The 115,343-nt window shown below is 36.2% G+C and carries 122 protein-coding genes and 1 tRNA gene (1 of these 123 running past the window's edge); 61 read left to right on the top strand and 62 right to left on the bottom strand.

The window, feature by feature from the left end; genetic code table 11:
• Both Q0505_RS19855 and gdhA read right to left on the bottom strand, forming a co-directional pair.
• Positions 1 to 1,778, bottom strand: partial view of a two-component regulator propeller domain-containing protein gene (locus tag Q0505_RS19855; RefSeq protein ID WP_299216899.1) — the 5' portion only. 502 nt of this gene lie to the left of the window's left edge; 1,778 of the gene's 2,280 nt are visible here — the first part of the coding sequence; it begins with the start codon at positions 1,776 to 1,778; the stop codon falls past the left edge of the window.
• 158 nt (positions 1,779 to 1,936) lie between these two features.
• Positions 1,937 to 3,280 carry an NADP-specific glutamate dehydrogenase gene (gene gdhA, locus Q0505_RS19850; protein WP_299216896.1) on the bottom strand — a complete coding sequence of 448 codons (1,344 nt, stop codon included), beginning with the start codon at positions 3,278 to 3,280 and terminating at the stop codon, positions 1,937 to 1,939.
• A 217-nt stretch (positions 3,281 to 3,497) separates the two neighbouring features.
• Between gdhA and Q0505_RS19845 the strand changes: the two genes are divergently transcribed.
• Positions 3,498 to 4,322, top strand: a complete 825-nt coding sequence (locus tag Q0505_RS19845) for a glutamate dehydrogenase (RefSeq protein ID WP_299216893.1) — start codon at positions 3,498 to 3,500, stop codon at positions 4,320 to 4,322.
• Between the two features lie 123 nt (positions 4,323 to 4,445).
• Here Q0505_RS19845 and Q0505_RS19840 read toward each other — a convergent pair whose 3' ends face one another.
• Entirely contained in the window at positions 4,446 to 5,588 is a 1,143-nt protein-coding gene (locus Q0505_RS19840) for a cystathionine gamma-synthase (protein ID WP_299216890.1), read from the bottom strand.
• Positions 5,589 to 6,132: 544 nt separating this feature from the next.
• On the opposite strand from Q0505_RS19840, the gene Q0505_RS19835 reads away from it, so the two are divergent.
• On the top strand, positions 6,133 to 9,837 hold the full coding sequence (locus tag Q0505_RS19835; protein WP_299216887.1) for a T9SS type A sorting domain-containing protein: 3,705 nt from the start codon (positions 6,133 to 6,135) through the stop codon (positions 9,835 to 9,837).
• Positions 9,838 to 9,956: 119 nt separating this feature from the next.
• Here the strand turns inward: Q0505_RS19835 and Q0505_RS19830 are convergent, their stop codons facing one another.
• Positions 9,957 to 10,415: a DinB family protein gene (locus tag Q0505_RS19830; protein ID WP_299216884.1), complete on the bottom strand. Its 459-nt coding sequence runs from the start codon at positions 10,413 to 10,415 to the stop codon at positions 9,957 to 9,959.
• A gap of 85 nt (positions 10,416 to 10,500) precedes the next feature.
• Here Q0505_RS19830 and Q0505_RS19825 point away from each other — a divergent pair, with 85 nt between their 5' ends.
• From Q0505_RS19825 to Q0505_RS19815, 3 genes are read left to right on the top strand one after another with little or no spacing between them, the layout of a single operon-like run.
• A complete protein-coding gene (locus Q0505_RS19825; protein ID WP_299216881.1) occupies positions 10,501 to 10,851 on the top strand; it encodes an ArsC/Spx/MgsR family protein in 351 nt (116 codons plus the stop codon).
• Between the two features lies 1 nt (position 10,852).
• On the top strand, positions 10,853 to 11,749 hold the full coding sequence (locus Q0505_RS19820) for a DMT family transporter (RefSeq protein WP_299216878.1): 897 nt from the start codon (positions 10,853 to 10,855) through the stop codon (positions 11,747 to 11,749).
• The gene (locus Q0505_RS19815) at positions 11,742 to 12,878 is read left to right on the top strand and encodes a hypothetical protein (RefSeq protein WP_299216876.1); all 1,137 of its coding nucleotides are present in this window, start codon (positions 11,742 to 11,744) and stop codon (positions 12,876 to 12,878) included. The genes Q0505_RS19820 and Q0505_RS19815 overlap by 8 nt, the downstream gene beginning before the upstream one ends.
• Positions 12,879 to 13,065: 187 nt before the next feature.
• On the opposite strand, the gene Q0505_RS19810 is transcribed toward Q0505_RS19815, so the two are convergent.
• Positions 13,066 to 13,503, bottom strand: a complete 438-nt coding sequence (locus tag Q0505_RS19810; RefSeq protein WP_299216873.1) for a DUF1761 domain-containing protein — start codon at positions 13,501 to 13,503, stop codon at positions 13,066 to 13,068.
• 145 nt (positions 13,504 to 13,648) lie between these two features.
• Here Q0505_RS19810 and Q0505_RS19805 point away from each other — a divergent pair, with 145 nt between their 5' ends.
• Complete coding sequence (locus Q0505_RS19805) at positions 13,649 to 14,017, top strand: nuclear transport factor 2 family protein (protein WP_299216870.1); 369 nt, start codon at positions 13,649 to 13,651, stop codon at positions 14,015 to 14,017.
• Positions 14,018 to 14,088: 71 nt separating this feature from the next.
• Here the strand turns inward: Q0505_RS19805 and Q0505_RS19800 are convergent, their stop codons facing one another.
• The 5 genes from Q0505_RS19800 to Q0505_RS19780 all read right to left on the bottom strand — a co-directional run bounded on the left by Q0505_RS19800 (position 14,089) and on the right by Q0505_RS19780 (position 18,294).
• Positions 14,089 to 14,568 (bottom strand): acyl-CoA thioesterase, encoded by a 480-nt coding sequence (locus Q0505_RS19800; protein ID WP_299216867.1) that lies wholly within the window; start codon positions 14,566 to 14,568, stop codon positions 14,089 to 14,091.
• Positions 14,569 to 14,733: 165 nt separating this feature from the next.
• The gene (locus Q0505_RS19795; protein ID WP_299216864.1) at positions 14,734 to 15,486 is read right to left on the bottom strand and encodes an SDR family oxidoreductase; all 753 of its coding nucleotides are present in this window, start codon (positions 15,484 to 15,486) and stop codon (positions 14,734 to 14,736) included.
• 64 nt (positions 15,487 to 15,550) lie between these two features.
• Positions 15,551 to 16,132: a TetR/AcrR family transcriptional regulator gene (locus Q0505_RS19790; RefSeq protein WP_299216861.1), complete on the bottom strand. Its 582-nt coding sequence runs from the start codon at positions 16,130 to 16,132 to the stop codon at positions 15,551 to 15,553.
• Between the two features lie 228 nt (positions 16,133 to 16,360).
• Positions 16,361 to 18,019, bottom strand: a complete 1,659-nt coding sequence (locus Q0505_RS19785) for an FAD-dependent oxidoreductase (protein ID WP_299216858.1) — start codon at positions 18,017 to 18,019, stop codon at positions 16,361 to 16,363.
• Entirely contained in the window at positions 18,016 to 18,294 is a 279-nt protein-coding gene (locus Q0505_RS19780; protein WP_299216855.1) for a UBP-type zinc finger domain-containing protein, read from the bottom strand. Before Q0505_RS19780 ends, Q0505_RS19785 begins: the two co-directional genes overlap by 4 nt.
• Positions 18,295 to 18,620: 326 nt before the next feature.
• On the opposite strand from Q0505_RS19780, the gene Q0505_RS19775 reads away from it, so the two are divergent.
• From Q0505_RS19775 to Q0505_RS19760, 4 genes are read left to right on the top strand one after another with little or no spacing between them, the layout of a single operon-like run.
• Positions 18,621 to 19,637, top strand: coding sequence for a bestrophin family ion channel (locus Q0505_RS19775; RefSeq protein WP_299216853.1), 1,017 nt, complete (start codon positions 18,621 to 18,623; stop codon positions 19,635 to 19,637).
• Positions 19,638 to 20,630, top strand: a complete 993-nt coding sequence (locus tag Q0505_RS19770) for an alpha/beta fold hydrolase (protein ID WP_299216851.1) — start codon at positions 19,638 to 19,640, stop codon at positions 20,628 to 20,630.
• Positions 20,631 to 20,685: 55 nt separating this feature from the next.
• Positions 20,686 to 21,189: an azurin gene (azu, locus tag Q0505_RS19765; RefSeq protein ID WP_366519454.1), complete on the top strand. Its 504-nt coding sequence runs from the start codon at positions 20,686 to 20,688 to the stop codon at positions 21,187 to 21,189.
• Positions 21,186 to 21,686 carry a hypothetical protein gene (locus tag Q0505_RS19760; protein WP_299216847.1) on the top strand — a complete coding sequence of 167 codons (501 nt, stop codon included), beginning with the start codon at positions 21,186 to 21,188 and terminating at the stop codon, positions 21,684 to 21,686. Before azu ends, Q0505_RS19760 begins: the two co-directional genes overlap by 4 nt.
• 486 nt (positions 21,687 to 22,172) lie before the next feature.
• Here the strand turns inward: Q0505_RS19760 and Q0505_RS19755 are convergent, their stop codons facing one another.
• The 4 genes from Q0505_RS19755 to Q0505_RS19740 form a co-directional block, all read right to left on the bottom strand.
• Complete coding sequence (locus tag Q0505_RS19755) at positions 22,173 to 23,402, bottom strand: S8 family peptidase (protein ID WP_299216845.1); 1,230 nt, start codon at positions 23,400 to 23,402, stop codon at positions 22,173 to 22,175.
• A gap of 275 nt (positions 23,403 to 23,677) precedes the next feature.
• Positions 23,678 to 24,622 carry a TIM barrel protein gene (locus Q0505_RS19750; RefSeq protein WP_299216843.1) on the bottom strand — a complete coding sequence of 315 codons (945 nt, stop codon included), beginning with the start codon at positions 24,620 to 24,622 and terminating at the stop codon, positions 23,678 to 23,680.
• Between the two features lie 114 nt (positions 24,623 to 24,736).
• Positions 24,737 to 25,378: a gluconate 2-dehydrogenase subunit 3 family protein gene (locus tag Q0505_RS19745; RefSeq protein WP_299216842.1), complete on the bottom strand. Its 642-nt coding sequence runs from the start codon at positions 25,376 to 25,378 to the stop codon at positions 24,737 to 24,739.
• A 1-nt stretch (position 25,379) separates the two neighbouring features.
• Positions 25,380 to 27,083, bottom strand: coding sequence for a GMC family oxidoreductase (locus Q0505_RS19740; protein WP_299216840.1), 1,704 nt, complete (start codon positions 27,081 to 27,083; stop codon positions 25,380 to 25,382).
• A 166-nt stretch (positions 27,084 to 27,249) separates the two neighbouring features.
• Here Q0505_RS19740 and Q0505_RS19735 point away from each other — a divergent pair, with 166 nt between their 5' ends.
• The 8 genes from Q0505_RS19735 (at position 27,250) to Q0505_RS19700 (ending at position 34,203) form a co-directional block, all read left to right on the top strand.
• Positions 27,250 to 28,236, top strand: coding sequence for a sugar phosphate isomerase/epimerase family protein (locus Q0505_RS19735; protein ID WP_299216838.1), 987 nt, complete (start codon positions 27,250 to 27,252; stop codon positions 28,234 to 28,236).
• A gap of 6 nt (positions 28,237 to 28,242) precedes the next feature.
• Positions 28,243 to 29,454, top strand: a complete 1,212-nt coding sequence (locus Q0505_RS19730; protein ID WP_299216836.1) for a nucleoside permease — start codon at positions 28,243 to 28,245, stop codon at positions 29,452 to 29,454.
• A 45-nt stretch (positions 29,455 to 29,499) separates the two neighbouring features.
• Positions 29,500 to 30,633: a Gfo/Idh/MocA family oxidoreductase gene (locus tag Q0505_RS19725; protein WP_299216834.1), complete on the top strand. Its 1,134-nt coding sequence runs from the start codon at positions 29,500 to 29,502 to the stop codon at positions 30,631 to 30,633.
• Positions 30,634 to 30,641: 8 nt separating this feature from the next.
• Positions 30,642 to 31,172, top strand: a complete 531-nt coding sequence (locus tag Q0505_RS19720; RefSeq protein ID WP_299216832.1) for a hypothetical protein — start codon at positions 30,642 to 30,644, stop codon at positions 31,170 to 31,172.
• A gap of 83 nt (positions 31,173 to 31,255) precedes the next feature.
• Positions 31,256 to 32,308 carry a sugar phosphate isomerase/epimerase gene (locus tag Q0505_RS19715; RefSeq protein WP_299216830.1) on the top strand — a complete coding sequence of 351 codons (1,053 nt, stop codon included), beginning with the start codon at positions 31,256 to 31,258 and terminating at the stop codon, positions 32,306 to 32,308.
• A gap of 10 nt (positions 32,309 to 32,318) precedes the next feature.
• On the top strand, positions 32,319 to 33,065 hold the full coding sequence (locus Q0505_RS19710; RefSeq protein WP_299216828.1) for a DUF1080 domain-containing protein: 747 nt from the start codon (positions 32,319 to 32,321) through the stop codon (positions 33,063 to 33,065).
• The gene (locus Q0505_RS19705) at positions 33,065 to 33,826 is read left to right on the top strand and encodes a DUF1080 domain-containing protein (protein WP_366519453.1); all 762 of its coding nucleotides are present in this window, start codon (positions 33,065 to 33,067) and stop codon (positions 33,824 to 33,826) included. Before Q0505_RS19710 ends, Q0505_RS19705 begins: the two co-directional genes overlap by 1 nt.
• Positions 33,827 to 33,834: 8 nt before the next feature.
• The gene (locus Q0505_RS19700; protein WP_299216827.1) at positions 33,835 to 34,203 is read left to right on the top strand and encodes an SdpI family protein; all 369 of its coding nucleotides are present in this window, start codon (positions 33,835 to 33,837) and stop codon (positions 34,201 to 34,203) included.
• Positions 34,204 to 34,320: 117 nt separating this feature from the next.
• On the opposite strand, the gene Q0505_RS19695 is transcribed toward Q0505_RS19700, so the two are convergent.
• Genes Q0505_RS19695 through Q0505_RS19650 form a run of 10 tightly spaced genes read right to left on the bottom strand, consistent with a single transcriptional unit; the run spans position 34,321 to position 43,289 of the window.
• Positions 34,321 to 34,926 carry a PASTA domain-containing protein gene (locus Q0505_RS19695; RefSeq protein WP_299216825.1) on the bottom strand — a complete coding sequence of 202 codons (606 nt, stop codon included), beginning with the start codon at positions 34,924 to 34,926 and terminating at the stop codon, positions 34,321 to 34,323.
• A 6-nt stretch (positions 34,927 to 34,932) separates the two neighbouring features.
• Complete coding sequence (locus tag Q0505_RS19690) at positions 34,933 to 36,243, bottom strand: PASTA domain-containing protein (protein WP_299216823.1); 1,311 nt, start codon at positions 36,241 to 36,243, stop codon at positions 34,933 to 34,935.
• An 8-nt stretch (positions 36,244 to 36,251) separates the two neighbouring features.
• Positions 36,252 to 36,956: a hypothetical protein gene (locus Q0505_RS19685; RefSeq protein ID WP_299216821.1), complete on the bottom strand. Its 705-nt coding sequence runs from the start codon at positions 36,954 to 36,956 to the stop codon at positions 36,252 to 36,254.
• An 11-nt stretch (positions 36,957 to 36,967) separates the two neighbouring features.
• Positions 36,968 to 38,077, bottom strand: a complete 1,110-nt coding sequence (locus Q0505_RS19680) for a hypothetical protein (protein WP_299216819.1) — start codon at positions 38,075 to 38,077, stop codon at positions 36,968 to 36,970.
• 4 nt (positions 38,078 to 38,081) lie between these two features.
• A complete protein-coding gene (locus Q0505_RS19675; protein ID WP_299216817.1) occupies positions 38,082 to 38,582 on the bottom strand; it encodes a hypothetical protein in 501 nt (166 codons plus the stop codon).
• Between the two features lie 5 nt (positions 38,583 to 38,587).
• Positions 38,588 to 39,373, bottom strand: a complete 786-nt coding sequence (locus Q0505_RS19670; RefSeq protein WP_299216815.1) for a hypothetical protein — start codon at positions 39,371 to 39,373, stop codon at positions 38,588 to 38,590.
• A gap of 35 nt (positions 39,374 to 39,408) precedes the next feature.
• On the bottom strand, positions 39,409 to 39,885 hold the full coding sequence (locus Q0505_RS19665; RefSeq protein WP_299216813.1) for a hypothetical protein: 477 nt from the start codon (positions 39,883 to 39,885) through the stop codon (positions 39,409 to 39,411).
• Positions 39,885 to 41,687: an OmpA family protein gene (locus Q0505_RS19660; RefSeq protein WP_299216811.1), complete on the bottom strand. Its 1,803-nt coding sequence runs from the start codon at positions 41,685 to 41,687 to the stop codon at positions 39,885 to 39,887. Before Q0505_RS19660 ends, Q0505_RS19665 begins: the two co-directional genes overlap by 1 nt.
• A gap of 19 nt (positions 41,688 to 41,706) precedes the next feature.
• Complete coding sequence (locus Q0505_RS19655) at positions 41,707 to 42,258, bottom strand: hypothetical protein (RefSeq protein WP_299216809.1); 552 nt, start codon at positions 42,256 to 42,258, stop codon at positions 41,707 to 41,709.
• Positions 42,258 to 43,289, bottom strand: a complete 1,032-nt coding sequence (locus Q0505_RS19650) for a hypothetical protein (protein ID WP_299216807.1) — start codon at positions 43,287 to 43,289, stop codon at positions 42,258 to 42,260. The genes Q0505_RS19655 and Q0505_RS19650 overlap by 1 nt, the downstream gene beginning before the upstream one ends.
• Positions 43,290 to 43,541: 252 nt before the next feature.
• On the opposite strand from Q0505_RS19650, the gene Q0505_RS19645 reads away from it, so the two are divergent.
• From Q0505_RS19645 to nadD, 3 genes are read left to right on the top strand one after another with little or no spacing between them, the layout of a single operon-like run.
• On the top strand, positions 43,542 to 44,399 hold the full coding sequence (locus Q0505_RS19645) for a YicC/YloC family endoribonuclease (RefSeq protein WP_299216804.1): 858 nt from the start codon (positions 43,542 to 43,544) through the stop codon (positions 44,397 to 44,399).
• Between the two features lie 15 nt (positions 44,400 to 44,414).
• A complete protein-coding gene (gmk, locus tag Q0505_RS19640; RefSeq protein WP_299216801.1) occupies positions 44,415 to 45,032 on the top strand; it encodes a guanylate kinase in 618 nt (205 codons plus the stop codon).
• A gap of 46 nt (positions 45,033 to 45,078) precedes the next feature.
• Positions 45,079 to 45,660, top strand: a complete 582-nt coding sequence (gene nadD, locus Q0505_RS19635; protein ID WP_299216798.1) for a nicotinate (nicotinamide) nucleotide adenylyltransferase — start codon at positions 45,079 to 45,081, stop codon at positions 45,658 to 45,660.
• A gap of 54 nt (positions 45,661 to 45,714) precedes the next feature.
• On the opposite strand, the gene Q0505_RS19630 is transcribed toward nadD, so the two are convergent.
• Complete coding sequence (locus Q0505_RS19630; RefSeq protein ID WP_299216795.1) at positions 45,715 to 45,945, bottom strand: hypothetical protein; 231 nt, start codon at positions 45,943 to 45,945, stop codon at positions 45,715 to 45,717.
• A 188-nt stretch (positions 45,946 to 46,133) separates the two neighbouring features.
• Here Q0505_RS19630 and Q0505_RS19625 point away from each other — a divergent pair, with 188 nt between their 5' ends.
• Complete coding sequence (locus Q0505_RS19625) at positions 46,134 to 46,886, top strand: DUF2971 domain-containing protein (RefSeq protein ID WP_299216792.1); 753 nt, start codon at positions 46,134 to 46,136, stop codon at positions 46,884 to 46,886.
• Positions 46,887 to 47,147: 261 nt separating this feature from the next.
• Here Q0505_RS19625 and Q0505_RS19620 read toward each other — a convergent pair whose 3' ends face one another.
• On the bottom strand, positions 47,148 to 48,107 hold the full coding sequence (locus tag Q0505_RS19620) for a nicotinic acid mononucleotide adenyltransferase (protein ID WP_299216789.1): 960 nt from the start codon (positions 48,105 to 48,107) through the stop codon (positions 47,148 to 47,150).
• Positions 48,108 to 48,288: 181 nt separating this feature from the next.
• Between Q0505_RS19620 and Q0505_RS19615 the strand changes: the two genes are divergently transcribed.
• Positions 48,289 to 49,290 carry an NAD(P)H-dependent glycerol-3-phosphate dehydrogenase gene (locus tag Q0505_RS19615; RefSeq protein WP_299216787.1) on the top strand — a complete coding sequence of 334 codons (1,002 nt, stop codon included), beginning with the start codon at positions 48,289 to 48,291 and terminating at the stop codon, positions 49,288 to 49,290.
• A 17-nt stretch (positions 49,291 to 49,307) separates the two neighbouring features.
• Here Q0505_RS19615 and Q0505_RS19610 read toward each other — a convergent pair whose 3' ends face one another.
• From Q0505_RS19610 to Q0505_RS19585, 6 genes are all read right to left on the bottom strand, one after another.
• The gene (locus Q0505_RS19610; RefSeq protein ID WP_299216784.1) at positions 49,308 to 50,519 is read right to left on the bottom strand and encodes a hypothetical protein; all 1,212 of its coding nucleotides are present in this window, start codon (positions 50,517 to 50,519) and stop codon (positions 49,308 to 49,310) included.
• A 33-nt stretch (positions 50,520 to 50,552) separates the two neighbouring features.
• Complete coding sequence (locus Q0505_RS19605) at positions 50,553 to 50,948, bottom strand: hypothetical protein (RefSeq protein WP_299216781.1); 396 nt, start codon at positions 50,946 to 50,948, stop codon at positions 50,553 to 50,555.
• Positions 50,941 to 51,465 (bottom strand): GNAT family N-acetyltransferase, encoded by a 525-nt coding sequence (locus Q0505_RS19600; RefSeq protein WP_299216778.1) that lies wholly within the window; start codon positions 51,463 to 51,465, stop codon positions 50,941 to 50,943. The genes Q0505_RS19605 and Q0505_RS19600 overlap by 8 nt, the downstream gene beginning before the upstream one ends.
• A 98-nt stretch (positions 51,466 to 51,563) precedes the next feature.
• Positions 51,564 to 52,583 carry a phenylalanine--tRNA ligase subunit alpha gene (gene pheS / locus Q0505_RS19595; protein WP_299216775.1) on the bottom strand — a complete coding sequence of 340 codons (1,020 nt, stop codon included), beginning with the start codon at positions 52,581 to 52,583 and terminating at the stop codon, positions 51,564 to 51,566.
• A 622-nt stretch (positions 52,584 to 53,205) separates the two neighbouring features.
• Positions 53,206 to 53,760, bottom strand: coding sequence for a tyrosine-protein phosphatase (locus tag Q0505_RS19590; protein WP_299216772.1), 555 nt, complete (start codon positions 53,758 to 53,760; stop codon positions 53,206 to 53,208).
• A gap of 7 nt (positions 53,761 to 53,767) precedes the next feature.
• Positions 53,768 to 54,124 carry a hypothetical protein gene (locus Q0505_RS19585; RefSeq protein ID WP_299216769.1) on the bottom strand — a complete coding sequence of 119 codons (357 nt, stop codon included), beginning with the start codon at positions 54,122 to 54,124 and terminating at the stop codon, positions 53,768 to 53,770.
• A gap of 50 nt (positions 54,125 to 54,174) precedes the next feature.
• Here Q0505_RS19585 and Q0505_RS19580 point away from each other — a divergent pair, with 50 nt between their 5' ends.
• The gene (locus Q0505_RS19580) at positions 54,175 to 54,708 is read left to right on the top strand and encodes a CvpA family protein (RefSeq protein ID WP_299216766.1); all 534 of its coding nucleotides are present in this window, start codon (positions 54,175 to 54,177) and stop codon (positions 54,706 to 54,708) included.
• 146 nt (positions 54,709 to 54,854) lie between these two features.
• On the opposite strand, the gene Q0505_RS19575 is transcribed toward Q0505_RS19580, so the two are convergent.
• The 11 genes from Q0505_RS19575 to Q0505_RS19525 form a co-directional block, all read right to left on the bottom strand.
• Positions 54,855 to 55,484 carry a carbonic anhydrase family protein gene (locus tag Q0505_RS19575; RefSeq protein ID WP_299216764.1) on the bottom strand — a complete coding sequence of 210 codons (630 nt, stop codon included), beginning with the start codon at positions 55,482 to 55,484 and terminating at the stop codon, positions 54,855 to 54,857.
• An 11-nt stretch (positions 55,485 to 55,495) separates the two neighbouring features.
• The gene (locus Q0505_RS19570) at positions 55,496 to 57,076 is read right to left on the bottom strand and encodes a SulP family inorganic anion transporter (protein ID WP_299216761.1); all 1,581 of its coding nucleotides are present in this window, start codon (positions 57,074 to 57,076) and stop codon (positions 55,496 to 55,498) included.
• Positions 57,077 to 57,199: 123 nt separating this feature from the next.
• Entirely contained in the window at positions 57,200 to 57,499 is a 300-nt protein-coding gene (locus Q0505_RS19565) for a hypothetical protein (protein ID WP_299216758.1), read from the bottom strand.
• A 45-nt stretch (positions 57,500 to 57,544) separates the two neighbouring features.
• Entirely contained in the window at positions 57,545 to 58,318 is a 774-nt protein-coding gene (locus Q0505_RS19560; protein ID WP_299216755.1) for a tetratricopeptide repeat protein, read from the bottom strand.
• A 1-nt stretch (position 58,319) separates the two neighbouring features.
• On the bottom strand, positions 58,320 to 60,092 hold the full coding sequence (locus tag Q0505_RS19555) for a BatD family protein (protein WP_299216752.1): 1,773 nt from the start codon (positions 60,090 to 60,092) through the stop codon (positions 58,320 to 58,322).
• Positions 60,093 to 60,107: 15 nt separating this feature from the next.
• Positions 60,108 to 60,977 carry a tetratricopeptide repeat protein gene (locus Q0505_RS19550; protein WP_299216749.1) on the bottom strand — a complete coding sequence of 290 codons (870 nt, stop codon included), beginning with the start codon at positions 60,975 to 60,977 and terminating at the stop codon, positions 60,108 to 60,110.
• Between the two features lie 9 nt (positions 60,978 to 60,986).
• A complete protein-coding gene (locus Q0505_RS19545) occupies positions 60,987 to 62,021 on the bottom strand; it encodes a VWA domain-containing protein (protein ID WP_299216746.1) in 1,035 nt (344 codons plus the stop codon).
• A gap of 73 nt (positions 62,022 to 62,094) precedes the next feature.
• The gene (locus tag Q0505_RS19540; RefSeq protein ID WP_299216743.1) at positions 62,095 to 63,099 is read right to left on the bottom strand and encodes a VWA domain-containing protein; all 1,005 of its coding nucleotides are present in this window, start codon (positions 63,097 to 63,099) and stop codon (positions 62,095 to 62,097) included.
• Positions 63,099 to 64,757 (bottom strand): hypothetical protein, encoded by a 1,659-nt coding sequence (locus Q0505_RS19535; protein ID WP_299216740.1) that lies wholly within the window; start codon positions 64,755 to 64,757, stop codon positions 63,099 to 63,101. Before Q0505_RS19535 ends, Q0505_RS19540 begins: the two co-directional genes overlap by 1 nt.
• Before the next feature lie 9 nt (positions 64,758 to 64,766).
• The gene (locus tag Q0505_RS19530; RefSeq protein ID WP_299216737.1) at positions 64,767 to 65,633 is read right to left on the bottom strand and encodes a DUF58 domain-containing protein; all 867 of its coding nucleotides are present in this window, start codon (positions 65,631 to 65,633) and stop codon (positions 64,767 to 64,769) included.
• A gap of 142 nt (positions 65,634 to 65,775) precedes the next feature.
• Positions 65,776 to 66,780, bottom strand: coding sequence for a MoxR family ATPase (locus Q0505_RS19525; protein ID WP_299216734.1), 1,005 nt, complete (start codon positions 66,778 to 66,780; stop codon positions 65,776 to 65,778).
• Positions 66,781 to 66,941: 161 nt separating this feature from the next.
• On the opposite strand from Q0505_RS19525, the gene Q0505_RS19520 reads away from it, so the two are divergent.
• The 6 genes from Q0505_RS19520 to Q0505_RS19495 all read left to right on the top strand — a co-directional run bounded on the left by Q0505_RS19520 (position 66,942) and on the right by Q0505_RS19495 (position 73,470).
• Positions 66,942 to 67,814, top strand: a complete 873-nt coding sequence (locus Q0505_RS19520) for an aldo/keto reductase (RefSeq protein WP_299216731.1) — start codon at positions 66,942 to 66,944, stop codon at positions 67,812 to 67,814.
• Between the two features lie 73 nt (positions 67,815 to 67,887).
• The gene (locus Q0505_RS19515) at positions 67,888 to 68,712 is read left to right on the top strand and encodes an SDR family NAD(P)-dependent oxidoreductase (protein ID WP_299216728.1); all 825 of its coding nucleotides are present in this window, start codon (positions 67,888 to 67,890) and stop codon (positions 68,710 to 68,712) included.
• A 179-nt stretch (positions 68,713 to 68,891) separates the two neighbouring features.
• A complete protein-coding gene (locus Q0505_RS19510; protein ID WP_299216725.1) occupies positions 68,892 to 70,028 on the top strand; it encodes an ATP-binding protein in 1,137 nt (378 codons plus the stop codon).
• A 1-nt stretch (position 70,029) separates the two neighbouring features.
• Positions 70,030 to 70,791, top strand: a complete 762-nt coding sequence (locus tag Q0505_RS19505) for a metallophosphoesterase family protein (protein ID WP_299216722.1) — start codon at positions 70,030 to 70,032, stop codon at positions 70,789 to 70,791.
• 360 nt (positions 70,792 to 71,151) lie between these two features.
• The gene (locus tag Q0505_RS19500; protein ID WP_299216719.1) at positions 71,152 to 72,285 is read left to right on the top strand and encodes an SPFH domain-containing protein; all 1,134 of its coding nucleotides are present in this window, start codon (positions 71,152 to 71,154) and stop codon (positions 72,283 to 72,285) included.
• Positions 72,286 to 72,357: 72 nt separating this feature from the next.
• Positions 72,358 to 73,470, top strand: coding sequence for a DNA helicase PriA (locus Q0505_RS19495; RefSeq protein WP_299216716.1), 1,113 nt, complete (start codon positions 72,358 to 72,360; stop codon positions 73,468 to 73,470).
• A 9-nt stretch (positions 73,471 to 73,479) separates the two neighbouring features.
• Here Q0505_RS19495 and Q0505_RS19490 read toward each other — a convergent pair whose 3' ends face one another.
• The 7 genes from Q0505_RS19490 to Q0505_RS19460 all read right to left on the bottom strand — a co-directional run bounded on the left by Q0505_RS19490 (position 73,480) and on the right by Q0505_RS19460 (position 80,606).
• A complete protein-coding gene (locus Q0505_RS19490) occupies positions 73,480 to 74,223 on the bottom strand; it encodes a glycerophosphodiester phosphodiesterase family protein (RefSeq protein ID WP_299216713.1) in 744 nt (247 codons plus the stop codon).
• Between the two features lie 174 nt (positions 74,224 to 74,397).
• Positions 74,398 to 74,985, bottom strand: a complete 588-nt coding sequence (locus Q0505_RS19485; RefSeq protein ID WP_299216710.1) for a hypothetical protein — start codon at positions 74,983 to 74,985, stop codon at positions 74,398 to 74,400.
• A 23-nt stretch (positions 74,986 to 75,008) separates the two neighbouring features.
• A complete protein-coding gene (locus Q0505_RS19480) occupies positions 75,009 to 75,929 on the bottom strand; it encodes an OmpA family protein (RefSeq protein WP_299216707.1) in 921 nt (306 codons plus the stop codon).
• A gap of 124 nt (positions 75,930 to 76,053) precedes the next feature.
• Positions 76,054 to 77,235, bottom strand: coding sequence for an MFS transporter (locus tag Q0505_RS19475; RefSeq protein ID WP_299216704.1), 1,182 nt, complete (start codon positions 77,233 to 77,235; stop codon positions 76,054 to 76,056).
• A 343-nt stretch (positions 77,236 to 77,578) separates the two neighbouring features.
• The gene (locus Q0505_RS19470) at positions 77,579 to 79,132 is read right to left on the bottom strand and encodes an aldehyde dehydrogenase family protein (RefSeq protein ID WP_299216701.1); all 1,554 of its coding nucleotides are present in this window, start codon (positions 79,130 to 79,132) and stop codon (positions 77,579 to 77,581) included.
• A gap of 306 nt (positions 79,133 to 79,438) precedes the next feature.
• Positions 79,439 to 79,978, bottom strand: a complete 540-nt coding sequence (locus tag Q0505_RS19465; RefSeq protein ID WP_299216696.1) for a 3-hydroxyanthranilate 3,4-dioxygenase — start codon at positions 79,976 to 79,978, stop codon at positions 79,439 to 79,441.
• Positions 79,979 to 80,111: 133 nt separating this feature from the next.
• Complete coding sequence (locus Q0505_RS19460; protein WP_299216693.1) at positions 80,112 to 80,606, bottom strand: CAP domain-containing protein; 495 nt, start codon at positions 80,604 to 80,606, stop codon at positions 80,112 to 80,114.
• 272 nt (positions 80,607 to 80,878) lie between these two features.
• On the opposite strand from Q0505_RS19460, the gene Q0505_RS19455 reads away from it, so the two are divergent.
• Both Q0505_RS19455 and Q0505_RS19450 read left to right on the top strand, forming a co-directional pair.
• Positions 80,879 to 81,235: a hypothetical protein gene (locus tag Q0505_RS19455; RefSeq protein ID WP_299216690.1), complete on the top strand. Its 357-nt coding sequence runs from the start codon at positions 80,879 to 80,881 to the stop codon at positions 81,233 to 81,235.
• 676 nt (positions 81,236 to 81,911) lie between these two features.
• Positions 81,912 to 82,949, top strand: coding sequence for a hypothetical protein (locus Q0505_RS19450; RefSeq protein ID WP_299216688.1), 1,038 nt, complete (start codon positions 81,912 to 81,914; stop codon positions 82,947 to 82,949).
• 140 nt (positions 82,950 to 83,089) lie between these two features.
• Here Q0505_RS19450 and Q0505_RS19445 read toward each other — a convergent pair whose 3' ends face one another.
• The 5 genes from Q0505_RS19445 to Q0505_RS19425 form a co-directional block, all read right to left on the bottom strand.
• Complete coding sequence (locus tag Q0505_RS19445) at positions 83,090 to 83,290, bottom strand: class I lanthipeptide (RefSeq protein WP_299216685.1); 201 nt, start codon at positions 83,288 to 83,290, stop codon at positions 83,090 to 83,092.
• A 243-nt stretch (positions 83,291 to 83,533) separates the two neighbouring features.
• Complete coding sequence (locus tag Q0505_RS19440) at positions 83,534 to 83,749, bottom strand: hypothetical protein (RefSeq protein WP_299216682.1); 216 nt, start codon at positions 83,747 to 83,749, stop codon at positions 83,534 to 83,536.
• 108 nt (positions 83,750 to 83,857) lie between these two features.
• Complete coding sequence (locus Q0505_RS19435) at positions 83,858 to 84,052, bottom strand: hypothetical protein (protein WP_299216679.1); 195 nt, start codon at positions 84,050 to 84,052, stop codon at positions 83,858 to 83,860.
• Between the two features lie 197 nt (positions 84,053 to 84,249).
• On the bottom strand, positions 84,250 to 85,281 hold the full coding sequence (locus Q0505_RS19430; RefSeq protein WP_299216676.1) for a hypothetical protein: 1,032 nt from the start codon (positions 85,279 to 85,281) through the stop codon (positions 84,250 to 84,252).
• Positions 85,282 to 85,531: 250 nt separating this feature from the next.
• Entirely contained in the window at positions 85,532 to 85,708 is a 177-nt protein-coding gene (locus tag Q0505_RS19425; protein ID WP_299216673.1) for a hypothetical protein, read from the bottom strand.
• 433 nt (positions 85,709 to 86,141) lie between these two features.
• On the opposite strand from Q0505_RS19425, the gene Q0505_RS19420 reads away from it, so the two are divergent.
• The 3 genes from Q0505_RS19420 (at position 86,142) to Q0505_RS19410 (ending at position 88,186) form a co-directional block, all read left to right on the top strand.
• The gene (locus tag Q0505_RS19420; RefSeq protein WP_299216670.1) at positions 86,142 to 86,792 is read left to right on the top strand and encodes a hypothetical protein; all 651 of its coding nucleotides are present in this window, start codon (positions 86,142 to 86,144) and stop codon (positions 86,790 to 86,792) included.
• A 2-nt stretch (positions 86,793 to 86,794) separates the two neighbouring features.
• Positions 86,795 to 87,271, top strand: a complete 477-nt coding sequence (locus tag Q0505_RS19415; RefSeq protein ID WP_299216669.1) for a hypothetical protein — start codon at positions 86,795 to 86,797, stop codon at positions 87,269 to 87,271.
• Between the two features lie 246 nt (positions 87,272 to 87,517).
• Complete coding sequence (locus Q0505_RS19410; RefSeq protein ID WP_299216667.1) at positions 87,518 to 88,186, top strand: hypothetical protein; 669 nt, start codon at positions 87,518 to 87,520, stop codon at positions 88,184 to 88,186.
• A gap of 82 nt (positions 88,187 to 88,268) precedes the next feature.
• On the opposite strand, the gene Q0505_RS19405 is transcribed toward Q0505_RS19410, so the two are convergent.
• The gene (locus Q0505_RS19405; protein WP_299216665.1) at positions 88,269 to 88,484 is read right to left on the bottom strand and encodes a helix-turn-helix transcriptional regulator; all 216 of its coding nucleotides are present in this window, start codon (positions 88,482 to 88,484) and stop codon (positions 88,269 to 88,271) included.
• A gap of 95 nt (positions 88,485 to 88,579) precedes the next feature.
• Between Q0505_RS19405 and Q0505_RS19400 the strand changes: the two genes are divergently transcribed.
• Positions 88,580 to 88,771, top strand: coding sequence for a SymE family type I addiction module toxin (locus tag Q0505_RS19400; RefSeq protein ID WP_299216662.1), 192 nt, complete (start codon positions 88,580 to 88,582; stop codon positions 88,769 to 88,771).
• A 410-nt stretch (positions 88,772 to 89,181) separates the two neighbouring features.
• Here Q0505_RS19400 and Q0505_RS19395 read toward each other — a convergent pair whose 3' ends face one another.
• The 5 genes from Q0505_RS19395 to Q0505_RS19375 form a co-directional block, all read right to left on the bottom strand.
• Positions 89,182 to 89,352, bottom strand: a complete 171-nt coding sequence (locus Q0505_RS19395; protein WP_299216659.1) for a class I lanthipeptide — start codon at positions 89,350 to 89,352, stop codon at positions 89,182 to 89,184.
• 397 nt (positions 89,353 to 89,749) lie between these two features.
• Positions 89,750 to 89,914, bottom strand: a complete 165-nt coding sequence (locus tag Q0505_RS19390) for a class I lanthipeptide (RefSeq protein ID WP_299216657.1) — start codon at positions 89,912 to 89,914, stop codon at positions 89,750 to 89,752.
• Between the two features lie 173 nt (positions 89,915 to 90,087).
• Positions 90,088 to 90,234, bottom strand: coding sequence for a hypothetical protein (locus Q0505_RS19385; protein WP_299216654.1), 147 nt, complete (start codon positions 90,232 to 90,234; stop codon positions 90,088 to 90,090).
• Between the two features lie 428 nt (positions 90,235 to 90,662).
• Positions 90,663 to 90,743: transfer RNA gene (locus tag Q0505_RS19380), tRNA-Leu, on the bottom strand.
• Positions 90,744 to 91,154: a GIY-YIG nuclease family protein gene (locus Q0505_RS19375; protein ID WP_299216651.1), complete on the bottom strand. Its 411-nt coding sequence runs from the start codon at positions 91,152 to 91,154 to the stop codon at positions 90,744 to 90,746.
• A 70-nt stretch (positions 91,155 to 91,224) separates the two neighbouring features.
• Between Q0505_RS19375 and Q0505_RS19370 the strand changes: the two genes are divergently transcribed.
• From Q0505_RS19370 to Q0505_RS19255, 24 genes are all read left to right on the top strand, one after another.
• Positions 91,225 to 92,166, top strand: coding sequence for a ribose-phosphate pyrophosphokinase (locus tag Q0505_RS19370; protein ID WP_299216648.1), 942 nt, complete (start codon positions 91,225 to 91,227; stop codon positions 92,164 to 92,166).
• Between the two features lie 26 nt (positions 92,167 to 92,192).
• Entirely contained in the window at positions 92,193 to 92,825 is a 633-nt protein-coding gene (locus Q0505_RS19365; RefSeq protein ID WP_299216645.1) for a 50S ribosomal protein L25/general stress protein Ctc, read from the top strand.
• 153 nt (positions 92,826 to 92,978) lie between these two features.
• A complete protein-coding gene (pth, locus tag Q0505_RS19360) occupies positions 92,979 to 93,608 on the top strand; it encodes an aminoacyl-tRNA hydrolase (protein ID WP_299216643.1) in 630 nt (209 codons plus the stop codon).
• 2 nt (positions 93,609 to 93,610) lie between these two features.
• Positions 93,611 to 94,546 carry a bifunctional riboflavin kinase/FAD synthetase gene (locus tag Q0505_RS19355; RefSeq protein ID WP_299216640.1) on the top strand — a complete coding sequence of 312 codons (936 nt, stop codon included), beginning with the start codon at positions 93,611 to 93,613 and terminating at the stop codon, positions 94,544 to 94,546.
• Positions 94,547 to 94,551: 5 nt separating this feature from the next.
• Positions 94,552 to 95,895 (top strand): HTTM domain-containing protein, encoded by a 1,344-nt coding sequence (locus Q0505_RS19350; RefSeq protein WP_299216637.1) that lies wholly within the window; start codon positions 94,552 to 94,554, stop codon positions 95,893 to 95,895.
• A gap of 55 nt (positions 95,896 to 95,950) precedes the next feature.
• Positions 95,951 to 97,225 (top strand): serine--tRNA ligase, encoded by a 1,275-nt coding sequence (gene serS / locus Q0505_RS19345; RefSeq protein ID WP_299216634.1) that lies wholly within the window; start codon positions 95,951 to 95,953, stop codon positions 97,223 to 97,225.
• A gap of 85 nt (positions 97,226 to 97,310) precedes the next feature.
• Positions 97,311 to 99,104, top strand: a complete 1,794-nt coding sequence (locus Q0505_RS19340) for a tetratricopeptide repeat protein (protein WP_299216632.1) — start codon at positions 97,311 to 97,313, stop codon at positions 99,102 to 99,104.
• Between the two features lie 50 nt (positions 99,105 to 99,154).
• Positions 99,155 to 99,463, top strand: a complete 309-nt coding sequence (locus tag Q0505_RS19335; protein ID WP_299216629.1) for a DUF4286 family protein — start codon at positions 99,155 to 99,157, stop codon at positions 99,461 to 99,463.
• Positions 99,463 to 99,912 (top strand): hypothetical protein, encoded by a 450-nt coding sequence (locus Q0505_RS19330; protein WP_299216627.1) that lies wholly within the window; start codon positions 99,463 to 99,465, stop codon positions 99,910 to 99,912. Before Q0505_RS19335 ends, Q0505_RS19330 begins: the two co-directional genes overlap by 1 nt.
• A 97-nt stretch (positions 99,913 to 100,009) precedes the next feature.
• Positions 100,010 to 100,891 (top strand): 16S rRNA (adenine(1518)-N(6)/adenine(1519)-N(6))-dimethyltransferase RsmA, encoded by an 882-nt coding sequence (rsmA, locus tag Q0505_RS19325; RefSeq protein ID WP_299216622.1) that lies wholly within the window; start codon positions 100,010 to 100,012, stop codon positions 100,889 to 100,891.
• A gap of 38 nt (positions 100,892 to 100,929) precedes the next feature.
• Positions 100,930 to 102,276 (top strand): magnesium transporter, encoded by a 1,347-nt coding sequence (gene mgtE / locus Q0505_RS19320; protein WP_299216620.1) that lies wholly within the window; start codon positions 100,930 to 100,932, stop codon positions 102,274 to 102,276.
• Positions 102,273 to 102,698 carry an acyl-CoA thioesterase gene (locus Q0505_RS19315; RefSeq protein ID WP_299216617.1) on the top strand — a complete coding sequence of 142 codons (426 nt, stop codon included), beginning with the start codon at positions 102,273 to 102,275 and terminating at the stop codon, positions 102,696 to 102,698. The genes mgtE and Q0505_RS19315 overlap by 4 nt, the downstream gene beginning before the upstream one ends.
• Positions 102,699 to 102,737: 39 nt before the next feature.
• On the top strand, positions 102,738 to 103,145 hold the full coding sequence (locus tag Q0505_RS19310; RefSeq protein ID WP_299216614.1) for a cupin domain-containing protein: 408 nt from the start codon (positions 102,738 to 102,740) through the stop codon (positions 103,143 to 103,145).
• Positions 103,146 to 103,198: 53 nt separating this feature from the next.
• On the top strand, positions 103,199 to 104,137 hold the full coding sequence (locus Q0505_RS19305; protein WP_299216611.1) for a 2-hydroxyacid dehydrogenase: 939 nt from the start codon (positions 103,199 to 103,201) through the stop codon (positions 104,135 to 104,137).
• Positions 104,138 to 104,312: 175 nt separating this feature from the next.
• Entirely contained in the window at positions 104,313 to 104,726 is a 414-nt protein-coding gene (locus Q0505_RS19300; protein ID WP_299216608.1) for a response regulator transcription factor, read from the top strand.
• A gap of 99 nt (positions 104,727 to 104,825) precedes the next feature.
• Positions 104,826 to 105,338 (top strand): DUF4199 domain-containing protein, encoded by a 513-nt coding sequence (locus tag Q0505_RS19295; protein ID WP_299216605.1) that lies wholly within the window; start codon positions 104,826 to 104,828, stop codon positions 105,336 to 105,338.
• 39 nt (positions 105,339 to 105,377) lie between these two features.
• Complete coding sequence (locus Q0505_RS19290) at positions 105,378 to 105,761, top strand: VOC family protein (RefSeq protein WP_299216601.1); 384 nt, start codon at positions 105,378 to 105,380, stop codon at positions 105,759 to 105,761.
• Positions 105,762 to 105,870: 109 nt separating this feature from the next.
• Positions 105,871 to 106,305, top strand: a complete 435-nt coding sequence (locus Q0505_RS19285) for an NINE protein (RefSeq protein ID WP_299216598.1) — start codon at positions 105,871 to 105,873, stop codon at positions 106,303 to 106,305.
• Between the two features lie 124 nt (positions 106,306 to 106,429).
• The gene (locus Q0505_RS19280) at positions 106,430 to 106,753 is read left to right on the top strand and encodes a metalloregulator ArsR/SmtB family transcription factor (protein WP_299216595.1); all 324 of its coding nucleotides are present in this window, start codon (positions 106,430 to 106,432) and stop codon (positions 106,751 to 106,753) included.
• 3 nt (positions 106,754 to 106,756) lie between these two features.
• Positions 106,757 to 108,184, top strand: coding sequence for an aminotransferase class I/II-fold pyridoxal phosphate-dependent enzyme (locus tag Q0505_RS19275; RefSeq protein WP_299216592.1), 1,428 nt, complete (start codon positions 106,757 to 106,759; stop codon positions 108,182 to 108,184).
• Positions 108,181 to 108,672, top strand: coding sequence for a DUF6428 family protein (locus tag Q0505_RS19270; protein ID WP_299216589.1), 492 nt, complete (start codon positions 108,181 to 108,183; stop codon positions 108,670 to 108,672). Before Q0505_RS19275 ends, Q0505_RS19270 begins: the two co-directional genes overlap by 4 nt.
• A 57-nt stretch (positions 108,673 to 108,729) precedes the next feature.
• Positions 108,730 to 109,224 carry a GNAT family N-acetyltransferase gene (locus Q0505_RS19265; RefSeq protein WP_299217013.1) on the top strand — a complete coding sequence of 165 codons (495 nt, stop codon included), beginning with the start codon at positions 108,730 to 108,732 and terminating at the stop codon, positions 109,222 to 109,224.
• A 116-nt stretch (positions 109,225 to 109,340) separates the two neighbouring features.
• Positions 109,341 to 109,760: an arsenate reductase ArsC gene (locus tag Q0505_RS19260; protein ID WP_299216586.1), complete on the top strand. Its 420-nt coding sequence runs from the start codon at positions 109,341 to 109,343 to the stop codon at positions 109,758 to 109,760.
• Between the two features lie 156 nt (positions 109,761 to 109,916).
• Entirely contained in the window at positions 109,917 to 112,367 is a 2,451-nt protein-coding gene (locus tag Q0505_RS19255) for a prolyl oligopeptidase family serine peptidase (RefSeq protein WP_299216583.1), read from the top strand.
• A gap of 422 nt (positions 112,368 to 112,789) precedes the next feature.
• Here the strand turns inward: Q0505_RS19255 and Q0505_RS19250 are convergent, their stop codons facing one another.
• Positions 112,790 to 113,542 (bottom strand): DUF5995 family protein, encoded by a 753-nt coding sequence (locus Q0505_RS19250; RefSeq protein ID WP_299216580.1) that lies wholly within the window; start codon positions 113,540 to 113,542, stop codon positions 112,790 to 112,792.
• Between the two features lie 122 nt (positions 113,543 to 113,664).
• On the opposite strand from Q0505_RS19250, the gene Q0505_RS19245 reads away from it, so the two are divergent.
• Positions 113,665 to 115,134: a M28 family peptidase gene (locus Q0505_RS19245; RefSeq protein ID WP_299216577.1), complete on the top strand. Its 1,470-nt coding sequence runs from the start codon at positions 113,665 to 113,667 to the stop codon at positions 115,132 to 115,134.
• Positions 115,135 to 115,343 lie beyond the last annotated feature (209 nt).

Genomic DNA, 115,343 nt, shown 5'->3' with positions numbered 1-115,343 from the left:
GTTACAAATTGGTCATTAAGTAGCTCTTGCGCGAGACCATCTTGGAGTATAATAATGGCATTTGTACTGACACTAGGATTGGTAAACATAGAAGAAGGGGAAAACAAAACGCGAAGCCCTCTTCGTGTGCCTATCCATAAAGATCCGTTACGATCTAAAGCAAGTGCTCTTACATCATCATTAGGAAGGTTTGCCCCTTCTTCTTCTCCAAAAATGCGAGCAAAGTCCCCAGTATTTGGATCGTAACCTGCAACTCCCTGATTACTAGTTCCGATATAAATTCTTCCGTCTCCAGCAATAACAACATCGTCTATACCATTTGCTTCCTCTACTAAAGTCGGAAGATCGTTTTCAAAGGAGACCGTATTAAATTGTCCTCCAGGAGAAAGTCTATTAAGAATGTTAGGAACTCGGGCATTTGCTATCCATAGATTTCCTTCCCTATCAAAAGCGGTTCCGTTTATTCTTACGTCGTCTGTTGTTGTTGGTACAGGTCTTAACGAACTATTATTTTCATCAAAAAGGGTAGTTGGTATTCCGTCATTTACTTCTAGAAGTCCTGAGTTAAAAGAGCTTATATAAATTTGAGATGTGTTTTGAGGGTTAATAGAAATAAAAGAAAGCTCTGTGGCTCCAAGTACATCCTCAAAAGGGATATTATCCCATACACTATCTGTCGTTAGATGGCTAATCCCTTCTCTTGTAAGTGGGAAAGGATTATATGTCAAAGAGTATTCTCCATATACCACCCATAATTCATTGGCAATGGCATTGATGTTAAAAGGATCATTGCGTAAAGGACCATTAGGTAATATTTGAGAAACTTCATTTCCATTAAGAGGTACTCTAACAACCCCAGAACCTAAGGTCGAGATAAACAGAGAGCCATTTAAAATAACAGAGGCACTATAATCTGAATCAAAATCAGGAATATTTGAAAACGAATTTATAAGAGTTCCTCCTGTATTGTATATGTTTACGGTGTTGCTGGTAACCACACTTAATTCTACACCATTAGCTTCAAGATCTTCAATAACTTCTGGAAGTTGCTGGAAAAGCGTAAAATTTATTCCTGTAGTAGATTGCAGTAATTGTGTTCCATTAGCCAGGTACACCGTATTATCAAGAGCAGTAATTGCTTGATAAGAACCTGAAACAACTGTTGTCCAATTATTAAAATCTATAATATTTGAATTATTTACAATAGCTCTTCTCACGCCTCCATCGGTGCTAGAAGCATAAATATAGTCATCTAAGATGGTAGTTTGCGTAATATTTAATTGAGAGCCATTGTCTCCAATAAAATAAGAATCGTCAAACTCTAGTTGCCCTAAGTCGTATAGGGAGATGCCAAATCCTGAAGAGATATATACAAACCCGTTAAACTCTGTAAAGTGATTAATTTGTTTATTATCTGGAGGAATAGAAACTCTATTAAATATATCTACGACAGTAATTACATTTTCGCTATTTCCTACAATGATATCAATAATCCCATTTTCATATCCAATAAGGAGCGTATCAAATGCCTCACTATAATAAATAGAAGAAATACTATTTCCAGAAAGTCCATTTATAGTTGATCTGGTGATGGTGCTTCCGTTAATGGTAGAAAATATAAATACAGCGTTTTCTGAAGCTGCATAGATACGTCCATTTCCTTTATCAATATCTCCTACCGTAGCAAAAGAAAAATAGCCTGTCCACTCATCAGAAAAATCTTGCGCATAGAGCGGTAGGGAAAACAGTACTATTAAAAATAGATAGAGTTGTCTCACGTGTTTTTAGTTCTTCTTTTTAAACCGTTCAAAAATACAATTATTGCCTTAGTGTTTAAATAAGATAGTGAGGTATTCTGTTTTTTCGCTTAAAGCGAAATTAGATTAAAAAAAATAGGCGACAAATGCCGCCTATTTTCAACGATATATTTTATAGGTTAGATAACACCTTGTGCCATCATTGCATCTGCTACTTTTACAAATCCAGCAACGTTTGCACCTTTTACATAATCTACATATCCATCTTCTCCTGTACCATATTTCACACAAGCTTCGTGAATATCTAACATAATCTCTTTAAGTTTTTTATCTACTTCTTCTGCAGACCAGCTATAACGCAAACTATTTTGAGACATTTCAAGTCCAGATGTAGAAACACCTCCAGCATTAGATGCTTTTCCAGGAGAGAAAAGAATTTTTGCTTTATGGAAAACTTCTATAGCCTCTGGAGTACAAGGCATGTTTGCTCCTTCTGCTACACAGATACACCCATTATCAACCAATGTTTTTGCAGCTTCTTTTTCTAACTCATTTTGAGTAGCACAAGGAAGTGCAACATCACACGTAATACCCCAAGGTTTTTGATCTTCGTGATACTCGGCAGATGGGTATTTATCTAAATACTCTTTAATTCTTCCGCGACGCACATTTTTGATTTCCATCACGTGTGCAAGCTTTTCAGCATCAATACCGTCTTTGTCGTGTATGAAACCACTAGAATCAGAAAGGGTTACTACTTTTCCTCCTAGTTGTGTTGCTTTTTCTGCAGCATACTGAGCCACATTTCCAGATCCAGAAATAACGACTGTTTTTCCTTCAAAAGATTCGTCTCTTGTTTTAAGCATGCTTTCGGCAAAGTATACATCTCCATATCCTGTAGCTTCAGGACGCATTAACGATCCTCCGTAAGAAAGACCTTTTCCAGTAAGAACACCTGTAAACTCGTTACGAATACGCTTATACTGTCCAAAAAGATATCCTATCTCACGGCCTCCTACACCAATATCTCCCGCAGGAACATCGGTATTAGGTCCTATATGACGGGATAACTCTGTCATAAAGCTTTGGCAAAAGCGCATCACTTCGGCATCAGACTTTCCTTTTGGATCAAAATCTGAACCTCCTTTTCCGCCACCCATAGGTAACGTAGTAAGACTGTTTTTAAACACTTGTTCAAAACCTAAAAACTTAAGAATACTCAAGTTTACTGAAGGATGAAAACGTAAACCTCCCTTGTAAGGTCCTATGGCGCTATTAAATTCTATTCTATAACCGCGGTTTACTTGAATCTCTCCACTATCATCGGTCCAAGCAACTCTAAATAAAATAGTGCGCTCTGGCTCTACCATACGCTCTAAAAGTTTTTGACCTTGATATTTTGGGTTTTTTTCTATAAAAGGAATTACCGTTTCTGCAACTTCTTGAACCGCTTGCATGAATTCGGTTTCATTTGGATTGCTTTTGGCAACGTAATCGACAAATTTTTTAATGCTGTCTGACATATCTTTTTAGTATTAGATAATTTATATATTAAAAATACGTTTTTAATAGGGTGCAAATATACTATATCCTGAAAATTGAGTCGTTTTTTTTTTGAAATTCGTAAGAATAATGGTCTTTTTAAAAGATTTCTAATGTTTTTTGAAAGCCTATGCCTTTAAAATTTCGCTGTTAACCTAGTTTTTATATATTTGTTAAAGTCTCAAATTACCTATTTTCATGAAAGCCAGATACCTACTCATGGCAATTATTTCATTTTGCTTTGCTCAACAGGAGCTAAAAGCGCAACTTGGCTTTTCCCATGAAGTCGGCGTTATCACTGGCCCTGTAGCATTTCAATCTGATTTTGGATTGCGAAATAACGTTGATACCAACCGAGGAAATATCGGTTTTGGTATTGGAATTGTACATTATTTAAACTTTGCTTATCGAGCAGATTGTAACTGCTATTCTAGAGATACGTACTTTAATGATCACTTTAAAGTAAGAAACGAAATAGATTATCACGTCACAAATCTTGATCACTTTGGAGAAGAATCTGAAGATAACGATTTAGGAGGATTACAACTTAGAGGTCATAAAGGAAAAGCTCAGGTCTTTGAAATAGGATCGCAGCTAGAATACTTTCCGATGAGTATCAGAGATTTTTCGGCGGGTGCTTACAGAGTAGCGCCCTATGTAAGCCTTGGAGTTCACTTTGTGTCTTATGATCCCGTGGCTACTTCAGAATTAGGGGATATCCAAGGACAATTTATAAATCCTTTTAGTGGTGAACTTGCCCCTACACTTTTTCCTGGATTTGCGCAGGGAGAAGGACAAAATAATAGTGGTATCGATGACAGACCAGGCTCTACTTGGGCAATTACATGGAGTGCAGGGATTAGATATAAATTAGCTCCGCTTAGTGATTTGGTATTGGATGCAAGATGGCATTATTATACATCCAACTGGGTAGATGGATTGAATCCTGACCCTAGACCCGTAAATCGTGCCAATGACTGGATATTTTGGTTAAATTTTGGGTATATCTACTATATAGAATAAGATGATGAAGTATGCTTCTGCCTATCCGGCAGGCAAGTTCGCGAAAGCGTACCCACAAACATAAAAAATGGCTTCCAAGTTTGATTTTGGAAGCCATTTTCTTTTGTGATCAATGATAGTAGCTTATTCATTTAATGCTTGTTTTAGATCTGCAATAAGATCCTCTATATCTTCTATACCGACGCTTAAACGAACTAAAGAGTCCTTCACACCTGTTTTCTCCCGCTCCTCTTTTGGAATGGATGCATGTGTCATAGAGGCAGGATGACCCGCAAGAGACTCAACACCACCCAGACTTTCGGCTAGCGTAAATACCTTTAATTTTTCTACAACTTTTACGGCACCTTCATAAGAATCTTCTTTTGTGGTAAATGAAATCATCCCTCCAAAATCACTCATTTGTTCTTTAGCAATATGGTGATTTGGATGATCTTCAAAGCCAGGCCAATATACCTTATCTATTTTAGGGTGTGTTTTTAAGAAATGTGCAATTGCTTTTCCGTTTTCACAGTGACGTTGCATACGCACATGGAGTGTTTTTATACCTCTCAAAGCAAGAAAACTATCTTGAGGACCACATATAGCACCACTTGCATTTTGAATAAAATAAAGCCTTTCAGAGAGTTCTTGGTCTTTAACAACAAGTGCTCCCATCACAAGATCGCTGTGTCCTCCTATATACTTTGTGGCGCTGTGCATGACAATATCTGCTCCCAAATCTAATGGTTGTTGTAAATAGGGTGTTGCAAACGTATTATCTACCGCAAGAAGAAGCTCATGTTTTTTAGCTACCGCCGCTACCGCTTTAATATCTATGATGTTCATCATGGGGTTGGTAGGAGTTTCTACCCAAATAAGCTTTGTTTTTTTGGTAATATACGCTTCGATATTATTTGCGTTTTCCATACCAATAAAGTGAAATGTAATTCCAAATCCTTCAAATATCTTTGTAAATAAGCGATAGGTACCCCCATAAAGATCGTTTGTTGAGATCACTTCATCCCCAACTTGTAAGAGTTTTATGACAGCGTCAATTGCGGCAAGACCAGACCCAAACGCAAGTCCATAATTTCCATTTTCTATACTTGCAAAAGCTTTTTCTAGGGCATGTCTAGTGGGGTTGTGTGATCTACTATACTCATATCCCTTATGACCTCCTGGAGTAGACTGTGCATACGTAGATGTCTGATATATGGGAGGCATCACAGCGCCATACGCTTTGTCAGGTTTCTGACCTCCGTGTATTGTTTTGGTGTTAAATTTCATAGACGATTTATAACGTATTAAGAAATCAAAGTTGATGTAAAGTCACAACTTTTTCTCCTTAAAAGTACAACTAAACTCGCCTCAAAGCAAAGCAATTGCTAGAAGTCATTTATGTGAAATTAAAATTTTTGTTATGAGGGGTCTGTCATAATTACGCTTTCGCGAAAGCGTATAAAACAAATAACGATATTATAGTAAAAATGGAGAAAAAGCGTGTATCTACGATAAATTCTAAAGTAAGGATAAAATATGTTATCTCTAAAGTGTAACTATCAAAAGAATACAGGATGAAATGATTTTATTTCTAAATAATAGTTCAAACAGCGTCGCAAAAAGGTTTTATTACAATCAAAAAACAGGGAATAATTGAAGCAACGCTTTCTTTTGTGTTAATATTGCTACATTTTTACAAAATATTATGTTATATAGCGACTAATAAGTGTCGCTCATCGAAAATACGTTGCATTTTTCTTAAAAAAGGTTCAAAGTATTTATCTTTTGAGTCCGTATTTTAATACGTGTTCACTTTAAAAATAAACCAAACATGAAAAAAATTACATTATTACTATGTCTTTTTGCTGTCGCGGCATTTGGGCAAAATCCTCCTACGATTACAGAGTATGTAGACGCTGGTTTGCGTGTTGAGGTAATTACTGAAAAACCCGAAGGCTATGTTGCCTCTATTAATGCTAGAGGTGCAAATGTCACTGTATTTGATGATAGAGTAGACTATCTAGCAAACTGTTCAGATGGTGCTATGTTAACACTAGAAGATTTTGCAGGAGGTCCTGGAGCTCTTATAGGATGTGGAGAAATTTTAAGTTCTGCTGGAGATACCTGTTATCCTCCTGGCGAATTACAAGAAGGGTTTGAGATTAGTGCAAACACTCCTGGAAACGTAACTGTTTATTTAGATCCTAGTGATGGTTTTGGCACAGTTGATCCAGCAGTTGGTTCTAATACCTTTGCTGATTTTACAATTGTTACCTTCACTGGTGTTGATCCTGTAACAAGTACAGGTTTTGACTTATATTCTCTTGTTGGAGGATCCAGTGTAGATATTAGAGTGATAGGCGCAGGAGGTTTAATAGACACAGTAACTGCCGATGTGACTAGCACAGGGCCAGTATTTGTTGGAATTTTAGCTGCAGAACCTATTGTAAGCTTAGAAATAGAAGATCTTACGGGAGCAAACGTAGAACTTATTGCTCAATTTTTATACGGTAGCTGTGCACCACCACCACTTAATGATGATCCTGACACTGCAGCAAGTTTAACTGTAGGAGAAGTATTTGGAGATTTCCCAGTGATTGCAGACAATACAGAGGCAACAGCAACTGTTATTGATGATCCTTCTTGTGGAAACTTTACTGAAGCAGATTTATGGTATAGCTTTGTAGTTCCAGATAGTGGTTCTGTTTCTGTAGAATCTCAAGAAGATGATGGCTCTATTACAGATACTGCTATTAGTGTTTATGAAGGGACTCCTGGGGCACTTGTTGAAGTAGCATGTAATGATGACGGTGGTGTAGGCTTATTCTCTCTTGTAGATTTAGATGGCAGAACACCTGGAGAAGTATTATATGCTAGAGTATGGGAATGGAATGGAGGTTCTCTTGGAACTTTCCAAATGTCTGCATACTATACACCTCCACCTGCAAATGACGATCCAGAAGGAGCATTACCATTAACAGTAGGATCTGTATTTACAGATTTTCCTTTAACAGCTTCTAACGTAAGTGCTACTGATACAGCAATAGATGACCCTTCTTGTGGGAACTATGGTGGAGCCGATGTTTGGTTTACGGTAGCTGTTCCTAGTACAGGGCAAGTATCAATTGAAGTTGATACCGCTGGCGGAATCACTGATACAGGAATGTCTATATATAGTGGAGAAATAGGAGCTTTAGTTGAAGTTGAATGTGACGACGACGACGGAAATGGCTTATTTTCTCTAGTTGATTTAGTTGGTCAAGAAGGGGGAGCAACACTTTACATTCGCGTTTGGGAATGGGGAGGCGGAGGCTTTGGACCTTTCCAAATTGCAGCTTACAGTGATTGTGCTGTAGATGCCGCAGCCATAGAAATTACAGGTTCTGGTAATACAGAAGCTAATATTTGTGTTGGAGATATGATGCCAGACCCTATAGATGTTACTATTGTAGGTAATCAAACAGGAACCAATAGTGGATGGGTAATTACAGACAATGCCACTGGAGAAATCTTAGGATTGCCTATGGCACCTCCGTTTGATTTAGATGATGCTGGAGTTGGTGTATGTGCTATCTGGAGTATCCGTTATGAAGATGGAATTACGGGACTTGAAGTAGGGCAAAACGTAGCTGACCTAGATGGATGTTATGATTTTTCTAACCCAATTCTTGTAGATAGAGTGGATGAAGGTGGTGCTTGCTTAATGTGTGAGTATACACTTGAAATGAATGATTCTTTCGGAGACGGATGGAATGGAGCGATTATGGATGTTCTTGTGGATGGTATCGTTGTTTTAGATGATGTTTCTTTAGATGATGATCCAGACAATAATGGAGCACAAGGATTCCTTACGTTCCCAGTAAACTCTACAGCAGATGTAACTACAGTATTTGTAGACGGTGGAGGATTCCCTGGAGAAGTTTCTTATAGAATACTAGACGCAGAAGGAAATGTAGTTGGAGCAGGAAATGTAGATATGAACATTGAGCCAAATACGCTTACCGCAGATTGTCCCTCATGTTTCGCGCCATCTGATTTAATGGTAGATAACGTAACTGATATGTCAGCTGATTTAAGCTGGACGGATAATAATGATCCTGCTGCACCAGAATTTACGGTAGAGTGGGGACCATTAGGATTTGATTTAGGAACAGGTACTATGGAGACTGGAATTACAACAAATTCATTCATGCTTACTGCACTAGATCCAGGAACAGAATATGAATATTATGTAACGGCAAATTGTGCTGCAGATGATGTAAGTAATACTGCTGGACCTTTAGCATTTACAACAATGGCACCTCCAGGAGATTGTTCTTACACACTAGAAATGAATGATTCATTCGGTGATGGTTGGAATGGTGCTATTATGGATGTCTTTAGAAATGGGGTTCTTGCCTTAAATGATGTTTCTTTAGATGATGCTCCTGATAGTGATGGATCTCAAGGAAATTTACAATTTGAAATACTTCCAGGAGATGATATTACGACTGTATTTGTAGACGGTGGAGGATTCCCTGGGGAAGTTTCTTATAGAATATTAGATGCAAACTTTGCTGAAGTTGCTACTGGAGATGTAGCTAACAACGTTGAGACAGGAACTGTAACAGGAGATTGTCCTACATGTTTTGCACCATTTGATCTTGTAGCTAACAACTTCTTACCAGGATCTGTAGATCTATCTTGGTCTATGCCTATGGCTGCATTTGGTTATAACTGGGAGATTCAAGATGTAGGAGTACCTCAAGGTGATGCTGGAGCTATTGCTACAGGAAACACACTTGTAGATACATTTGATACAGCAACAGGACCATTTGTAGACGGTAACTTCTATACATTCTATATCCAAGCTGGATGTACAGCAGATGATTTTAGTGTATATGTATCTATAGATTTCTTATACTTCTTACCACCAGCAAATGATGATTGTGAAAACGCAATTGAAGTTATCTGTGGTGATACAGTAACAGGAGCAACAACAAATGCTAACGATTCAGGATCTAATCCATCAGGAGATGTATTCTATACATATATAACTCCAGAAACAGCACAGAATGTAACATTATCATTATGTAGTGGTACGGATTATGATTCATTATTAAGAGTATTTGATGATGAGTGTAATCTTATAAATGAAATCGCAACTGATGATGATGGTTGTGGAACATTACAATCATTACTCACGTTTACAGCAACTGTAGGAAATTCTTATACGATTATGGTAGAAGGATTTGGAGGAAATAACGGTAACTTCACAATGGCAGTTACATGTGAAGAAGCGTTATCTACTGATGATAATACATTAGAAGGATTTAGCTTCTATCCTAATCCAGCACAAGATGTAATTACTTTAGATGCAAGAACTGCTATCGAAGACATTACTATCTTTAACTTATTAGGTCAGAAAGTTCTTCAACAAAAAGTAGATGGATTATCTAACTACCAATTAAATGTAAGTACTATGGCAAAAGGAGCATACCTAATGCAAGTAACTACAAACGGAAAAGTAGGAGTTTACAGAGTACTTAAGATGTAATTCATTATATATCTTAATACAATAAGAGAAAAACCCATCACTGGAAATAGTGATGGGTTTTTTAATACATTAAAAAGAATATATGTTTTAGTATATATAGCGTTTTTAGGCTATGTATTTTAAATAGCTCTGATTAATGCCATCGAATATCCAAGATGTAACCCTTCGTGAAAATTATTAAAGGCAATCGCGTCTTCTACCTTACGGAGTGTACCCCCACTTGTACTTAACGTATATGTTTTAAATGATGTAAAAAGACCATTACTGTAATCTTTCTCTAATTGTGTTATTGTTGAAAATAGTAAAGATTTTATCTCATCTATTTCTTCTATAGTTGCAGGCTTCTCAGGTTTGGTTCCTTTTTTATAAAGATCAATAATGTGTTTTGGAACCCGAATGTCTTCTCCAGACAGCCCATATACTAGCAATTGTTGTGTAGCTATGGTGTGTCCAATATTCCACAGGATATTATTATTATACCCTTTAGGAATTACAGTAAGTTGTTCAGTAGAGAGTCTCTCCATAAGGTTATGAAGCAATTTTCGATTTTTTTGGCAAATATCAAAGTCGTAAAGCATGGCGTGATTTTTTTATTAAAAGTAGTTTATTTCATAATAAATGACCGAATTTTGCTATGTAAACACTCATAACACCTATTCTATTTTGAAAAAAATATACCATCTCTCTACGTGTAATACCTGTCAACGTATTATACAAGAAATTAACCCAGATAGTAATGTGCAATTGCAGGATATAAAAACCGAAGCCATTACAGAAGATCAATTAGATGCGATGTATGCCCTCACAGGAAGCTATGAAGCACTTTTTAGTAAAAGAGCACAACTATATCGTCAGCGTAATTTGAACCAACAGACGCTCTCTGAAAAGGATTATAAAAATCTTATTTTAGAACACTATACATTTTTAAAACGACCAGTAATGCTTGTGGATAACCAAATATTTGTCGGAAATAGTAAAAAAGTAGTAGCACAGGCCGTAGCTGCTTTTAAATAATATGAGTAAGCGTCACCTAGCCTTTTTAGCCGCTTTCGCCGCTAGTTTTATTTACGGGGTGAATCATACGCTTGCAAAAGATATAATGCCTACCTATATCAAACCCTTTGGGTTTATTATGGTGCGTGTTTTAGGAGCTGCTATCCTGTTCTGGATTACAAGCTTCTTTTTTCCTAAAGAAAAGGTAGATCGTAAAGATTGGATGCGCTTTGTTCTTTGTGCATTTTTTGGGATGACCGTTAATATGCTCATGTTTTTTAAAGGACTACAGCTATCTACACCTATAAATAGTAGTGTGGTTATTACATTATCTCCTGTGATCCTACTCGTTTTGTCTGCTATTTTTTTAAAAGAAAAAATTACCTGGCTCAAAGGCTCTGGAATTGGTATTGGGCTAGTAGGTGCCTTAGTATTAATTCTTTTTGGTGCAAAAACTCAAGAAAATGCTCCTAATATCCTGTTGGGAAATTTATTGTTTATTGTAAATGCTACCGCCTACTCAGTGTATTTAATCATAGTAAAACCGCTTACATCCAAGTACTCTTCAGTGACACTGATGAAATGGTTTTTCTTGATAGCTATTTTTACCAATCTTCCCGTAGCCTTGCCTGAATTTCTTGAAGTTGAATGGACAACCCTCCCATTATCAGTAATTGGAGTCATGATTTTTGTGGTAGTAGGCACGACCTATCTTACATATTTGTTTAATATTTTTGCCTTGCGTAGCCTTAGACCCTCTACCATAGGCGCCTTTATTTATCTACAACCCCTCATAGCAACATCGGTAGCCATCCTATTGGGAGCAGACACACTTACAGGCATACGTATTTTTGCCGCAGCATTGATTTTCTTAGGAGTGTATTTAACCACAAAACGTAAAGCATCTGCTATTGAGTAATATAGAAGTAACATATTATTCTTCTGTGAAAGAAGTGTCAGAAGATGTATTTTCAGATGTATCTTGTGAAAATACCTTTTATTTCACTAGAGATTTTCTGTATGCTTTTGAACTTGCAAACCCTAAGATAGAATACCACTATTTAGTACTATCTCAAAATAACACAACGATTAGCCTAGCTATTTTACAGGGGATGAGCGTCGCTATAGATAATGCACAGGAGCACCTTCCATTTTCAGAACGTATAGCACGTTCTTTACAGTGTTATATCAGTGCTCGTAACGTACATACCATCGTATGTGGAAATGTGTTCCTAAGCGGAAATTATGGTGTGATCATAAAAGAAGGAATCGCTCAAGAACCTATTTACAGTACCATAGCACAAATGATACAAACGGTTCAGACAAAAAAGAAAGCATCTGTCTTCTTTTTTAAAGACTTTGTAGATCAAGATCTTTCTGTAGTCTCTGAAGTAGAAAAGCACCAATTTCAATCACTTGTTGTTGAGCCTAATATGCGTCTTAAAATACGTACAACATGGATAGATTTTGACCAATATAAAGCTACATTAAAATCAAAGTATCGTGTTAAGGTCAATAAAGCAGATAAAAAAAGTAGTGCATTAACCGTAAAATCTTTTGAGGCAGAAGACATCGATACATATCGCAATCAATTGCAACAACTGTATAGCAATATCACAGACCGAGCGTTATTTAAGACCATAGATCTGGAAATAGAAACCTATAGATTATTGAAAATACGCTTTCGCGAAAGCGTACTTATAAACACTTACTGGTATGAAAATCGTATGGTAGGTTTTGCAACAGCTTTTAAGGTAAATAATCGATTGGACGCCCACTTTATCGGAATAGACTATATGTGTAATAAAGAGCTCTCTATTTATCCTAGAATTTTGAATGACTATGTCCGTTTGGGCATTGAGATGAAGGTAGAAGAGATTAATTTTGGAAGAACCTCTTCAGAGATTAAAAGCACATTAGGAGCAATTCCAGAAAATCTAACCTGTTATGTACGGCATCGGAGGACGGTCGCTAATCTTTTTTTTAAACCCCTGGTAAGACAAATTAAAATGAAACCATATAAACAGCACACGCCTTTTAAAAAATAGAAATTCATTTAAAGATTTCTCTTAGTTTTCTATCGAGTATTGATCAAACTCATCAATTTATATGGGTCAGAAAAAGAGCTATAATGATGAGTCAAAAGAAAATTCTTAGTTCGTGATTCTTATAGCGAAGTGATCCTGATTCTGTAACTAAGAATCCTATCATCAATTTTTTTATTGTTTTTATGCTTTATGTCCAAGCATTAATAATACCTCCCATGATGGCGAGTGTAACGGTCCAGTATCCTACAGCAATCAGCACATATTTAATTGATTTGCGCTCATACAAAGCAATAGTTCCTAAAACGGGTAGTATCACAAATAGCCCCATAATCATCCCATGAAAAGCTCCGTGCTTAAATGTAAGATAAGGCGCTTGACCGTGAATTTCGCCACCGCCACCGCCTACCATTACTTGAGCCCACATAGAGAATGCAAGAAAGCATCCAAAAATAAAACTCAACCCAAAAATAAGTGCCATATTTCCACCTTTAATTTTTTCTTCGGTCATTCCAGATTCCTTCATCCAAGCTTTACCAAATAAAGGGCCATACCATAAAAATCCTACAACCAAAGAGGAGGCAGCTGCGGCAAGCAATACCAGCCAATTAATATCAAAATCTTCCATGTGTACTATTGTTTTTTGATTAGTTATCTAATTAAAGGTATTAAAAAAAATAAACTTTGTTTAACATAAGAGCTTTGCATCGCTTGTTTATATGTAGTATTTTTAAACAGAACAACTATAATTTATATGTAAAAAGAGTTTTATTATGGAAACTAAAGAAATCGCAGAAAAGCTAGTTAATTGGTGTAATAAAGGAGATTATACTAGTTGTTATCAAAATTTGTATAGTCCAGATATTGTAAGTATCGAACCAAAAGGAGCACAAATGGAAGAAGTAAAAGGGATGGAAGCTGTCGCTCAAAAAGGAGCTTGGTGGGAAGAAACCTTTGAAGTACATAGTAGTGCTGTAGGTAAACCTATCGTAGCTGATAATTGGTTTTCTGTACGTTTTGATATGGATACGACACATCGCCCAAGTGGACAACGATCACAAACTTCAGAAATCGCAGTGTATGAAGTAAAAGATGGAAAAATTGTAAAGGAACAATTCTTTTACAACATACCTACAGAATAAAATGTGCAGTATTAAATAACTCTCAAAATGGAGAAAATATACTAATTTCTCCATTTTGAGAGTTTACAAATTTATATTTCTAGATGCACAGGAACTTGTCCATGAGCTCTCATATCTTCTTTGGTTAATAGCGTATAGTCAGGTGTTTTTGGCGCGTTTTCAAACATAGGCAAAAGGGATTCAGGAAGACCAGATAATTTACGAGTAGTTAAATCCATCCAACCTCCTTGCATCGTTCCTCTTGCGATATTACGTCCTTTATGATCGTAAAAATTATGTACAAACTTAAAAAACATTCCATCCAGACTATTGCCGCCCAATTCAAAACTCACACGAATAGGTTTCCCTTGAAAAGCTTCTTTAAAAAAGAATAACTGCTCGTGAAAGACAACAGGACCTATATTATGAATGACCATTTCTTTCTGACTTAGGCCATTTTCTATAAGAAACCCCATACGGGTATGACTCATAAAATTCACATAAGCACTATTAGCTAAATGCCTGTTTGCATCTATATCACTCCATCGGATATCAAATTCTTTAAAGTACATGTATTATTATTTTTTACGCTTTCGCGAAAGCGTATAATTACTCAGTAAAAATACATAGAAACGTATATACTACATATTGAAAATGCTATATAAATTCAGAAGCGGACACTTCAAAAATCTATATAGCATTTATAAAAAACCTTTATATAAAAGGGATATAGGAATTTATATCTGACTCATTCCTCCATCAACTTCGATTTCGATACCATTTATATAATTAGCATCATCACTAGCGAGAAAAGCAGCAACACCCGAAATCTCATTAGCTTCTCCAAAACGTTTTAAAGGTACACTTTGTGCAAAACTAGCGCCCATTTCTCCAACTTGCTCTTCTGTCATACCATCCATTTTACTATATATAGGGGTTCCTATAGGACCTGGGGCAATACTATTTACGCGTATGCCTCTAGGAGCGAGTTCGGTTGTTAAAACACGAGCATAAGCGCGTAAGGCTCCTTTTGTTGCGCTATAAACACCAGCACCTTCAAATCCTTTTTGATGCACAATAGACGTATTAAAAATAATACTCGCTCCATCGTTAAGATTAGGAATCGCTTCTTTTACCAAAAACGCAGGACCTTTGATGTTTATATTAAACTGATTGTCAAAAAAGTCTTCTGTGATCTGATCAGATGGAGCAAACTGAGCAATCCCTGCATTTGCAAAAAGGATATCTATTTTTCCATACGTTTTTACCGCTTCTTCTATAAGATGTTTGTTATCTGCAGGATTTGCCTGATCTGCAAGTACCGCTTTAAAATCTCCATCTAGTTGTGCAGAAGCCTCATCTAATGCCTCTTGTCTTCTTCCAGAAAATACCACTTTGGCACCTTCAAGTAAAAAGCGTTGTACGGTTGCAAATCCTATTCCTGAATTACCTCCCGTAATGACAGCAACTTTGTTTTCTAGTTTTTTCATGATTTTTGTATTAAGTGTTTGTTGTTTATTCTGGAACAATCGTTCCAGAATTGATTAAAAAAATTTATTCTACTATTTTTAAGATATTCTGTACTATTTTTTTCAGTTTTTGTTGGTCTCTTGTGAGCATCCCTGTCATTCGCAATCCTTGAAAGGCACTAAACAAATAATATCCGTAATTTTCTGAAGTATCCTCCTTATTAATTACCCCTTGTTGTTGCCCTTTTTCTACTAGAGTTTTAAAAACCGAAATGGTATGTTCTTGCCTCGACGTCAGAAATGCTCTTATCCCTATATCAGCACGAGATAATTCTGTAGTACAATTCATATTAAAGCATCCTTTTCCTTCTACATCCTTCATAATAGCTGTTGTTAACGTAGTAAAAATGCGAGAAATAGCCTTAAAAGCATTTTCTTCTTGAGATAATGCTTCTTCAAAAAACAGATTGCCTTCTTCTTGATATTGAGCTAGGACAAGTTCGTAAAGTGCTTTTTTATTCCCAAAAGAATTATAAAGACTACTCCTGTTAAGCCCTGTAATATCTACGAGATCCTGCATAGAAGTACCATTGAAACCTTTGTCCCAAAATAAATGCTTCACTTTTTCAAGCACTTGCTTTCTATCAAAAACTTCAGTTCTAGGCATATTTATTTGAAATGATCGGTACAAATATAATTGAAACGATGATTTCAAAAAAATGTTTTAAGTAAAATTTAAGTTTATTAGTGAAACACTGTTTTGTAAAGTCTGAAAGACGCATACAAAATAGTTAGCTGAATTAATCTCCGCTGAAAAGTGGGATCTATGGTTTAACACTTTGACCCTTGAGTTGATTTTTAGTGTCCAGAGCTTGCTTTGGGATTTAATACCTTCTTATTGCGCTTTCGCGAAAGCTAACCTATCAAGATCACCTAAGTATTGATGCACTTGACTTATCACGACACTGCCTTCTCCTACAGCACCCGCAACTCTTTTTACAGACCCTTTACGTACATCTCCTACTGCAAAAAATCCAGGAATATTAGTTTCTAAAGATTGCGGCTCTCGTGTATCAAAAATAGCACATCTTTGTAATGCTTCTTTAGAAATGCCTTCGCCCGTACAAATAAAACCACGATGATCCATAGCAACCAAATCCTCTAACCATTCTGTGCAAGGCTTTGCGCCTATAAACGTAAAAAGGTTGGAAATAGGCAATACCTCTGTTGTATTTTCTTTATTATTGGTGAGAGTAATTTCTTCCAAATGTGTATTGCCTCCTAATGCGGTTACTTCTTTGTGAAAATGTACGGTAATGGTAGGCGAAGCTAAAATACGTTGTACCAAATAATCACTCATCTTTGATCCCAAATCCCCTCCTCGTAAAATGATATGCACTTTTTTTGCATGACTCGCCAAAAATAAAGCAGCCTGTCCCGCAGAATTACCACCGCCTACAACACCTACTTCTTCTCCAGTACAACTAGAAATATTCATTCCCGTAGCAGAATAAAACACACCGCTTCCTTCAAAATCTTCAATATTATCTATAGGCAAATTCCGATAGTTTGCACCTGTTGCTACCACAATAGATTTTGTTTCAATTGTTTTTCCGTGAGTAGCCTCCACCTTAAAATGATTCCCAGTTCGGGAAATACGCTTTGCCTCATGAGGAATAGAGATCGTACATCCAAATTTTTGTGCTTGTACATAAGCTCTATTGGCAAGGTCATTTCCAGAAATTCCCGTAGGAAAGCCTAAATAATTTTCAATTTTTGAACTTTTTCCTGCTTGTCCACCGGGTGCACTCCCGTCAATAGTTACCACATTCAACCCTTCTGATGCTGCATATACACTTGCCGCCAGCCCAGCAGGTCCAGCCCCTACAACCAATACGTCAAAAATGGTGTCGTCAAAATCTGTGAGTACTCCTGTATTACGAGCAACTTCTTCTATAGTGGGATTTTTACATACTTTATCATCAGCGATAAGGACGGGAAGATCTTCTTTAGAGACATCAAAATGAGCTAATAACTCAATAGCATCTTCGTTTTTGTTTACATCTATAAAATGAAACCAGATATGATTTTTTTCCATAAAGTCGCGTATGGCATACGTCTCTTTAGAGTCTTCGGTTCCTACGAGTTTGATCCCTCCTATAATGTCTCCCAAAACGGTCTCTTGACGAAGTAAAAAGGCGTTTAATAGCACATCGCTTATATCACTGTGTTTTGAAATAGCTTCCTTGAGTTTATCAGGTTTTATACGCAAGATTTTAGTTCCTTCTTGAGCATATCCATTTAAAACAGCAGCTCTTGATGAAAGCATACTGTTGTCTCCTGAAAATTCATTTTTTTTATGAGTGACAATAATTGCATGATCATTTGATGGATCTTCTACAGAAATTTCTCCTTTAAGTACGACGCAAAAGTCATAATTAGTTTGACCAGATTTAAAAATCAGCGTGCGTTCTGATAGGGTTTCTACAGTGCCATACGTATGTAATTTCTTTATCTGTCGAGCGGTAAGCTCTGGAAATCTAGGATCAATCATGAATATTCTTTTATCGTTTTATGTATATAACACCACAGCCATTTTTCCTGAGGTTCGGCAGAGCTTACAACAACATGGTTTTGCTCTTTTGCATGTTTGCTTGCATGTTTATTAGGAGAACTATCACAACACAGTGTCACTCCGCAATCCTGACACGTACGTAAATGTACCCAAGGATCTCCTGTTTTCAGACATTCAGAACACGCATAAGCATTTGCTTTTTTTATATTTTTTACTGAATCCAGATATGCACAACTCTTTTGTCTGAATCCCATATTATTTTTTATACAAGTTCTTAATTAAGTTTTAAGAAAGCAAGAAATTAAAAAAGGTTTATTTGAAATTAATACCATAAAAAAGATTCTACAGGCATTCTGTTGATTACTGAATTTCTAATTCCTATTTTTAACCTGAATTATGTATTAGAACTTTGTGATGAGGCTTAAACAAGAAATAAAATATGATGTTTTTTGAGTTTCAGCATAGCATCGCTATGGTTAAACTCAAAAACGTAGCGTAGCGATATATTTTGCAGCAGCTTCAAGATGGAATAGATTTTCTAATGCATAATGCGGGTTTAATGTTCTAAATTATCAGAAATATGTATATCAAACGAAATATCGGTTGGGGATTAATCCTTAAGTATGCTTGGAAAAATTTGATTTTTTTTACTTTATACGCAGGGTGTATTTTCTTTGTCTATTATTTTTTAGACCTGCGTTTTATAAATATCCCTTTTCAACCTTTAAGTGTTATTGGAATTGCGGTCGCTTTTTACATAGGGTTTAAAAATAGCCAAAGTTACGACCGGTTTTGGGAAGGGCGTAAAATTTGGGGAGGTATTGTAAATTATAGTCGTACGTGGACGTTACAAATTCTCAGTTTTGTACATGTAGAAGATCCTAAAGAAGCAGCATCACTTAGAAAGGAGTTGGTGTATAGACACATTGCATGGCTTAATGCGTTACGAATACAATTACGCCAACCTAAATCATGGGCGATTAAAGAGAATCACATGGTGGAGAAGTTGTTTGACCGTCATGGGGAGCGTAATGTCTCGTGCCAACAAGCCTTAGGGTTGGTCAGTGATCAAGAGTTTAAAGATCTAGAAAAACGTGTAAATCCAGCAACACATCTTATCAAAAATCAGGGATTAAAAGTTTCTGAATTGAGAAGAGCCCAAATCATTGATGGGTTTCAGGAAGATCAACTACAATCTACATTGGAAGAGTTTTATAACCTTCAAGGGAAATGTGAACGTATTAAAAACACACCTTTTCCAAGACAATATGGATATTTTGCAAAAGTGTTCACTTGGATTTTTGTCCTTTTATTACCTTTTGGAATGTTAGATGTTTTTGAAGATGGAATGACCAATATGCCAAAGAAAATACAGGAGATATATATCTTTTTAATGATTCCATTTTCGGTATTAATCTCGTGGATTTTTGTGACGATGGATAGTATAGGGGATAACAGTGAAGACCCCTTTGAAGGGAGGCTTAACGATGTGCCTATGACCGCATTATGCAAAACCATTGAGATTGACTTGCGAGATATGTTGGATGAAGACAACTTACCAGAGCCAGAGCAACCTAAAGATAATATTTTGTACTAGATGCCATTAATAACGTCTGAGTTTCGTGCAAACGGCCTCTTTAAAAACACACATTTCTCTACGATTTATTCTGCAAAAATTAGGCAGGTAAAAGGGGTACATCAAGATCGAGAACGCATTGAATTACCAGATGGAGATTTTCTGGATATAGATTGGTCGTATCCGATTTCGCGAACCCGCCTCGCCGGCAGGCAGGAGCGTACAAAAAACGTAGCTTTACTTTTTCATGGGCTAGAAGGAAATGCGCAACGTACCTATATGCTCGCGATGGCAAAATTACTTACACAAAAGGGATACGACGTAGCTTCTGTGAATTTTAGAGGGTGTAGCGGTAGTGATAATCGGTTATATCGTTCATATCACAGTGGTGAGACAGACGATATACGTTTTGTGATTCAACGTATTACAGAGCGAGATATCTATACCAATATCTTCTTATATGGGGTTAGTTTAGGAGGAAATGCATTGCTCAAATATGCTGGAGAAAAAAAAGACATTCCTTCTCAAGTAAAAGCCATGGCTACCGTGGGTGTTCCCGTAGATTTAAAAGCATCTCTTGAGCAGTTAAATCACAAAGAAAATTGGGTATATCGCACCTCCTTTCTTGTGGATTTAAGAAGTAAGTATCGTAAGAAGATGGTAAAATTTCCAGAAGAAATGACTCTAGAAATTTATCGTACGATAAAGACATTAAAAGATTTTGATGATGTCTACACAGCGCCTGCGCATGGGTTTAAAAATGCGTTAGACTATTATGAAAAAGCAAGTAGTTTTGAATTTCTTCCTGAAATTAGAATTCCTACATTCATTTTAAATGCAAAAAACGATTCTTTTTTACACGGACATTGTTACCCGCATGACTATGCCACTTCTTCGAAGTCTCTTTTTTTAGAAATACCTGAGCATGGAGGACACGTTGGGTTTTATAAATCAGGTGATTTTTATTACAGCGAGTTACGTGCATTCGACTTTTTTACAGAAACAGTCGAGTAAAATAAGGAAGTTTGTTATCTTCGATATTCTATATTTAAATGACTTAAAAATGAAAATGACACGAATTTTAATGGCGTTTGCTCTTATTAGCTTATTAGTAAGTTGCGGGGGTGATACAAAAGAAGAAAAAAAGGAAGGCGTAAAAATAGGAGGTGCTAAAACTGAGAAAAAGGAAGATAACTCTAAAGTAAATTTGGCACTTTCAGGCAATGACCTTATGCAATTTGATAAGAAAGAGTTTAGGGTAAAGGCAGGTCAGGAAGTGACACTTACGTTACTTCATACAGGAAAGATAGACATTAAGGTGATGGGACATAATTTTGTGTTACTAAAACCTGGGATTGCTATTCCTGCTTTTTCTGCCAAAGCAGCTGCTGCTGGAGAAAAATCAGATTGGATTCCTGAAGGAGGTAAAAATGTGATCGCACATACCAAAATGATAGGAGGCGGACAATCAACCAGCGTTACGTTTACAGCTCCAGCTCCAGGAACCTATGATTTTATCTGTAGTTTTCCAGGGCATTCAGGTTTGATGAGAGGGAAATTTATTGTGGAATGATTATTTGTCCTGCTTGTAACAAAGAACATATCAAGAGTCTAGATACTTGTAATATATGTGCTTTCCCTTTTAATGGTACTGAAAAAGAAAGAGCAATTCATATAGGAAAATTCATAAGTACGAAAGGAGTTTTAATAGACTCAGATACTACTATAAAAAAAATCCAACAGCTTTTTTATTTTATTGGGGGATTTAATCTCATGCTCTTGGTAATGCATTCACTCATAGGGATTGTTTATATAGTAAATTCAATTTTAGACTTTATTTTTTTTGTAATATTTATAACATGTGGAATTTTCATCCGTAAAAATCCATTAGTGTTTACAATTATTCCACTCGTTTTTATGATAGGAATCAACGCTCTTTACTATATTATTGATCCAGAATTAGTTTTAAAAGGAATTATATATAAAATAATTATAGTAGGTTGTTTACTGTATAGTATTTATATAGTACTGAAGGCTCAAGACTTTAAAAGAAAATACAATGTTGAATAAGATGGATTTAAATGATTTTTACAAGAATCCATCACTTCTTATATAGGTATTAATAACGCTATTTACCAACGTTATCTTTCATAGATTTTTGTCCTTTATGACTAATAAGTCATTAAATTTTCAGATTTGTCTTTATCTAAAATCACGTTAGTTCGAAATAAGTTTTCTTCTTTTTCTCTAGTATAAAAAGGTGTTTGTGTTAAAAATTTTTAAAGCCTTGGAAAAAATACCTAAGAAATCGAAGATTCATAAGTTCCTATAACTGAAATAGAAATCACACGCATAAAAAGCGTCTTTTATTTTGATTCTGTTTTCTTTAGATAAGCAAAGAAAGTGAACAAATATTTGATTTTGAGTTAACTGCGCAAATTTTTAGCATAATCATCTTGAAAAATTAACCAATTATTTATGTCGAATTCACGTTAACATCAAAAAGAGGTTGCCTTTTTAGACAACCTCTTTTTTTTATTATATGAATTTAAAACCTTATAAATGGATGATAGGATCTGGAGAACCATCAGGGTCATTATTTACAAATCCACTTGTAGAAGCATTCCCTAATAAAAGAACACCCGCAGCGTGTGGCGCTGCCATAGATGTACCATTTATGGTGTTATATCCTCCACCTTTCCAAGTAGAAAATACAGCAACACCTGGAGCACAATAATCTACTGGAGATCCATAATTTGAGAAGTATGCAAAGTTATCATTGATATCCATGGCAGAGATCGTATATACATTATTCCCATTTGCTCTTGCTGGAGAAGAATTGTTAGCATCTTGAGACTCATTTCCAGCAGCAAGTACAAACTTAACTCCTGTAGAAGCCGCAGAAATCACAGCATTATCAAGAGCAGTAGAAATACCTCCACCTAAACTCATGTTAGCAACATCACCATTAGATCCATTTGCAGCTACGTAATCTACACCTGCAATAACTCCAGAGTTAGAACCGCTTCCTCTTCTGTCTAAAACTCTTACAGCTGCCACAGTACTTCCTGGTGCAACCCCAACAGAACCTATATTATTATCTATTGCAGCAATCGTTCCTGCTACATGTGTTCCGTGACCGTTTTGATCATTTGGAGATTGATTAGATGGAGAACCTGTAAGAAATGAAATACTACGAGCAATATCAACATTTAAATCAGGATGTGTTAAGTCAATACCACTATCAATAACCCAAGCTGTGTTAGATGAAGTCGTTGTACCGCCACCTACTCTTGTTGTTCCATAAGGAGTTACTTGAGCAGGAGATCCACCGCCTCCATTTCCACCACCTGGCTTTGCCTTGATAGTAAAATCTTGTTCGATGCTATGTACACGTGGATCTTTTCTTAAATCATTAAGTTGTGCGTCAGATAACTCTGCAGCAAATCCATTAAAAGTATACCCGTAGGTAGCTTTGATGTTTTCTTCTTTAAGCCCAATGTTAGAAAATTCACTAATGAACATATTCTTTCTATTGGTAATCTGTGTTTTATATTCTTGTATAGAACTCGTTTTAGATAAAACTGGCATTCTATTATTGATGTCTTTATATACAATGACATAACTGCCTTCTATAGGTGTAATGTTGTCTCCAGATACCGTTTCAACCTGCAACTCAAAAGCTGCGTTTTCTATAGTTCCCTCATCGACACTGTCTGGCTGACAGCCAATTACTACAACACCTAATGCAGTAAGCATTGTGTATTTAAAAAAATTAATCTTCATAATAAATAGTTTGTTTTGTTATTAATAGTGCAACAATGTATGAGAATACTTGTTTAAAAATATTAACATTTGTAGTCTTTTTCGATGAAATACACAATTTTTAACACTTACATATACTTTTAATCATGAGATATATAAAGGACTTATTTTTTTGTTTAATGTCCATGAATAATGCTTCGTCATTATTACTTAATTATAGCAGACAAATAGAACCCATAAAAAAAGCAACTTTCTTAAAAAAGCTGCTTTTTTTTTACAAAGTTTAAAAATATGCACTACAAAAACTGATCACTCTCTATATACGCATCAATCACACGTTGTTCTCCCACTTTACCATCTATAGAGTTTCCGTGTTCCATGCCTAGAACCCCTTTAAATCCTTTGCTGTGAATGTATTTAAATACGTTTTTATAGTTAATTTCTCCAGAGGTAGGCTCATTACGTCCCGGGTTGTCACCTATTTGAAAATAGGCAATCTCATCCCAACATTGTTCAATATTAGGAAGTAGATTTCCTTCCTGAATTTGCTGATGGTAGATATCAAATAAAATTTTACAAGACGGACTATTTACCGCTTTACATATTTGATACGCTTGTGGCGATTCTGATAAGAAAAGCCCAGGATGGTTTCTGAAATTTAAAGGTTCAAGAACCATGGTAATTCCGTGCGGTTCTAGGATGCTAGAGGCTTGTTTAAGCGCCTCTATGACATTTGCTGTTTGATACGCCACATTTTGCCGTAAATCTACATGACCAGGCACTACGGTCATCCATTTGGCGTTTACACGTTTTGCAACTGCAACAGAACTTTTGATATCTGCCAAAAACTCATCACGCCATGCTTTTTTCCCGCTGGCAAGGTTGGGTTCTGTCCAATAGATTTTATGAGCGACAAAAACGCCCATCGTCATTCCGTGGGTTGCCATGGTTTTTGCCATCGCTTCTTGCTGCTCCACAGGACGATTACGCATCTCATTGTCTTCAAAAGCAATAAATCCTTGAGAAGCCATAAAATCAAGTTGTGCAATAGGGTCGTCGCCGGCATGTGCTTTAAACATCCCGATATGAGGAGCATACTTTAGATTAAATGAGTGTTTATCTGAGTGCGCTTTCGCGAAAGCGTAATCAGCCACATCTCCCATCGCGTATACACCTAATCCTCCTAAAGACAAAAAGGAACCCGTAAGAGCTCCTTTTTGTATAAATTTTCTTCTGTCCATACTATGTTTTCATATCCGCGAAGGCGGATATCTCGTCCAAACCATCACAAAAGTTAATTATATATGTAATTCTTGCCTTCACTTTATAAGAAGATTCCCGCCTGCGCGGGAATTTTATAAAGAATATGCTTTTCCTCCAGTAGCTTCACTCACAGGAAGACATCCTATTTGTTGTGCTGGGATAGGCTCATAAGCGAGTACATTTTCTCCAATTTCTTCAGAGGTTTTCCAACCCCAAATAGTCATACCACGTATATTCTGTACAAGAGAGTATGAACCAGCATCTGGATCAGGTACCGTAGATTTGTTATTTTGATAAGCTTGATAAAACGCTCCTAGCTTTTTTTCGTATGCTTGTTCTTGTTCTATGGTAGATTTCAAATATTTTGTCAATAGTTGATCAAAATCTTCATCTTTTCCTTCACCTAATGGCTTATTAAACGTCGTTTGAAACTGACTTGCTAATGCGCTAAAACCTAATTTGATTTGTGACTGATTTTCAAGCGTAGCCACCTGATCCCAGTAACTATCTATAAACTGATGCACGCCTACATCTACAGCTCCAGGAATAGCCTCATCAGAAGGGATGATTAAATCAACCATACGACGTAGGGCATGTCCCTCTTCTTTAGTTAAGAAGGAAGGGATAAACTCTGGCTCGTTAGTACAACTTTGTAATAAGCTTAATATGGTAGGCGTAGCAACCAATGCTGTCGCTCCTAATCCTAAATTTTTGAGTACTTGTCTTCTGTTCATCTTATGCTTCTTTTTTAAGTTGGGCAGCAGCGTGATTTGCAGCACGTGCAGTAAATGCCATATACGTAAGTGAAGGGTTTACACAACTTGCTGAGGTCATAAAGGCACCATCTGTTACATAAACATTAGGAACTGCGTGTAACTGGTTATTCCCATTACAAACAGATGTTTTAGGGTCACGACCCATACGAGCCGTTCCCATTTCATGAATACCATTTCCTGGAGCACTTGGATCATCCATTGGCTGTATGTCTGTGAATCCAGCTTTTTCAAGCATATCCTTTGCACTTGCAATCATATCTTTACGCATTTCCCATTCATTTTCTTTCCACTCTGCATCAAAGTTGACTTTGGGTAATCCCCATTTGTCAAGGTCATTGTAGTCTAGTGTCATTTTATTCTCATGGTATGGAAGACATTCTCCAAAGCCCATAAGTCCGATGGTCCATCCACCTGGCTCTTGAATTGCTTTTTTAAGTCCTGCGCCATAACCTGCTTCTGCAATTTGAGGTTGATAGTCTCCACGACCAGCACCTCCTTGATATCCGTACCCTCTCTTGAAAGTAGCTTGATCTGTCTCGCCTCCTATATTTCTAAAACGAGGAATATAGATACCATTAGGACGACGTCCTTTATAATACTTGTCTTTGTCACCATCCCATTTTGCAGTTGCTCCTGCCTTAAAGTGATGATCCATTAAATTATGTCCGAGTTCTCCAGAATCATTACCCATTCCATTAGGGAAACGCTCACTTTTAGACTGCATTAAGATACTTGCACTTGCAATAGCCGATGCGCAGAGAAAAATTACTTTCGCTTTATACTCTAGCTTTTCCATCGTCTCTTGGTCTGTCACTCTTACGCCTGTTGCTTTTCCAGTCTTTTCATCGTACATCACTTCGGTGACGATAGAGAATGGACGAAGTGTCATATTTCCTGTACGTTCAGCAGCAGGAAGCGTAGAAGAGTTACTCGAGAAATAGCCTCCAAACGGACACCCTCTCATACATCTATTTCTAAATTGACAAGCAGAACGACCGTCATACGTTTTGGCTCCTGTAATATGAGCAACGCGCCCTATAGTAAGCAGACGTCCATCTTTATAATTTTGTGCCATGTTCTTTTTGAGAACTTCTTCTACACAATTCAATTCCATAGGTGGAGAGAATTTGCCGTCTGGTAAAACTTCCAGACCTAAATTTTCTCCAGAAACAGAGATGTATTCTTCTACTTTATCATACCAAGGTGAAATATCTTTATAGCGGATAGGCCAGTCTACAGCGATACCCTCTTTTTTATTAGCTTCAAAATCGATATCAGACAAGCGATAACTCTGTCTTCCCCACATAAGAGAACGCCCTCCTACGTGATATCCACGTATCCAGTCAAAACGTTTCGTTTCATTATAAGGATGATCTATATCATCTACAAAAAAGTGTCTGCGTTCTGCTTTGTGAACATATCCTGTGCGTGATTGTTTCTCATAACGAGCATTTATCTCACGAGGGTTTTCTCCTTTAAATTTAGAATCCCAAGGGTCATTGTACATGGTTGGATAATCTTCTATGTGTTTTACCATGCGACCTCTTTCAAGGACAAGGGTTTTCAAACCGTTTTCGCATAGCTCTTTAGCAGCCCACCCACCACTGATTCCTGAACCTACAACAATCGCATCGTAGGTTTCGTTTTCTGTAACTATATTCACTATAATATGTGTTTATGAAAAAAAATTGTGATCTATTTTACCAAATATATAAATTTTAAGTTGTTTTTTGTCAATTTTAAAAAAAGACTAACTTAGTCAAACCGTAGATTTAACAGTTATTTACGAGCGAAAACGTTATAGTACGGACTTAATTAATCAGAACTCCATGAAAAATTATTTTACGATTGCATTAGTATGTGTTTCTACTCTTATTTCTTGTAAAAATGAAGTAAAAATAGAAGATGAAAACACTCAAAAAGAAGTAGCAAAAACAGACCTTATGACTGCAAACAATGACTTTAAGTATTCGTTAGCGCAATGGTCGTTACATAAGCCATTTTTAGATGGATCTATGGATCCTATGGATTTTGCCGTGATCGCAAAAGACTTAGGATACACAGGGCTTGAATATGTGACCCAATTATATCCTCAGGTACAAGATAAAGCTAACTACAGAGAAACAGTAATGGCACTTGCTGCAGAACTTAAGAAGCGTAGTGACGCAGCTGGAATGCAAAATGTATTATTGATGGTAGATAATGATGGAGAACTCGCAGATCCAGATCCTACAAAACGTGCAGAAGCCATCAAAACACATAAAATATGGATGGATGCCGCTGCATTAATGGGAGCTCATTCCATCAGAGCGAATCTATTTGGAGAATTAGATCCAGAAAAATGGCATACCATATCTGTAGCCTCTCTTAAAGAGCTTGCCGAATATGGAAAAACCAAAGGCGTTAGTATCCTCATAGAAAACCATGGTGGATGGTCTAGTGATGCTGCAAAACTAGCCGCAGTAATGAAGGAAGTAGATATGGAATATGTAGGAACGCTTCCTGACTTTGGGAATTTCTGTGTAAAAAGAGAAGGCGGAGAACGATGGGGAGCTCCGTGTGTAGAAGAATATGATACGTATAAAGGAATGGAAGAATTGATGCCGTATGCAAAAGGAGTTTCTGCAAAATCATATAATTTTGACGAGAATGGAAATGAAACAAAATTAGATTATCCTCGCATTATGCAAATTGTGAAAGACTCAGGTTTTAAAGGATATGTAGGTGTAGAGTATGAAGGTCCTTTGGAAGACCCTAAAGAAGGGATTAACCTAACCAAAGCATTGGTTGAAAAATCAATAAAAAATCTTAAATAAAATCGCATGAAATCAACGACTAGAATACAATTATCGATTATGATGTTCCTAGAGTTTTTTATCTGGGGAGCTTGGTTTGTAACGATGGGAACTTTTTTAGCTAAAACATTTAGTGCAACAGGAGGACAAATGGCAATGGCGTATGAAACACAATCTATAGGTGCTATTGTAGCCCCATTTATTATCGGACTGATTGCAGATCGTTATTTTTCTGCACAAAAAATATTAGGCGTTTTACATTTATTAGGAGCAGGATTATTATATATGGCAGGAACATCAGATAATTTTGATGCATTCTATCCATATATCTTAATTTATATGATTTTATATATGCCTACACTAGCATTAGTAAACTCGGTAGCTTTTAGACAAATGAAAGATCCTGCAAAAGACTTTGCTCTTATTCGTGTATTAGGAACGATAGGATGGATTGCTGCTGGTCTTATGATAGGCTTTCTTGCTTGGGAGTCTGATAATGTGCTTCAAAATACATTTATAATGGCAGCAGTGGCAGCAGCTATATTGGGAGTGTTTAGTTTTACACTTCCAAACACACCGCCAGTAGTGGATAAATCTGAAAAGGTAACTGTACGCGATATTTTAGGATTGGATGCTTTAGGGATGTTAAAAGATAAAAAGTACTTAATCTTTTTTATTGCATCTATTTTAATTTGTATCCCATTAGCATTTTATTATCAGCATGCAAATCAATACTTAAATGAATTAGGAATGGAAGGTGCCGCAGGAAAAATGACCTTTGGGCAAATGTCTGAAATTGCATTCATGCTTTTACTACCTATTTTCTTAAAAAAGTATGGTATTAAAACGACCCTGCTTGTAGGAATGCTTGCTTGGGTAGTACGTTATTTATTGTTTGCCTATGGAGATGCCGGTGAAAATACGTGGATGCTTATTTTCGGAATTATTCTACACGGAATTTGTTATGACTTTTTCTTTGTATCTGGACAAATATATACAGACTATAAAGCTGGAGAAAAATTTAAAAGCTCTGCGCAAGGATTGATCACACTAGCCACGTATGGTTTAGGAATGCTTGTAGGATTCCGTCTTGCAGGATATATTACAGACCTTAATGCTATTACCGATGGTAGTCACAATTGGTTTGATATATGGGTGCTTCCTGCTGGAATTGCAGGAGCTGTCTTTTTGTTTTTCCTAATAGCCTTCAAAAACGAAAAAATCGAAGTAAAAGAATAAATTAATTAGCTTGGGCTTCGACAAGCTCAGCCTGACAATAGTACTATGAGTAACAAAATAAAATGGGGCGTCCTTGGGGGCGGTGGCGATAGTTTAATAGGGGTGTTGCACAGAGTAGCCGCAAGTATGTTTGATGCGTATCAACTTACGGGAGCTGTTTTTAATCCTGATGTGAATGTGAGTCTCGCTTTCGCGAAAGAAATCGGTATCTCAACAGATCGTATTCATGCCAATCTAGATGAGATGATCTCATCAGAACTAGCACGTCCAGAAACAGAACGAATTCAAGTATTTTCAATATTAACGCCTAACTTTTTGCACTTCCCAATGGCAAAGCAGTTATTGGAAGCAGGGTTTCATGTGATTTGTGAAAAGCCGATGACCATGACATACTCCGAAGCGTTGGAGTTACAAGCCATCCAGCAAAAAAATGGAAATATCTTTGGGTTGACACATACCTATACGGGATATCCTATGGTACGTCAGATGAAAGCCATGATTGCCAATGGTGAGATAGGAGCCATCCAAAAGGTAGACGCCCAGTATTATCAAGGATGGATCAACTCATTGATACATGACAAAGAGCAACGTACCACGACTTGGCGATTGAATCCTGAGAAGTCAGGGATTAGCTGTTGTCTGGGGGATATTGGAGTCCATGCGTATCAAATGTTAGAATTTGTCACCGGACAAAAAATACAATCCGTTCTAGCAGACTTAAACCATTTGTATGCAGATAATCAGATGGATATTGATGGAACCGTATTACTTCGTTTAGGCGAATACACTAAAGGCGTACTTCGATCTAGTCAGATAGCAACTGGAGAAGAAAATAACTTTACTGTAGCTATCTATGGTAAAAAAGCAGCCCTTAAGTGGGAACAAGAAAATCCAAATTATTTGTATCTATTAGAACAAGGGCAGCCTTTACGTGTACTAAAACCTGGGCATTCCTACAATAGTGAGTTCTCATTGGACGGCACAAAATTACCTCCTGGACATCCAGAAGGTATCTTTGATGCGATGGGCAATATCTATAAAGGCGTTGCAAAAGCCATACGAGGCGAGAAATTTCATAAAGGAGAATTTCCAGGCATGACCGACGGAGTACGTGGAATGAACTTTATAGAAAAAGCTGTACAGTCACATCGTGATGGGAACGTGTGGGTGGAGTTATAATGTAATTTATGATTAACTTTAGAATTGGAGATTTTAGTGTTTTGCCATTTGATAAGTTAGTAATAGAATCTGACCTGAATATTGCAGAAGCAAGTGCAACTTTATACAGTAAAGTAGATTTTAGACCAAGTTTAGAACTAATTTTTAAAAAAAAAGTAAACGGTAAAGAATTTCAAGGGAACGTAAATAATTATAGATTCAATATTAAACGTATTATAAGTTACAGAAATTCTTTTTTACCAATTATTTCTGGTAAAATAGAAAAAAGGGCATACCCTATTAAGGGCTCCCAGATATCTGTAACAATGCGTATGAATTGTTTTGTTATGATATTTAGTATGTTTTGGATTGGTGCCTTAACGATATTTGTTTGTAATCAGATAGTAAATTTGTTTTATGGAGAAGACATTAATAAAACCTCACTAATTCCATTATTTACGCTTATCCTAGGGTTTTTATTGATTACTGGCGGATTTAGTCACGAAGCATCAAAGGCGAGAAAATTACTAATACATATTTTTGAAGGAAAAGAATTGTAAATACGCTTTCGCGAAAGCGTATAAAAGAAAATAAACATTGCGTAAGGCTGGATGAAATTTCCGCCTACGCGGAAATGACAAGTATGAAAACAATAAAAGGACCAGCGGTATTTCTAGCGCAGTTTATGGATGATAAAAAACCATTTAATTCGTTAGACGGACTCTGTAAATGGGCGGCAGATTTAGGATATAAAGGCATTCAGATTCCTACGTGGGAAAGTCGGTTGATAGATTTGACAAAAGCAGGAGAAAGCAAAGCTTATTGTGACGAACTCAAAGGAAAAATCAATGACTATGGTCTTGAGATTACAGAACTGTCTACCCACTTACAAGGACAGTTAGTGGCTGTACATCCTGCGTATGACTTAATGTTTGATAATTTTGCACCAGATGATTGTAAAAACAATCCGAAGAAACGTACCGAATGGGCACGTCAGCAAATGATGAGCGCAGCGAGAGCAAGTAAACATTTGGGATTGAATGTCAGTGCTACCTTTAGTGGTTCGTTGCTTTGGCATACCATGCACCCTTGGCCACAACGCCCTGCGGGATTAGTAGAAATGGGCTTTGAAGAACTGGCTAAACGCTGGTTACCATTATTAAATGAGTATGATGCAAATGGAGTAGATGTGGCGTATGAAATCCATCCTGGCGAAGATTTACACGACGGGGTAACGTTTGAACGTTTCTTGGAAGCGACGGGTAATCACAAGCGATGTAACATCTTATACGACCCAAGTCATTTTGTATTGCAACAGCTAGATTATATAGCTTATATAGATCATTATCATTCGTTTATAAAAGCATTTCATGTCAAAGATTCTGAGTTTAAACCTGATGGAAAACGAGGCACTTTTGGAGGCTATAGCGATTGGCAAGACAGAGCAGGACGTTACCGCTCTCCAGGTGACGGACAGATAGATTTTAAAACGATCTTTACAAAACTGACTGAATACGGCTGTGATGTATGGGCGGTGATGGAGTGGGAATGCTGTGTAAAAAGCCCAGAACAGGGGGCAAGAGAAGGCGCACCGTTTATTGCAAGTCATATTATAGAAGCCACACAAAAACGATTTGATGATTTTGCTGGCGAAGCTATTGACAAAGAAAACTTGAAGAAAATATTGGGATTATAAACCAACAATTATGAAAAGAACAATCTACGTAGTAGCCGTGGCGATTTTCGCTTTAAGCTGTAAAGAAAAAGAAGTAAGTCAATCTGCTACTCCTACTCAAAAAGAGATAGGAACACCTACCCAAGAAACCACACAAACGACAACAGTACTTTTTGACGGATCAAATTTTGATGCTTGGAAAGGCTATGGTATCAATGAGATGCATGAGGAATGGACCATAGATGGCGATGCCATGATGTTTACTCCAAGTGACGAAGGAGGAAAGAACATTATTACAAAAGACGCGTACAAAAATTTTATTCTTGAGCTCGAATGGAAAATTTCTGAAGGGGGAAATAGCGGTATTTTTTGGGGTGTACACGAGTCTCCAGAATTTAAAGAAGCATACGAAACAGGACCAGAAATTCAAGTGCTGGATGACGCTCGTCATCCAGATGCCAAAGTAGCCAATGGCACTCATAAAGCAGGCTCACTATACGATATGATTAAACCTGAGGATGGAATGATTCATCCAGCAGGTGAATGGAACCGTGTAAAACTAATGATCAATCATGATACAAATATTGGTAAATTATACCTGAATGGAAAGGATGCATTTACATTCCCCGTTCATGGAGAAGCATGGGATGCGATGGTAGCAGGATCAAAATTTGCAGACTGGAAAGGTTTTGGAAAATATCCAGAAGGTCATATTGGATTGCAAGATCACGGAGATAAGGTATGGTACCGTAATATCAAAATTAAAGAAATTAACTAATGATAAAATTACAACACATAGGAATCATCGCAATTGCTCTTTCTATTACTTCTTGTGGTTCTGGAAATATGGGTACAGAACCCACAAAACCAGAGCAAACTGAAGTTTGGGAACCCAAACCTCCAAAAGTAGCCATCAACGGTCAGTCGGGAGTCCCTAGTGACGCGGTGGTTTTATTTGATGGTTCTAATCTTAACGCTTGGGAAAGTAGAAATGGTGGCGGAGCACCTCAATGGACGATCAATCCTGACGGCAGTATGACGGTAAAAGATAGAACGGGTGACATCATGACCAAAGAAAACTTTGGAAGTGTCCAACTGCATCTAGAATGGCGAAGTGATCCAAACAATACGCAAACAAATCAAAACCGTAGTAATAGCGGTGTCTTTTTTCAAGGATTGTATGAAGTACAAATTCTTAATAACAATGATAATGATACTTATGTAAACGGAATGGTAGGTTCGATTTACAAGCAAAAAGCACCTGATGTGATGGCAGCAAAACCTACAGGAGAGTGGAATAGTTATGACATTGTCTTTCATGCCCCGATGTTTAATGAGGCGGGAGAAAGAATAAAAGCAGGAACACTTACCGTATTTTTAAATGGCGTTTTGATACAAGATCATTTTGAATTGGAAGGGAGTACAGAATATATAGGCTACCCGAAAAATAATCCGCATGGAGATGGCCCTATTGTTTTGCAAGATCACGGAGACAAAAGTGGCGTAGGTTTTAGGAATATTTGGTTACGTAGACTGTAAATGAATCAATGAATCTGGAAGTATTTTTTACGGAAGAGAATAGTGCCCTCCTTTTACTTGGGCTTCTTTTCTTAGGTTTAGCTTATTATTACCGTAAAAATCCACCCAAAAAAATCAATCATTTATATGGCTACCGCACGCGTCGCTCTATGGCGAATCAAGAGATTTGGGATTTTGCTAATACACAAAATGCGAAAGACTTTTGGCGTGTTGCCATAGCCACGATGATTACTGGGGTCGTCTTACTTCCTCTTCATAGTTCTCTAAAAGTCTTTATACAATTAGTAGTACTTCTTTTAGGACTTGGAATTGCTATTTGGCACACAGAAAAGCAAATAGATAGATTTTTTGACAAAAACGGGAATAAAAAGCCTTAAACTCAAATAAGATGACGTTGATTACAGACCTTCGCTCTTCAATATGCTCAGTATAAACTTCGGTCTCGACGAAAGCGTATTGAACCATCTTCTATTGTTTTATGAGCTTATGTGTTTTTAAGCATCTTCAAATGTTAATGAAATAACATCTAAAGCTCTTACCGTTGTTTTTGCTTCAGGAGTTTGGAAGGTTATTTTTTTAGTGTCGTCTCCTGCCAGAATCTCGTAGTTTAAGCTAAATTCAGTTAAAATTTCTTGTGCTTCAGCAAGTGTTTTTCCTACCAGATTGGGTGTTGCTCTAAGTTCTGCTCCTTCTGGTGCAGGAATAGGTTTTATCATAAACTCTAACTCTACACTTGAATTTACATTGATATTATATTTATTAGAATTACTTGCATTAATAGGAGTTGCATACATTTTTACTCTTGACAGTCTATTGGAAGGCGTTGAGGTACTACTGCCAGATTGTGACATAGACAAGGATATTTTTGCTTTTACCTTTGTCTCAGGAATGGTATAAAATGTAGGTTGATATCCGATTTCTCGCAATCGTTTATTCATAAGATCCCCATCTTCTTCATCATATAATGCGAGTGTCTGAGCTAATGATCCTGCGTCTAACGCGGCTTGCGCATCGGCAACTCCTTCTCCTATGGAAGCAATAAGATTCCCTAATGGTGCAGCCATGGTGTCATTCATAAATTCTTTGGGATTACTTGACATAGTGTTTTAATTTAAGTATTGGTTATTTTTTGCAAAAATGACAGTGATGGTCGTATCTGGTGTCGTAACGGTTCCTGGCTCTGGCAACTGTTTAAAGGCTTGTCCTTCTATGATGGGACTATTGGTTGTGTTCATAAGCTGATATACAGGATCTAATCGCAAGTTGAATTTTTCTAAGTATGTACGAGCTGCGGTTTCTGTGAGGCCGATCAGTTTTGGCACAATAAGTTCACTCACTTTAGCAGTTTCATTTTCTGTAATATCAATTTTTATATCGCTGATGGCCGCACCATTAATAGTTGAAGCATTATTAATATCAATCACCTGAAAACGTAAACCTTGTGCATCTTTTTCGGCAACGGTTTTTAGGTTAAGAGAAATATTAGAAAGTTTAAACCCAGAAGACGCTGTGTTTTCTTTAGCGATTTGAATTTCATCAATGATATCTGTATACAGTTTATTGGCAGAAACAGATTTGGGAACATACACATCTTCTGAAGCCTCTTGTGATAATTGGTCTATTAGATTTTGCAACGCTTGTTTTTCAGACTCTAACGTTTCGATGGAATTTTGTTGCTGACTTTCTGTATTTTGATAATTGTTGATCTCAGAAATTTGATTATTTATGGTTTGCGCTTGTTGGGCTATAGTGGTTTCTAGTATTGTTTTTTCTGAGATATTCGTCTCCACTTGTTCCTCTAATGTTTGTATTTCATTATTGAGATTTTCAATATCATTTTCTAGTGAATTTACTCTAGCATTAAGAGATTCAATCTCTGCGGCTTGATCTCCCGACGTGTCTTGCGCTTCATTTGAGTTTTCTGCTTGCTGTCTTAGGGTTTCTATCTCTTTTTTGAGTTCTTCAATTTCAGGATTTATATCCTGTGGAGCTGTGTCAGTTGCTACGCGTACAGAAGGGAATTTAGGATTATCTAGTCCGTCTATTTTATCCCTTTCTAGAAGATATAAGGTGCCAAAATCATAACCAATATCGTCATTTTCCTGAGACATGGTATACGTTCCTTGTTCTGCAAGAATATGTATTTGTTCTTTAGCATTGGCATCTATGAGTCTAAACATAGGCATTCCTCCTGTTTGAAGCACTTCACGTATTTTACGTAAAGTAAGCTCATCACCATAGATACGAGAGGGTATATAATACTCAAAGCTATAAGTACCCTCTATATAGCCAGTGTTTTCTGTAGCAATAGTTTCCCAAGCTTTGGTATCTGTATTATAAAATTGAATGACAAGTGCCATTTTAGTAGGTATTTCACCTAAAGAATCTCTTACGGTTGTTTTAAAAAATAGTTTCATACCTAAAATTATATTTTGCTAATAGAAATTTTCTTTAAAATAGTCCCAGCATTTATATCAAAAAATAATGTTTTACCACTATTGTAATCTACAGCATCTAGATACACGGTGTTTTGAGCAATACCATTTCCATCTGTAAGCATTTCTTGCGTATCAAATGTAGGTGGTGTTGTTACTGCTAGACCGTTTATTAATGTCGTCTTATCTTCATTAAAGTTATATTCTACACGCATTCCAGACATTTTTTCTCCAGCCGCATTCTCTATAGCTACTTCAAGAGCGACTTCATACACTGTCCCGCTAGAAGCGAGTGTTGGTGTTTGATAATTACACCTTAAAATAATTTGAGGAACTCCTTCATTAGGTATTGTCGCAATAAAACGACCACTTATGGTACTGACCACCTCGGTAGATGTATTATTAGACTGACTTTTAGGCTTTGCGGGTCTAAATAGCATCGCAGCTTGTTTATACGGAACTGCACTGTGGTTTACTGATTCTGTTAATGGGGTATTTGCTTGCGGTGTGCTTTCAAATTCAGAAGTCACTTGTAAGTTAAAATCTAAATACGGAATTTGGTACATGGTATTTGGTCTGCCGTACTCATCATAAGGAGCCATGTTACGCAGTTTATGTTGTGCTTGATTAAGACTATCTGTAATTCCTAAAAGGATTTCTTTGAGTGTTAATGCGCTAGATGCTTGATTATCCATGGTTATTTATATTAAAAAAAACGATCGTCTTTTTTCTTTTGTTTGCGTTCTTGGGCTTTTGCTTGCTTTTTTGCTTCTTCTCGCATAAGCTCTTTTTTTTGAGCTAATGCTTCTTGAAGGCGTTCTTTTTTGAGAAGATCTCGTTTTTCCCAAATGTCTTTTGCTACCGTCGTAACAATTTTCATCTTTTCATCTACCTCTTTTTTACTCTTTTTGCTTTGCGAGACAGCCTCTCGTCTCTTGTCAAGTAGTTCTTCCCAGCTTTTTTCTAGATGAGGTTTTTTTAAAACCTCTTGTTTTTTCTTATATACTTTTTGAAAGTCAACACTCAATTTTTTTAGTGTTGGTTTTTTTTTCTTTTTTTGGTCTAAATAGCTGTAAACAGTATCTACCGGTTTTTTAAGCCTTTCAGGAATACTGTTCTCTAATTGTTTGTTTTTTAGACTTTCGAGTGCTTTTTCTTTTATTTTTTCTTGTTTTTCTGCCCAGGTTTGAACCTCTTTCTTTTTTTGTAGCAATTGCTTTTTTGAGGAGTCAATTACTTTTTGCTGTTTTTGTAGCCATGCTTCGGCTTCTTTCTTTTTGGTAGATTCTTCTAGTCCTTTTTTGAGGCGTTGTGCAAGCCAATTTTCAATTTCTTTTTGATTTGTTTTTTTAGGAACACGTTTTTTGGGTTCTATAGAAGTTTCTTTCTTCTTTTTTAAAGGTGTCTCTTTTTTTTGCCTCTTAGCTTGAACCTTTAGCGATTTCTTCTGTATGGGTTCTTCAGAACGTTTTGCCTTTTTTAAGTTTCGTTTTTTCTCCCAAAGATCTTGTTGTTTCTCTTCTTCTTTTTTCTTTTTGAGAAGCTCTTCTCGATTTTGAGTCCATTTTTTTTCTAACTTTTTTTTAGTGGCAATGGGAATTATTTCGCTTTCGCGAAAGCGTGCATCACTGTCACCCTCTTTTTTTGTGCCAGGCGTATTTTTAAGTGCTTTTTCTAAGGCTTCCTTTTCTTGAAGAAGCTGTTGGATATCTTCATTGTCTTCAAGAATTGATGAAAGATCTAAATCTTGAGACACGTTCTTTTTTTCAGTAGGAGGCGTATCTGGTTTTAAAAATGAAGTCCACTTTTTAGCCATGCGATTAAGGGGTTTGCGGTTCGTTACGTAAAAGTTCTTTAAGTCGTTCTTCAAAAATAGCAGGAGAAGGAACTGTCACTAATTTTGTACGAATAAGAGAACTACCTTCTGCTGAGTACTGATATTTTTGAGAATAACTTGCATTCACAGAAGCAGTCACCATAAACGCTCTTACTTTTACTTCAGCGCCTACTTTAAACTCTCTAGATTGTGACATAGAGAAAGAGGTTTTGATCTCCATGAGGGTATCTACATATTGATAAAAAGTAGGTGTAAACCCCAAAGCGAGTAAGCTATAGCCAGGCTCTCCTTCTTTAAGCCTCACAAGCGTATTAGGATCTTGAACCAATTTTCCATCTTCATCTTCTGTAAAACCCGACATCATTTGGGCAATTCTAATAGAAACTTTGTCTAACGCATATTGTGCTTCTGCAATACCTGTCCCGAGATTTTTGACCATCTCGGGAAGGGGTGCATTCATTAATTCTTTAGTGATATTAGCCATTATCTCTAGTTATTGTTGGCTTGTTCTCTTGCGATTTCCATTTGTTGCTGGATACGCTCTTCTAGAATTGCTGGTGGTGGGATAGGCACAAGCTTGGTGCGTAACAAACTAGAACCCTCTGCCGAGTAGCTATATTTCTGAGAATAGTTTGCGTTTACTTGAGTGGTTGTTACGTTACGTCTAGCTCGTACACGACCTCTACTAAACCCGATAGAGGCACTTCTTGTCTTGCTATTACTTTGCACATCTACACTCGAAGAGCCTTCTCTAGTAAACTTGATAGATATTTTTACTTCAATGATGTTATCTACAAATTGGTAGAAGGTAGGTGTAAAACCTAATTCTAACATAGAGAGACGTTGTGGAACAAATATTTCTGCAACTGTATTTGCTGGAAGTCCGCTTTTAAGGACTATTTTTTTATCAATGTCTTCTGTAGGAATAGGAGTTACATACTCATATAAATCATCATTGATAGCAGGACTTGAGTCAGGATTAAAAATTTGACTTCTTAACGCCAAATCTTTGGATGTGTTAAATAGGATAACGGCATCAGAAATAGAAACTCTCTCTTTTCCAAAGAAAACACGGCTGTCTTCAAAAGTTACTTTTTCTTCTCCATTAATATCTGCAGTGATGGTTTTTAAACCTCCCATCATCTCTGCGACTTCAATAGAGTTTTCATCAAGAGCCATTTGTCCTTCTGCAATTGCAAAAGCGATTTGGCGTATCATATCGCCCATTGGGACATAAAGAAGTTCTTGACCTATACGTGGATTGTTATTAAACATGATTTTTGTTTTTAAATATTAATGTATATAAATAGTTATGTATTTGCTGCGAGTTCTTTTAACAACTCGTGATATGTATCTGGTGCAGGTATGGCAACAATACGAGCTGCAATAGAAGAAGCTCCTTCGGCACTCATTTCAAACTTTCTGGCGTAGCTGGCGGTAAGACTTGCACTAAACATGGTTTGCTTTTTTTCTCCATCCTTAGGGGAAGTACTACCCCCTATACTCCCGCCAATACTAAAAGACTCCGATTCTGATAGTGAGAATTCTAGTTTCACTTCTACTGTCGCTTCTGTAAATTGATAAAAGGTAGGCGCAAAGCCTAAGGCGATCAAGCTATATTCCTGATCGCCTACAGCTACTTTATTTGCACTCATAGCATTGGCAAGGCGTATAGAATTGGTATCTAATGCTGCTTGTGCATTTGCTATAGAAACCCCTAATTGCTCAATGAGTTGTGGCAATGGCGCATTAACAAGCGTTCTAGAAATCTCGGCTCCTACAGACATTATGAGGTGCTATTAGAACTTGTTAATACCTGAGTGATATAGTCTAGAAACTCTTGTGGCGCAGGCACAGATTTCATACGTGCTGCCAGCGATGCATTTCCTTCTACAGACATATCAAATTGTCTTGAGGTTCTAAAATCAATACTACCACTTACGGCAAATGTTCTGTTACCATCTACGTCTTTTGATGACGTATTCAAACGTGTTTTAGAAGTCTCTGTTTCACTTACAAATACTTTGGTGGTGCTTTTGTCTAGATCGGCAGAAGCTACACCATCTACAGTCACATCGAGTTCTTCAGACTCACTATTAAATACAGAATAGGTAACTACAGATTCTTCGTGTAATAAGTAGCTTAATTCTCCTACTTTCTCATGATGAAATCCTTGTATTAAACTTTTACTGCTAAGTTTTGAAGTCTCGTCTACAGCAGACTCTTTAATAATCACTTCTTCACCTCCATAGGTAAACTTGATAATTGTAGGTGGTGTAGGTGGCGTTGTGTTTTCTAAAACAATAAACTTATTGTCGTCTGTAGAACTAGGTTTTGGTCCTGCTGGAGTTTTTGTAATCTCTCCTCCTTTAAAGAATATATAATCGTTATCTGAAATAATTTCTATCGAGACAAATCGTAATGTCTCGTCTTTACTTTCATCAGTTGCTAGAGATTCTCCTTTGTAGAGTGCTGTTTTAATTCTGGCTTCAGAAACAGTATCACTTACTTTTCCGAAAATGTGTTCTTTTATGGCATCTACTCTTCTCTTACTCAAGTCAACATTATATTTAGAACTACCACTTCCGTCTGTGTATCCCTCGATATTGATTTTTGAATCAGGATCTTCTTTTAAGATGTACTTTATAGTTTCTAGATATAGCGCTAACGCTGGAGTTGCATTAGTGACGCTTCCTTCATTATAATTAGGATCAAAAATATCTAGATCCCATCCAAAATAAATTTTAGGTTTAGAGAAGGTCGTTCCGTCTGTAGTAAATCCAGATGATGTAATTCCTAGGGTAGTTCCTGCTGTTGTATTTGCTGTTTCAGCCGCATCAAAAGTTGTATCAAAATCTGTTATTTTATCAAAAGTAACACCAGTCTTTAAGGTGATGGTCGTTCCTGCAACTGTAGGATACGTACTGTTGAGCTTAAGTAAGCCAATAGTCTCACTTGGCGCTTCTGGAATATAAATAGTTACATAAGGTCCTGATTTACGTATAATCACTCCAGAAGAAGATTGGTTTTGAACCTCTTTTGCTTCTTCTATTTCTTTGACGACACGATACTCTTCATTATTGGTACGTACATTTTCTCCAAAATGTTCTACCTTAGAAATAGCACCATCTTCTTGATGCATATTATAAGAATTAGAATTAAGAGTAAGATTGCTAGTTACTTTCGCTTTAAGCGAAATATCTTTTACAGACTTAAATTCTTTTCTAGTTTCTTTTTTCTTATTGTTCTCTAACTTGTTAAAGAAGTTTTTGTCAAAGTTGGCGTTACTTTTATAATCGGCACTTAGTTTTGCTCCAAATTCATCCGCTTTTTTTAATGCCATTCGTAAACTGATAGAGGCACTTACATCTGCATAATCAAAAGAGTAAAAGGCAGGAGTAAATCCAAGTTCTAATAAGGATTTATCACCGACTTCGGTTTCAGAAAGCTTGGTCAGTTGTTTAATAGAATTATCATCCAACTTTTCTTGTGCTGCTGCAATTCCCAGAGCAAGTGAGGTAATAATGTCAGTAACATCTACCTGTTGTAAGATGCTTGCTCCGTTAGTAATATCTTCTGTGTAACTCATGTGTTTTATTTTTTAATAATTATGAAATAACTGCTGGGAGTTCAAAGGCAATTTTCGGATTGACTACACCTTCTCTTACAATAAAGTATTGGTGTTTTTTCTGTAGTGCCGAGAGTTGCTTCTTTGTCACTAAAAAGCCTCTTTGCAACCAGTTTAATAACTGATCTGTAATAGGCTGTTTTCCTTTGCCTACGTGTTCTTGTGCTTCTTTAAGTAATTCAAGCGAAATATCCTTTTCTTCTTTATATAGATATTGAATCGCCTGTTTTTCAAGAATCGTGGCATAGTGCTTTTTTATAAGGATACTATCACCATCTTTTTCATCCAGAAAATCGATATATCTTTCACAAAAACTAATGACTTCATCATAGGCTTCTGAGAGTTCAAGGGCTTCCATCACACACTGACTATAATGTTGAAAAAAGATCTCACTATCTTTTGTTTGTTGCATCATTTTGATGGCTTCTTTATAGTGGCGCAGCGCTTCTTTGTAATTTCCTTCTAGGGCATATACTTTCCCTTTTTCTGCGATACGTATGTGCAACGTTTCTTTTGTGTTTGTTGTGTTCATTAGGCTACTATTTCTGATGTTGTTTCTATGTTATTTAATTTTTCTTCCACATAGCGTACTATCAATCTTTTTAGTGGAGGTGAAGTCCATTTTTGTCCTTCTACAACAGGAAGTTGATCTTTTGATACAAATTGACTTAATAAACTTTGCGTGCTTTCTAGATCTGTAATTTCGATTTCAATACTGCAATCTGCGGTAGGTAATGGTTTTATAGAACAAGCAAGTCCATTTTCCTTGTAATCTTCTATTACTTGGATAGCCTCTTGAATAGGAAGTCCTTCTTCTAATTGTACAGGTAAATTTTGAAGAACAGTATCTATGATGGCTTCCGGCATCCCTACTTTTTCTAATAATGTTTTTCTATACTCAGGATGTGTTGCTACTACATTTTCGAGAACAATTTCAAATCGCTGATGACTCTCATTAAGAATACTCAAATGGCTATTTGATCCATATTTACGCCATAAGTTTTGACTGGTCTTGTAAGGAATATTTATAAAAGGTGGCATTGTTTTAAGCTCACTACAAAGTTGTTTTAACAACGATTTGTCTGTAGTATCAACGCTAATGGTGTAGGTGTCTTTACTCGCTTGTGAGGCCACTACTTTTGCATCTATTCTTTTAGAAAATGCATCGACTGTTGCTTTTGAAACACCCCCAATGACAATACCTGATTCTTGCGTGAGCAAATGGAAAGCTTCTTTAAGACCACATCCTAAAAATTCACTTACTTGCTTTGTAATTAAAGGGAGCAACGCAATATCTTCTATATAAATGCTAATGTCGTAAGTTGTGGTATCTGTAGGCACGGGAATAGAAGCATCTTGAACACGTACCTCTAGGCCTAACTGAGAGAGTGTTTTGGTTGCTTTATTGGCTATTTTTTCATCTACTTTATGCAATAAAACAGAAGGTGCGCCATAAATAAGTTTGGTGATAAGTTCCTGAGGAATTTCAAAGGCATCTGATAAGATTTTGGAAGCGATAGGTTTTGCAGTGCCTATTGAATCTATAATAACAGAACTGGTCATAAGTATTTTGTTTTTGAATCTGAAAGTCAAAATTGATATAATCTTGACGGATTCTTGAGGGGTAATTAGAGTTTTTAATGGGGGCAAATGCCCTTTTTTTAAGTAGGTAAATTACTTGTACATTTTAATTTTTTTTACATTATAGGGTTTATACGGGGATACGCTTTCGCGAAAGCGTACTCAGAAAAACAACATGATTGTTCTTATTTTGATTAGGTATCCGATCATTTCAAAACTCGTATATTTGTTAATATGATAAAATCAATGACTGGTTTTGGGAAGAGTGTGATACAGCTTCCCGGAAAGAAGATTACCATTGAGATCAAGTCTCTTAACAGTAAGAGCCTTGATCTAAATGCACGTATCCCATCTACCTATAGGGAGAAAGAATTGGCTATGCGTAACCGTGTTGCAAAGTCATTAGAACGTGGAAAAGTGGACTTTGCTTTGTATGTAGAAAGCACGGGTGAAAACACAAATACTAAAGTGAATGAAGGGGTTGTAAAAGAGTATATGCGACAGTTAGGAAATGTAGCAGAGAGTAATTCTACAGAACTTCTTAAAATGGCAGTACGTCTTCCAGATGCGTTAAAAGTAGAGCGCGAAGAAATGGATGAAAATGAATATAAAAATATCCTAACGACTTTAGATATAGCGCTAGAAGAGATTAATACCTATAGATCTGACGAGGGCGCTTCTTTAAAAGGAGAATTTGAGTTGCGGATCAAGAATTTACAAGACTTACTGGAAAAAGTAGTCGTGATTGATGTAGATCGTCTGGATAGTGTAAAAGTACGATTAGAAAAAGCAGTAGCAGATCTTAAAGTAGAACTAGATGAAAACCGTTTTGAACAAGAACTTATCTATTATCTAGAGAAATATGATATCACTGAAGAAAAGGTACGTCTTAAAAATCATTTAGATTACTTTACAGATGCATTAGATTCTGATGATTCTAATGGTAAAAAATTAGGTTTTATAAGTCAAGAAATAGGTCGAGAGATCAACACTATTGGTTCAAAATCTAATCACGCCCAAATGCAACAATTGGTTGTGCAAATGAAAGACGAATTAGAAAAAGTAAAAGAACAAATGCTTAATGTACTTTAAATCTGATAGTAAAGCGTGACAAAAGTAAAACAACACTCAGGGAAACTTATTGTTTTTTCGGCTCCTTCAGGAAGTGGTAAAACAACCATTGTACGGCATCTCCTAGCGCAAGAAGCATTGAATCTAGAGTTTAGCATATCAGCAACAAATAGAGAGCCCAGAGGAGAGGAGAAGCACGGGAAAGACTATTATTTTATGTCTTTTGAAGAGTTTAAGCAGCATATCAAAGATGAAGATTTTATAGAGTGGGAAGAGGTCTATCGAGATAGTTTTTACGGAACGCTTAAGGAAGAGGTACATCGTATTTGGGCTCTAGGAAAGCATGTTATTTTTGATATTGATGTATCTGGAGGGTTACGTATTAAAAGAAAATTTCCAGAAAGAACACTCGCTATTTTTGTAAAACCCCCCAGTGTTGATGAATTAAAAAGACGTCTTAAAAAGCGTAAAACGGAGAGTGAAGATAAAATTAATATGCGTATTGCAAAAGCTTCTGCAGAGCTTGCAACCGCTCCTCAATTTGATCATATTATTCTTAATGACAATCTAGAAAAAGCATTGAGAGAGGCAGAAGAACTTGTAGCTGATTTCATTAAAACCCCGTTACAAAGAGACGAGGTAGAAGAGCTTTAAGAAACATATAAAATACAAAACAATTCTTTTTAACACCCAATAATCATTGAAAGTAGGACTGTATTTCGGCACATTTAATCCTATACACATAGGGCATTTAGTTATTGCAAATCACATGGCAGAGTATAGTGATTTGGATAAAATATGGATGGTCATTACACCTCATAATCCCTTTAAAAAGAAAAGTAGTTTATTAGACAACCATCATAGGTATCAGATGGTGCAACGAGCCTTAGAAGAATATCCTAAGATTGAAGAAAGTACGATAGAGTTTGATTTGCCACAACCTAATTATACTGTTAATACGCTGGCTTATTTACAAGAAAAGTATCCAGACTATGAGTTTTGTTTGATTATGGGAGAGGATAACTTAAAAAGCTTCCATAAATGGAAAAACTATGAAGTAATTTTAGAAAATCATGAGATATATGTGTATCCTCGTATTTCCGAAGGTGTTATGGAAACGCAATTTGATAAGCATCCTAAAATACACAAAGTAGCAGCGCCCATTATGGAGATTTCGTCTACAGCCATACGTAACGGCATTAAAGAAAAGAAGAATGTGAGACCGTTACTTCCGCCTGAGGTCTTTGAATATCTTGATGAGATGAGTTTTTACAAATCGTAATGTTATAAAGATGCCTAGGCTAGATGTAGACAGTTTGTATATCAAAAGAGCTTATTATTTTGGAGTGATAGCTTTGATCTCATTTCTTGTCACAAGAGCATTAAAAGGAGTTAAAAGATTTACTAGTACCACCATTCCTGAATCCTTATTTATTTCCATCTCAATTGTATGTTTTTTTTGTGGTATTGCTTGTGTGTATGCAATTGTTAAAGCAAAAAACGAAGCAAACTCTTTTAAAAAGATAATTGCTGTTGTTCTTGGAATGGCTTCATTTGGATATATCATATTAGTAATAAAAGAACTGTTTATTTTTTTTTAGATAATAACTGATTAAACCAAAATGTTTTCTGAATAACTTCTATTAATCATAATTGCATATGTAAAAACTTTCGATGACTTTATCAAAGTAAAAATGTTGCATTGCAAAATATTGTAAATTAGCTTAATACAAAAGCTGGCTATAATTAGAAAATATGAAAGACTTTAAGATTGATGATGAGTATCGCCTTAAAATGAATAATAAAGGAGTCTGGAATACTTTCCAAAATGATCAATTACTCTCAAAAAAGCATCCAAATCTTTATAAATTTTATTCTCTAAACATTTTTAATATTGATAGCTTATTAAGAAACTATTTTTACTTGTCAAACCCAAGAGATTTCAATGATCCTTTTGATTGTAATCTAAATTTAATTGAGACTGATGGTAAAGTAGAAAAACTAGAGACAGTGAAGAGAAATGTAATATCGAACATTGGCATAACTTCTTTATCTGAGGAAATTGAAAACCCATTGATGTGGGGGCATTACACAAATAATTACAGAGGATTCGCTATAAATTTTGGAGATAAGATTGATATTTTAAAAAGAAATGAATTCTTTGGTAGACATACTCTAACAAGAGTGATTTATCCTAAACAGCCAGTAAAAATAAAAACTAACTATCCATTCGCTCAACATTATTTATTGACAACTAAATTCAAACACTGGGAATATGAAAAAGAATGGAGAATAATTTGTGATTTAAAGCAAACTCATCGAGAATTAGAATATGTTCCTGAATTAGTAAAAGGTTTATACATTGGACATAAAATTCCAGATGAGAACCCAACCGCATACAATTTACTTTTAGAAATTCAAGAATTACGTTTTCCTAAAGTGCCTGTTTACGTCGTTTACCCTCATTCAACTGAACTTAAATTAGAATTTGAAAAAGTGTGGAATTAAAAACTAAAGAGAAAAACTTATAATAAAATATAGCTAATAATTATTAAACTGAAAGGTAAGTACCTATTTGCAAAGTCGTCAAATCTTTTTCTTTTAAACCAAATAAAAAGATTTGGTTAAGTACTTAATTTGAGATTTATCGCTTTTCAATTCCGTACTAACAATAACCAAGCTTTTAAAAACATCCCAAAAAAAGAAACCGCCCACACTATACATTAACACTAGGTGAGCGGTTTCAAACTAAATAACCAACCAAAATTTTTATAGCGCTGCCAGCTTTTGTAGCTTTTTCGTTTTAAGCGCTTGTATGTCTTTTTTAATCTCTTCTGTTTTCTTTCTAAACTTTGGAGATGCTTTATCTTTTTCTAACGTTCTAAACTGTATGTATCCTCTTCCTCTGAATTGATACGTAGTTCCTGAACTTACTTGAAACAACTCTATGGTTTCATCATCTATAACGATCAGTTCAAAAAATTCATTGTCTGGAAAATTATAATCTAATGTTAAAGTTTTCTGATACAAATTTCCAGGAACATTGTCTACGTCATAAATCCCGTCATAATCCCAAAATATATTATCAATAGCCGTGCCATTCAAATCTTCTGAGCTTCTAAAATTACCGCTCTGTCCTGCTGGAAGAAACTGCAAGAAGTTTTCACTATCAAAAGGATTCACAGCACCTTCTTCACTGGTATATATTTTTTCCCAAGCTTCAAACTCTTGTAAGAAATAATGAATATTTTCATAAAACACAAGGTCATAATCAAAGGTACTTCTTTGGTATCCTTCTAATATATATCTAGTTCCTGTACTAGGTTCATACAATTCTATCTCATTAACCGATAGTTGACGAACATCAAAACTATAGCCTCCATCTAGATCGTGTTGTACATCTAGTTCAAAATTAAAGGTGTCATAGTATCCTACATCAATTCCAAAACCACCTCCATTACTTCCAATCCCAGAAAGGTTGTTATTTGCATAGACGTTCCCGTTTCTAAAAGAGAGGGTAAATGCTTTTTGCACAAAAGGAATCACTACAGATCCTGAAGAGCGATTAATATCTACATACCAAATTTCATAATCTGTAAGCACCTCATTTAATGTAATGACGGGTGTTGTATCTACTACAATATCATCTTCAATAATAACCTCTGTATAACAAGAAGTACATAAAATGCCTACTAGTGCAAATGCCGAAAGGAGTTTGATCGTCTTCATAATCTTACTGTTTTTGATTCACGTTACTAAAACCAAACGGCGTGCCAAAAATGCAAAAGTCTGATAATCATAATTTTAATGTTTGTTGTGCGCTTTCGCGAAAGCGTACCAAACCCAAAACCCTACGTTTATAATGGTAAAAAATGTCTTATTTTTACAAATACAGTATAACAATAAAAACATGGGACACAAACCAAAATTTGGGGTTATTGGAGGAGGAAGTTGGGCGACTGCAATTGTAAAAATGCTCTGCGAAAATCTAGAACACGTAGGCTGGTATATGCGTAGTGTATATGCAGTAGAGCATATAAAGAGAGAGCAGCACAACCCGAGTTATTTGAGTGCCGTAGAGTTTAATCCTAAACAGTTGATCTTAAGTAATACTATCAATGAGATTATTGAGTATGCCGATATTATTGTATTTGCCGTTCCATCTGCTTTTGTAGGAGGAGAACTTGAAAATATGACGGCTTCTTTAGAAGGGAAAACTATATTTTCTGCTATTAAAGGGATTATGCCAGAAAGCGGTAAACTAGTAGGAGCTCATTTTCATGACATATACAATATTCCGTTTAAAAATATAGGTGTTATTGCTGGACCTTGTCACGCAGAAGAAGTGGCGCTAGAACGACTATCTTATCTGACGATTGCTTGTGCAGACAATGAAATTGCTCAGACCGTTGCAGACCATCTTTCTTGTGATTATATAAAATGTACTACAAGTGATGACATTATAGGGATTGAATATGCCGCTACGCTTAAGAATATTTATGCGATTGCCGCAGGTGTAGCACACGGGTTAGGATACGGAGATAATTTTCAGAGTGTCTTAATGAGTAATGCAATAAGAGAGATTAAACGGTATGTAAAGCGTGCACACAGGATGAAACGTGATATCAATGGCTCAGCTTACTTGGGGGATTTATTAGTAACTGGGTACTCTGTTTTTAGCCGAAACCGAATGTTTGGTAATATGATAGGGAAGGGATATACCGTTAAAAGCGCACAAATGGAAATGTCTATGGTAGCAGAAGGATATTATGCCGCAAAAAGCGCTTTAGATCTAAATAATACACGAGAAAAAAAAGCACGGATTCCTATTATAGAAGCCGTGCATAGTATTTTATACAAAGGAAAAGATCCTAAAAAGGTTTTTAATAAACTGACAGAGCAATTGGATTAATTAGTGATATTAAGGAACTAAAAAATAGCATATCCTATCGTAAGAGAATAACTAGAGTACTCTGCGTTAATAGGATCTATCAATCCTCTGGTTGTATAATATTTTAGCTCAAGACTAAGATCTTTAAATTCATAGCCTGCACCAAAACTACCATACGTAGATTGATTAAACTCATTAAAATCTCTAGAAACTGATCGTGTTAAAGACTGATTAAGATGAAGAGGAATCACAAATCCTGCGGTTACAAATATTCTTGATCTATTCTCCAAAAAGAAAGAATGTCTTGCACTAATACCTAGTTCTACTGCGCTGTATTCAACCGCTACATTTTGATCAATGGTAGAAATCCGAAATCTATCTTCATCACTATAATCAAAATAAGTGGCTTCAATTAAAGCACTCCATTTGTTTCTATTAAATTGAAAAATAAACTCTCCTTCTATACCTACTTGTACTCCTATTTTATCTGAAAACTCTCCAGTCGTTACACCTCCAGTAGATTCAAAAGAAAAAGAATTATTACGAGCGCCAGCTTTAAGTCTTAGTCTAAAATTTTTATCCAAACTCGTACGTTTTGAGACTTGATTATAAACGATACTTTTGGATCCGCTACACTCGTTATACGCTTCAAAAAAGGAAATAAAGGATGAAAGTTTATATTTTAAGTTTTTATATCTGTTCTCAGGAATGGTTGAACAAGTCAAATACGTTTTTAGATCTTGCTTATACAACTCATTAACTCTTATTTCTGTACCTGAATTTTGGAATCTTTTATAGACTAATGGCTTTATAGGTGTATCGTCTAATGTGTAAAAAAAACGGACGATACCATATCCAGAATAATAATATAGAGATGCTTTTCCTTCAATAATTTTTTTGAGAAGTAGCGTTTCATTTTCAAAATCTGGCGATCTCATTTCGCTTAAGTTTCCAAGATCATCACTAGACTTATCTATCTTTACATCAAATCTTGAGTATACTGCACCATCAACGATTCCAAACTCCTTTATATTATCTATAGTAATTGTTTTACTTTCTGATTGCTCATTAGATTTGAACTTGATTTCTGTTGGATTGTCTAGCCATTCTATATTTTGAATGAACCCCTCAATTTTAGTATTTGAATTATCAATATAATAGGCACGTTCAAAATTAATTTGTGCATTTGAAATTGAGGTGATGGCTAAGAAAAAAGTAAGTAGGAATAGTTTAAGAATAGAGATTTTCATAATTTTTTTTTCGCAAACATAAGGCATAAATAATCATTTAGCTAAGATTCCTTTTTTTCCTATCACAGGGATCGATTTTAGGTTTGCTTCTTTAATACTAAAGGCAGGGAATTCCCAGCGTTTTTCATACATCTTATTATTGAGAAAATACGTCACCGTATAAAAATTATCTAGTTTAAAAATACTTTCTTGCATAAACTCGATTTTAGCAAAACCTTTTGCAGGAAGTAGGGCAATTTTGTGACGCATGTGTGTCGTCATTTTTGTATCACTATACCCTTGTACAGTAATCAAAACGATTTCTAGAGGCTCTTTGCCATCGTTTATGATATAGGCATTCCAGTCTTCTGTTTTATACTCTTCGTGAAGTTCTTTTATGGCAGCAATATATACATCTTTTACTTCGGGAATTTCTATGTCTTTACGCATGATGTGTTGTTTTACGATAAAGCATTACTGCTTCTGTGTCGTTAGAGAGCGTAATCATTTTGATAAAAGTAAGTCCTAGTTTTTCTAGTAATCGTTGTGACTCGATGTTTTCTTTTACGGTGATTCCGCTTACGGTTGTAATTCTGTGTACTTCTTTGCCATACTGCATGGTTTTAGAGGCGCTTTCATATCCATATCCTTTGCCTTCATATAAAGGCAAAAAAGCAAAACCAATGTCAACACCTTCTATACCTTCTCTATCGTACAGACCGCAACATCCTATTTTTTTGCCATCCTCTTTTCGTATGACGATATAATTTCCAAATTGTTTTTCTTCAAATTGGGGGAGCATTTTTGAGGTAATGTATTGTACTGCATCTTCCTCTGTATATACCTTACGATCTCCAATGTAGGAGAGCCACTTAGGAGTATTGAGTAATTCCAAGACAAAAGCAGCGTCTTCTATGTGTGCAGGACGCATACCAAGGCGTTCCGTTTCAAAAGTGTATGCTTCCATAACCTTTACATTTCAGGGTAAGACAAAATGATCATTTGCAGTAAGTAGATACTTTAGATTCTAAGTATCTTAGTTTCGCTTTCGCGAAAGCAAAATAGTTATAAAGCACTTTTAAACTGCTCTAAAAAACGAATATCATTTTCACTAAGCATTCGGATATCCGAAATTTGGTGTAGTAATAATGCAATACGATCTATCCCCATACCAAAGGCAAAACCACTGTACTCTTTACTATCAATACCACAGTTTTCAAGTACGTTAGGATCTACCATACCACAACCCATAATTTCTAACCACCCGGTACCTTTAGTCATCTTATAATCGGTTTCTGTTTCCAGACCCCAATAGACATCAACTTCGGCACTAGGTTCTGTAAATGGAAAATAAGAAGGACGCAGTCTAATCTTACTTTTTCCAAACATTTCTGTAGTAAAGTACTGTAGTGTTTGTTTTAAATCTGCAAAAGAGACATCCTTGTCGATATACAATCCTTCTACTTGATGAAAAAAGCAATGCGAACGACCACTTATAGCCTCATTGCGATAGACACGTCCTGGGGAGATGGTACGTATAGGAGGTTTGTTGTTTTCCATATAACGTACTTGTACCGATGAGGTATGCGTACGTAGTAATACATCTGGATTTGTCTGGATAAAGAAGGTATCCTGCATATCACGAGCAGGATGATATTCTGGCAAATTCAAGGCTGTAAAATTATGCCAATCGTCTTCAATCTCAGGACCTTCAGACACATTAAATCCTATACGAGAGAATATATCTATAATTTGATTTTTTACGATGGAGATAGGATGACGTGCTCCTATTTCTATAGCATCTCCAGGTCTAGATAGATCGTTTGTGACACTCGCAGTAGTATCTGTATCTTCTAATGCTTCTTTAAGCGTATTCACTTTCTCTAAAGCAGCATCTTTAAGCGCATTCATGGCACGCCCATAATCCTTCTTCATTTCATTAGGTACACTCTTAAAGTCGGCAATAATATCATTAACAAGCCCTTTCTTCCCAGAAAACTTAATACGAAATGCCTCTACCTCTTCTTTAGAGTTTGCTGTAAAAGTCTCAACTTCGGACATGAGTTGCTTTATTCTATCTAACATAATTCCTGTTTTATCCCTCAAAAAATAGGGAGGTGCAAATTTAGTAAAAAACGTGTATTTGTGATGTATATCTAAAGAATAATGCTTTCTCGTATTTAAACAAGGATACTGCTATTATTATAAGTGTAGAAGAGTGTTTGTATCTGGAGAACAATTATTTAACAGTAAAATTTAAATAATCATCTCTCTTTTTGTATATCTTTATAAGGAATCAAAAAAGTAACATGATGTTAAAAAAAGTATTAGAATGCAAGGGAACTAAGGAGCTTAGTTCAAAAGATCAAAAAAGTGTAAGTGGTGGTTATGTCCCGTATCCGTGCAGTGGCCCAAATGGTTCAACGTGTTATAGAGGTGGTAAGCATTGCCCAGGAACTTGTATGTCGGGAGAATGTATTCCTTGGTAGTTTGAGGAATGAAATGTAATGTATACTAAAATACACTATTGTTTCTAGTAGCTTATTGATCTTATCTCTCAACAAACACGCTGTAAAGTGTGAAAAGCCCCATCAAGCAGAAAATAAATTCGATAAATAAGCGTGTATTTTAGTATCTAAATGATGCTCTTTAGTTGGTTTTAGTTGGTATTTTAAATGCCATTGAGAGGAAAAAAATAATATCACTTTTAATTTCTATTGAGAATATTTTCCTTCACTTTTATAAGATCAACACTATTAAAGTAGTTTTCGAGTATCCCCATACCTTCAATAGACTTCGCGATAAGGTCTTTATCTACGTCTCCATCACTAAGTAAATACTCTTCAATAATTAGCTTCTTGTCAATTCCTAGAATAAGTAGTATAGCTACTATAACAATTCCTGTTCTATCTTTTCCAGAAAGGCAATGAATCAATACAGGATAGGGTAAAGCAGAGTTTTCAAAAGTGCCTATAATTCTATTTAACCAAGTACGAACCTCTTTTTGGGTCGTATCATATTTTTCAATTTTATTGGACATCGGAAAATGAAAATATCTAATATCAAAGTCATCTGGATCTTCACTGTTCCTTAAGTTAATGATTGATTGTACATGATCGATTTCCTTGTGTTCTTTTACATAATCAATACTTCCTCCTCTATACACACGACCCTCAGGAAGTAATTTTTTTTCAGAAATCAGATTGATAAAAGCACCTACATCTCTAAAATTTACACAACCGTCTGCATAATCTAACCCCATGTGTATATTAAGAAATAAGTTCTTTTTCTATAAAATACTGTACAATGGCTTCCTTCATTAAAATTTGTTGTTCTCCAGCTTTTAAAGGAGGTAGCGGTTCTAGAACTTTATAATGCGGCCATCCGTCAGGGTCTTCAAAATCAAATTGATAATACCCAAAGGGTTCAAGTAATCTACAGATGGCAATATGCATTAAATTTACTTTATCATCTTTTTTAAAGGTAGTATCTAGTTGTCCTAACTCTTGAATACCAATAAGATATATGATACTTTCAAGGTCTAGTCTATCACCGTCTGCAAAACGACCTGAAAGTCGGTTTACAACGGTTTCCCATCGTTCTTTTAATTGTGTGTCTCTTGCCATAAATCGTAACAAAGATAACCTTACATAGGTTAAATTACTATATTTATAGCATGAATACGATCGATATTGTTTTTGGGATTATTCTCATTTTAGGAGCTATTCAAGGTTTCAAAAAGGGATTGTTTGTAGAACTAGCGTCGCTAGTGGGGCTTATAGCAGGAATTTTTGGAGCTATTTATTTTTCTCATTTTGTGGGAGATTGGCTTGCAGAGAAAACATCTTGGAGTGAACAAGCTATCAATCTTACCGCCTTTGCGATTACGTTTATTATTATTGTCCTCGCGATTTCTATGGCAGGAAAACTGCTTACCAAAATAGCCGATTTTGCCATGCTCGGGATTGTCAATAAAATAGCAGGTGCTGCTTTTGCAGTACTTAAATATGCTTTTCTATTAAGTGTAGTTATTATGTTCGTAAATGAAGCAAATGATCGTATTGGTTTCGTAAGCGAAGAAGCTATGGAAGAATCCGTTCTTTTTACTCCAGTAAAATCATTTGCACCAATGATTTTGCCTTCCATCTTGGCAAAAGCCAAAGAAGAGAATATTTATAACCCAGACAAGAAAGAGGAGGAAGCAGAATAATTATTCTCTTCTAGAGACCGCTTTCGCGAAAGCGTACACAGCCTTAGTTATTGCTTTTAAATATTTTAAGCTGCTTTTTAAATCAAAAAAGAGGAAAACTGATATGTCTTTCCTCTTTTTTAAGGTTATATTTATGTAAGAATTGCTTACTCCATGAACGTTACATTTCCATCATTAATGTCATACATAGCACCAATAATTTGAATCTCACCATTTTGCTCCATTTGTTTAAGAACAACACTTCGCGATTTTATATTTTCAATGGCAATTTGTACATTTTCTATGGCAACTTCATTCACAAAATCTAAATTTTCAGAAGTAAGAGATGGTTCGTTTTTACGCTGAACAACAGCAGCAACAGCAGGCTCTATTTTATTAATCAATGCCGTTAGATTCCCTAAACGCACGTGATCACAGGCCCCTTTTATAGCGCCACAACTAGTGTGACCTAATACAACAAGAAGTTTAGTTCCTGCTACTTTACAGGCAAATTCCATGCTTCCTAAAATATCTTCGTTTATAAAATTTCCAGCAATACGAATACTAAATATATCCCCTAGTCCTTGGTCAAAGACCAACTCTGCAGAAACCCTAGAATCTATACAGCTTAGTATAGTAGCAAATGGAAATTGACCTTCTGAGGTGTCATTTACTTGTTCAAGTAAATTTCGATTTGCCTTTAGGTTATTCTGAAAGCGTAAGTTTCCTTCTTTTAGAAAATCTAGTGCTTTTTGAGGGGTCATTGTTGATTGTGATTCGGCAGTATGTGCTTTCATAATTATATATTTTATGCTGATTTAGATCTTAAGTTAAAAAATTCTATAAAACTCTCAGGGTTTTCTATAACACCCTTTTGAGAAATAAGTTTAATATCAATATTTCGATTTTTTGCTTTCTCAACAAAATCATCTAGTATTTCTATGATATCGTTATCTAAGAATCGAGTATTTCTTACGTCTAACTCAAGATAAGTATTTTCTGGTAGTCGATCTAATTCTTTTAATATTGCTCCCTTATTAAAGAAGGTTACTTCTTCTGCGAGGGTCATTTTCATTTTTTGCTTTCCATTACTCACATCCTCCTTATGTAAGAAATGCGAGTTTTGATAACTTTTATAGAGTACAACAACAATTCCTACTGCAAGCCCTAAACCTATTCCGATTAATAAATCGGTAAATACAATACCTACTACAGTGACAATAAAAGGAACAAATTGTTTCCAACCAGCTGTCCACATCGCTTTAAATGTAGAAGGCTTTGCTAATTTGTAACCCACAATGAATAGAATCGCAGCAAGAACAGAAAGCGGAATTTTATTAAGTAACGTAGGAATAAGGATGACAGAGATTAATAATAAAAACCCATGGATAATCGAAGACATTTTTGTTTTTCCTCCAGATTGTATGTTAGCAGAACTTCGAACAATTACTTGCGTTACTGGCAAACCTCCAATTAATCCTGAAAGTATGTTTCCAGTACCTTGTGCGAGTAATTCTCTATTGGTTGGAGTGACTCTTTTTTCTGGATCTATCTTATCTGTTGCTTCCACACACAAAAGCGTTTCTAAACTAGCAACAAGTGCAATTGTAAAAGCAGTTACCCATATTTCAGGTCTTGTGATAACCCCAAAATTTGGGAAAGAAAATTGCCCTAGAAAGCCATCAATACTATCAGGTATAGGAACAGTTACTAAGTGCTCTTGAGAGATTGAGAATGTGTCAGAACCTTGTGTAGTGATATAGTAAATAATACCAGCTGCTACCGCAACCAAAGGTCCTTGAATGATATTAAAAATTTTTCCTTTCTTAGAAAGTACGTTACTCCATAAAAGTAATATCCCTAGGCCAATAAAAGCAATTAACGTAGCTCCTGGGCTTATAAAGTTTATTGCATTTAAAATTTCTGAGAAGGTATTTTCTCCATCCACTTGGAAAAAGGCAAAATCTCCTTCGGGATCTACATCATATCCGAAAAAATGAGGAATCTGTTTTAAAATAATAATAATCCCAATTCCAGTAAGCATTCCTTTAATTACTGAAGAAGGAAAATAATAGCCAATTATACCCGCTTTTAAAAAGCCAAAAAGTAGTTGAATAGCACCCCCTAAAACTACGGCAACCAGAAAGTTTTCATACCCTCCTAAAGTACCTATCGCTGTGAGAACAATGGCGGCAAGTCCTGCTGCAGGACCACTCACTCCTATTTGAGAGCCACTTAAAGCACCAACTACAATACCTCCGATAATACCCGCAATAAGTCCTGAAAAAAGAGGGGCGCCACTGGCAAGTGCAATCCCAAGACACAGGGGGAGTGCAACAAAAAACACAACGACACTAGCTGGAAGATCGTTCTTTAAATATTTGAACATAATACATAATATAGTGCTATGACAAGAAGCGCATAGCTGTTTAGTTTAAAATAATAGTGGGTACTTAGGTCTAAATAGGAAACAATTTGGTACTTCTCTACCTATGAAGATGTACAGTTTAATCTAAACAAGATGTTTGGGAGGAGGAGATTGTACATCAATGATATGATTTCTATATTGATGTAATGTATGGTTGTTTTGTAAGCTTAGATGACATTTCTTTACGATCACCGAAGTAGCATATACCTGAAAGAAAGTATCTTTTTCATCAAGTTCTTTCTTTGTTTCTTTTTTGTTTTCATCTTCACCAAGATCCAATGCAACTTCAATATCAACCTGATTATCTATAAGTACCACAAAAGAAGGTCCCAATATAGATATGGACAACATAAAAGCCAACGATATGGTAAAAATACTTCGCATACTACTAAAATAGCTAATTTTGAAATATATCTAAGCTAAAACAACTTAAAAATTGTTTAACAACTTGATGTCATTTTTAGGAATCCATCCAGTTTTACCGTCTATAAGCTTGATTCGGTTCCATTCATTTACCTCTTCTAGAACAAAGACTTTTGTCCCTTCATGTAGGGTAAAGGCAAGCGTACTGGAGAGGTTGGGTTCGCTCTTTACTTCTACTTCAGGTGTAAATACAATAGCAGGGTTGTCTTTTCCCGCTTTCGCGAAAGCGGTATACGCAAAACTCACACTTATAATCCCCAAAATCAATACGGCGATAGATGAGATAAAGAACAGACGCTTTTTGGTCGTGTTGTATGAAAAATAATAGATTAGAAAACTAAGCACAAAAAGGATCATACATACAATAGCAATTTTTGCCCATCCATCTATCGTAAATAAACGTACAACGCTATTGATCCATTCTTGAAGTGTATTCTTAGGAAGTGGCTCTATAGCATCTATTTTCATATTTTCTGCAAAAGCAGCATTATTACGAATATCTGGATCTGAAGGAGCAAGTTGTAATGCTTTTTCATAATAATACACCGTAGGAGCTACATTGTTTAATTTATAATGAGCGTTTGCAAGGTTAAAATACAGTGCCGCAGATTCTACTTTTTGATCTAGGATTCTCTTATACGCATCTACAGCTTCTTGAAATCTTCCTTGTGCATAATGCTCGTTACCTGCTTCAAAAAGAAGCTCTGTTTGTTGTGCGTACGTTGTGCAACTTAAAAGAAAAGTAACAACAACAAGAAGAAGTTTTGAAATTTTTGTCATCTTATAATTGTTTATCCATAGTTGATATTACACGAACTGCCTTGTCATAGTCCTGTTGCATAGCCACGTTACTTGACGGGGTATACCTAGCAAACTCACAACTTTCTAAAAGACTTATAAATTCAATAGTAGTGGACTCATCTACTTCACGTTCTTTAAGTAACCTTGTGATACGATCTTTACTCATATCACTCGTCTGGATATTGAGTTTTGCTTTAAGATAGTTATGAAGTGCTCGCTCCATCGCGATATAAAATTCTTTTTGATTACCTAAGCTCTTTTTTGCTTCACTTAGAAACTTACGAGCAAGTTTGTCTGCTTTACGGATACGACTGCCTTGTACATCACTTGTATAAGCTTGCCGTTTTTTACGAACGATCATTGCAATAGGAATCAATAAGAAAGGACCTCCTAATAATGCCCAAAACAAGCTAGATTTAAAAAACTGCTTTTTTGTAATCGATTGAAGATTAGGAGTAGATTTTATATACGCAAACTGTTTGTTGGCAACAACAACTTGTTGTTTGTTTGTCTCGTTTGTTGTAATCGCCGTGTTTTCTGAATTTGAGTCCACAGGTCCGTTCTTGACTTCTATAACAATTTCATCAGAGATTTTGCGCTCATAACGTTCTGTGATTGGATTAAAGTAACTAAAAGATAATGAAGGGATCGGATATTTTCCTTTATACGCCGGTACTACGGTATAAGTACTTCTTTTGAGACCGCTCATTCCACTTAAATTGGTACGAACTTGATCTGCATTTTCTGGTTCATATACTTCCAGTTTGCTTGGTAGATTAGGTTTTGGAAGTTCAAAAAGTTTTAAGTTTCCATTTCCACTGGCTTCTACACTTAGTTGAAAAGCTTCAGAAGCATCTAGTGATGTTTTGTCTGTTTTTACAGTAAAATCAAATTCTCCAACAGCGCCTGTAAAGTCATCAGGTTTTCCTTTTAATGGGAGTGGCTTAACATCTACCGTTCTATTTTTTGCAGCAACGGTAATGTTTGCATTTTGCGTTAAGAATCTTCCAAAAATATCACGTCTATTTGTAGGAACTGCGACGGAGACACTAAGACTTAAAGGCTCAATATTAAGTTTTCCTGTTTTTTGAGGATATAATACTGTACGTCTTAAAATCACGTATCGATAAGGTTCTCCTTCGTATTCTGTGTCGTACACCTTAAACTGCTTTTCGTCAATATTTTGACTCCAAAAATCGGCAAATTTTGGAGAGTCTATTTCTCTCCAATTACTTACGCTAGCTTCTGGAGAAACATACAATTTATAAACAACGGTGAAGGCTTCATTGAGATAAGGATTACTTTTTGAAACCTCTGCGACTAGATGAATGTTTTCAGAAGCGGTGTAAACGGCATCATTCCCGTCTTTTGGCTTGTCTACAGCAGCGGTTACCGTAACTTCTACAGGAGGCGATTTATATACTTCTCCATTAATGGTAATTTCTGCTTGTTTTATAGTAAAATCTCCTCTTTTTGTAGGAATCAGGATGTAACTAAATGTTTTAGAGTACGTTCCTTTTCCATTCACCCAACTTCTGCTCACCGCCTGATTAGGTCCTGAATAAATAGTGAATCCTTCAAAATCGGGTCTTGTAAAATTATCCCCATCTTGATTTACTTCAAAATCAATCCGTAATCGTTCATTAATCCCTAGTTTTTTCTTATTTACTTTGGAAGTAAAAGACACATCCTGTGCAGATACCGTTGCTATAGAAAGCAAGATGAGAGAGAATATGTACAGTTTTAGTTTCATAGTGATATTAAGGGTTTACCAATCTTTTTCGGTTTTTATTTTTGCTCCTTTTTGCTTTTTGGCATTGATCTTTTCTTGCGTTTTTTGTTCTTCATTACGCATGGCTTCTAGAAGACTACGCACCTGTTGAGGTGATAATTGTCCAGGTTGAGGAGCCTGCTGTTTAGGTTGCTCTTTCTTTTCTTCTCCTTTGTCACTAGACTCTTCCTTCTGTTTATCCTCAGGCTTTCCATTTTCATCTTCTTTTTGCTCTCCTTTGTCTTCTTTTTCTTCTCCTTTATCATCAGTCTCTTTTTTTTCGCCATCGTCACTTTCTTTTTCTTCTCCTTCTCCGTCTTTATCTTTTTCGTTTTTATCCTTCTCTTGATTCTGATCTTTATCTTGATTCTCATTTTCATCGTCACCGCCGCCTCCGCCGCCACCATTTTCGTCTTTCTTCTTTTTGGCTAGCATCAGGTTATAACGTGTTTCTTCGTCGTTGGGATCGTTACGTAAAGCATTTTTATAGGCTTCGACAGCACCTTTCCAATTTTCTTGTTGGTAGAGTGCATTTCCTAAATTATGAAAGGCTTTATGTTTTTCCTTTTTGGTTTGTGCTACTTCCGATGCTTTTACGAGAGAAGCGGTACTTTCCTCATATTTTTTATTCACGTAGTAATTGTTTCCTGCATTGTATTTTGCAGGAACGCTTGATGGGTCTAACGAGATAGCTTCTCTGTAGGCTACTTCCGCTTTCGCGAAAGCGTTCTCAGAAAGATGTTCGTTACCATCCAAAACTAGTTCTCTAGCCGTATTTGCATACGGATTGATAGGCACCTGCTTCTTGTTCTGAGCCATGACGGTCACAGAAAATAATAACAGGTATATGTAAAGAATGTGTTTCATAACGTTCTTTTAATTTTCATTAAATAAGTTTAATTTTTTAAGCCAACTTGTTTTGCGATCTAATAAAAAGATATCTAGGAACAGTAACAAAAGCCCTGCACCTAAAAACCATTGAAACTGATCTTTGAAGTCGGCAAATTGCTTGGCTTCAAACTCTTTTTTATTCATCCCATTTAGGATTTCCTTTACTCTATCGGTAACTTCTTCGGTATTTTTTCCAAAAATATATTCGCCATTGGCTTCTGAGGCGATATCTTTTAAGGTTTGCTCATCTAGTTTTGTGATGACAGTTTCTCCATTTTGATCTTTCTTGTAAGACTGTACAATACCATTGCGTTTAAGAGGAATAGGGCCTCCCGTCGTTTCGCCTACGCCAATGGTAAAAATACGAATCCCTTCTTGATTTGCTTGTTCTGCAATATTGGAAGATTCTCCTACGTGATCTTCTCCATCAGAAATGATAAAGAGCACTCTATTGGTTTGCTCTTCGTCATTATAGTAGGTCTTAGCAAGCTCAATCGCCTCACTAATCGCAGTACCTTGACTGGAAAGCATATCCGTATTCATCTGACTCAAAAACAGTTTTGCACTGCTGTAGTCGGTGGTAATTGGGAGTTGAGGATAGGCACTTCCTGCATACGCAATGATCCCGATACGATCACTTCCCAAATTGTTTATAATCTGAGTCACGAGTTGCTTTGCTTTCTCCATACGATTAGGTGCAATGTCTTCTGCCAGCATACTTTTTGAAACATCTATTGCAAAAACAACATCGACTCCTTCTCGTTTGACCGTTTCTAATTTGGTTCCCATTTTAGGATTTACGAGCGCTACGACTAAGAAAAAAATAGCAAGGCTCAGCACAAGAATTTTAAGCGTTGGTTTAAATAAAGAACGTTCTGGGCTTAATTTTTTAAGCAAAGCACTGTCTGCAAAACACTTTTGAGCCGAGCGTTGCCAGAAAAGTACTCCTAAAAACAGCAGGATGATCACTGGGATTACCAGCAATAACCAAAACCATATTTTTTCTTCTAATAGATACATATTGTATACGCTTTCGTACTTCGGCAAGCTCAGTATTAACTTCGGCTATACCGAAAGCGGAAATCTTTTTTAATTAAACAAAACTTCTAAACACCGTAAACTTAAGGAGCAATTCTAGTAATAGCAAAATACCTGCCAATAGGATAAGCGGACGGTATTTTTCTTCATAATTGGTATACTTGAATTCCTCTACTTCTGTTTTTTCTAGTTTATCTATCTCGTCATAAATGTCTTTTAACTTTTCATTATTTGTCGCTCGGAAGTATTTTCCTCCTGTCACTTCTGCAATTTCTTTTAATAAGTCTTCATCAATCTCAACCTGAACGTTATCATATTTAAACGATCCGTTATTAATTATTGCTACAGGTGAAAGTGCCATACCATTGGTTCCTACACCGATAGTATATGTTTTTATTCCAAATTCTAAAGCGAGTTCACTCGCTATTTTAGGATCTATAAACCCTGCATTATTAACTCCGTCGGTCATTAGAATAATAACTTTACTGACTGCTTTGCTGTCCTTCAATCTATTTACCGAAGTAGAAAGCCCCATCCCAATCGCAGTTCCACCTTCTATAATATTATTATAACGAATGCTATTAAGCGAACTTAGCACAATGCTTTTATCACTTGTGATTGGTGTTTTGGTATAGCTTTCTCCTGCATATTCTACGAGACCAATACGATCGTTAGGTCTTCCTTTTATAAAATCGGCAGCGACTATTTTTAATGCTTCCAAACGATTGGGGCGTAAGTCTTTGGCGAGCATACTTGCAGAGACATCTATAGCGATAATAATATCAATTCCTTTGGTGCTTTTTGTTCGCGTTGACACATCTACCGTACGAGGACGTGCCATTGCCGTAATAAGCGCCGCCAAAGCGACAAGGCGTAATAAAAACAATAGTGGGCGTAGTTTAGGTAAAAAACTACTCCCTGCTTTAAACCCTTTGATACTAGACAGTTTTACAGATGGCGTTTGTTTTTTACGCTTCCAGATATACCAAGCAATAGCTACTGGAAGTGCCAGAAACAACCAGAAAAATTGCGGATTTGAAAATTCAAAATTCTCTAACATTATTTTGCTGGGGCTTTTTGAAGTTCGACACTATTGATAATACGTTCTGCAATTTGTTTACTATAAGAGTCATTTGAAGGCCAACTTATAAATAGTTCTTGAACATACGATTCAGCGACAAACACTAATAAGGTATATTCCATATCCATTAACTTTGAGTTGCCTGAGAAATTTGTTGTCCCAGAGCCATAAGCCTTGACGCCTTCAGCGTTATTCGGCGTTTGAAATTTTTCATTTTTAACAAGGCTGAAATTATATCCAATTTCTTCAAAGTATTTTAATCTAACATTTATGACTGGTTCAACTGTTGCTTTTGTGCCTTCAGGATATTGTGTTTGAAAAAGGGCAACAGTAAATGCAGGGGGTTTGCTTAACCAAACAAAAGATGATGCTTCAATTTTTCCTTGAGCTTCTTGAGGGAGATTAACCTCTTTTCGCTCTAGTGCTTTAGGTGTGCTAATGACTATACTTGGAAAACCATATTCACTGGTGATCCAATTGCCTTCTGCGAGTTCACGTGATTGATTACCTAACACAAAATCTTTAACCTCATCATAGCCTTTAATAACAATTCCTGCAATTAAGGCAACGAGTAAAATTCCTGCTACACCCGCAATTCCAGTACCCCATAATTTACGAGTGCGTTTACGTTCCAAAGCTTCTCGATAGCTCTGATCTTTCATAAGTTCTTCTACCGTAGGTTCAGGAAGTACTTCTTTTGTTTCTTTTACGATTTGCTCTATGGCAAGTCTATCTGCCTCGGCTTTTCCAGATGGTGGATTAATACGTGCAAATTTCACCAAATCAGCACGTTTAAAGATCTCTTTAAGTTGCTTTATGGTCTCTGAATTAAAATCAATATGCCCACTGTTCTTTTCTAATTCTAATCGTTCTATGAGTTCGTCTGTGGTACTCTCTAACGCTCGGTCATATACTTTTTCATCATAATAACGACGTACCGTATCGGTAAGAGTAGAGTAGTATTCTTTGTATTTCGCGGAAGCGATAAAACCACTTTCATCAAGTTGACGTAAAGAGGCGAGTGCTTGCTCAAATGGAGGTATATATTTTTCTGCTTCCACACGTTTTTTATGTCTGCGTAGTAACCAAAATAAAAAGAGAGCAATCGCTAGAATGACGGGTACTATCCATAAAAGATATTTCCAAAACTTGCTATAATCTGTAGGCAATTCTATCACCGGTTTGATGTCATATAGCCCTTGGTTTACGGTGTCTAACACCACATTATTGACGTCAACCTGAAAAGAATCAGTTTGTAGCGTGCGATCTCCTATAAGGATTCGTTGTCTTGGGATGTTATAGGAACCACTATCAAATTGCGTAAGCCCGTACTTTTTAATCAATGTCATTCTCGCTTGCGCGAAAGAAGTGTCTACCTTATAACTCTCAATCATTTCTAAAGGAGAGAAGGTCTGGCCTTCTGGAAAAATAACGACGTCTAATTGGTCTGCTTCAACAGTAACTGTATAATTAATTTGTTCACCAAGACGAATTTTAGTCGTGTCGATCTTTGCTTTTACAGTAGGTGCTGTCTGAGCCTGTACTGATAGAAAAGAGAAAAGAATGCATACTACAGACACACGAAGCGTGCGTTTGATATGCTTTGTTCTTACTGTGTCACTATAGGGGTACATCATCTCTTTTTTTTATCCTCTTCTTTTAAAATAACCTAATAATTTTTTTACGTAACTCTCGTCTGTACGAATGCTTATTACACCAGAACCGCTCTTTTTAAAGCTTTCTTCATAATAAGCGACACGCTCTTTGTAGAAAATCTCATAGTTTCTACGTACTTTTTTAGAAGAAGTGTTCACAAGCACTAATTGTCCTGTTTCTTCATCCTCCATTTGTACCATTCCTAAACTTGGAATCGCCTCTTCTCGCTGATCATAGATACGTATGCCTGTAATATCATGTTTGTTACCAGCAATTTTAAGTGCCATCTCATAGTCATCTGCAATAAAATCCGAAAGAATAAAGGTGATTGCTTTTTTCTTCATGACACTACTTAAAAACTTAATCGCTTGTGCGAGATCTGTTTTTTTAGATTTTGGCTTAAACTCTAAAAGTTCACGTATAATCCGCAGCACGTGTGATTTTCCTTTTTTCGGAGGAATATATAGTTCGATCTCATCTGTAAATAAGATCAATCCTATTTTATCATTATTCTGCATGGCACTAAAAGCGAGTGTTGCAGCGACCTCTGTAACAATTTCATTTTTAAACTGTTTGTCTGTACCAAAAAATTCAGAGCCACTCACGTCTGCAATCAACATCATTGTAAGTTCGCGTTCCTCTTCAAATACTTTTACAAAGGGTTCGTTATATCGAGCCGTTACATTCCAATCAATATTACGTACATCGTCTCCAAATTGATATTGTCGTACCTCACTAAAAGTCATACCACGACCTTTGAACGTTGAGTGATACTCACCTCCAAAAATATGATCAGACAGCCGTCGTGTCTTGATCTCAATTTTACGTACTTTTTTAAGTAATTCCTTTGTATCCATAAGCCCCTTAGCCCCCAAAGGGGGAACTAGATTCTTTTGTTTTATGCGTTTTTTCTAAAAATAATTAGATGTTTCATTTCAAATTTGAAGGTTAACTATAAACCATCCTAGTAAAAATCCCCCTTTTGAGGGCTAGGGGGCTTTAAGGCACTTCGATTTGATTGACAATCTTGTTGATAATATCGACTGTGGTAATGTTTTCTGCCTCTGCTTCGTACGTAATACCAATACGATGGCGTAAGACATCGTGTACAACGGCTCTCACATCTTCTGGAATCACATAACCACGACGCTTTATAAAGGCGTAGCATTTTGCAGCAATCGCAAGATTGATACTTCCACGAGGGGAAGCTCCAAAATTAATAAGTGGTTTTAAATCTGCTAGTTTATAATTTTCTGGGTATCGTGTTGCAAAAACAATATCAAGAATGTATTTTTCTATTTTTTCGTCCATGTAGACATCCTTTACAGCGTCTTGAGCACGAAGGATTTGCTCTACCGAAACGACAGGATTTATTTTTTCAAAACCGCCTTTTAAGTTTTGACGAATAATCATCTGCTCGTCGTCCATTTTAGGATAATCAATAACTGTTTTAAGCATAAAACGGTCAATTTGTGCCTCTGGTAATGGATAGGTTCCTTCTTGTTCTACTGGGTTTTGAGTTGCCATTACTAGGAATGGCTTGTCTAGTACAAAAGTTTCATCACCTATTGTTACTTGCTTTTCTTGCATCGCTTCCAAAAGTGCAGACTGTACTTTGGCAGGCGCACGGTTAATCTCATCGGCGAGTACAAAATTGGCAAAAATGGGACCTTTCTTAATACTAAAGTCATTGACCTTCATATTATAAATCATCGTACCTACCACATCGGCAGGAAGTAAATCGGGTGTAAACTGTATCCGGCTGAAAGAACCGTGTACTGCTTGGGCGAGGGTATTAATAGCAAGTGTTTTTGCAAGACCAGGCACTCCTTCTAGTAAGATGTGACCGCGACCTAAAAGACCGATAAGTAATCGTTCTATCATATGCTTTTGACCTACAATCACTTTGTTCATCTCCATAGTCAAGATATCTATAAAAGCGCTCTCTTTTTCTATCTTTTCATTGATAGCGCTTATATCTATCGTTGTCATATTTTCTTCCATACTTTGAAATTAATTTTAGTGGTATTTTAAAACACTGCAAAGTGCGGTTTTATTCGCAAACTTCTTGTTAACAATTGGTTAAAAAATCTATTAAATAAAGGGCTTCCCACGTATTTTTCTATCTTAGGAACTCGTATTTTTATGAGAACTCAAAATAAAAAATGAAGACAAAATTTTCAAAAATAATTCAAGGCTGCATGACATGGGGTGCTTGGGGAAAGCAACTTGATGCCACACAAATGATTGACCTCATGCATCACTGTATATCGCAGGGTGTAACGACGTTTGATCACGCAGATATTTACGGTGATTACAGTACAGAAGCTGATTTTGGAACCGCTTTCGCGAAAGCGAACATAGACCGATCCACGATCCAGCTGATCTCCAAATGTGGCATACAATACACAGGAAAAGCACGACCTGAAAATCGAGTGAAGCATTATGAGTACACTTCCAACTATATTATTTGGAGCGTAGAAAGGTCATTGAAGCTGTTACAAACGGAGTATTTAGATCTCTTGTTATTGCATAGGCCGAGTCCTTTAATGCAAGCCGAAGAGGTGCAAAAAGCCATCGAACAATTAAAAGCAGCGGGTAAGATTTTGGATTTTGGCGTCTCTAATTTTACGCCTTCTCAAACTGATTTAATCACGAGAACATCGATCGTAACCGTAAATCAAATAGAGTTTAGTCTTACACAACACAGCGCGATGCATAATGGAAGTTTAGACCACATGCAAATCAATGGAATTACGCCTATGAGTTGGAGTCCGCTGGGAAGTATTTTTAGAGACGATACACCTCAAACGCAACGTGTCAAAAAGTTATTGGAGACTTTGACAGAAAAATACAATGCAACAGAAGACCAATTGCTGTTGGCTTGGATTATGCAACATCCGTCTGGTGTGAACCCCGTAATCGGAACGACCAGCAAAGATCGGATTACAAATGCTGTAAAAGCTATAGACATAACGCTAGAAATACAAGATTGGTTTGCACTACTTATAGAAAGTCAAGGGCATAAGGTGCCGTAGGCCCCCTAGCCCCCAAAGGGGGAACTGATTTATATAACAGATAAAAAGATATTCGCCTTTGCGGGCATACATTATGAAAGATAACAGTAAAGAACATCCCTCTGTCACCCCTTTAGGGGCTAGGGAGTTCGCATTAATAACAGGAGCCACGAGTGGTATAGGGAAAGCAACGGCAGAGCGGTTTGCAAAAGAGGGGATCAACTTGATTCTTTGTGGAAGAAGGCAGGAACGCCTTGACAAATTACAACAAGCACTACAACATCAGGTAAAAGTACACACGCTCAACTTTGATGTACGCGATAAAGAAAAAGTAGCACAACAAATAAATAGTTTGCCATCAGATTTCAAACAGATAGATATCTTAATTAATAATGCTGGGAATGCACATGGGCTTGATCCTATCCAAACGGGGAATACAGATGATTGGGATGCAATGCTTGATATCAATGTAAAAGGATTGCTGTACGTAAGTAAAGCAATTATTCCGCAAATGATTGATCGAAAAGAGGGTCATATTATTAATATAGGATCTACTGCAGGCAAAGAAGTGTATCCTAACGGGAATGTGTATTGCGCAAGTAAACACGCCGTAGATGCTATTAACCAAGGAATGCGGATCGATCTCAATAAGCATAATATTAGAGTCGGCGCTGTCAACCCTGGGATGGTGGCTACAGAGTTTAGCGAAGTTCGTTTTAAGGGAGATACAGAACGTGCTGATAAAGTATACCAAGGGTTTGATGTGTTACAACCAGAGGATATTGCGGATATTATTTATTTTGTCGTATCAAGGCCTTATCATGTAAATATCGCAGATCTTGTGGTGATGTCTACAGCGCAAGCGAGTAGTACGATTATTAATAAAAGCTCCCTAACCCCCGAAGGGGGAACAAAATAGTTCTCGGATTGTTTGGAATAAAAATAGAGTAGTGTTCTAAAATAGAGTAATACTCTATTTTAAGAATTTGATAGAAACTAAAAACTTAAAAAGTAAGTTTCTCTGCCCTTTGGGAGACATGCCCAAAGGGCAGAGAGGGATAAAAAAGAAAAAGATTCCCGCCTACGCGGGAAGTTGCCATGATTAATAAACGACTTCTTATCAAAAATTTACTGGCTCATAATGATGAGAACAGTTTTTATGACAAGAAGCGTAAGATTGATATTAGTCATAAAGAAGGGAAAGCGAAGTTCTTAAAACATATTTGTGCGTTGTCCAATTCCAACCCTAAAAACAATTCTTTTATAGTGATTGGGGTAGAAGATGGAGATAATGCGATTTCTGGAGTTCCTTTTTTTGATGATAGTAAATTACAAAATCTGATCAATGCTTATTTAGAAAATCCGCCGATTATCTCGTATGAGAATATTCCTTTTCCAAACTTGCCAGAAGATAAAGTAGTGGGTCTTGTGACGATTCGGTCACAAAATAAACTTACGGCATTAAAAAAGAATATCTGGAAATATTGGGGAGGCACTGTTTTTTTTAGAGACGGTAGTATGTCGATGCCAAAGGTTTTTAAATCGGATGTAGAAGACGTAAACAGTGTGATTGTTGCCGCCATAGAAAACCATGCAAAAAATAACATTGAGCTGACACTGGATGGTGTGATGGATTTTATAAATCATCGTCATAGCGATATGGAAAGCCAGTATAAAGTGTTTAAAGAACAGTTTGTGTTGTGTTGGGCAGGAAACAAAAAAGTAGTCAAAGGCGAGACGTATTACTCAAGAGTAGATATTGAACTCATTAATGAGCAAGTTCGGTTGTTTTATTCAGCGTTAGATGAGGTGACCATCTCTTATGACGAAGATTCGTTTTCTATACTAGAGTACGTACATCTTGGCGTTCAGGAACAGTTTAAATATTACCCGTTGGAGGAGGTGGTTATACGCTTTCGCGAAAGCGGAACCTACACCATTGATACGCAATTGATTTTTGATCCGCCGAAGGTTGATAAACGCACCTTGTATCATATTTATAATAATAACAACGTTATTTTCTATAAGCTGAAACGTAAAATGGAACTCAATCAAGGCGAGTATAACGATTTGTACGAATTGCCTAATACGTATTTAATCTGTTACCTAAATGGTTTTGAAGGTGCCATTCATAAGTTGGAAGAAGTAAAGCCATTTCTTAAAAAATATCAAGGAGATATTTATAACCGATATAAAGAAACCATGCGCATTTTGCGTAAAGTAAGATATAATTAATATGAGTAGAACATTAGTTGTAGGAGATATTCACGGAGGATTAATAGCGCTTAAACAAGTATTAGAACGAGCAGCGGTTACCAAAGAGGATCGTTTGGTTTTTTTAGGCGATTATGTAGATGGGTGGAGTGATAGTGTGGGAGTAATTGATTTTCTGACATCGCTCTCATTGCAACAAGAAATCACCTTAATTCGTGGGAATCATGATGATCTTGTCTATCAATGGTTAAAAGGGAAGGACATGAGCTCTAAGTGGATAGAACATGGAGGTCAAAGTACAAAAGATGCGTATGCAATATTGTCGGATAAAGAGCGGGAAGCCCATCTGCCTTTTTATGAAAGCCTTGAAGATTATTATATAGATGACCAAAACCGTATGTTTTGTCATGCGGGATTTCAAAATCTTAATGGACCGAGTCATGAATGGCATAGTACTGCTTTTTATTGGGATCGTACGCTGTGGGAGATGGTATGTGCGATGAGAGAAGATCTCACGCCTGATGATACGTTATATCCAAAACGGTTACAGCTTTTTAAAGAAATATATATAGGGCATACTCCTGTCACAAGAGTAGGGTCTGCAGTTCCTTTACAAAAAGCAAATGTTTGGAATATAGATACAGGCGCTGCCTTTATGGGAAGTATTTCTGTGTTGGACGTAGACACAAAAGAATTCTGGCAAAGTGACCCTGTATGGGAGTTATATCCTAAAGAAAAAGGGCGTAATGATCGATCATTTATAGGGGTAAACGCACTTATATAATTAAAAATCGAAAAAAAAAGGGGTATTTACCCCTTGTCATACTTAGACAACTACCTGATATTTGCAACATATTAACCATTCAAAACAATAAGCCTTATAAAATCTTGTTCACGAGTTATACATACTTAACTTATATTGTTTGTAAATAATGATTTTGATATTGAATGTAATTCAATATCAATACAGTTAAAAAAGGGGGAAATAACTTTTTGTGAATTTTGATATAAGCGCTTAGGTGACTATGTGCACCACAGATAGTCCTTTTGAATATTAAAAACGTCCGATACTTGGGGGAGTAGAGGACGTTTTTTTGTTATAGATTTTGTAGATTTAGGACATAAAATTTAAAATCAATCAACTATGGGACTTTTTGATAAAATAAAAGAGAAACTTACGAATGAATTTATTGATATCGTTGAGTGGCTTGATTATACAGATGACACGATTGCACACCGTTTTGAACGGTATCAAAACGAAATAAAAAACGGAGCAAAGCTTATTGTACGTGAAGGACAAGCGGCTGTTTTTATAAATGAAGGACAACTTGCCGATGTATTTACACCAGGAACATACGATCTTACCACACAAAACCTACCTATTCTAACCACGCTTAAAGGATGGAAGTATGGTTTTAACTCGCCTTTCAAAGCAGAAGTCTATTTTGTAAACACACATCTTTTTACTGATGAAAAATGGGGAACAAAAAACCCTATTACTTTGAGTGATGAGCGTTTTGGTCTTGTGGAGATCCGTGCGTTTGGAACGTATGCGTTTAAGGTATCTGACCCAGGAAAGTTTATTGTAGATATTGTTGGTACGGATAGTAATTTTACCAATTTTGAAATTAATGAGCATTTAAAAAGTCTTATTGCGACTCGCTTTACAGATACGGTAGGAGAAGCAAATCTCCCAATAGAATTGTATGCAGCCAACACCTCAGAGCTTTCTGAAACCTGTCAAGAAGTGATGCAACCAGAGTTTATGTCTGTCGGAATTTCTCTTGAGCGATTTTATATTGAAAATGTCTCTATGCCAGAAGAGCTTAAGAAGGAGATTTTTGAATATAGTCGTATTGATAAACTAGACCTTGATAAGTTAACCAAATTCAAAACTGCCAAAGCTATAGAAGCTGCTGCTGCCAATGAAGGAGGTACTGCAGGGGCTGGAATGGGAATGGGAATGGGCTTTGTACTCGCACAGCAAATGGGCGGTATGATGTCTCCACAAATGGGTGGAGGACAGCAGATGCAGCAACAGGCACCTATGTCACCACCATCATTACCCGTTCAAGTGCAGTATTTTTATGCAGCAAACGGCGTACAGCATGGTCCTGTATCTTTTGATCAGTTGAAAGCACTTTTTGCTAGTAGAACCATTAATCGGGATAGCCTGATTTGGAAACAAGGAATGGGAAGTTGGACAGCACTTAACGAGGTTGAAGAACTTAAATCATTCTTGGGAGGAAATACACCACCCCCTTTACCGAATTCATAAATAGGCAGAAGAAATAGACATTAGTAAATTTATCTTAGGTTGCACTTTTTAAAAGTGTAATTACACGACTATATGGCAACATCAGAACCCGCTGTACAACAACAGGCAGAGCTTAAAAAATCATGTGTTAACTGTGGAGCAGAGCTTACCTATAAGCCTGGCACCTCCTCTATTACGTGTGCATATTGTGGTCATCAAGAAGAGATAATGGTTGATCCAAATGGTTTTGAAGAGCTAGAGCTTTCTCCATATCTTAAAGAGATGGGCGCACAGTCGCATAGTGAAAAAATCTCTATGTTGCATTGTAAAAACTGTGGGGCCAATCAGCATATAGAAGAAAATTACAAATCGCTACATTGTGTGTATTGTAGTATGCCTTTGATTGTAGAAGATATGTATATAGAAGACTGGATTTTACCGGGTGCTGTATTACCTTTTCAAATAGATCAAAAACAATCTTTTCAAACGTTTAAAAGATGGGTAAGCGGTCTTTGGTGGGCACCCAATAATCTTAAAAAAGCTTCCTTAGATCCGCAATTTACAAAAGGACTGTATTTACCTTTTTGGACGTTTGACGCACAACTAAGAGCAAATTATACAGGGCAACGAGGTATCTATTATTATGAAACGCAATCCTATAAGGATAGTAAAGGGAATTATCGCACACGCCGTGTGCGCAAAACACGATGGTATCCTGCTTCGGGAAAGGTTTCAGGTTTTGTAGATGATACGCTTATAAAGGCTTCACAGCAAAAAGCAGGACGAATCCCAAAGGATATTGCACGTTGGGATTTAAAAAAATTACAACCTTTTAATAGTAGTTTTCTAAGAGGTTTTATTACTGAAAAATATACCATTCCGTTGCAAGAAGGACATCTTGAGTCTAAGGAAGAAGCACGTCGTATTGCAGACCGTTGGTGTAGACAAGATATAGGTGGAGATACACAGCGCGTGAATAGTATAGATATGAAACTCTCTGAAGAAACCTTTAAGCACATATTACTTCCTGTCTATGTAAGCTCATACAGATATAATGGTAAAGAGTATAATTTCTTTGTAAATGGAGAGACAGGAGCTGTTTCAGGAAGTAGACCTTATTCTTTTTGGAAAATCTTTTTTGCAGTACTTCTCGTGTTAATAGTTGTAGGAATTGCCATTTATTTTGGACAACAAGCGGAGGGATAGTACTGTGAATTAGTATTTTTTATGATCTAAAGAAGGCGTAAATCCTTCAAAAATAATATTGTCAAATAATGTCGCATACCTATCTATTTGGGCTTGATTTCTCACAGTCCAAAGGAGTATAGGCACTCCTTTTTCTTTAAAATAAGAGACTCTTTTATTCGTTAGGTCATCTATGTCATAAGCGACAAAATCGGGTCGCATGTTTTTATTGAGTTGTAGGTAGTTGTAGATGTAATTTAGCGGTTGGATCGCAAGAGAAGGTTCTGCGAGCTGTCCTACGGGATAATTATGGTTTTGTTTACTCAGCCATTTTACAGAAGATCGATTAAAAGATTGTAAAGCAACCTCTCCTTCATATTTTTTAAGCAATAAAAGCGTGTTTTTTTCTAGCTTTTTAGAAAAGCGATGCGTTTTAAGCTCGATGAGTAAGGGGACTTGCCCATTTACAAAGTCCAGCACTTCCTGAAGCGTAGGAATGGTTTGCGTTGTTTTAAAAAGGGTATGGGTGGTTAGTTCTTCTTGTCGTAAATGTTTTGTCTTTTTCGGATTACTACAAGCACGTTTTAAATCTGCGTCGTGAAAGACAATAACGGTGCCGTCCTTTATTATTTGTACATCAAGTTCTATTGGGTATTTTTCTTTTATTGCTTTCGCGAAAGCGGATAAAGAATTTTCAGGAATTTTATGATTTCCATCATGCAAACCACGATGGGCGATGGGGGTGGAGATAAGCCATGTTGGAATGATGCTCATATAATAAATATATAAGGCTATCTAAAAATTACTTTTAGCTTGTCAAACTGAGCTTACCGAAGTTTTTAATCTTTTAGTTATCAAGATCCCTTCGACAGGCTCAGGATGACAATTAACATATATTAGCACTTTTTAGATAGCCTCTTGAGAATTATAGCTGTTATTGGACTACGTTTATTCTTTCCCATAGTTATGTTCATCTTGCCATTTTTTGAGTTTGTCCCATTTTCCTTCGGCAGCTAGTTTTGCTTGTAAGGGCCAATTTTTAGGACGATGTATTTCAAATCGTTTTCCACCACTATTAAGTATTTCTTGACATTTTTCTACAGAAGTTTCTGCAAGTGAAGCCCATGTTTTTATATCAAAATTATGGAAGAGTTCGCTTATTTTTGGACCAATACCTTCTACAATAGTTAGGTCGTTTTCTTTGATAGCCTTGCCAAAAGCAGCTTTTGCTACTGTGGCATCAAATGGAGTGACTGTAACGGTAGCAGGAGTCGTATCCATGGTTTTAGCTGTAAATGAGGAAGCCATACTAGCACTGCTACTTGCTGCAAAGGGTGAGTCAGATGCTATTTGAAGTTTTGAACGGCAGGCATCTAGATCTGCTTGCAAAGAAGCATTTTTACGTTTCCATAAATCAAGGTCATTACTCGGATCGTCTCCTTTTCCAGAAAGACGTCCTAATACATATCCTAAAATGGCACATATAAGACCCACTAATAATGGGATAAGCCAACAGGGTATATTTGATAAATTCATATTATTTTATTTATGATGATTCGTTAGTTGATGGTGACGATAGAGCGTCTATTTTTTGCTCGTCCTTCTTCAGTGGTGTTTGGTGCAATAGATATGTCTGGACCTTTTGATGTTGTAATAATTTTTGTTTCAGGGATACCATTACTAACAAAATACTCTTTAAGATAAGCTGCTCGCTTTTGACCAAGATTTATATTAATTGTGCGACTCCCAATGTTATCTGTATGTCCTTCTATTGTTATAGAAGCACCTTCTACTTGATCTAAATAGCGACTGATGTCTGCAATTTTTTGACGTTGCGCTGTTGTGAAGTCTATAGATGCTTGCGCATTTCCAAAATTAAGTGTCAATGGATCATCATTGATCCTTTTCTTTAGTGCTTCTAATTCTTGTGCTTCATTATTGACGTTTTCGCTTATCTCATAGTCTACAGGTCCTTCATATCGTATCCCGTCTGTTATAAGTGTATTGTCTTCTTCTCCAAAGATGTTTATCTGATTAGAAGCGATTCCGTTAGTAACTAAATAGTTTTTAATAGCATTTGCTCTTGCAATACCTAGATTAGGAAATGCAGATGAATTTTTTTCATCAGAAGTATAATGTCCAGTAATATCAACAGACTTTTTAGGATGATTTTTGAGGTACACATGTAATGCAGGAATCCCTATAATGACTCCTTGAGATACAGGAGTTAGGATCGAGTAATCAGAAACATTAAAGTTAAAATTATCATTGCTTGTGTATGCAAAGCTACCATCAGGATTAGGATCTTTAAACGTAAACCCTTTGTTTGTGACCACTGTTGGAGTCACTTCTTTTTGATTGTTTTCAAGATCTTCTGAGGAGTCGTTCGTATCTGAATTACAGCACATCGACCACATTAAAATCGTACCTGTAACAATCGTAAGCAAAATACCAAAGAGGTATCTCGTTTTCTTACTCATTCTGGTTAGTTTTGGTTAATAGTTTTTTAAAGTTACTAAAAAAGAGTAACAAAAAGAGACTACGTAATTTTAATGTTACTAAGGGTATGCTCAGCACTAACATCTTTACGATTATTCATTGTTATTATTTTTTAATCTTTACTAAAGAAATAACACCAAATATGGGGCCGATTGCTAATACAAACATGAGATAGATAGGGTTTATATACAATTGTAAAAGAAGTATAAGTTGAATGCTCACAATCGTAATTGCAAAACCAATACAGTTAACAATAGTAAGGGCTGTGCCTTTATAGATAGGGTTTACATGTTGAGCAACAAGTGTTGAAAATAAAGGAGAGTCTGCAATCACAACCATTCCCCAAAGAGAGAGCATTGTCATAAATAAGGTTTGCGAAGGGATCATAAATAATAAAGGAGAGATGATACAAAAAATACCAGAGAGTGTAAGAGATACAAATGATGTTTTTTTTGCTCCTTTGTATAAGGAAATATAACCGCTCATCACACAGGCGACGGCTCCTATTGCAATGACTATAAATGAAGAAAGCGCAATATTTAGTGAACTATCTGAATGTATAGAAGTATATGTTGTCAAGATAAAAGGAACAAATGCCCAGAATGCATATAACTCCCACATATGCCCAAAATAACCAAAGGCAGCCGCTTTAAACTTCTTAATTTTAAAAATTTTACCAATCACAGAAAAGTCTAATGAAGGACTTTTTTTCCTGTAAGGTCCATCGGGCACCAAAAAAAACAAAAGAAGTCCACCCAAAATCGCAATGATAGAGGTAATAATAAGGATGGTTTTCCAAGGGAGTTGCTCGGTAAAGCCTTTTAATAAGTGAGGAAACGCAGTTCCCAACACAAGAGCACCTACCAGAAACCCTAAAGACTTTCCTAAGCCTTTATCATAATAATCGGCAGCAATTTTCATTCCTATGGGATAAATCCCTGCTAAGAAAAACCCAGTTAGAAATCGCAAAATAAGAATACTTGTAAGTGTATGATGGTCCCAAATAATAACAAGATTAAACAATGCAGCGATCAATGCGCTTATCACAAATACTTTTGAAGGGGAGAATCGATCAGCAATAGTGAGGATCGCAAATACGAGTGTCCCTACTATAAATCCAAATTGTACAGCAGAGGTGATATGTGCAAGGGAGTTTTCGGGCAATGAGAAATGAATACTAAGATCTTGTAATATAGCATTACTAGAAAACCAAAGAGAGGTGCCGCAAAATTGTGATAGGACAATAACTGGTAGAATCCATTTAGGAACGTGTGCTTTGTTGATCAAAATAGCTATCAATTATAAGATGCATTATACGTCTGTAAAATAGAGAATAACTATCAATTTAGGTCGCTGACTTTGCTTAAAAAAAAATAAAACAGTGATAGAGGGTAGGAATAAGTAGGAGATTGTTGTTTTATAATCAAACATACGAATCCTACTGATTGAGATTAAGTTTTTTTAACTGGAAATCATGACAAGATAACTAGTTCTTAATCCTACTTGTGTTATCTCTGTTAAGAGACTACAGCGAAAGAAAAACTTAATTAAAACTACAAAACTACACAAAAGAAAACCCTCATTACATTAATGTATGAGGGTTTTTGGTTTTTATAAAGTTAATCTGGCGTTATAAATCAAATTTAATTCCTTGTGCCAACGGCAGTTCGGTTGTATAATTAATCGTATTTGTTTGACGACGCATATATACCTTCCAAGCATCAGAACCTGACTCACGTCCACCTCCAGTATCTTTTTCTCCTCCAAAGGCACCTCCTATTTCGGCTCCAGAAGTTCCAATATTTACGTTTGCAATACCACAATCAGATCCTGCAACACTTAAGAAATGCTCTGCTTCACGAAGGTTGTTTGTCATAATCGCACTAGATAATCCTTGTGCAACACCATTTTGAGCTTCGATAGCATTTTCTACAGTTCCTGAGTATTTAATAAGATATAAAACAGGAGCAAATGTTTCGTGTTGTACAATTGGGAAACTATTATCGGCTTCTGCAATCGCGGGCTTTACATAACATCCGCTTTCATATCCTTCTCCAGAAAGAACACCTCCTTCTACGATAATTTTTCCTCCTTGTGCTACTACTTGCTCTAAAGCATTGTTATAATTTGCAACAGCATCAGTATCAATTAATGGCCCTACGTGGTTATTCTCATCAAGAGGATTTCCGATACGTAGTTGTCCATAAGCAGCAACAATAGCATCTTTTACTTTGTCATAAATACTGTCATGTATAATGATACGTCTTGTTGAAGTACAACGTTGTCCACAGGTTCCTACAGCACCAAATACACCTCCAATAACTGTCATTTTAATGTCTGCATCTGGGGTGACAATAATAGCGTTGTTTCCTCCTAACTCTAATAGCGAAGTTCCAAGACGTTCTCCTACGGTACGAGATACAATTTTACCCATACGCGTACTTCCTGTCGCAGAAACTAAAGGAATACGAGCATCTGTTGTCATAAACTCACCTACTTTGTAATCTCCGTTAATAAGACCAGAAATTCCTTCTGGTAGCTCATTTTCTTTTAACACAGCGGCAATGATGTTTTGACATGCAACACCACATAAAGGCGTCTTTTCTGATGGCTTCCAAACACATACGTCTCCACAAATCCAAGCTAAAGCTGTATTCCAAGCCCAAACTGCTACGGGGAAGTTAAATGCAGAAATAATCCCTACCACACCTAGTGGATGGTATTGCTCATACATACGGTGTCCTGGACGTTCAGAATGCATCGTAAGACCATGTAACTGACGAGAAAGACCAACTGCAAAATCACAGATGTCTATCATTTCTTGCACTTCACCTAGTCCTTCTTGGTAAGATTTTCCCATTTCATAAGAAACCAATTTACCTAAAGGCTCTTTAAGTTCGCGTAACTTTTGACCAAACTGGCGAACTACTTCTCCTCTTAATGGAGCTGGTTTTTTTCTCCAAGTTTTAAAGGCAGCTGTAGCCGCATCCATAACCTTATCATAATCTGCGCGGGTGGTAGCGGTTACTTTTCCTATAAGTTGACCATCCACTGGGGAGTGTGACTCGATGATCTCTCCATGAGAAAACCATTTGTTTCCTGTTGAAGTTCCATCATTTATATCTTTTACACCAAGCTGTTTTAAAGCTTCATCTATACCAAAATCTGTAGCGATTGTGCTCATTTTGTTTTATTTTTATATTAAAGAAATCGTTTGCGAAGATACAGATAATCTTATGCTTGAAAAAGGATACAGCGTCTTTATTCTAGCAGTAATTCTGCGGCGTATTACTATTTTTCTAGATGGTATTTATTGTATTATCAAGAAGTATAAACTCAAGAAATTCGATGTGGTAGGGGTTGATCTTCCATTTTCTTCAATGAGCTGATTTATCAATAGATTGCTGTTTTTTTCGCTTTCGCGAAAGCGAACCCTACATAACTACATTTTTTGCCATACTATTCTATGAATTTTCAGGTTGAAGTGTAACTACTCTGTAGTCACAAAACGTTTATCGGTAGGCATGACTTCTCCACAATTGGAGCACGTACGTTTTTCCTTATCACCATAAAAGTCTTTAAAATGAGTTAAGAAATCACTTTCTATATCGTGAAGCGGAAAATATACTTCATACAATTTATGATTGCAGTTATCACAAAACCACAATAAACCATCTTTCCCTTCAAGGTCATCTCTTTTGCGCTCTATGACTAGCCCTATAGATCCTTCATGACGTACTGGAGAATGAGGTACGCCAGCGGGATGTAAATACATATCTCCGGGTCCTAAAGGCATTGTTTTTTTCTGCCCATCTTCTTGGATGTGGACTTCAATGTTTCCTTCTAATTGAAAGAATAACTCTTCGGTCTCGTTATAATGATAGTCTTTACGAGCATTGGGACCTGCCACAATCATGACAATATAGTCTCCTGCGTCTTTGTATAAATTCTTATTTCCTACAGGTGGTTTAAGAAGATCTCTGTTTTCTTCTATCCATTGATTCAGATTAAAAGGTTTTGCTATTGCCATGGTCTAAAAAGTATTTGTATAAAAATACAATAATCTCGTATACATCACTCAGCCTACTCTATAAATTAGTACAAAAAAACAGCCCTGCTAGTAGAACCAACAGGGCTGTAAACCAATTATGGTTTGGGGATCTTTATTTCACAAATATGTGGGTAAAAAAGTTAATTCCATTTTCTGTTTGTGCCACACTAATACCTGAATGGGTAAAATTGCCTTCTATAGCTTCTTTATGACTCGGACTGTTCAACCATCCATCAACTACCGCTTGTGCCGTGCGATATCCAAAAGCAACATTTTCACTTACAACGGAAGCGCCATTGTCTTTTAGATAATCAGAACGTTCAAAGAAGTTGTCGTGGCTTACTCTATTATTTATAATCATATACGCTGTGTGATCTAATGCTTCTTCTTTCGCTAAATGATGTGTAGAAAAAGGAGGAAGATCTAGAGTGGCTCTGTAATCATTAATGATTGTTAAAATCTCGCTAGACATGGCATTATTATTCTCAATACTTAATTCACTTTCAAAATTTGCAGATGATGTTGTATCATCAATTTCTTCTGGGCTACACGATACAAGTAGGCATACCAATCCCATGACAAATAGGGTATTTGTGATTAACTTCATGATTTGGGGTATTATGATTTGGGATTACTAAAATAGAATAAAAATGCACATAAACGTCACAATGTTGCATTTAATCGATGAAATACACAAATTCTTACAATCCTTACGGAAAAACCGTTGTATTTCTTACTTCGTAAAAGGAGTTTTTAAAAAACCACTCGTATTATTTTGTTACTTTTAATGTGAGAATGTTATTTTGTGATTGTCATCCATTTAAAATGTATCAAAACCTGATCCTTATTTATGGATGCTATCACGACCAAAATGATTGTATGGAAAAAAAATGTCTAGAATGTGGGACACGTATTATAGGAAGAGCAGATAAAAAATTCTGCAACGATTCTTGTCGCAACAGTTATAATAATAAATTTAATAAAGATTCAAAAAACCTTGTGCGGACAATTAATAATAGGTTGCGTAAAAATTACCGTATTCTAGAAATGCTTAATCCTAGTGATAAAACTAAAACAACAAAAGCAAAATTGACATCAGCCGATTTTGATTTTAATTATTTCACGAGTACCTATACGACAAAGGCAGGCACCATCTATTATTTTGTATATGATCAAGGATATTTGCCTTTAGACGGTGGGGAGTATTATGCATTGGTGAGACGGACTGCCAAATAATGTTTTTAAGAAAACATATAGATTCTTCAATAGCCGTGGCTTGATTTTTGTAATACGTTTAACAGTGCTTACGTAGTAAAACTCAAAAATATTTTTTAAGTTTGATATGTAAAATAGCGTATAAAAATAATTGCTAAATATCTGATATTTATATACTAAGATTTGGTATTTATGCGTTATAAAATGCACCTGAATATAAAACAGTTGATATCTCAAAAGGATGTCTGTTCGCCTTTAAGCACCACTTTAGAAGAGCGTTTTGTTTTTAGTAATAAAACATTGTATAATTTTAATTTTTTAAAGTAATGAAAAAGCAACTCAATTCCTTTTTGCGTTTTTACATGCAAGGCATGTTTTAAAACAACTCCACGCGATTCTATCCCTTTTAGAATAGCTAATTTTTTCCACACCACACTTTAAGGAAAATACGTGTACTTGCTCTTTTAAAACAGAGCATTAAAATCGACGATATAAAAGTCATTGTTGGGGGACAACAGCTTTTTACATGAATCGTAAGTTGTGTGATATGTAATAATATATTGCATCACTTGACCTATTGGTATTTCAGAATTGGAAACACCAATACTATGACTTTTTTATGCACCACATCAAAAAAAGCATAATAGGCTTCCCTATAAGCCATTTTTAAAGCATTAATTTAAAAAAAAAGATTCAGATGAAGAACCATTCTTCAAAGGCAGGTGTGGCCTTGATTCAACCAGTATCAAATTCCAAGAGCAATAATCAGCATCTTATATATCCTCCAGCAAATAGAACAAGTCATTTTGTCAAAATTGCACGAATAAAGAATAAAGAGAAAAGAAGTGCCGCTATGCAAAAAGCAGCAAGGACCTATAATGTGTTTGAAACGAGTATAGAAGTACGTGGTGCATTTTCATCAATATATGATTTTTCACGATGGCTTACCGAACATAAAAATGAGCTTTCCTATAGTAGTATTAAGAGAAATATAAAACGGACAGCCTTATTAACAGAAGCACAAGAGATCTTTATATGGGAAAATTTAATCTATCAAATTGTAGAAAAGCAATCTTCAAAAGTAAAAGAAAGCCTTAAGGCACTACTAGTCGCAAACGACTTCTTAAAAGCCATTAATGACTTTAGTCAAAAAAGTGATGGGTATTTTGAAGATATTGTATTTACAGAAGAGCAACATCACCGATTTACTGCCATAGCAAATGCGACAGTAGTCATGACAAAAGAACTGCTCCAAAAAGATACAAGTACTGCTGTAGCGACAATAAAAGAGCAAAAACAACAAGTATGCGAAGCAGAGTGTATTCTTATCCAGAATAAAATAGCACTTTACAAAGAAGTACTTACCGAGCTTAAAAAAATAAATACGCTATATGACAATGATTTTGAACGCGGTTTTCAGAAAGCCTTACAGCAACAGACAACAACCATCGCAAATGTTGCAGACGATCTGCTACAAACAAAAGCACCTATTATAGATGTGATGACAGGAGAAGAGGTTGAGAAGTATATAAGGATACCACCGTTTTTGGTTGAAATTAAAAAGCCCTTACAACTTCAATCCATACTGCATAAAGTAAAAAAAGCTTCAAAAGAAGTGATAGAAGATGACTTGATTCCTGTGTGTAAGACATTACTAGAAGCAATCAACCTATTAAGACAGTCTATCTTATATTATCAAAAATGTATAGATATATTCTCTTCTACACGTGTGTGATATGACAGGCGGAGTTAATTTTTAATACTAAAATAAAGCCCTGATCCATACTAGGATCAGGGCTTTTTTAAACTTAAAAACGAAATGTAATCTACACACATATACATTTCGAAAAAAAGGGATCTTTAAATCACTTCCACTTAATTACAACAAACGGTTTCTACTGAGGCAGTAGCTGCCTCACAATCAGTAACACAGGTTGCATATCCACAAAAAGATTGTGCGGTGTCTCTACAACCACGTGTATCTAAAACTCTGCCCCCTCCTTGTATATGCATACGATTAAAACTAGAAATTACGTCTTTGTTAAGGCTTAAGCCTTTAATGCTCTTTTTTTTCATATTATAAAATTTAAGATTAAAATAATACTTGAAGTTAGAGCTACTAAAAAGCATACACAATAGCAAATGCATAAGCGTATGGGATAAACGTGAAAAGTGTAAGGACTTAGTTAAAAAGAGTATTTATTTTATGTAAGAATTAGTTTTTGGTATGCTTTCGCGAAAGCGGATAATTCAATACTATAAAGTTGGAAAAAGAAAAAGGTAAAGATCTCAAAAAAACCTTTACCTAAATAATCATATCTATTTATGGTCTGCGCTTAAAGGAGCCACACACAATCTAGTAGGAGAACTATCACAATAAACTTCTTTACATGTTCCTGATCTTCCATTTATTGTGCAACTACCTCCTACTGATGGGCAAGCATGATTGCACCACCCTCTATTGCTTCCTCCTTGAATAAATTTTTGGTTTTCTTTACTTAGTACAGTCCCTAATTTTGAAATTGATTCTAACATAGTGGTTAGTTTAAAAATTAATAATACCTAAAAATGCAAAAAAACAATTGAATACACAATAGCAAATGTATAAGCACATGGAAAAGACATGAGATTCGTACCTATGATTTAATAACAAATATAACACGCACCATATTCCCAAGAATAGCCATAACCAAAACATTGCGCTTGTGAATAATTTGTTCTTTTTCCTCCTGTACCGCCACAAATTTCAGGAACAGGTGTAGGGTTCATTCCTCCTGTAATTTCTTGTTGTTCAGATGTGTTTAAGACGGTGCCTACTTTTAAAATCTTTTTTAGCATAACTAATAGTTTTGAGGTTAAAAATACAGTTAAGATAGTTAAAATAATTGATTATCAATTAATTACGGTTTTCGCGTACTATTGTTACATCTGTGTAATTTTTATAGATTACGCTCTTGTCTGCCAGCAGATAGGTTCGCAAATCTGACTTTTGGTAACTACGCTTTCGCGAACCTGCCTATCGGCAGCTAGGAGCGTCAAAATCGATGTACCCCAACGCGATCTGTCATCATTTCTGTAAACCACAAATTACCATCGTGATCCATTTTGATACGATGCATCATCGTTCCTGTACTTGGCATCACATTAATACTAAAAGGAATTTCAGAAATCGAAGCACCCGCCACTTCTCTAATGGATTTGTCAAACTTAAGAAGGTAATCAGGGCCGCTCTTGGGCTCATTTTTATGATCGACATATACCTGTACCCATAAATTGTGATCGCGGTCAAAGGCTAGGGAAGCAAGAATGTCATTTTTTTGAAGCGCCGGCACAGGATATTCTGTAATCGTACCGTCCATATCAATTTTTCCAATCTTTACGCCTGTCTCTTCGGTAAACCACATACAGGCTTTGGAAGGATCAGGAATGACCGCAATAGGTCTGCTGTTGGCAGTTGGAATAGCATATTCTTTGATCGTCCCATCTGGTGTTACGTTTAAGATCGCACTGCTGAATAACTCTGTTCCCCACATCGTACCGTTAGGGCCTGCGGATAGGAAAATAGGCAAAGACGAGAGATTGTGTAATTCAAAATGCTCCACGGTTTCGGTAGCGATGTTAAACTTTCCGACCGTGCTAGTACGTTTTCCTGTAAACCAAATATGTTCCCCATCAGCATCCAGGCCTATGCCGTGTGGTGCTACATTGATAGGCGTTTTGGCACCTTTGGTATCCAGGCAGACATCAATTTCTTTAATAATGCATCCATCGGGATCTAGTTGTACCACGGTACCTTTGAACTCTAAAGACACCCAAAGATTCCCATCTGTATCTAATAACAATCCGTGCGGACCGCTGCCTTTTGGCATCTCAAAATAAGTGACGATTGTCCCATTATAATCAAGTTTGGCGATCCTATCCATGTTTTGCCCTGTTACATAAATGAAGTTTTCATCAATGACTAGTTCATGCGTAGAGCCTGTTTGGTCGCTGGGCCAATTGAGTGAATATTCTGTAATTTTTCCGTTGGTTTTTATGGAGGTGTCGGTAGTATGTTCGTGTATCATAACTGTTTGTCAATGAGTTGTGTGAAGTTAAAAGTAAGGATAAAATAGAATTTCTCGTTTTTAGACGGTGGTTTTTTTGAGTCCGCTTATGGCGAACCTGCCTGCCGGCAGGCAGGAGCGTATAAAGCATACATCTCTTTTTTAAATCAAAAAGAAAGAATGATACGTGTGGTTCGAGGAATACCAAAAACAAAGAGACAAAAGAAAAGCGAACCTTGGTCCGCTTTATCGTATTGTTTTTAAGTGGGTATTAATCTTCTGCCTCACAATCAAGATGCTCCGCACAATAAACAATTTCTCCACCAAGTTCACTACATGCAACTAAATCACTATACGTATAGATAAAACAGTAATACCCACCACCATGAATAGATCGTTGCTGCGTTTTATTTAAAACGGTTCCTAAATTTGAAATGCTCTTTAACATAGTTATAATTTTTAAGGTTACTAATAGAACTAATTTACTAAAAATAATTAATAACCAGATAGTTACGTTAAAACCGTAATGCTGCATACACAGGAATATAGGGGGATCATTCCAAAAGATAGATGCCTAGAAGAACAATACTATTGTGACTATTGTAAAGATGAAATAAGTTTTTTCATTCTTAAAAAGATAATTTTTATGATTTCGCTTCCGCGAAAATTGATATGGGATTACGGGAAGCCGTACGATAAGAGTGCCTATAATCTGTATTTTTCTTTTTATAATTTTATTGGATGTTAAATCTGTTGTTTTGAGAAGTGCTTGTCACAGACGAGTGTTAGCGGGGGTAAGGTAGTGTGAGCATTTAGAGTTTGAATAAGATATTTTCGTGTATTTTGTTGTAAATCAATTATATTAGAGAAATTTTTTACATATGATGTATTTTAAAAATATCAAGCAACTGAACGAATTTCTTATTAATAATGAAAGTGAGTCATTATTAAATGAATATTTTGAATTTGTTGATAGAATAATAATTCCTCACCCATATGAAGAATATCGTTTTATTGAAGGGATATCAAAAGGAAATACAGATACATTTAATGAATATTCATTAACTTTTTTGCATTCAGTGGTTTCTATCGCTCAAGAATATATTGATGAGGGGACATTAGAAATATCTATTAAAGATTTTATTGTTAAAGGAAATACTTCTTTATTATTTATTTTAACGTATTTGTTTTCTGAAGATTATCCGTATTCAGGAGAAGATAGTTTATTCCTTCGCACAAAAATTATTAACCAATTGAGAGTAGAAATATCAGAAATTTTAAGTGAAAGTGAAAAATATTCTTTCTCTTTAAAAAATTGGATGTCCCAAAAAAAACAATTTTATCCATTGAAACAGGATAATACTTTCAATGAACCTCTAGATTTAATTTTTGACAATGAAGAATTTGATAATAAAACAATATCAGATGCTATAATGTGGTTATCTGAATTGTACACGTCAATAGGTGGGGGAGAACTCATTATTGATAAAGTAGAAACTTTTGAAGTTATTAATGAAGTTGAATTAGCATAGTCATGTCTGAAAGCTTTAAAAAATATACTAAGGTACAAGTTCGAGATGCTGATTGGTCTATTTGGCGCAAAATGCGTCCAAAATTAATAGAAGCTGTAAGAGAATTTTTAGATTCTGTTATTGATGATAGGAATAATAAATTGATAAGAGAAGAAACTGTGAAATTCACTGAAGCACTTTTAGAATTTGGTAAGGATAAAATCAAAGACACAAGTAAGAATAATGTAATTACTATAGCTGAAATTGATAGAATATATGGACAAAAGAGAAAGGCTAATGCGGAAATTAGAAAATTGAATGCAGAATCTGATGCTATAGAAATTAAAAATAATATCAAAAGACTTTATGTTGCAATGGCAGGAATGAAAATGTTAATATCTGGAATAAAAAATGAAGAAGAAATAATTTTTTCAAGACAAATAGATGCTTTCCTTAAAGTTTTAAAAAGAATTGAGTCTGATAATCTTCCTGAAAATTAAATTCTATCGCTCATCCAAATCTACCATCCATCTTAGCATATACATTTCATAATCATCTAAAGCTATATGGTTCTATACAGTTAACTGCCTGATGAAAATTAGTTTTATCAATATGTAAGAGTGCTTTTATGTAAGGAAATACCTCTCAGTCAAGTAATAGTAGGGTCTTAGAAAACCTGAAAGGTATAAATTACTGGAATTAATATAGTTGTAGTAAATTGTGTGTGCAAGAAATATTTTTTATAAATGAAAACAATAAGAAGAGAGAATCCCGTTTCTTGGGTTTTAGTAAACTCTTTAGGTAAACTAAAGTTTAGCAAAAGTAGTTACTACTATTTGGTAATTGTTCCTGTGATTGTAAAAGCATTAGAAAAAGTAAATAACCCTCTTAATTTGACATTGGGAGGAGCCAATATTCCAATAACTATTGAACTTCCCTTTAGTTGGTATTACTTTTATTTTGGAGCTATTGTAATAGCTATTGGTTCTTTGATATACCAACTTTGTTGTCCTTCATTAATAAAGAAATATAAAAATTACGGAGAGTTTTTAACTTCAGGAGAATCAGACGGTTATTTGAAACAAATTTACCTAAAACATAGAGTTCCAAAACCTACAGCATTCTTTACTGAACAACCATATATTGAAAGTAAAGCTCCTATTGATATAGATAATATGGACAGTGAGCCAAACATTCTGTATATTAATAAAAAACCATTGAAAGTGGTTGATTATAAGCAAAATACTAAATATTTGGAAGAAAGGAAAAATGCTTTTAATGGCATCTACAATACAGTTAAGTTTCATAACAGCTATTTGATCTATACTTCTTTTTTACTGTATATGTTAGGATTTGCAGCTTTTATATGGGTTATTATTCAAAACATAGCATATGTGATTAGACACTTATTCTAGAGCAAATATTGCTCTATAGAAAACTCCTCATACCCTTGAATGATTATATAATACAATTTGAAATAATTTTTCAAAACACCATCTAAAAATCAACCAACTTCTTCAAAGGCACTTCTAAAGCCTTTGCGATTTCTAAAAGAGAGTATATGGTTGGGTTGACTTTTCCATTTTCTAGCTTCTCAATGGCTTGCCTGTCTTTACTAGAAGCCCGAGCCAGATCAGACTGACTCCAGCTTTTTTGACTTCGTAGTTCAATAATACGTTGACCGAGCTTCTTTTTAAGTTGTTCTTTATCCACAAAACAAATGTCAATCAATTATATGACATTTTTGTCATACAAAAGTTTGACAGATTGCTTTTAATGTATATGTTTGTCATATAAGTAGTTGACAAATGAAAACATTCAGAAAATTAAAAATCTATCAAAAATTCCGTTCTAGAACGTGGGATCATACCACTGTTCCTGAGATTAGACTCGAAGGAAAATGGTTACAGGCATTGGGTTTTGAAGAGGGAAAAGAAATCAACGTCAAGCAACAAAGAAATAAGCTAACCATTACGCTCGTTGAGAAGAGATCACGGTAGGATACAGAGAAAAGAAAAGCGAACCGAAGTTCGCTTTTTAATTTAACAAAGCTCTTGTCTACACTCATTGAAGCAAGCACTAAATTCTTCTTTGCTTTGAAAATTTTGTGATCGACAATAATCTAAACATACTGAGCAAAGTACAGGAGAACCTCCTTGAATTAGCCTTTGTTCTTGTGTACTTAATGATGAACCAAGATTAGAAATGTTTTTTAACATAATCATAATTTTTAAGATGAATAATACATCTAAACTAATTAAAATAATTAATAACCAAATAGTTACGGTAAATCCGTACAGATAAAACAAACTCACAATGACCCTAGTAGAGAAGAAATAATTATCTTTTACTACACAAAAAACTCCTGAATACACAGGAGTTTTCAATAGTATAGTACTACCTAAGTCTATTAACAGCCACTTATCGGGCAAATGGTTATTGTAACGTTACCCTGACATGCTGTATCATTAGTACCTTCTTCTGCAAAAGGAGGTCCAAACCCACCTTGTACTCGCGTAGCGGTAAGTTTTGAAATTGTTTTTTTGTGTAAAGACAAAGATTTTAGATGATTCTTTTTCATGATATAAATATATAAGGTTAATACTATATTAAATATACTAAAAATATCTGATCGTCAAACAATTACGGTAAACCCACAGATGTAAAAAGTAATTATACAATGACACTAGCTGATAAGAGAAAATAACAGTGTACTTCATAAAAAAACTCCTGAGCGACCAGGAGTTTTCAATAGTATAATGTACTATTTATTAGTGAAACGCTGTTTTGTGAAGTCTGAAAGACGCCTACAAAATAGGTAGTTGAACTAATCCCGCTGAAAGCGGGATCTATGGTTTAATCTCTGAGGGTTTAATTCACCGATGCTTGCACTGTATTTTTCTTTTTTTTGGAATTTGTGATTTTCCTTTTTGTCATTTGATACCTCATATGCTTGCATCGAGGTAGTTCATTTTCTATTAACAAGCCGTTGAGCAGGCAGTTCTTGTTGCCATTCCTTGACATCCTTCTACACCAGAGCCTTCCTCTTCAAGATTATTAATGCCGCCTAATACTTGTATAGCGTTGAGTTTTGAAATCGTATTCTTGTGTAAAGACAAAGATTTTAGATTTTTCTTTTTCATAATATTAAATTTATAAAGTTAATAACACATTAAATATAATGAATATATCTGATCGTCAAATAAGTAAGAAAAAATCGTACCTGTAAAAACAAGCTTACCACTATCGTAGCTGGGAAAAGATCACTGTAATCTGAAAAAAGAATAAAAAAGCGATCCGAAGATCGCTTACATAGTTAACAGCAAGACCATGTATGCGTAACAGGATTATACATAGGCTCAAGTGGATACTCACAGACAGGAGCTTTCCCTCCTAATATTGCTTTTTGATGACACTCGTTCAGCGTTTGAGCTCCTTTTAGATTTGAAATGTTTTTTAACATGATAGAAGATTTTAAAGGTTAATAATACAACTAAGTTAGTGTAAATAATTGATAATAAATAATTTACGGATAAACCGTAATCTCAAAGTTGCAGTAGCAAATGAAAGAAGAGTAAAAAAAGTAAACCAGATTTCGTTTTGTAAACTAATATAATTTGCTAGCACAACTTGCGATCTCATGTAGTACTTATAATGTGTATCACTATCCAAAATATTATGATAGAAGTTATATGTCACATCATATTGGGATAGATGTAGCATTTCTAATACTATGTTTACTTGTTTTTTATCTCTTGATGAAGAAAACTATAAAACTATCAAGAACTTTTTTAATTAGGAGATATTTAAAAATTACACGAGAGCGCCTAAAGGTAAATTTTAAAATCAAAGCACAAAAAACCCCTAATCTTTTTAAGATTAGGGGCTCAGTACCGAAAGTGGGAATCGAACCCACACTCCAAAGGAACGCGAGTTTGAGTCGCGCGCGTCTACCAATTCCGCCATTTCGGCTTATGCTATCAGAGTATCTCTGATAGTTCTGAGTTGTTCTTTACCAACTCCAGATTTCCAATATTTTTCTCGTTTCCGAGCACTAACTCTATCAAGACATTCCTCTTGATAAATAATTTTATAAGGAAGATACGCTTTGGTAGTACGCTCTCTTCCTGAATTATGCCTATCAAAACGTTCTTCTAGATTCTTGGTCATTCCTACGTAAATGTAGTTATGATGCATACTAGATATTGCATAAACATAGATTCTTTTCAATATTTCAATAGCTACAACGATGAGTCGCAGCGCGCCTACCTGTCGGCAGACAGGTCTACCAATTCCGCCATTTCGGCTATTACGAACAGCAAAATTAAAGAATAATTTTGTGCAAACCTCATAAAAGCCCGACTTTTCTAAGGCTAGACTCATTTTTATTACTACTTTTGCACCTCCTTTTTAAGAAAGGAACATATTAATCAATCTGTTAACTGTTACCAAGATGACTGCTACAGTACCACAACCTAAAATATTTGCTTGTCAAAAAAGCAAAGTTCTTGCAGAAGCAATTGCAAAAGAATTCGGGCAACCGTTAGGAAATATTATTACTTCCACATATAGTGATGGAGAATTTCAACCTTCATTTGAAGAATCGGTACGTGGGTCAAGAGTTTTTATTATCGGAAGTACCATGCCTAATAGTGATAACTTGATGGAAATGTTATTAATGCTAGATGCTGCAAAAAGAGCATCTGCTAGACATATCACAGCAGTCATTCCTTATTTTGGATGGGCACGTCAAGACCGTAAAGATAAACCTAGAGTCCCTATTGCAGCAAAATTGAAAGCAAATTTGCTAGAGACCGCAGGCGCCACTCGTATTATCACAATGGATTTACACGCAGATCAGATTCAAGGATTTTTTGAAAAGCCAGTAGACCATTTATTTGCATCTACTATCTTTTTACCCTATTTACAAAATTTAGGATTAGAGAATCTTACAATTGCTTCTCCAGATATGGGAGGAAGTAAAAGAGCTTATGCGTATAGCAAAGCGATGGAGAGTGATGTTGTCATTTGTTATAAGCAACGTGCCAAAGCAAATGTAATCTCTCACATGGAACTTATAGGAAATGTAGAAGGACAACACGTTGTTCTTGTAGATGATATGGTAGATACGGCAGGTACCTTAACAAAAGCCGCAGACTTGATGATGGAGAAAGGAGCATTAAGTGTACGAGCGATCTGTACACACGCTATTTTGAGTGGTAATGCGTATGAAAAAATAGAAAATAGTCAACTTAAAGAATTAATTGTCACAGATTCGATTCCTAAAGAGCACAAGAGTGACAAAGTAAAAGTTCTGAGTTGTGCACCCTTATTTGCAGATGTAATGCACCGTGTAAACAGTAACACGAGTATTGCGTCTAAGTTTGTTATGTAATTAATTAATACTTAATATATTTTAAAATGAAGTCAATTTCGATCAAAGGATCTAAAAGAGAAAGCGTAGGCAAGAAAGCTACTAAGGCCTTACGTAATGCTGGACAGGTACCTTGCGTAATCTACGGAGGGGATCAACCAATGCATTTTAGCGCACCAGAGTTAGCGTTCAAAGGATTGGTGTATACACCAGATGCGCATACGGTAGATATTGAACTTGAAGGAACCACATACCGTGCGATCCTTCAGGATATTCAGTTTCACCCAGTAACTGATCGTATTGTACACGTCGATTTTTATCAAATTTTTGATGATAAAGAGGTAACAATGATCATTCCTGTACGATTTATAGGAAGTTCAAAAGGGGTACTTAATGGAGGAGTTCTTCGTAAGAACAACCGTACTTTAAGAATAAAAGCTTTACCAGATAATCTTCCTGATTTTGTTGAGGCAAATATTACTGATCTTAGAATTGGTAGTAAATTATATGTAACAGCTCTTGAGAATGAAGCTTACAAATTTATGCACCCAGATAACACTGTTGTGTGTCAAGTAAGAACATCTCGTAACGCAGTTGATTTAGATGACGAAGATGAAGATGAAGATGGAGAAACTACAGAAGCTACAGAAACATCTGATGTTGCAGCAGTAAAAGAATAAATATATCTTTTTATATGTACGTAAAAGCACCCTTTCTAGGGTGCTTTTTTCGTTCTGGTTATCACAAGGTAAATCAATTCATTTATAATTAAAAGGATATTTGTCAAGGCGTGATGCATTTAGTACTTTTATGTTTTAAACTCACAGCGCACTATGTTTTCTTTTTTTAATCGCATTTTCAAGAAAAAAGAGAGAGAAATACCTGTTGAAGATCCTATGAAAAAATTTCTTATTGTAGGTTTGGGCAATATCGGTCCCAAATACGCAAATACACGGCATAATATTGGTTTTAAGGTGGTGGACGCTTTCGCGAAAGCAAACCAAGCCACTTTTGAAACAGAAAAATTAGGCGACATCGCCAAGACAAAAATTAAAGGAAAGACAGTTATACTTCTCAAGCCCAATACCTATATGAACCTGAGTGGAAAATCCGTACGGTACTGGTTGCAACAAGAGAAAATACCATTAGAACATCTATTAGTGATTACAGACGATTTAAATCTGGAATTTGGTACAATTAGAGTAAAAACCAAAGGAAGTGATGGAGGTCATAATGGACTTAAGGATATTCAGGCGCAATTAAACACAACAACCTACAATAGATTTCGTTTCGGAATAAGTGATCAATTTTCAAAAGGGCGTCAAGTAGATTATGTACTTGGTGAGTGGACTCCTCAAGAAGAAGCATCACTCCCAGAACGCTTTGAAAAAAGCTGTGAGGTAATTACCTCTTTTGTAGCTGCAGGAATATCAAATACTATGAATGCATATAACGGAAAATAAGATTGAAAACACATTCTAGCGCATATACATTTACCAGTAAAAAAAGAACTGTAGTGACTATAGGAACTTTTGACGGCGTTCATATAGGTCACAGAAAAATAATTGCTAGACTTGTAGAAAGTGCACGTATTAATGATTGGGAATCTGTTGTCCTTACCTTTTTTCCACATCCTCGTATGCTTTTACAAAAAGATACAGATATAAAGTTAATTAATACGATCACAGAACGAGGAACACTTCTGGAAGGATTAGGTTTAGACCATCTTGTTGTACATCCTTTTACGATGGATTTTTCAAGAATGCAAGCCGAAGATTTTGTAGAAGAGATTCTTGTCAAAGCATTACACGCAAAAAAAGTAATTATAGGATATGATCATCGTTTTGGACGCAATCGTAAGGCAGATATTGAAGATTTAAAACGCTTTGGAGAACAGTTTGGATTTGAAGTAGAAGAAATTTCAAAACAAGAGCTTGAAGATGTAGCGGTGAGTTCTACAAAAATTAGAGCAGCATTGCTAGATGGTGATATTAAAAAAGCAAATGCTTATTTAGGGTATCCTATTATGCTGCAAGGCAAAGTAATACATGGAAAGCATCTAGGAAAAAAATTAGGGTACCCTACGGCAAATCTTCACGTTCCTAAAGCATATAAACTCATTCCAGCACAAGGCGTATATGTAGTACGTTCTTATATACAGGAAAAACGTGTGTACGGTATGATGAACATAGGAACCAATCCAACGGTAGGAGGAAAAGAGCAAACGGTAGAAACCTATTTCTTTGATTTTGACAGTGACTTATATGGGAAACAATTATCAATAGAAATTCTTTGTAAAATCCGTGGAGAGCAGCATTTTAACTCGGTAGATGAGCTTATAAAAGCAATGCAAGAAGATGAGGTGTTTTCTCGTTCGTATATCCAATCTTTGAAAGAGTAAACGCTATGAAAGTGAATCAGTTTCTTTTTTCACGTATTGATAACAGCCCGTTGGTTGTTTTTAGAGTGTTTTTTGGACTATTGATTATGCTGGAAGCGTGGGGCGCAATTGCTACAGGATGGGTACGACGTATTTTTGTAGATCCTGAGTTTACCTTTAATTTTATTGGATTTGACTTTTTTCAAAGCTTTCCTGGTACGGGATCACAGATGTATGTCTATTTTATAGTGATGGGTATCTTTGGAGCGATGGTCATGCTAGGCTATCGCTATAGACTTGCCATTATAGGATATGCCATCATGTGGAGTGTGGTGTATCTCATGCAAAAATCGGCATACAATAATCATTACTATCTGTTAATGCTCTTGCTATGGATTATGGCGTTGTTCCCAGCAAACACCTCTTTTTCTTTGGATGCAAAAAGAAATCCAGCCATACGAGATCAAAGTATGCCTAGATGGGTGCCGCTACTTATTATCACACAATTATGGATTGTGTATACGTATGCATCTATTGCAAAGGTATATCCAGATTGGTTGGATGGTACAGCGCCACAATTATTAATGTCTGGTAGGAAAAATACACAAATCATAGGAGTTTTTTTGCAACTACTATGGGTACCATGGGTGGTTGCGTATGTTGGAATTATTTTTGACGGGTTGATTATTCCAGCATTACTTTGGAAAAAGACCCGTAAATGGGCATTTATCATTTCTATATTTTTTCATCTCTTTAATTCTATTGTCTTTCAAATAGGAATTTTCCCATACATGTCTTTGGCATTTACTGTATTTTTCTTTCCAACGGAAGTCATACATCGCATATTTTTAAAACGATGGAAACCTTTTTATAAAGCAACCCAAGAAATACGAGTGCCTAAATTCCGAACATTGGGTATTATAGTCATTGGAATTTATTTTGTTTTTCAAATTTTACTTCCCTCTAGGCATTGGTTGATAGAAGACAATGTATTATGGGCAGAAGAAGGGCATCGATTAAGTTGGCGTATGATGCTACGCACAAAGTCTGGTTCTAGTCATTTTACGATCCTAGATAAGGCAACAAATAAAAGAACAGCGATCAACCTCAATGAGTATTTATCTCAGAAACAAATGCGTAACATTCGGACAAAACCAGATGTGATATGGCAATTTGCGCAACGCCTTAAAAGAGAATATGCTGCCAAAGGACAAGATATCTCTGTATTTGTAAATTGTCGCGTCCGAATAAACGGAAGGAAATCTCGTATGCTTATAGATAATAAGGTAGACTTAGCCGCTGTTTCTTGGGATCCTTGGCGACATGCCACTTGGATCTTAGACAGTGGAGATTATTTAGATAAAGAATAAGCTTTCTTATTTTACTATTTCCTTAAATTTGCCAACTTATATAAAAGACACGATCATGTTGGAAGTAGCTCAAATAAGAGAACATAAAGATGCTTTTGCAAAAGCACTTCAAAAAAGAAATATTGATGTAGCCGATGCATTACTAGAACAAGTACTTGCGCTAGACGAGACACGTCGTTCTACACAATCACAGCTAGATGAAGTCTTAGCCGATAGTAATAAATTCTCAAAAGAGATTGGGATTCTGTTTAAAAATGGAGAAGCTCAAAAAGCAAACATCCTAAAAGAAAAAACAGCAGGATTAAAAGAACAATCCAAAGGGTTACAAGAGCAACTAAACGAAGCTAGCGAAGCTTTGCAACAATTGTTGTTTACCATTCCAAATATTCCTCACGATTCTGTTCCAGAAGGAAATACAGATGAAGATAATGAAGAGGTGTTTCGCAAAGGAGATATCCCTGTATTATACGAAGGTGCACAGCCACACTGGGAACTAGCAAAAAAATATGATATTATCGATTTTGAGCTAGGCACAAAAATTACAGGTGCTGGTTTTCCTGTATATAAAGGCAAAGGCGCACGATTACAGCGTGCGTTAATCAGTTACTTTCTGGACAAGAATACAACTGCGGGGTATACAGAATATCAAGTACCTCATTTGGTCAATGAAGAGTCAGGCTTTGGTACAGGACAATTACCTGATAAGGAAGGGCAGATGTATCACGTCACTGAAGACAATTTATACCTAATCCCTACGGCTGAGGTACCTGTGACCAATATGTTTAGAGGAGATATGATTAACGAAGGTGATTTACCTATTACGTGTACAGGATATACGCCTTGTTTCCGTCGGGAGGCAGGATCTTATGGCGCACACGTACGAGGATTGAATCGATTACATCAATTTGACAAAGTAGAGATTGTGCGTATAGAGCACCCAGACAACTCAGCAGCAGCGCTAGATGGGATGGTAGCTCATGTGAAAACAATCTTAGATGAACTTGAATTACCATATCGTATTTTAAGACTTTGTGGAGGTGATTTAGGATTTACAGCACATCTTACCTACGATTTTGAAGTGTTTTCTACCGCACAAGACCGTTGGTTAGAAATTAGTTCTGTATCTAATTTTAGAACCTTTCAAGCAAATCGACTGAAGCTACGGATCAAAGATAAAGACGGGAAGAAAATGTTAGCACATACCCTGAATGGGAGTGCATTGGCATTACCTCGTGTACTTGCTGGGATTCTTGAAAATTGTCAAACTCCAGAAGGGATTAAAATTCCTAAAGCACTTGTTCCCTATTGCGGATTTGAGATTATAGATTAGAAAGTTTTACAAAATAATGTTAAAAGTCCCTTCTCCCTTTAAGAGAAGGGATTTAGGGTTGGGGGCTTTTCTGTATCTTTAGCCTATGAAGAAGCAATTTATTTTTGTAATAGTGTTGGTTTTTGGTGTGTTCGCTTTCGCGAAAGCGCAATCAGAACAACTCGCACGTAATTACTTTGATCAAGGGCAGTTTGAAAAAGCAGTTATTTCGTATCAAAAAACATTAAAAAAGCAACCCAATAACAACGCAGCACTCGTTGGTCTTATTAAGACATATCAACAACTAGAAGATTATATCGCGGTTAAAAAACTAATAGAAAAAGAGATTGATCAATCTCGATACAAGGGATTACTCCTTGTTGAGTTAGGATATAACTATCAGCTACAAGGACAAGATTCTATTGCAAAAATCCAATATGATAGTGCCATTCAACTCGTTAGAGATCGTATGACGAGTGCCTATCGTGTAGGGAAGACCCTTGAGGATCATAGCTTGCTAGAAGAAGCCGTCAGGGCGTATGAGGCAGGCATGGAGGCTAATCCTAATAGTAATTTTAATAGGCAACTCGCACGTATTTATGGCGAATTAGGACAACTGGAAAAGATGTTTGACAGCTTTCTCAATTTGGCTAATGAAAACCAAGCCTATATAGCTTCGGCGCAACGTAATTTTGCGCTTTTTATCTCAGAAGATCCCACCAACGAAGCCAATATTGTCTTTAGAAAAACACTTCTTAAACGCCTTCAAGCCGAACAAAACATCATTTATAATGAATTGTTAAGTTGGCTGTTTATTCAACAAAAAGAATATAAAAAAGCCTTTACACAAGAAAAAGCAATCTTTAAACGCACCGATGGAAATATTACGGGAGTCATCGATCTTGCAGGAATCACCATAGAAGCAAATGCACTAGAAGAAGCACAAGAGATTCTTGAATATATTAAAGAAGTGTCGGTAGACGATCAGACAAAACTAGATGCAGAGCAACAATTATTAAAAATCGAAATCAAAAAAGCAACCACTACCTCAGAGCAAGAACGTATCCGCGTTCGTTACAAGGCACTTCTTGAGCAATATGGAATTAATGGGTATACAGTACCGATACAAATTGATTATGCACATTTTCTAGCCTTTGATATGAAAACACCTGGCGAAGGCGCTACCTTTTTAAAACAAAGTATCAAAGAAGAAATGAATCGTTTTGATGAAGCAAGACTTAAAATGGAGCTTGCTGATATTTTAGTATTGCAAGAAAAATTTAATCAAGCACTAATTTATTATTCGCAAATCCAGAATAAAATCCAAAATAATGTGATCTCTCAAGAAGCACGCTTTAAAGTAGCAAGAACGAGTTATTATAAAACAGATTTTGCTTGGGCAGAAATCCAGCTAGATGTCTTAAAGTCGAGTGCCACACAGCTTATTGCAAATGATGCCTTAGCACTTTTATTGGTTATACGGGATAATTCTCAAGAAGATACGTTACAAACAGCACTTAAGAAATATGCAAAAGCAGATTTGTTAAGCTATCAAAACAAACCAGAATTAGCGATAAATATGTATGATGAGATTTTGTTAGAACATAAAGGTGAGAGTATAGAAGATGAGGCGTTACTCGCACAGGCAAAGTTGTATGAAGCAAAGTTCGCTTTCGCGAAAGCAGAAAAAAACTATATCACCATCATCGAGTTTTATAAAGACGGTATTCTCGCAGATGATGCCTATTATCGCTTGGCAAAACTGTATGAAGGGCCGTTGCAACAACCAGAGAAAGCCAAAAATAACTATGAGCGTATTATCTTTGATTTTGCAGATAGCATTTACTACGTTGAAGCTCAAAAACGATTCAGAGCCTTGAGAGGCGATGCGATTAATTGAGTGCTTTTTTACGTGTTTTAAACATAATTACCCTTTATTAAAAGAATCACATGATTATATATAATGTCACTATAAATATAGAAGAGTCTATAGAACAAGAATGGCTTGCATGGATGCAACAAGAACATATTCCAGAGATGATTGCCACCGGTAAGTTTGTCAAAGCCTTAATGACCAAGGTACTTGTAGAAGAAGATATGGGAGGTGTTACCTACTCGGTACAGTACGGTTGTCCTAGTAAAGAAAAACTACAAGCCTATTATGATCAAGATGCTGAGCGCTTACGATCGCAGAGCAATCGGTTTGCAGGGAAGTTTGTAGCTTTCAGAACAGAATTGGAAGTGATAAGTCAGCATTGATGCATAAAGAATATTTTATAAAACGTATCTCCTTTTGGTTTCTAGCAAAATTAGCTGTTTATGTAATAGTTGTTGTTGTCTTTTGGAAGCACATATACATTATACTTTTAATTGATTTTTTTATTAATTGGTGGATCAAAGGGGATGGACCTATTGATTTTTTAAAATCATATTGGATAGGCATTCAAGATATTCTTTTTAATAAAGAAGGGGTTTATTTTGTTTTAGGAATTTCTGAAGAGGGTATTAAAACAAAAAATGGTGACTATCTGTTTAGCGAAATAAAAAACTACGAAATCTCTAGAGGTGGGAGCGAACCTTTCCTACTATTAAAAACAGGGAGAAGAATAGATCTTAATATTTCTTGGCTCAAAAAGGATGAGCAATTAGAGATTGACAGGCATTTGCAAGAACGAATTAATGATCTACAAACAAGTAGATCAAGATAACACCGTCAAAAAAATTATCTTAGAATAAAGAAGTAAAAAAAGGAAGTGTACCTTTGGTCTGTATCATAGGAAGCAACCTATATACAAGAACGAATTCATGGGTAGAAAAAATTCAAATTCAAACGTGAAGCCAAAACGTACTTTCGAAAAGCCACACTCAAAATCTAATAAAAGTGACCAGGGAGTTACCGCAAAAAAACACCTTGGGCAACACTTTTTGGGAGATGAAGATGTAGCAAAACAAATAGGCGATACCCTCACCCTAGAAGGCTATTCTAATGTATTAGAAATAGGACCAGGCACAGGTGTATTAACCAAATACATTCTAGAAAAACCAATTGACCTCATTGCCATGGATCTCGATAGAGAATCCATTGCCTATTTAAATAGTACGTTTAAGTTAGAACAAAAAATAAGCAGTCCAGATAAATTTCAAGTGCTTGAAGCTGATGTTTTAAAATATCCTATCGAAACACTTTTCCCAAAACAACCTTTTGCCATTACAGGAAATTTTCCTTACAATATCTCCACACAAATTGTCTTTAAAACCCTAGAAAATAAAGAACGTATCCCTGAGTTTACTGGGATGTTTCAAAAAGAAGTCGCACTGCGTATTTGTGCTTTGCACGGAAGTAAAACCTACGGTATTTTGTCGGTATTAGTACAAGCTTTTTATGATGCGGAGTATTTGTTTACAGTACCTCCCACCGTTTTTATTCCACCTCCCAAGGTAGATAGTGGGGTGCTTCGATTGCGACGCAAAGAAAATTATAAAGACATAGGTTGTGATGAAAAACAATTATTTGTGGTGGTAAAAATGGCTTTTCAGCAACGTCGTAAAACTTTGCGTAATAGTTTAAAAAGGATGGTGTTAAGTGACCGCTTTCGCGAAAGCGAAATTCTTAATAAACGCCCTGAGCAATTATCTGTTCAAGATTTCATAAAACTAACCAGTGATATTGCATCGGATTTGGAATAGGGTTTCCCTATATTTGTGATCGCTCAAAAAGAAACCGTATGTCATTCGAAATTACAGACATATTACTAGAAGAAATTAAAGATCATATCCGTATTGGAAATGATACCGCACTGCATGAAATTTTTGAAGATGTGCATTTTGCCGATGTTGCAGAGACACTAGACGCTGTAAATTGGGAAGAAGCGGTATATCTATTGCGTTTACTCGATAGTGAGACCACCTCTGAAGCCCTCATGGAACTTGATGAGGATGTACGAGAGCGTTTACTAGATAGCCTTACACCGAAGGAGATTGCAGAAGAGATAGAAGAAATGGATACCGATGATGCGGTAGATGCCATTTCAGAGTTAGACTCGGCGACTCAAGAAGCGGTTATAGGGCATATAGAAGATGAGGAGCATAAGGCGGATATCCGCGAACTTATGCAGTATGATGATGACTCTGCGGGAGGGCTGATGGCAAAAGAGTTAATCAAAGTAAAAGAAACGTGGACCGTTGCTGGCTGTGTGAGAGAAATGCGCCGTCAGGCAGAAGAGGTAACACGTGTGCATGCTGTGTATGTAGTAACTAAAGAAAATGTGCTGATAGGAAGACTTTCTCTTAAAGATCTTCTGACATCTGACACAAAAACAAAAATATCTGAAATCTATATCCCCAAAGTAGATTCGGCTCATGTTAATGATAAAGCAGAAGATGTTGCCAAAATCATGCAGAAATATGACTTAGAAGCTATTCCTGTAGTAGATGATAATAACATACTTTTAGGACGTATTACCATAGATGATATTGTAGATTTTATACGTGATGAGGCAAAAGAAGATTACCAACTTGCAGCAGGTATTACACAAGAAGTAGAGGCAGATGATAGTATCTTAGAGCTTACAAAAGCAAGATTACCTTGGTTATTTTTAGGTTTGATAGGAGGGGTAGGAGCTGCTACGATTATGGGAGGCTTTGAAGACATTTTAAAAGACTATGCCTTATTGTTTTTTTATACACCCCTGATCGCTGCCATGGCTGGAAACGTAGGGGTACAATCTAGTGCGATCATTGTTCAAGGTCTTGCCAATGATGATGTAAAAGGAAGTATTGGGAATCGGTTATTTAAAGAAATGCTCCTAGCGGCACTTAACGGGTTGATTCTAGGAATTGTGCTATTTGGTTTTACTGCTATTTGGTATGGCGATTATAAAGCAGCGATGGCAATCTCTATCTCTCTTTTTGTCGTGATTATTATGGCAGGAATCATAGGGACTTTTATCCCATTATTTTTACATAAACGAGGCATTGATCCTGCTATTGCTACGGGTCCTTTTATCACAACAAGCAATGATATTTTTGGTATTTTAATTTACTTTTGGATTGCCAAAATGATCTTATTTTGACCTCAAAAATATTTGAATACACACTTACCGTTCCGCCATCGGCAATAGATGTCTTGGGACATGTAAATAATGTTGTCTATCTAGATTGGGTGCAAATAGTCGCCTCAAAACATTGGAATCACGCCACCGCTACTTATTTTGAAAACGAAGACCCTACAGAAGAGCGCATAGGAATTAAAAAAATGGCTTGGGTGGTGCTAGATCATCATATTACTTATAAAGCCGAAGCTTTGGAAGGTGATGAATTAGTTATCACCACTTTTGTTGAGAAAATGGGAGGTGTTCGCTCAGAACGCCACACAAAAATTACCCGAAAAAAAGATCAAAAATTAGTGGTGACTGCAATGACAAATTGGTGTTTACTCAAAATGCCAGAAGCAAAACCGATGCGAATTCCAGAAGCTATTATCGCGTTGTTTTAGACAACAGATTTATGTATCTTTCTTAGATAAATAAGGGCTATGAAACCAATTAATGTTAAAGAAAAGTTGACCAAGTTTGATAAGCAATGGCATCCTCATCAAATAGCTTTGGTAGACGATATGCAAGTGATTTTGGCTAAAATTTCTGGGGAGTTTGTGTGGCATAGTCACAAGAATGAAGATGAGTTATTTTATGTACAAAAGGGGGTTTTGGAAATGCGCTTTCGTACTCCGATAACACTCAGTACAGACTCTAGTCAGGAATATAAAGAATGGTCAGAAATTGTGCAAGAAGGAGAGATTATTGTAGTGCCTAAAGGCGTAGAGCATTACCCCACGACCAAAGAAGGAGAAGAAGTGCATCTGTTACTTTTTGAAAAACAAAACACAGCGCACACGGGCGAAGTACAACACGAAAAAACGCAAACAGAATATCCTAAGATATAACACGTACCATTTATAAAATCAATCTATCCCTTCATTAAATAGTTCCCTCAAATATGCGTATTCTTCATCTAGATCAAAATCATCCATTACTCATAGAACAATTGACTATTGCAAGACATGATAATGAAGAAAATTACACGATTTCAAAAGAAGAAACGGAGAAGATCATCTCAGGCTATGATGGGATTGTAATACGAAGTCGGTTTAAGATTGATAGACAATTTATAGATGCTGCCCAGCATTTAAAATTCATTGCAAGAGTTGGCGCAGGTTTGGAGAGTATTGATATTCCGTATGCAGAAAGTAAAGGAATCTATCTTATAAGTGCTCCAGAAGGCAATCGTAATGCGGTGGGAGAGCATGCACTCGGGATGATCCTTTCGCTATTTAACAAACTCCATCAAGCAGATGCAGAGGTCAAAGCAGGTCAATGGAATCGAGAGTCCAATCGCGGACTTGAATTGGAAGGAAAAACCGTTGGTATTATTGGCTATGGCAATATGGGAAAAGCTTTTGCAAAAAAACTGCAAGGGTTTGACTGCGACGTATTGTGTTATGATATTTTAAACAATGTGGGAGATGCAAATGCCCGACAAGTAACCCTTGAAGAGTTACAGGCAAAGACAGATGTACTAAGCTTACATACGCCTTGGACGCCTCAAACGGATAAGATGGTAGATGATGCGTTTATTGCCGCTTTCGCGAAAGCGTTCTATCTCATAAATACGGCTAGAGGTAAAAGTGTGGTCACATCTGCGTTAGTCAATGCATTACAAAACGGAAAAATAAAAGGAGCAGGGTTGGATGTATTAGAATATGAAAAGGCATCTTTTGAAACCCTTTTTACCTCAAAAGAAGATGTGCCAGCCCCCTTACAATATCTAATAAATTCAAAAAATGTGTTGCTTACCCCACATATTGCTGGATGGACCGTAGAAAGCAAACGTAAATTGGCACAAACCATTGTAGACAAAATCCTCAGAAAGTTTTAGTACTTTTAATACCAAATGGACTTTAAAATAAGCCTATAAAATTTGAATTATATAGTGCTTAGATAAATAAGAAAATTCAGGCATAGCCTAAGCTACGGTTTCATTTATTGTGAAATATAAGTGCTATAGAAGCTAATTATAAGGCTTGTTTTAATATTTATTTGGTATAAGACGGATGAAAAAAACAGTTTTAATTTTTGGGATGCTTGCATTTGCTATTTTAGCACTACTTCAATTGAGCAAATACGCATTAATTTCTGGAGACCTAACCATAGAACTAATTATAAGCGGGATTGCTATTGTGTTTTTTGTAATAGGCGTAGCTATCCAAAAACGATTTAGGAAACAAGAAACAGAATCCAAAGAAATAGACCAAAAACAACTAGATACTATTGGTTTAAGTAAGCGAGAATACGAAGTGCTTATTGAGATGGCATCTGGCTATAGTAATAAAGAAATAGCAACACATCTTTTTGTTTCAGAAAGTACCATTAAAACCCATGTTTCTAACGTTTTTTTAAAACTAGACGCAAAGCGACGTACACAAGCCATTCAAAAGGCAAAAGAGTTACAAATCTTGCCTATTTAACAGGATTCCTACCAAAGTAGGATCACTTTGGTACTTTAGTATGAGATACATTTTTGAGGATTCAGATACTTTTGCTCCAATAGTTTAAATACAGGAATTATGAAAAAAACAATCAAGAAATTTGGTGCCTACGCTTTTATCATTGGAATCATGTTATTCTTTTGTATGCTTTATTTTGGAAGCAGATTTGATTACGGAACTCAAGAATTTTTAGGATATGCAACCATAGTAATCGCACTTTCTACCGTGTTTTTTGGTGTCAAATATTACAGAGATCAAGAAAACAATGGAAAACTATCTTTTAAAAAAGCACTTAGTCTAGGGCTCTTTATTAGTGTATTTGTAGGACTAGGAATAGGGTTAATGGATGGATTTTACGTCTCTGTGATTAATCCTGATTTTTTTCAAGAATATTCAGAAGCTTCGATGAAGGTATTAAAAGAAGCTGGAGACACACAAAAACTAGAAGAAATGAAAGCACAAATGCAGCAATTTGAATCTATGTCACCAGTAGCTTTGAGCTTATTTTCAGGGGGATTGATGTTTATTACGGTAATGTTGGTAGGTCTTATTATTTCGATCCTTTCTGGTTTACTATTACAAAAGAAGTAAATGTTTAATTAATAAATACCCGCCTTTGCGGGCATATATATGAAAAGAGTCACAGGAATAGGCGGTATGTTTTTCAAGAGTGAAGACCCCGACGCACAAAAAGAATGGTATAAAAAACACTTAGGATTGCCTACAGATCAATATGGTTGGACTTTCTGGTGGCGAGACGAAAATGGAAATAAATGTTCTACGCAATGGAGTCCTATGGGGGCAGATACCACCTATTTTTCTCCAAGTGAAAAGCCATTTATGTTTAACTTTAGAGTAGATAATCTCACAGCATTACTCAAAGTGCTCAAGGAAGAAGGTGTTACTATTGTTGGTAAAATAGAAGAATATGACTATGGGAAATTTGGTTGGATTTTAGATCCAGAAGGGAACAAAATAGAACTGTGGGAACCTATAGATAAGGCTTTCCTCTAGTCTGGTTAGGGGTAAAAGACCTATTTAGGGATGAAAAGAAATTTTTTTAGTCAATTTCTGCCCTTTTTTTAATAGTTTTAGGATTATAATCTCACTAAAACTAAAAACAATGAGCGAAGAAACGAATCAAGGTCAAGGGGACGACCTTAAAGACAAAGCAAAAAAAATGGCTGATGAAGCCAGTGAAAAAGCAAGCGAATTTGCAGACGATGTAAAAGATTCTGCAAAAGATTTTTCCGATAGCGCAAAAGAAGAATGGAATAAAGTAACCAATAGTACGGATAATAAGAAAATGCTGGCAGGATTGCTTGCGATATTTGTAGGATGGTTAGGTGTTCATAAGTTTGTCTTGGGCTATCAGAAAGAAGGAATTATTATGCTTGTTATTTCTATAATAGGAATTGTACTATCTTGCATAGGGATTGGCATTTTTGTAGTATGGGCAATGGGACTCGTTGGCCTTATAGAAGGAATTATGTACCTTACAAAAAGTGATGAAGAATTCTATAATACCTACCAAGTCGGAAAGAAACCTTGGTTCTAATTAGAAAATAATAAAAAGCCTAAAGATATCCTTTAGGCTTTTTTATAAAATTTAACATCGTAATATTGCTATATTACTTTTTATTCTTAATTTTACAAAAGACAAAAGACAAAAGACAAAAGCTATGGGCGTTACAAAAAGACATATTCACTCGATGAGAGCAAATCAAATGGCAGACCTAGCAAAGATACTTTCTAATCCTGCTAGAGTAGCTATTTTGGAATATATAGGAGATTGCGACGGTTGTTTGTGTCAAGATATTGCAGAAAAAATACGATTATCACAACCCACTACTTCTCAACATTTACAAGTCATCCGTAAAGCAGGCTTACTAAAAAGTCAGTTTAAAGGAAAGGCACAATACTATAGTATTGATTTGAGAAAATGGGAACAATTACAACAACACTTTCAGGATTTCTTTGAGGCAACAAGAATAAAATGCTGTTAGATCATGAGTACACCTTTACTTCATAAAGCGTATGATAGTCGTCTGTTTAGTGAGCAGGGCAATGATCTTATTCAGCAGATAAGTCATTATTTGGAGCAAAACACCACAGGACAAAATAAAAAGATGAATACGTGGGTAGACCCTCAAGAAGAGTATGCTTTTTGGAAAACGTATACACAAGAAAATCACCCAACACCCTCTTTTTTTGAAACTGTTTTAAAACGATCTATACACATACACCATCCTCATTGTATTGGACATCAAGTAGCACCTACAGTTCCTGTTTCAGCATTAGCAACCTTATTAAGTGCACAACTTAATAACGGGATGGCGGTTTATGAAATGGGTCAAGCCAGTTCTGCCATAGAAAGAGTTGTCATCGAATTTTTCACAGAAACCATAGGTTGGAAAAATGGAGATGGTTTTCTAACCTCTGGAGGGACACTCGCAAACCTGACCGCATTATTAGCCGCTCGTAAAGCAAAGGCGTCTTCAGATATTTGGAATGATGGTCACGATCGTAAACTTGCTATTCTGGTATCAGAAGAGGCGCATTATTGTGTAGATCGTTCGGCAAGAATTATGGGGCTAGGAGAAGCGGGGATTGTTAAAGTACCTGTAGGTGACAATTATAAAATACGAGTTGATCTTTTGCAACACTATTATGATCAAGCGACAAAAGATGGATTTGAAGTCATTGCTGTGATAGGCAGTGCTCCTTCAACAAGTACTGGGATCTATGACGATTTGGAAGGTGTTTCCGCTTTCGCGAAAGCAAACAACCTCTGGTTTCACATTGACGGTGCGCATGGAGGAGCTGCCATATTCTCTCAAAAATATAAGTACTTATTAAAAGGGATCACCAAAGCAGATTCTATCATTATAGACGGGCATAAAATGATGGGTACTTCTTCTATCACTACCGCAGTACTTTTTAAAAATACTGCCGATAGCTATGCAACCTTTAGCCAAAAAGCACAATATCTGTGGGAGCAAAACGACGATCCCGATTGGTATAATTATGCCAAACGCACGTTTGAGTGTACTAAGAGTATGATGAGTTTACGATTTTATGCGATTCTCAATGCCTACGGAGTTGCTTTTTTTGATGATTTTGTAACTACCCTTTACGATAGTGGGCATGCGTTTTCTGAAACGCTCAAAAACCATTCTGACTTTGAAATTGCTTTAGAAGCACAGAGTAATATTGTTTGTTTTAGATATACAGGAGGTGTTCCTGAAGCACAGATTCAAGAGGTCAATAAAGCCATCCGAAAGACATTATTGGAAGACGGAGAATTTTACATAGTGTCAACCGTATTAAAAGGAGAAATGTGGCTTCGTACCACATTTATGAATCCATTTACAACCGAAACACATACCCAAAAATTAGTAGAAAAAATAAGAACAATAGCAAAAAAGATCGTATGAAAACACAAGAATTTTTAAACACGCTAAAGGAGCATCAAGGAAAATCGCTACTATTTGAATATGCACCAAATTTACTGGTAGGAGCCAACTATCATATCACCGAAGTAAAGCACGTAACCATTGATTCTGTAGATTGTGGTGCTGGGGTTGATGCTTGGAAAGAAACCATTATTCAATTATGGGAAGATCCTAACGAGTTGGGAAAAACCGAATTTATGAGTGCCTATAAAGCGATGGCGATTCTGTCTAAAGTGGGACAGATGAAATCGTATGTCATGGATGCAGAAGTCCGTATTGAATATAGCAATGCCAACTTTCACACTGCACAATTGTATGTGAATGATTACGAAATACGGGGTAATAATTTATTGCTTAAACTCGCGACACAACCCACCGATTGTAAAGCAAAAGAAACCTGTGGTATTGCAGAGCCTGTGGAAGCCAATGCTCAAGCAGGTGGATGCACTCCAGGTGGCGGTTGCTGCTAATGTTGTCACTCTGAGCTTGTCGGAGGGAGGTTGATAAATTAACTATTATTTTATGTGATGATACATCAAGCATACATTCGCTTGTTCCAAAAAGAAGATTATGCTGCTTGCGCGAAAATCTATAAAGAGGGCATGGATACAGGAATCGCTACGTTTGAAACCATCGTCCCCGATTGGGAAGTATGGGATGCTAAATTTTTATTCCAATGTCGGTTTGTTGCAGAAGTAGATAATACCGTTTTAGGATGGTGTGCCTTGAGTCCATTTTCTTCCAGAAAAGTGTACAGTGGTGTCGCCGAAGTGACCATTTACATAGCATCAGAAGCACAGGGTATGGGCATCGGCAAAAAGCTTTTAGAACAGCTCGTAACAGAAAGCGAGGGTGCTGGATTCTGGACGTTACAGGCTAGGATTTTCCCAGAGAATATAGCGAGTATTAAACTACATGAGAAATGTGGTTTTAGGGTAGTAGGAACACGAGAGAAGTTAGGAATGCGTGACGGGGTTTGGTATGATAATGTGTTGCTGGAAAGAAGGAGTGATTTGATATGAAGCCTTTTGGTTATATGGTTTGATCGAGCGCCGTAGAGACCTATAAAAATAAATAAGAAGTGTAAAGGAAGATTTAAAAAGATATCCGCCTTTGCGGATATAAAAGTGAATTAATTATGAAAAAAAACATACTCGTACTTTGTACAGGAAATAGTTGCCGTAGCCAGATGGCACATGGATATTTAAATGTGATGGCAGGTGATAAAGCGACCATCTATTCGGCGGGAATAGAAACGCATGGAATCAACCCTGGAGCAGCAGCTACCATGGCAAAAGACGGCATAGATATTACCTCACATACATCAAATAACGTAAATGAGTATGAAGGCATCAATTGGGATTTTATCATTACAGTGTGTGATCATGCGTATGAAAACTGTCCGTTTATTGCGGCGCCTAATGCCACTAGATTACATCATAACTTTTATGATCCGTCCAAGTTTGTAGGAAGTAAGGAAGATACGGAGGCTGCTTTCGCGAAAGCGAGAGACGAAATAAAACAGTATTGTAAAGATTTTGTAGCCTCACATATATAAGTGTCAATTACATAACAGGTAGAGATTTCTATAGTTCCAGCGTATGGGAAAGGTGTTTTTTGAATATTTGCTATGCTTTCGCGAAAGCATATTCTTATATAATATTAACAGTTTTTAAGTTGCTTTTTCTGTAATTTTAAGCAAAACTCTTTTCCGATGAAAAAATTATTCCTCACGCTGAGTGCTTTCTTGTTTACTTTTGGCGCTATAGCTCAAATTAATTTAGAGTATCAAAAACCTCCCAAAGAAATTTTAGACCTAGTAGATGTTCCGCGAGCACCTAGCGTTATTATGAATTCTGATGGAGACACTATGCTATTATTATATCGCGATAGTTATAAGGATATTGCGACCCTTTCTGAAAAAGAACTACGTCTGGGCGGACTTCGTATCAATCCAAAAACCAATATAGGGAGCCGTGTCACGTATTCTAATAATGTAAAAATTAAAGGAGTTACAGAAAAAGAAGCACGGCAGGTTGTTGGCTTACCTGACACCCCAAAACTAAGTAATTTTAGTTGGTCGCCAGATGAGTCTAAAATGGCGCTTACCAATACGATAGATGATGCTGTAGAGGTATGGATACTCGATATTGCTTCAGCGACAGTATCTAAATTACAAACCCCTGCACTTAATGCAAATATGGGAAATCCATTGCGCTGGTTTAAAGATGGTAATAGTTTGCTTATAAAAGTGATTCCCACATCTAGGAAAGCACTTATTAATACTGAAGAAGCAGTTCCAACAGGTCCTACGATCTCAACAAGCAACGGATCAAAAGCACAAAACCGTACCTATCAGGATTTACTACAAAATCCAAATGATGTGTTCAACTTTGAACAATTAGCGACTTCTAGCCTTATGAAGCTAGATCTGAACGGCAGTATTACTTCTTGGAAAGAAGCGGCGATGTATAGCGATATTTCTCTATCTCCAGATGGAAACTATTGGATGGTTACTACGATAGAAAAACCATTTTCTTATATAGTTCCTTATCGTCGTTTTCCGCAAACATCTCTAGTTTATAAAGCAGATGGAACACTCGTAAAAAAGATTAATGAAGTCCCGCTTATAGAAGAATTACCTAAAGGATTTATGGCTACTCGGAAAGGGAAACGTAGTATGCAATGGCGTTCTGATGCGCCAGCGACCTTAGTTTGGGCAGAGGTTCTAGATAATGGTGATCCCGAAGTAGATGTTGCATATCGTGATCAGGTGTATATGCAGGAGGCACCTTTTACAAAAACGCCACAAAAAGTATTACAAACGGTAGGTCGTTTTAGTGGGATTCAGTGGGGTAACAACCAAACCGCTGTGGCGTATGATTATTGGTGGAATACCCGTAATACAAAAACATATATTTTTAATCCTTCAAATTCAAGCAATACAGGGGAGATTATAACAGATCGTAATTATCAGGATGTATATAGTGATCCCGGAAATTTTGTAACACATGAAAACGATTATGGGCGTACTATTCTTACGCTAGAAAATAACGAACTCTTCTTAATGGGTGCTGGCTATAGCGAGAAAGGACAATTTCCTTTTATAGACGCGATGAATATAAAAACGGGAAAGACAAAACGCCTGTATGAATCTCAGTATACGGACAAGTTGGAGAGTCTACAAAGCGCTATTGATATAAAAAAGGGAGACATCTTAGTGCGTATTGAGTCATCTACAGAGTATCCTAATTACTATATACGGAATATTAAGAAAGATAAGCTTACGCAGATTACAGCTTTTGAGAATCCTTTTGCAAGTATACAAGATGTACATAAGGAAGTAATTACCTATAAGCGTGACGATGGATTAGAACTGACAGGAACTTTGTATTTGCCAGTAGGATATGATAAAGAAAAGAAGGAAAAGATGCCTATGATTTTGTGGGCGTATCCTGAAGAGTTTAAGGATAAGAATAGTGCTGCACAGTCTACAAAAAATAAAAATGAGTTTACGTACCTATATTATGGTTCTATGATTTATTGGATCACCCGGGGATATGTGGTGCTAGATGATGCCTCGTTTCCCATTGTAGGAGAAGGTGATGAAGAGCCTAATGATAGCTTTAGAAAACAGTTGGTAGCCAATGGAAAAGCAGCTATTGATGCTGTAGACGCATTAGGATATATAGATCGGAATCGTGTAGGAGTAGGAGGACACTCTTATGGTGCATTTATGACCGCCAATTTACTTTCTCATTCAAACCTTTTTGCAGCGGGTATCGCCCGGAGCGGTGCATATAATAGAACGCTTACTCCTTTTGGTTTTCAGAGTGAAGAACGTAGCTATTGGGAAGCACCAGAAATATACTACAATATGTCTCCATTTATGCACGCAGATAAAATGAAAACACCACTGCTCCTCGTGCATGGAGTTGCAGATAATAATTCTGGAACCTATCCTTTACAGAGTGAGCGTTATTTTAATGCCTTAAAAGGATTAGGCGCTACCGCTAGGCTGGTAATGCTTCCTAAAGAAAGTCACGGGTATCGTGCTAAGGAGTCTATACTACACCTTTTATGGGAACAAGATCAATGGCTAGAGAAGTATGTGAAGAATAAAGAAACAGCTACCATCACTGATGATCAAGAGTTGAAAAACTAATATCTTTTTAGTAGATCATAAAGCCACTCAACGATTTGTTGGATGGTTTTTTTGCTTTAACGCTTCGCTCTCCCTATGGTCGTGAATCTCACAAGTTCGATTTCGTGAAAGCGAGAGATAGGATAAAGAATAGTATCTGGAATTTTAATAAAACATTTGTAAATATGTTGGTTAACCTTTCAATTAAAAATTAACAAACAAGAGTTAGTAAAACACTCGTTTATAAAAAAACCAAATTCATTAATGCTTGTAGCCATAGGGTTTTGTGTAATTTCATCATTAATCGCAGTTTATGATAGGTTTGGTGATAATGATGAAGCTGAAAACCTACCATTACTCACGCACGTCCCTTTTATAATAGGTATGCTTTTAATGGCATATGCTAGCTATAAAAAAAAGAAAAATTAAGTCTAAGCAAATTTTTAACTACTCAAAATCTTAGCGACTTTTGATATATTCTTACTCTCAAACCAGCGTATAAATCGAATCACCCATCGTAAAATTCTGCTTTTTGTGGTAGTGAGTTGAAGTGCTATATTCCCAATAGATCTGTCACGTTTTGTAAAAACCGCTTCGGTATCTAAAGCATTATGGTACTTATTGGCAAATATCCATGCCTCGTCACGCGCAATATTAATACTAAAGGTAGCGATAAGGTCTTCTTTGCCATCTGCTACTTTATCCAGCAAATGAAAGAAAGGAGAGACACGTCCTATTCTTTGCTGTACACCATCGACCATACTAGCTAAAATGGCATTAATTTTATTAAAATCAGTATGTATGTTTTGTAAGTTTCCCTGAGGTCTGATAGTTTCTGAAACAGCGATACCCAAATCTAGATTGATATGTGCATTGACACCTAAGAGCAGGTGTTGTAAGATTAAGAATTTTTGATCTTTGGCAGCCAGAAAAGCGTTTTCCCAAGATAAAGAAGGTTTTTGACCTTCTTTATAGGTAAAGTATGCTTCTAGATATCTATTAGCAAAAATGACATCCAGACGCTCCATTCTTGGATTATCATCAAACTCTTTTTGAGCAATTCCTTCTTTAATTCGCTCGGTTACTTTTTTATAAAGAATAGGGAAGAACGCAAGATTACTGTTGTCTGCTACTTCTGTAATGATAATGCGTTCTAGTATGGAGATCACTTCATCTATTGTTGTAGCTTGTTTCATAGTAATCTAATCAGGTAGTTAGAAAAAATAAAGTTAGAGATAAGTGACTAGACGGTCAAATAAATTATAGCATATTCTATGTGATCTAGAATCCCTATTTTTAAAGCACAAATAATCAAGACATGAAAAAAGTAATATTCCTAGTATTGGCATTCGTAAGTACCTTTACGATTTTTGGGCAGAGTGATAAAGATAAAGTCCAAGAAACCGTTACAAAATCAAAAATAGAAGGTCATATTTATTTTCTTGCCGATGATTTATTGAAAGGGCGAGAGACAGGAACTCCAGAAAATAAAATAGCAGCTTCTTATCTAGCAAATACACTACGTAGTTACGGTGTACAACCCAATCCTCAAACAAAAACGTATTATCAAGAAGTAAATCTCCAAAAAACAACACCTCCTTCTGATGTTAATCTTTCTATTAATGGTACTATTATAAAAGACTACGCTTTATTAGATGTGGCAGCCATTGATTTTTCTAAAGGAGCTGTGTATGTAGGATACGGTCTAGAGCAAGATTATAAAGGAAAATCTGTAGATGGAAAGGTAGTGATTGTAAAAGGAGGTAGTGCAGATACAAAAGACACACGTGCTGCTTTTGGACTATTGGACCAGAAAAGCGAATTAGCAAAAACACAAGGAGCCGTAGCTGTCATTGAGTTATTGAATGCAGAAGAGCAGATGTGGGGTTTTATAGAGCATAATTTTAATGCATCCTCTCTTGGGGTTGCCAAAAAAGAAAAAAAAGGGACAATGCCTTATGTATGGGTATTAGATAAAGAAAACAAAATGGCTAATGGTCTAACAAAAAACAAATCTATATCTATTGCCATTAGCATGAGCGGTCCTAAAGAGGAGGTTGTAACATCTCAAAATGTAATTGGTATTGTAGAGGGTACAGACCCCGTATTAAAAGAAGAATATATCATATACTCAGGACACTATGATCATGTAGGAATAGGGACTCCAGATGCAACAGGAGATACGATTTATAATGGTGCAAGAGATAATGCAGTAGGTACCACTACCGTATTGAGTATGGCTGAAAACCTCGCGAAGTATCCTACAAAACGATCGGCGTTATTTATTTTATTTACGGGTGAAGAAAAAGGACTACTAGGGAGTTCGTTTTACGTAGAAAATCCAGTATTGCCCCTTAAGCAAATGGTTTATTGTTTTAATAGTGATAATGCAGGGTATAATGATACATCACTCGCAACAATTATCGGATTGCCTAGAACGACGGCAAGTCAACATATCAAAGATGCGGCAAGTGCTTTTGGATTAACTGCGGTGGATGATCCTGCTCCAGAACAAGGTCTTTTTGATAGAAGTGATAATGTTAGATTTGCTGCAAAAGGGATTCCAGCACCTACATTTTCTTTAGGTTTTACTGCATTTAATGGTGATGTGACTAAATATTATCACAGACCAGGCGACGAGGCACAAACATTAGATTACGACTATTTGTATAAGTTTTTTAGCGCGTATGTGCTCGCAGGTCGAAATATAGGAAATGACCCAGTTACACCTACTTGGACGGTTGGCGACAAATATGAAGTAGCAGGAAAAGCATTGTATAAAAACTAGTTTTAGGGTTGCGTGCGCTTTCGCGAAAGCATATTTAGAAAAACTACTCTTCTTCTTGGCTTTTGTGACCGTATTTCTTTTCTAGCTCTGCTTGAAACTCTTCCATGACAGGTTTGACGGTGCTTTCAGGAAGATCTGCAATGCGTATATACATAAGCCCGTCTACGGCATTGTTAAATAACGGGTCTACATTAAAGGCAACTACTTTT

Source organism: uncultured Dokdonia sp. (assembly GCF_937910895.1).
GTDB lineage: Bacteria > Bacteroidota > Bacteroidia > Flavobacteriales > Flavobacteriaceae > Dokdonia.
The sequence above is the reverse complement of the archived record's forward strand: the minus strand, read 5'-3'. Positions and strand labels throughout refer to the sequence as shown.

Bases quoted from the DNA above. Each gene is read 5' to 3' on its own strand.
- Q0505_RS19665 (WP_299216813.1), bottom strand. From the start codon at position 39,885: ATGTCTGTAGGAGCCGAGATTTCTAGAACGCTTGTTAATGCGCCATTG.
- Q0505_RS19745 (WP_299216842.1), bottom strand. From the start codon at position 25,378: ATGAACAGAAGACAAGTACTCAAAAATTTAGGATTAGGAGCGACAGCA.
- Q0505_RS19390 (WP_299216657.1), bottom strand. From the start codon at position 89,914: ATGAAAAAGAAAAATCTAAAATCTTTGTCTTTACACAAGAATACGATT.
- Q0505_RS19625 (WP_299216792.1), top strand. From the start codon at position 46,134: ATGAAAGACTTTAAGATTGATGATGAGTATCGCCTTAAAATGAATAAT.
- Q0505_RS19395 (WP_299216659.1), bottom strand. From the start codon at position 89,352: ATGAAAAAGAATCATCTAAAATCTTTGTCTTTACACAAAAAAACAATT.
- Q0505_RS19790 (WP_299216861.1), bottom strand. From the start codon at position 16,132: ATGCCTAGAACTGAAGTTTTTGATAGAAAGCAAGTGCTTGAAAAAGTG.
- Q0505_RS19675 (WP_299216817.1), bottom strand. From the start codon at position 38,582: ATGGCTAATATCACTAAAGAATTAATGAATGCACCCCTTCCCGAGATG.
- Q0505_RS19680 (WP_299216819.1), bottom strand. From the start codon at position 38,077: ATGGCTAAAAAGTGGACTTCATTTTTAAAACCAGATACGCCTCCTACT.
- Q0505_RS19330 (WP_299216627.1), top strand. From the start codon at position 99,463: ATGCATAAAGAATATTTTATAAAACGTATCTCCTTTTGGTTTCTAGCA.
- pth (WP_299216643.1), top strand. From the start codon at position 92,979: ATGTTTTCTTTTTTTAATCGCATTTTCAAGAAAAAAGAGAGAGAAATA.
- Q0505_RS19375 (WP_299216651.1), bottom strand. From the start codon at position 91,154: ATGAGTCTAGCCTTAGAAAAGTCGGGCTTTTATGAGGTTTGCACAAAA.
- gdhA (WP_299216896.1), bottom strand. From the start codon at position 3,280: ATGTCAGACAGCATTAAAAAATTTGTCGATTACGTTGCCAAAAGCAAT.
- Q0505_RS19370 (WP_299216648.1), top strand. From the start codon at position 91,225: ATGACTGCTACAGTACCACAACCTAAAATATTTGCTTGTCAAAAAAGC.
- Q0505_RS19445 (WP_299216685.1), bottom strand. From the start codon at position 83,290: ATGAAAAAAAAGAGCATTAAAGGCTTAAGCCTTAACAAAGACGTAATT.
- Q0505_RS19615 (WP_299216787.1), top strand. From the start codon at position 48,289: ATGGGACACAAACCAAAATTTGGGGTTATTGGAGGAGGAAGTTGGGCG.
- Q0505_RS19705 (WP_366519453.1), top strand. From the start codon at position 33,065: ATGATAAAATTACAACACATAGGAATCATCGCAATTGCTCTTTCTATT.
- Q0505_RS19720 (WP_299216832.1), top strand. From the start codon at position 30,642: ATGATTAACTTTAGAATTGGAGATTTTAGTGTTTTGCCATTTGATAAG.
- Q0505_RS19780 (WP_299216855.1), bottom strand. From the start codon at position 18,294: ATGGGATTCAGACAAAAGAGTTGTGCATATCTGGATTCAGTAAAAAAT.
- Q0505_RS19385 (WP_299216654.1), bottom strand. From the start codon at position 90,234: ATGTTAAAAAACATTTCAAATCTAAAAGGAGCTCAAACGCTGAACGAG.
- Q0505_RS19455 (WP_299216690.1), top strand. From the start codon at position 80,879: ATGGAAAAAAAATGTCTAGAATGTGGGACACGTATTATAGGAAGAGCA.
- Q0505_RS19725 (WP_299216834.1), top strand. From the start codon at position 29,500: ATGAGTAACAAAATAAAATGGGGCGTCCTTGGGGGCGGTGGCGATAGT.
- Q0505_RS19350 (WP_299216637.1), top strand. From the start codon at position 94,552: ATGAAAGTGAATCAGTTTCTTTTTTCACGTATTGATAACAGCCCGTTG.
- Q0505_RS19610 (WP_299216784.1), bottom strand. From the start codon at position 50,519: ATGAAAATCTCTATTCTTAAACTATTCCTACTTACTTTTTTCTTAGCC.
- Q0505_RS19295 (WP_299216605.1), top strand. From the start codon at position 104,826: ATGAAAAAAACAATCAAGAAATTTGGTGCCTACGCTTTTATCATTGGA.
- Q0505_RS19525 (WP_299216734.1), bottom strand. From the start codon at position 66,780: ATGGAAGAAAATATGACAACGATAGATATAAGCGCTATCAATGAAAAG.
- pheS (WP_299216775.1), bottom strand. From the start codon at position 52,583: ATGTTAGATAGAATAAAGCAACTCATGTCCGAAGTTGAGACTTTTACA.
- Q0505_RS19265 (WP_299217013.1), top strand. From the start codon at position 108,730: ATGATACATCAAGCATACATTCGCTTGTTCCAAAAAGAAGATTATGCT.
- Q0505_RS19590 (WP_299216772.1), bottom strand. From the start codon at position 53,760: ATGGGGTTAGATTATGCAGACGGTTGTGTAAATTTTAGAGATGTAGGT.
- Q0505_RS19605 (WP_299216781.1), bottom strand. From the start codon at position 50,948: ATGCGTAAAGACATAGAAATTCCCGAAGTAAAAGATGTATATATTGCT.
- azu (WP_366519454.1), top strand. From the start codon at position 20,686: ATGACACGAATTTTAATGGCGTTTGCTCTTATTAGCTTATTAGTAAGT.
- Q0505_RS19300 (WP_299216608.1), top strand. From the start codon at position 104,313: ATGAAAAAAACAGTTTTAATTTTTGGGATGCTTGCATTTGCTATTTTA.
- Q0505_RS19500 (WP_299216719.1), top strand. From the start codon at position 71,152: ATGGGACTTTTTGATAAAATAAAAGAGAAACTTACGAATGAATTTATT.
- Q0505_RS19515 (WP_299216728.1), top strand. From the start codon at position 67,888: ATGAAAGATAACAGTAAAGAACATCCCTCTGTCACCCCTTTAGGGGCT.
- Q0505_RS19690 (WP_299216823.1), bottom strand. From the start codon at position 36,243: ATGAAACTATTTTTTAAAACAACCGTAAGAGATTCTTTAGGTGAAATA.
- Q0505_RS19810 (WP_299216873.1), bottom strand. From the start codon at position 13,503: ATGGAAGATTTTGATATTAATTGGCTGGTATTGCTTGCCGCAGCTGCC.
- Q0505_RS19755 (WP_299216845.1), bottom strand. From the start codon at position 23,402: ATGAAGATTAATTTTTTTAAATACACAATGCTTACTGCATTAGGTGTT.
- Q0505_RS19715 (WP_299216830.1), top strand. From the start codon at position 31,256: ATGAAAACAATAAAAGGACCAGCGGTATTTCTAGCGCAGTTTATGGAT.
- Q0505_RS19805 (WP_299216870.1), top strand. From the start codon at position 13,649: ATGGAAACTAAAGAAATCGCAGAAAAGCTAGTTAATTGGTGTAATAAA.
- Q0505_RS19465 (WP_299216696.1), bottom strand. From the start codon at position 79,978: ATGGCAATAGCAAAACCTTTTAATCTGAATCAATGGATAGAAGAAAAC.
- Q0505_RS19575 (WP_299216764.1), bottom strand. From the start codon at position 55,484: ATGAAAGCACATACTGCCGAATCACAATCAACAATGACCCCTCAAAAA.
- Q0505_RS19560 (WP_299216755.1), bottom strand. From the start codon at position 58,318: ATGACAAAAATTTCAAAACTTCTTCTTGTTGTTGTTACTTTTCTTTTA.
- Q0505_RS19335 (WP_299216629.1), top strand. From the start codon at position 99,155: ATGATTATATATAATGTCACTATAAATATAGAAGAGTCTATAGAACAA.
- Q0505_RS19750 (WP_299216843.1), bottom strand. From the start codon at position 24,622: ATGGACAGAAGAAAATTTATACAAAAAGGAGCTCTTACGGGTTCCTTT.
- Q0505_RS19435 (WP_299216679.1), bottom strand. From the start codon at position 84,052: ATGCTAAAAAAGATTTTAAAAGTAGGCACCGTCTTAAACACATCTGAA.
- Q0505_RS19495 (WP_299216716.1), top strand. From the start codon at position 72,358: ATGGCAACATCAGAACCCGCTGTACAACAACAGGCAGAGCTTAAAAAA.
- Q0505_RS19570 (WP_299216761.1), bottom strand. From the start codon at position 57,076: ATGTTCAAATATTTAAAGAACGATCTTCCAGCTAGTGTCGTTGTGTTT.
- Q0505_RS19545 (WP_299216746.1), bottom strand. From the start codon at position 62,021: ATGTATCTATTAGAAGAAAAAATATGGTTTTGGTTATTGCTGGTAATC.
- Q0505_RS19820 (WP_299216878.1), top strand. From the start codon at position 10,853: ATGAGTAAGCGTCACCTAGCCTTTTTAGCCGCTTTCGCCGCTAGTTTT.
- Q0505_RS19365 (WP_299216645.1), top strand. From the start codon at position 92,193: ATGAAGTCAATTTCGATCAAAGGATCTAAAAGAGAAAGCGTAGGCAAG.
- Q0505_RS19600 (WP_299216778.1), bottom strand. From the start codon at position 51,465: ATGGAAGCATACACTTTTGAAACGGAACGCCTTGGTATGCGTCCTGCA.
- Q0505_RS19510 (WP_299216725.1), top strand. From the start codon at position 68,892: ATGATTAATAAACGACTTCTTATCAAAAATTTACTGGCTCATAATGAT.
- Q0505_RS19645 (WP_299216804.1), top strand. From the start codon at position 43,542: ATGATAAAATCAATGACTGGTTTTGGGAAGAGTGTGATACAGCTTCCC.
- Q0505_RS19470 (WP_299216701.1), bottom strand. From the start codon at position 79,132: ATGAGCACAATCGCTACAGATTTTGGTATAGATGAAGCTTTAAAACAG.
- Q0505_RS19275 (WP_299216592.1), top strand. From the start codon at position 106,757: ATGAGTACACCTTTACTTCATAAAGCGTATGATAGTCGTCTGTTTAGT.
- Q0505_RS19410 (WP_299216667.1), top strand. From the start codon at position 87,518: ATGAAAACAATAAGAAGAGAGAATCCCGTTTCTTGGGTTTTAGTAAAC.
- Q0505_RS19270 (WP_299216589.1), top strand. From the start codon at position 108,181: ATGAAAACACAAGAATTTTTAAACACGCTAAAGGAGCATCAAGGAAAA.
- Q0505_RS19785 (WP_299216858.1), bottom strand. From the start codon at position 18,019: ATGATTGATCCTAGATTTCCAGAGCTTACCGCTCGACAGATAAAGAAA.
- Q0505_RS19305 (WP_299216611.1), top strand. From the start codon at position 103,199: ATGCGTATTCTTCATCTAGATCAAAATCATCCATTACTCATAGAACAA.
- Q0505_RS19550 (WP_299216749.1), bottom strand. From the start codon at position 60,977: ATGAAACACATTCTTTACATATACCTGTTATTATTTTCTGTGACCGTC.
- Q0505_RS19290 (WP_299216601.1), top strand. From the start codon at position 105,378: ATGAAAAGAGTCACAGGAATAGGCGGTATGTTTTTCAAGAGTGAAGAC.
- Q0505_RS19420 (WP_299216670.1), top strand. From the start codon at position 86,142: ATGATGTATTTTAAAAATATCAAGCAACTGAACGAATTTCTTATTAAT.
- Q0505_RS19700 (WP_299216827.1), top strand. From the start codon at position 33,835: ATGAATCTGGAAGTATTTTTTACGGAAGAGAATAGTGCCCTCCTTTTA.
- Q0505_RS19310 (WP_299216614.1), top strand. From the start codon at position 102,738: ATGAAACCAATTAATGTTAAAGAAAAGTTGACCAAGTTTGATAAGCAA.
- Q0505_RS19800 (WP_299216867.1), bottom strand. From the start codon at position 14,568: ATGTACTTTAAAGAATTTGATATCCGATGGAGTGATATAGATGCAAAC.
- Q0505_RS19585 (WP_299216769.1), bottom strand. From the start codon at position 54,124: ATGGCAAGAGACACACAATTAAAAGAACGATGGGAAACCGTTGTAAAC.
- Q0505_RS19685 (WP_299216821.1), bottom strand. From the start codon at position 36,956: ATGGATAATCAAGCATCTAGCGCATTAACACTCAAAGAAATCCTTTTA.
- Q0505_RS19620 (WP_299216789.1), bottom strand. From the start codon at position 48,107: ATGAAGACGATCAAACTCCTTTCGGCATTTGCACTAGTAGGCATTTTA.
- Q0505_RS19400 (WP_299216662.1), top strand. From the start codon at position 88,580: ATGAAAACATTCAGAAAATTAAAAATCTATCAAAAATTCCGTTCTAGA.
- serS (WP_299216634.1), top strand. From the start codon at position 95,951: ATGTTGGAAGTAGCTCAAATAAGAGAACATAAAGATGCTTTTGCAAAA.
- Q0505_RS19245 (WP_299216577.1), top strand. From the start codon at position 113,665: ATGAAAAAAGTAATATTCCTAGTATTGGCATTCGTAAGTACCTTTACG.
- Q0505_RS19840 (WP_299216890.1), bottom strand. From the start codon at position 5,588: ATGAAATTTAACACCAAAACAATACACGGAGGTCAGAAACCTGACAAA.
- Q0505_RS19280 (WP_299216595.1), top strand. From the start codon at position 106,430: ATGGGCGTTACAAAAAGACATATTCACTCGATGAGAGCAAATCAAATG.
- Q0505_RS19520 (WP_299216731.1), top strand. From the start codon at position 66,942: ATGAAGACAAAATTTTCAAAAATAATTCAAGGCTGCATGACATGGGGT.
- Q0505_RS19775 (WP_299216853.1), top strand. From the start codon at position 18,621: ATGTATATCAAACGAAATATCGGTTGGGGATTAATCCTTAAGTATGCT.
- Q0505_RS19540 (WP_299216743.1), bottom strand. From the start codon at position 63,099: ATGTTAGAGAATTTTGAATTTTCAAATCCGCAATTTTTCTGGTTGTTT.
- Q0505_RS19630 (WP_299216795.1), bottom strand. From the start codon at position 45,945: ATGATATATCCAAATGAAGCCATTCCAAGAACAACAGCAATTATCTTT.
- Q0505_RS19535 (WP_299216740.1), bottom strand. From the start codon at position 64,757: ATGATGTACCCCTATAGTGACACAGTAAGAACAAAGCATATCAAACGC.
- Q0505_RS19440 (WP_299216682.1), bottom strand. From the start codon at position 83,749: ATGTTAGAATCAATTTCAAAATTAGGGACTGTACTAAGTAAAGAAAAC.
- Q0505_RS19250 (WP_299216580.1), bottom strand. From the start codon at position 113,542: ATGAAACAAGCTACAACAATAGATGAAGTGATCTCCATACTAGAACGC.
- Q0505_RS19710 (WP_299216828.1), top strand. From the start codon at position 32,319: ATGAAAAGAACAATCTACGTAGTAGCCGTGGCGATTTTCGCTTTAAGC.
- mgtE (WP_299216620.1), top strand. From the start codon at position 100,930: ATGTCATTCGAAATTACAGACATATTACTAGAAGAAATTAAAGATCAT.
- Q0505_RS19480 (WP_299216707.1), bottom strand. From the start codon at position 75,929: ATGAGTAAGAAAACGAGATACCTCTTTGGTATTTTGCTTACGATTGTT.
- Q0505_RS19835 (WP_299216887.1), top strand. From the start codon at position 6,133: ATGAAAAAAATTACATTATTACTATGTCTTTTTGCTGTCGCGGCATTT.
- Q0505_RS19555 (WP_299216752.1), bottom strand. From the start codon at position 60,092: ATGAAACTAAAACTGTACATATTCTCTCTCATCTTGCTTTCTATAGCA.
- Q0505_RS19760 (WP_299216847.1), top strand. From the start codon at position 21,186: ATGATTATTTGTCCTGCTTGTAACAAAGAACATATCAAGAGTCTAGAT.
- Q0505_RS19485 (WP_299216710.1), bottom strand. From the start codon at position 74,985: ATGAATTTATCAAATATACCCTGTTGGCTTATCCCATTATTAGTGGGT.
- Q0505_RS19735 (WP_299216838.1), top strand. From the start codon at position 27,250: ATGAAAAATTATTTTACGATTGCATTAGTATGTGTTTCTACTCTTATT.
- Q0505_RS19580 (WP_299216766.1), top strand. From the start codon at position 54,175: ATGAATACGATCGATATTGTTTTTGGGATTATTCTCATTTTAGGAGCT.
- Q0505_RS19425 (WP_299216673.1), bottom strand. From the start codon at position 85,708: ATGTTAAAGAGCATTTCAAATTTAGGAACCGTTTTAAATAAAACGCAG.
- Q0505_RS19255 (WP_299216583.1), top strand. From the start codon at position 109,917: ATGAAAAAATTATTCCTCACGCTGAGTGCTTTCTTGTTTACTTTTGGC.
- Q0505_RS19655 (WP_299216809.1), bottom strand. From the start codon at position 42,258: ATGAACACAACAAACACAAAAGAAACGTTGCACATACGTATCGCAGAA.
- Q0505_RS19660 (WP_299216811.1), bottom strand. From the start codon at position 41,687: ATGAGTTACACAGAAGATATTACTAACGGAGCAAGCATCTTACAACAG.
- Q0505_RS19460 (WP_299216693.1), bottom strand. From the start codon at position 80,606: ATGAAGTTAATCACAAATACCCTATTTGTCATGGGATTGGTATGCCTA.
- Q0505_RS19795 (WP_299216864.1), bottom strand. From the start codon at position 15,486: ATGAAAAAACTAGAAAACAAAGTTGCTGTCATTACGGGAGGTAATTCA.
- Q0505_RS19670 (WP_299216815.1), bottom strand. From the start codon at position 39,373: ATGTTTAATAACAATCCACGTATAGGTCAAGAACTTCTTTATGTCCCA.
- Q0505_RS19490 (WP_299216713.1), bottom strand. From the start codon at position 74,223: ATGAGCATCATTCCAACATGGCTTATCTCCACCCCCATCGCCCATCGT.
- Q0505_RS19505 (WP_299216722.1), top strand. From the start codon at position 70,030: ATGAGTAGAACATTAGTTGTAGGAGATATTCACGGAGGATTAATAGCG.
- Q0505_RS19450 (WP_299216688.1), top strand. From the start codon at position 81,912: ATGAAGAACCATTCTTCAAAGGCAGGTGTGGCCTTGATTCAACCAGTA.
- Q0505_RS19415 (WP_299216669.1), top strand. From the start codon at position 86,795: ATGTCTGAAAGCTTTAAAAAATATACTAAGGTACAAGTTCGAGATGCT.
- rsmA (WP_299216622.1), top strand. From the start codon at position 100,010: ATGGGTAGAAAAAATTCAAATTCAAACGTGAAGCCAAAACGTACTTTC.
- Q0505_RS19430 (WP_299216676.1), bottom strand. From the start codon at position 85,281: ATGATACACGAACATACTACCGACACCTCCATAAAAACCAACGGAAAA.
- Q0505_RS19285 (WP_299216598.1), top strand. From the start codon at position 105,871: ATGAGCGAAGAAACGAATCAAGGTCAAGGGGACGACCTTAAAGACAAA.
- Q0505_RS19530 (WP_299216737.1), bottom strand. From the start codon at position 65,633: ATGGATACAAAGGAATTACTTAAAAAAGTACGTAAAATTGAGATCAAG.
- Q0505_RS19565 (WP_299216758.1), bottom strand. From the start codon at position 57,499: ATGCGAAGTATTTTTACCATATCGTTGGCTTTTATGTTGTCCATATCT.
- Q0505_RS19340 (WP_299216632.1), top strand. From the start codon at position 97,311: ATGAAGAAGCAATTTATTTTTGTAATAGTGTTGGTTTTTGGTGTGTTC.
- Q0505_RS19260 (WP_299216586.1), top strand. From the start codon at position 109,341: ATGAAAAAAAACATACTCGTACTTTGTACAGGAAATAGTTGCCGTAGC.
- Q0505_RS19830 (WP_299216884.1), bottom strand. From the start codon at position 10,415: ATGCTTTACGACTTTGATATTTGCCAAAAAAATCGAAAATTGCTTCAT.
- Q0505_RS19845 (WP_299216893.1), top strand. From the start codon at position 3,498: ATGAAAGCCAGATACCTACTCATGGCAATTATTTCATTTTGCTTTGCT.
- Q0505_RS19730 (WP_299216836.1), top strand. From the start codon at position 28,243: ATGAAATCAACGACTAGAATACAATTATCGATTATGATGTTCCTAGAG.
- Q0505_RS19650 (WP_299216807.1), bottom strand. From the start codon at position 43,289: ATGACCAGTTCTGTTATTATAGATTCAATAGGCACTGCAAAACCTATC.
- Q0505_RS19770 (WP_299216851.1), top strand. From the start codon at position 19,638: ATGCCATTAATAACGTCTGAGTTTCGTGCAAACGGCCTCTTTAAAAAC.
- Q0505_RS19695 (WP_299216825.1), bottom strand. From the start codon at position 34,926: ATGTCAAGTAATCCCAAAGAATTTATGAATGACACCATGGCTGCACCA.